Annotated in this window: 109 protein-coding genes, 6 tRNA genes, 1 other RNA gene and 1 riboswitch (1 of these 117 cut by a window edge); of the genes, 52 read left to right on the top strand and 64 right to left on the bottom strand. The window is 62.3% G+C overall.

Annotated features, from left to right (window positions below):
- Positions 1–50: 50 nt before the first annotated feature.
- From J9885_RS00005 to J9885_RS00015, 3 genes are all read left to right on the top strand, one after another.
- Positions 51–136, top strand: a tRNA-Leu gene (locus J9885_RS00005).
- Between the two features lie 71 nt (positions 137–207).
- Positions 208–293 (top strand) — tRNA-Leu (locus J9885_RS00010).
- 109 nt (positions 294–402) lie between these two features.
- Positions 403–669: a late competence development ComFB family protein gene (locus J9885_RS00015; protein WP_043762951.1), complete on the top strand. Its 267-nt coding sequence runs from the start codon at positions 403–405 to the stop codon at positions 667–669.
- Here the strand turns inward: J9885_RS00015 and J9885_RS00020 are convergent, their stop codons facing one another.
- Complete coding sequence (locus J9885_RS00020) at positions 670–879, bottom strand: hypothetical protein (protein ID WP_043763164.1); 210 nt, start codon at positions 877–879, stop codon at positions 670–672.
- Between the two features lie 302 nt (positions 880–1,181).
- Here J9885_RS00020 and nhaC point away from each other — a divergent pair, with 302 nt between their 5' ends.
- The 7 genes from nhaC (at position 1,182) to J9885_RS00055 (ending at position 9,282) form a co-directional block, all read left to right on the top strand.
- The gene (gene nhaC / locus J9885_RS00025; protein WP_210547703.1) at positions 1,182–2,591 is read left to right on the top strand and encodes a Na+/H+ antiporter NhaC; all 1,410 of its coding nucleotides are present in this window, start codon (positions 1,182–1,184) and stop codon (positions 2,589–2,591) included.
- Between the two features lie 105 nt (positions 2,592–2,696).
- On the top strand, positions 2,697–3,620 hold the full coding sequence (locus J9885_RS00030) for a LysR family transcriptional regulator (protein WP_043762946.1): 924 nt from the start codon (positions 2,697–2,699) through the stop codon (positions 3,618–3,620).
- 201 nt (positions 3,621–3,821) lie between these two features.
- A complete protein-coding gene (locus J9885_RS00035) occupies positions 3,822–4,967 on the top strand; it encodes an ABC transporter substrate-binding protein (RefSeq protein WP_210547704.1) in 1,146 nt (381 codons plus the stop codon).
- A 68-nt stretch (positions 4,968–5,035) separates the two neighbouring features.
- A complete protein-coding gene (locus J9885_RS00040) occupies positions 5,036–6,049 on the top strand; it encodes an ABC transporter ATP-binding protein (RefSeq protein WP_134694819.1) in 1,014 nt (337 codons plus the stop codon).
- Positions 6,046–7,014 (top strand): ABC transporter permease, encoded by a 969-nt coding sequence (locus J9885_RS00045; protein WP_210547705.1) that lies wholly within the window; start codon positions 6,046–6,048, stop codon positions 7,012–7,014. Before J9885_RS00040 ends, J9885_RS00045 begins: the two co-directional genes overlap by 4 nt.
- The gene (locus tag J9885_RS00050) at positions 7,004–7,822 is read left to right on the top strand and encodes an ABC transporter permease (protein ID WP_017779087.1); all 819 of its coding nucleotides are present in this window, start codon (positions 7,004–7,006) and stop codon (positions 7,820–7,822) included. The genes J9885_RS00045 and J9885_RS00050 overlap by 11 nt, the downstream gene beginning before the upstream one ends.
- Before the next feature lie 29 nt (positions 7,823–7,851).
- Positions 7,852–9,282 carry a gamma-aminobutyraldehyde dehydrogenase gene (locus J9885_RS00055; protein WP_210547706.1) on the top strand — a complete coding sequence of 477 codons (1,431 nt, stop codon included), beginning with the start codon at positions 7,852–7,854 and terminating at the stop codon, positions 9,280–9,282.
- 112 nt (positions 9,283–9,394) lie between these two features.
- Here the strand turns inward: J9885_RS00055 and cyoE are convergent, their stop codons facing one another.
- From cyoE to J9885_RS00075, 4 genes are all read right to left on the bottom strand, one after another.
- A complete protein-coding gene (cyoE, locus tag J9885_RS00060) occupies positions 9,395–10,300 on the bottom strand; it encodes a heme o synthase (RefSeq protein ID WP_210547707.1) in 906 nt (301 codons plus the stop codon).
- Complete coding sequence (locus J9885_RS00065) at positions 10,297–11,298, bottom strand: COX15/CtaA family protein (RefSeq protein ID WP_246876758.1); 1,002 nt, start codon at positions 11,296–11,298, stop codon at positions 10,297–10,299. The genes cyoE and J9885_RS00065 overlap by 4 nt, the downstream gene beginning before the upstream one ends.
- A 94-nt stretch (positions 11,299–11,392) precedes the next feature.
- Positions 11,393–11,875 carry a hypothetical protein gene (locus J9885_RS00070; protein ID WP_210547709.1) on the bottom strand — a complete coding sequence of 161 codons (483 nt, stop codon included), beginning with the start codon at positions 11,873–11,875 and terminating at the stop codon, positions 11,393–11,395.
- Complete coding sequence (locus J9885_RS00075) at positions 11,872–12,534, bottom strand: SURF1 family protein (protein ID WP_134694814.1); 663 nt, start codon at positions 12,532–12,534, stop codon at positions 11,872–11,874. Before J9885_RS00075 ends, J9885_RS00070 begins: the two co-directional genes overlap by 4 nt.
- 81 nt (positions 12,535–12,615) lie before the next feature.
- Between J9885_RS00075 and J9885_RS00080 the strand changes: the two genes are divergently transcribed.
- Positions 12,616–12,822 (top strand): DUF2909 family protein, encoded by a 207-nt coding sequence (locus tag J9885_RS00080; RefSeq protein WP_210547710.1) that lies wholly within the window; start codon positions 12,616–12,618, stop codon positions 12,820–12,822.
- Positions 12,823–12,830: 8 nt separating this feature from the next.
- Here J9885_RS00080 and J9885_RS00085 read toward each other — a convergent pair whose 3' ends face one another.
- The 6 genes from J9885_RS00085 to J9885_RS00110 all read right to left on the bottom strand — a co-directional run bounded on the left by J9885_RS00085 (position 12,831) and on the right by J9885_RS00110 (position 19,778).
- Positions 12,831–13,712, bottom strand: a complete 882-nt coding sequence (locus tag J9885_RS00085) for a cytochrome c oxidase subunit 3 (RefSeq protein ID WP_134694812.1) — start codon at positions 13,710–13,712, stop codon at positions 12,831–12,833.
- Between the two features lie 2 nt (positions 13,713–13,714).
- Positions 13,715–14,269, bottom strand: coding sequence for a cytochrome c oxidase assembly protein (locus J9885_RS00090; RefSeq protein WP_043762920.1), 555 nt, complete (start codon positions 14,267–14,269; stop codon positions 13,715–13,717).
- Positions 14,270–14,278: 9 nt separating this feature from the next.
- The gene (ctaD, locus tag J9885_RS00095; protein ID WP_210547711.1) at positions 14,279–15,877 is read right to left on the bottom strand and encodes a cytochrome c oxidase subunit I; all 1,599 of its coding nucleotides are present in this window, start codon (positions 15,875–15,877) and stop codon (positions 14,279–14,281) included.
- Between the two features lie 9 nt (positions 15,878–15,886).
- Positions 15,887–17,014, bottom strand: coding sequence for a cytochrome c oxidase subunit II (coxB, locus tag J9885_RS00100; protein WP_210547712.1), 1,128 nt, complete (start codon positions 17,012–17,014; stop codon positions 15,887–15,889).
- A gap of 380 nt (positions 17,015–17,394) precedes the next feature.
- Positions 17,395–19,467: a GNAT family N-acetyltransferase gene (locus J9885_RS00105; protein WP_210547713.1), complete on the bottom strand. Its 2,073-nt coding sequence runs from the start codon at positions 19,465–19,467 to the stop codon at positions 17,395–17,397.
- The gene (locus J9885_RS00110) at positions 19,464–19,778 is read right to left on the bottom strand and encodes an HlyU family transcriptional regulator (protein ID WP_210547714.1); all 315 of its coding nucleotides are present in this window, start codon (positions 19,776–19,778) and stop codon (positions 19,464–19,466) included. Before J9885_RS00110 ends, J9885_RS00105 begins: the two co-directional genes overlap by 4 nt.
- 137 nt (positions 19,779–19,915) lie before the next feature.
- Here J9885_RS00110 and J9885_RS00115 point away from each other — a divergent pair, with 137 nt between their 5' ends.
- The 3 genes from J9885_RS00115 (at position 19,916) to J9885_RS00125 (ending at position 21,467) form a co-directional block, all read left to right on the top strand.
- On the top strand, positions 19,916–20,122 hold the full coding sequence (locus tag J9885_RS00115) for a bacterioferritin-associated ferredoxin (RefSeq protein WP_043762913.1): 207 nt from the start codon (positions 19,916–19,918) through the stop codon (positions 20,120–20,122).
- Positions 20,123–20,263: 141 nt separating this feature from the next.
- Positions 20,264–20,743 (top strand): bacterioferritin, encoded by a 480-nt coding sequence (bfr, locus tag J9885_RS00120; protein ID WP_134694807.1) that lies wholly within the window; start codon positions 20,264–20,266, stop codon positions 20,741–20,743.
- A gap of 265 nt (positions 20,744–21,008) precedes the next feature.
- Positions 21,009–21,467 carry a methylglyoxal synthase gene (locus J9885_RS00125; protein ID WP_041211864.1) on the top strand — a complete coding sequence of 153 codons (459 nt, stop codon included), beginning with the start codon at positions 21,009–21,011 and terminating at the stop codon, positions 21,465–21,467.
- Between the two features lie 67 nt (positions 21,468–21,534).
- Here the strand turns inward: J9885_RS00125 and J9885_RS00130 are convergent, their stop codons facing one another.
- Positions 21,535–22,122 carry a superinfection exclusion B family protein gene (locus tag J9885_RS00130; RefSeq protein ID WP_043762908.1) on the bottom strand — a complete coding sequence of 196 codons (588 nt, stop codon included), beginning with the start codon at positions 22,120–22,122 and terminating at the stop codon, positions 21,535–21,537.
- Between the two features lie 180 nt (positions 22,123–22,302).
- A riboswitch (yybP-ykoY riboswitch) is annotated at positions 22,303–22,409 on the top strand.
- 88 nt (positions 22,410–22,497) lie between these two features.
- Between J9885_RS00130 and J9885_RS00135 the strand changes: the two genes are divergently transcribed.
- The gene (locus J9885_RS00135) at positions 22,498–23,478 is read left to right on the top strand and encodes a sodium:calcium antiporter (RefSeq protein ID WP_246876759.1); all 981 of its coding nucleotides are present in this window, start codon (positions 22,498–22,500) and stop codon (positions 23,476–23,478) included.
- A gap of 80 nt (positions 23,479–23,558) precedes the next feature.
- Here the strand turns inward: J9885_RS00135 and ansB are convergent, their stop codons facing one another.
- The 3 genes from ansB to J9885_RS00150 form a co-directional block, all read right to left on the bottom strand.
- Complete coding sequence (gene ansB, locus J9885_RS00140) at positions 23,559–24,617, bottom strand: L-asparaginase 2 (RefSeq protein ID WP_134694803.1); 1,059 nt, start codon at positions 24,615–24,617, stop codon at positions 23,559–23,561.
- Positions 24,618–24,746: 129 nt separating this feature from the next.
- A complete protein-coding gene (locus J9885_RS00145) occupies positions 24,747–24,941 on the bottom strand; it encodes a heavy metal-associated domain-containing protein (protein WP_210547716.1) in 195 nt (64 codons plus the stop codon).
- A 116-nt stretch (positions 24,942–25,057) separates the two neighbouring features.
- Positions 25,058–26,008: an AEC family transporter gene (locus tag J9885_RS00150; RefSeq protein ID WP_043762901.1), complete on the bottom strand. Its 951-nt coding sequence runs from the start codon at positions 26,006–26,008 to the stop codon at positions 25,058–25,060.
- Between the two features lie 139 nt (positions 26,009–26,147).
- Between J9885_RS00150 and treR the strand changes: the two genes are divergently transcribed.
- The 4 genes from treR to J9885_RS00170 all read left to right on the top strand — a co-directional run bounded on the left by treR (position 26,148) and on the right by J9885_RS00170 (position 31,076).
- Entirely contained in the window at positions 26,148–27,095 is a 948-nt protein-coding gene (treR, locus tag J9885_RS00155) for a trehalose operon repressor TreR (protein WP_210547717.1), read from the top strand.
- 186 nt (positions 27,096–27,281) lie between these two features.
- Positions 27,282–28,712: a PTS trehalose transporter subunit IIBC gene (treB, locus tag J9885_RS00160; protein ID WP_043762897.1), complete on the top strand. Its 1,431-nt coding sequence runs from the start codon at positions 27,282–27,284 to the stop codon at positions 28,710–28,712.
- 88 nt (positions 28,713–28,800) lie between these two features.
- Complete coding sequence (gene treC / locus J9885_RS00165; RefSeq protein WP_210547718.1) at positions 28,801–30,465, top strand: alpha,alpha-phosphotrehalase; 1,665 nt, start codon at positions 28,801–28,803, stop codon at positions 30,463–30,465.
- A complete protein-coding gene (locus tag J9885_RS00170) occupies positions 30,465–31,076 on the top strand; it encodes a sugar O-acetyltransferase (RefSeq protein WP_210547719.1) in 612 nt (203 codons plus the stop codon). The genes treC and J9885_RS00170 overlap by 1 nt, the downstream gene beginning before the upstream one ends.
- A gap of 78 nt (positions 31,077–31,154) precedes the next feature.
- Here the strand turns inward: J9885_RS00170 and J9885_RS00175 are convergent, their stop codons facing one another.
- The gene (locus J9885_RS00175; RefSeq protein ID WP_210547720.1) at positions 31,155–31,613 is read right to left on the bottom strand and encodes an Lrp/AsnC family transcriptional regulator; all 459 of its coding nucleotides are present in this window, start codon (positions 31,611–31,613) and stop codon (positions 31,155–31,157) included.
- 104 nt (positions 31,614–31,717) lie between these two features.
- On the opposite strand from J9885_RS00175, the gene J9885_RS00180 reads away from it, so the two are divergent.
- Both J9885_RS00180 and J9885_RS00185 read left to right on the top strand, forming a co-directional pair.
- Positions 31,718–32,584 carry an EamA family transporter gene (locus J9885_RS00180; protein WP_210547721.1) on the top strand — a complete coding sequence of 289 codons (867 nt, stop codon included), beginning with the start codon at positions 31,718–31,720 and terminating at the stop codon, positions 32,582–32,584.
- A gap of 350 nt (positions 32,585–32,934) precedes the next feature.
- Positions 32,935–33,267 carry a hypothetical protein gene (locus J9885_RS00185; protein ID WP_210547722.1) on the top strand — a complete coding sequence of 111 codons (333 nt, stop codon included), beginning with the start codon at positions 32,935–32,937 and terminating at the stop codon, positions 33,265–33,267.
- Positions 33,268–33,350: 83 nt separating this feature from the next.
- On the opposite strand, the gene J9885_RS00190 is transcribed toward J9885_RS00185, so the two are convergent.
- The 7 genes from J9885_RS00190 to plsY all read right to left on the bottom strand — a co-directional run bounded on the left by J9885_RS00190 (position 33,351) and on the right by plsY (position 36,824).
- Entirely contained in the window at positions 33,351–33,950 is a 600-nt protein-coding gene (locus J9885_RS00190; protein WP_134694794.1) for a Yip1 family protein, read from the bottom strand.
- A 227-nt stretch (positions 33,951–34,177) separates the two neighbouring features.
- The gene (locus tag J9885_RS00195; protein ID WP_210547723.1) at positions 34,178–35,521 is read right to left on the bottom strand and encodes a potassium channel family protein; all 1,344 of its coding nucleotides are present in this window, start codon (positions 35,519–35,521) and stop codon (positions 34,178–34,180) included.
- 228 nt (positions 35,522–35,749) lie between these two features.
- A tRNA-Asn gene (locus J9885_RS00200) sits at positions 35,750–35,825 on the bottom strand.
- A gap of 6 nt (positions 35,826–35,831) precedes the next feature.
- A tRNA-Phe gene (locus tag J9885_RS00205) sits at positions 35,832–35,907 on the bottom strand.
- 3 nt (positions 35,908–35,910) lie between these two features.
- Positions 35,911–35,986 (bottom strand) — tRNA-Thr (locus J9885_RS00210).
- Between the two features lie 52 nt (positions 35,987–36,038).
- Positions 36,039–36,114, bottom strand: a tRNA-Phe gene (locus J9885_RS00215).
- 47 nt (positions 36,115–36,161) lie between these two features.
- Positions 36,162–36,824: a glycerol-3-phosphate 1-O-acyltransferase PlsY gene (gene plsY, locus J9885_RS00220; protein WP_210547724.1), complete on the bottom strand. Its 663-nt coding sequence runs from the start codon at positions 36,822–36,824 to the stop codon at positions 36,162–36,164.
- Between the two features lie 171 nt (positions 36,825–36,995).
- Between plsY and folB the strand changes: the two genes are divergently transcribed.
- The 3 genes from folB (at position 36,996) to J9885_RS00235 (ending at position 38,486) form a co-directional block, all read left to right on the top strand.
- Positions 36,996–37,367: a dihydroneopterin aldolase gene (gene folB / locus J9885_RS00225; RefSeq protein WP_210547725.1), complete on the top strand. Its 372-nt coding sequence runs from the start codon at positions 36,996–36,998 to the stop codon at positions 37,365–37,367.
- Positions 37,367–37,876: a 2-amino-4-hydroxy-6-hydroxymethyldihydropteridine diphosphokinase gene (folK, locus tag J9885_RS00230; protein WP_134694791.1), complete on the top strand. Its 510-nt coding sequence runs from the start codon at positions 37,367–37,369 to the stop codon at positions 37,874–37,876. The genes folB and folK overlap by 1 nt, the downstream gene beginning before the upstream one ends.
- A 121-nt stretch (positions 37,877–37,997) precedes the next feature.
- Positions 37,998–38,486 (top strand): YbaK/EbsC family protein, encoded by a 489-nt coding sequence (locus tag J9885_RS00235; protein WP_210547726.1) that lies wholly within the window; start codon positions 37,998–38,000, stop codon positions 38,484–38,486.
- A gap of 29 nt (positions 38,487–38,515) precedes the next feature.
- Here the strand turns inward: J9885_RS00235 and mdtD are convergent, their stop codons facing one another.
- The 4 genes from mdtD to J9885_RS00255 form a co-directional block, all read right to left on the bottom strand.
- Positions 38,516–39,913 (bottom strand): multidrug transporter subunit MdtD, encoded by a 1,398-nt coding sequence (gene mdtD / locus J9885_RS00240; RefSeq protein ID WP_210547727.1) that lies wholly within the window; start codon positions 39,911–39,913, stop codon positions 38,516–38,518.
- A gap of 60 nt (positions 39,914–39,973) precedes the next feature.
- A complete protein-coding gene (locus tag J9885_RS00245; protein ID WP_043762867.1) occupies positions 39,974–41,119 on the bottom strand; it encodes a GTP-binding protein in 1,146 nt (381 codons plus the stop codon).
- Positions 41,120–41,162: 43 nt separating this feature from the next.
- Positions 41,163–42,557 (bottom strand): D-arabinono-1,4-lactone oxidase, encoded by a 1,395-nt coding sequence (locus J9885_RS00250; RefSeq protein WP_043762864.1) that lies wholly within the window; start codon positions 42,555–42,557, stop codon positions 41,163–41,165.
- A gap of 123 nt (positions 42,558–42,680) precedes the next feature.
- Positions 42,681–43,298, bottom strand: a complete 618-nt coding sequence (locus J9885_RS00255; RefSeq protein WP_043762862.1) for a LysE family transporter — start codon at positions 43,296–43,298, stop codon at positions 42,681–42,683.
- Between the two features lie 76 nt (positions 43,299–43,374).
- Here J9885_RS00255 and J9885_RS00260 point away from each other — a divergent pair, with 76 nt between their 5' ends.
- Positions 43,375–44,286 (top strand): LysR family transcriptional regulator, encoded by a 912-nt coding sequence (locus J9885_RS00260; RefSeq protein ID WP_210547728.1) that lies wholly within the window; start codon positions 43,375–43,377, stop codon positions 44,284–44,286.
- Between the two features lie 8 nt (positions 44,287–44,294).
- Here J9885_RS00260 and J9885_RS00265 read toward each other — a convergent pair whose 3' ends face one another.
- The 4 genes from J9885_RS00265 to J9885_RS00280 form a co-directional block, all read right to left on the bottom strand.
- Complete coding sequence (locus J9885_RS00265) at positions 44,295–45,857, bottom strand: cyclic diguanylate phosphodiesterase (protein WP_210547729.1); 1,563 nt, start codon at positions 45,855–45,857, stop codon at positions 44,295–44,297.
- A gap of 153 nt (positions 45,858–46,010) precedes the next feature.
- Positions 46,011–47,558 (bottom strand): cyclic diguanylate phosphodiesterase, encoded by a 1,548-nt coding sequence (locus tag J9885_RS00270; protein WP_210547730.1) that lies wholly within the window; start codon positions 47,556–47,558, stop codon positions 46,011–46,013.
- A 268-nt stretch (positions 47,559–47,826) separates the two neighbouring features.
- The gene (acnB, locus tag J9885_RS00275) at positions 47,827–50,424 is read right to left on the bottom strand and encodes a bifunctional aconitate hydratase 2/2-methylisocitrate dehydratase (protein ID WP_210547731.1); all 2,598 of its coding nucleotides are present in this window, start codon (positions 50,422–50,424) and stop codon (positions 47,827–47,829) included.
- Between the two features lie 229 nt (positions 50,425–50,653).
- Positions 50,654–52,948: a patatin-like phospholipase family protein gene (locus tag J9885_RS00280; protein ID WP_210547732.1), complete on the bottom strand. Its 2,295-nt coding sequence runs from the start codon at positions 52,946–52,948 to the stop codon at positions 50,654–50,656.
- A 275-nt stretch (positions 52,949–53,223) separates the two neighbouring features.
- On the opposite strand from J9885_RS00280, the gene J9885_RS00285 reads away from it, so the two are divergent.
- The 3 genes from J9885_RS00285 to J9885_RS00295 all read left to right on the top strand — a co-directional run bounded on the left by J9885_RS00285 (position 53,224) and on the right by J9885_RS00295 (position 56,015).
- Positions 53,224–55,134, top strand: a complete 1,911-nt coding sequence (locus J9885_RS00285) for a methyl-accepting chemotaxis protein (protein ID WP_210547733.1) — start codon at positions 53,224–53,226, stop codon at positions 55,132–55,134.
- 145 nt (positions 55,135–55,279) lie between these two features.
- Positions 55,280–55,492, top strand: a complete 213-nt coding sequence (locus J9885_RS00290; protein ID WP_043762844.1) for a hypothetical protein — start codon at positions 55,280–55,282, stop codon at positions 55,490–55,492.
- Positions 55,493–55,811: 319 nt separating this feature from the next.
- Positions 55,812–56,015: a hypothetical protein gene (locus tag J9885_RS00295; protein WP_246876760.1), complete on the top strand. Its 204-nt coding sequence runs from the start codon at positions 55,812–55,814 to the stop codon at positions 56,013–56,015.
- Between the two features lie 71 nt (positions 56,016–56,086).
- On the opposite strand, the gene lpdA is transcribed toward J9885_RS00295, so the two are convergent.
- From lpdA to ampD, 5 genes are all read right to left on the bottom strand, one after another.
- Positions 56,087–57,514: a dihydrolipoyl dehydrogenase gene (lpdA, locus tag J9885_RS00300; RefSeq protein WP_134694780.1), complete on the bottom strand. Its 1,428-nt coding sequence runs from the start codon at positions 57,512–57,514 to the stop codon at positions 56,087–56,089.
- A gap of 148 nt (positions 57,515–57,662) precedes the next feature.
- Complete coding sequence (aceF, locus tag J9885_RS00305; protein WP_210547734.1) at positions 57,663–59,555, bottom strand: pyruvate dehydrogenase complex dihydrolipoyllysine-residue acetyltransferase; 1,893 nt, start codon at positions 59,553–59,555, stop codon at positions 57,663–57,665.
- A gap of 111 nt (positions 59,556–59,666) precedes the next feature.
- Positions 59,667–62,327: a pyruvate dehydrogenase (acetyl-transferring), homodimeric type gene (gene aceE / locus J9885_RS00310; RefSeq protein WP_210547735.1), complete on the bottom strand. Its 2,661-nt coding sequence runs from the start codon at positions 62,325–62,327 to the stop codon at positions 59,667–59,669.
- A gap of 83 nt (positions 62,328–62,410) precedes the next feature.
- A complete protein-coding gene (pdhR, locus tag J9885_RS00315) occupies positions 62,411–63,175 on the bottom strand; it encodes a pyruvate dehydrogenase complex transcriptional repressor PdhR (protein WP_043762834.1) in 765 nt (254 codons plus the stop codon).
- Positions 63,176–63,451: 276 nt separating this feature from the next.
- Positions 63,452–64,024 (bottom strand): 1,6-anhydro-N-acetylmuramyl-L-alanine amidase AmpD, encoded by a 573-nt coding sequence (gene ampD / locus J9885_RS00320; protein ID WP_210547736.1) that lies wholly within the window; start codon positions 64,022–64,024, stop codon positions 63,452–63,454.
- 129 nt (positions 64,025–64,153) lie between these two features.
- Here ampD and J9885_RS00325 point away from each other — a divergent pair, with 129 nt between their 5' ends.
- The 9 genes from J9885_RS00325 (at position 64,154) to yacG (ending at position 71,805) form a co-directional block, all read left to right on the top strand.
- Positions 64,154–64,624, top strand: coding sequence for a retropepsin-like aspartic protease (locus J9885_RS00325; RefSeq protein WP_202007076.1), 471 nt, complete (start codon positions 64,154–64,156; stop codon positions 64,622–64,624).
- 3 nt (positions 64,625–64,627) lie between these two features.
- On the top strand, positions 64,628–65,491 hold the full coding sequence (gene nadC / locus J9885_RS00330) for a carboxylating nicotinate-nucleotide diphosphorylase (RefSeq protein ID WP_210547737.1): 864 nt from the start codon (positions 64,628–64,630) through the stop codon (positions 65,489–65,491).
- 307 nt (positions 65,492–65,798) lie between these two features.
- Positions 65,799–66,179 (top strand): prepilin-type N-terminal cleavage/methylation domain-containing protein, encoded by a 381-nt coding sequence (locus J9885_RS00335; protein WP_210547738.1) that lies wholly within the window; start codon positions 65,799–65,801, stop codon positions 66,177–66,179.
- Positions 66,180–66,185: 6 nt separating this feature from the next.
- Entirely contained in the window at positions 66,186–67,892 is a 1,707-nt protein-coding gene (gene tapB, locus J9885_RS00340) for a PilB family type IVa pilus assembly ATPase TapB (protein WP_210547739.1), read from the top strand.
- A 124-nt stretch (positions 67,893–68,016) separates the two neighbouring features.
- Positions 68,017–69,258, top strand: a complete 1,242-nt coding sequence (locus tag J9885_RS00345; RefSeq protein ID WP_210547740.1) for a type II secretion system F family protein — start codon at positions 68,017–68,019, stop codon at positions 69,256–69,258.
- 76 nt (positions 69,259–69,334) lie between these two features.
- Positions 69,335–70,207 (top strand): A24 family peptidase, encoded by an 873-nt coding sequence (locus J9885_RS00350; protein ID WP_210547741.1) that lies wholly within the window; start codon positions 69,335–69,337, stop codon positions 70,205–70,207.
- 18 nt (positions 70,208–70,225) lie between these two features.
- Positions 70,226–70,840: a dephospho-CoA kinase gene (coaE, locus tag J9885_RS00355; RefSeq protein ID WP_210547742.1), complete on the top strand. Its 615-nt coding sequence runs from the start codon at positions 70,226–70,228 to the stop codon at positions 70,838–70,840.
- A 37-nt stretch (positions 70,841–70,877) separates the two neighbouring features.
- The gene (gene zapD / locus J9885_RS00360) at positions 70,878–71,600 is read left to right on the top strand and encodes a cell division protein ZapD (RefSeq protein WP_167576542.1); all 723 of its coding nucleotides are present in this window, start codon (positions 70,878–70,880) and stop codon (positions 71,598–71,600) included.
- Between the two features lie 10 nt (positions 71,601–71,610).
- Positions 71,611–71,805, top strand: coding sequence for a DNA gyrase inhibitor YacG (gene yacG / locus J9885_RS00365; RefSeq protein WP_043762810.1), 195 nt, complete (start codon positions 71,611–71,613; stop codon positions 71,803–71,805).
- A gap of 57 nt (positions 71,806–71,862) precedes the next feature.
- Here the strand turns inward: yacG and mutT are convergent, their stop codons facing one another.
- From mutT to rsmI, 20 genes are all read right to left on the bottom strand, one after another.
- Entirely contained in the window at positions 71,863–72,267 is a 405-nt protein-coding gene (gene mutT, locus J9885_RS00370; protein ID WP_210547743.1) for an 8-oxo-dGTP diphosphatase MutT, read from the bottom strand.
- Positions 72,268–72,358: 91 nt separating this feature from the next.
- Positions 72,359–75,076, bottom strand: coding sequence for a preprotein translocase subunit SecA (gene secA / locus J9885_RS00375; protein ID WP_210547744.1), 2,718 nt, complete (start codon positions 75,074–75,076; stop codon positions 72,359–72,361).
- A 57-nt stretch (positions 75,077–75,133) separates the two neighbouring features.
- Complete coding sequence (locus J9885_RS00380; protein WP_210547745.1) at positions 75,134–76,039, bottom strand: M23 family metallopeptidase; 906 nt, start codon at positions 76,037–76,039, stop codon at positions 75,134–75,136.
- A gap of 140 nt (positions 76,040–76,179) precedes the next feature.
- On the bottom strand, positions 76,180–77,103 hold the full coding sequence (lpxC, locus tag J9885_RS00385) for a UDP-3-O-acyl-N-acetylglucosamine deacetylase (RefSeq protein ID WP_043762800.1): 924 nt from the start codon (positions 77,101–77,103) through the stop codon (positions 76,180–76,182).
- 101 nt (positions 77,104–77,204) lie between these two features.
- Positions 77,205–78,356 (bottom strand): cell division protein FtsZ, encoded by a 1,152-nt coding sequence (ftsZ, locus tag J9885_RS00390; protein WP_005305686.1) that lies wholly within the window; start codon positions 78,354–78,356, stop codon positions 77,205–77,207.
- A 39-nt stretch (positions 78,357–78,395) separates the two neighbouring features.
- Complete coding sequence (gene ftsA, locus J9885_RS00395) at positions 78,396–79,655, bottom strand: cell division protein FtsA (protein WP_025328454.1); 1,260 nt, start codon at positions 79,653–79,655, stop codon at positions 78,396–78,398.
- Positions 79,636–80,388, bottom strand: coding sequence for a cell division protein FtsQ/DivIB (locus tag J9885_RS00400; protein WP_043762795.1), 753 nt, complete (start codon positions 80,386–80,388; stop codon positions 79,636–79,638). The genes ftsA and J9885_RS00400 overlap by 20 nt, the downstream gene beginning before the upstream one ends.
- 97 nt (positions 80,389–80,485) lie before the next feature.
- A complete protein-coding gene (murC, locus tag J9885_RS00405; protein WP_043762793.1) occupies positions 80,486–81,940 on the bottom strand; it encodes a UDP-N-acetylmuramate--L-alanine ligase in 1,455 nt (484 codons plus the stop codon).
- A gap of 108 nt (positions 81,941–82,048) precedes the next feature.
- Complete coding sequence (murG, locus tag J9885_RS00410) at positions 82,049–83,116, bottom strand: undecaprenyldiphospho-muramoylpentapeptide beta-N-acetylglucosaminyltransferase (RefSeq protein ID WP_210547746.1); 1,068 nt, start codon at positions 83,114–83,116, stop codon at positions 82,049–82,051.
- Entirely contained in the window at positions 83,113–84,297 is a 1,185-nt protein-coding gene (gene ftsW / locus J9885_RS00415) for a cell division protein FtsW (protein WP_210547747.1), read from the bottom strand. The genes murG and ftsW overlap by 4 nt, the downstream gene beginning before the upstream one ends.
- Positions 84,294–85,577 carry a UDP-N-acetylmuramoyl-L-alanine--D-glutamate ligase gene (gene murD / locus J9885_RS00420; protein ID WP_210547748.1) on the bottom strand — a complete coding sequence of 428 codons (1,284 nt, stop codon included), beginning with the start codon at positions 85,575–85,577 and terminating at the stop codon, positions 84,294–84,296. The genes ftsW and murD overlap by 4 nt, the downstream gene beginning before the upstream one ends.
- A 3-nt stretch (positions 85,578–85,580) precedes the next feature.
- Positions 85,581–86,663 carry a phospho-N-acetylmuramoyl-pentapeptide-transferase gene (gene mraY / locus J9885_RS00425; RefSeq protein WP_011707583.1) on the bottom strand — a complete coding sequence of 361 codons (1,083 nt, stop codon included), beginning with the start codon at positions 86,661–86,663 and terminating at the stop codon, positions 85,581–85,583.
- Positions 86,657–88,012 carry a UDP-N-acetylmuramoyl-tripeptide--D-alanyl-D-alanine ligase gene (gene murF / locus J9885_RS00430; RefSeq protein ID WP_210547749.1) on the bottom strand — a complete coding sequence of 452 codons (1,356 nt, stop codon included), beginning with the start codon at positions 88,010–88,012 and terminating at the stop codon, positions 86,657–86,659. The genes mraY and murF overlap by 7 nt, the downstream gene beginning before the upstream one ends.
- Positions 88,009–89,493: a UDP-N-acetylmuramoyl-L-alanyl-D-glutamate--2,6-diaminopimelate ligase gene (murE, locus tag J9885_RS00435; protein ID WP_210547750.1), complete on the bottom strand. Its 1,485-nt coding sequence runs from the start codon at positions 89,491–89,493 to the stop codon at positions 88,009–88,011. Before murE ends, murF begins: the two co-directional genes overlap by 4 nt.
- 101 nt (positions 89,494–89,594) lie before the next feature.
- Positions 89,595–91,361: a penicillin-binding transpeptidase domain-containing protein gene (locus J9885_RS00440; RefSeq protein ID WP_043762773.1), complete on the bottom strand. Its 1,767-nt coding sequence runs from the start codon at positions 91,359–91,361 to the stop codon at positions 89,595–89,597.
- A complete protein-coding gene (ftsL, locus tag J9885_RS00445) occupies positions 91,358–91,672 on the bottom strand; it encodes a cell division protein FtsL (RefSeq protein ID WP_043762770.1) in 315 nt (104 codons plus the stop codon). The genes J9885_RS00440 and ftsL overlap by 4 nt, the downstream gene beginning before the upstream one ends.
- A 3-nt stretch (positions 91,673–91,675) precedes the next feature.
- Positions 91,676–92,614: a 16S rRNA (cytosine(1402)-N(4))-methyltransferase RsmH gene (gene rsmH, locus J9885_RS00450; RefSeq protein ID WP_134694758.1), complete on the bottom strand. Its 939-nt coding sequence runs from the start codon at positions 92,612–92,614 to the stop codon at positions 91,676–91,678.
- Positions 92,615–93,073, bottom strand: coding sequence for a division/cell wall cluster transcriptional repressor MraZ (gene mraZ, locus J9885_RS00455; RefSeq protein ID WP_210547751.1), 459 nt, complete (start codon positions 93,071–93,073; stop codon positions 92,615–92,617).
- 448 nt (positions 93,074–93,521) lie between these two features.
- An RNA gene (gene rnpB, locus J9885_RS00460) (RNase P RNA component class A) lies at positions 93,522–93,907 on the bottom strand.
- A gap of 242 nt (positions 93,908–94,149) precedes the next feature.
- Complete coding sequence (rsmI, locus tag J9885_RS00465) at positions 94,150–94,983, bottom strand: 16S rRNA (cytidine(1402)-2'-O)-methyltransferase (RefSeq protein ID WP_043762678.1); 834 nt, start codon at positions 94,981–94,983, stop codon at positions 94,150–94,152.
- Positions 94,984–95,062: 79 nt separating this feature from the next.
- Here rsmI and J9885_RS00470 point away from each other — a divergent pair, with 79 nt between their 5' ends.
- From J9885_RS00470 to dolP, 4 genes are read left to right on the top strand one after another with little or no spacing between them, the layout of a single operon-like run.
- Entirely contained in the window at positions 95,063–96,973 is a 1,911-nt protein-coding gene (locus J9885_RS00470) for a penicillin-binding protein activator (protein WP_210547752.1), read from the top strand.
- A complete protein-coding gene (locus tag J9885_RS00475) occupies positions 96,891–97,286 on the top strand; it encodes a YraN family protein (RefSeq protein WP_210547753.1) in 396 nt (131 codons plus the stop codon). Before J9885_RS00470 ends, J9885_RS00475 begins: the two co-directional genes overlap by 83 nt.
- Positions 97,287–97,295: 9 nt before the next feature.
- A complete protein-coding gene (locus J9885_RS00480) occupies positions 97,296–97,886 on the top strand; it encodes an SIS domain-containing protein (protein WP_010675848.1) in 591 nt (196 codons plus the stop codon).
- Positions 97,887–97,890: 4 nt separating this feature from the next.
- Positions 97,891–98,469: a division/outer membrane stress-associated lipid-binding lipoprotein gene (dolP, locus tag J9885_RS00485; RefSeq protein ID WP_043762671.1), complete on the top strand. Its 579-nt coding sequence runs from the start codon at positions 97,891–97,893 to the stop codon at positions 98,467–98,469.
- A gap of 43 nt (positions 98,470–98,512) precedes the next feature.
- Here dolP and J9885_RS00490 read toward each other — a convergent pair whose 3' ends face one another.
- The 8 genes from J9885_RS00490 to zapE all read right to left on the bottom strand — a co-directional run bounded on the left by J9885_RS00490 (position 98,513) and on the right by zapE (position 104,694).
- Entirely contained in the window at positions 98,513–98,944 is a 432-nt protein-coding gene (locus J9885_RS00490; RefSeq protein WP_210547754.1) for a ClpXP protease specificity-enhancing factor, read from the bottom strand.
- Positions 98,941–99,570, bottom strand: a complete 630-nt coding sequence (gene sspA, locus J9885_RS00495; protein WP_039040485.1) for a stringent starvation protein SspA — start codon at positions 99,568–99,570, stop codon at positions 98,941–98,943. Before sspA ends, J9885_RS00490 begins: the two co-directional genes overlap by 4 nt.
- Positions 99,571–99,657: 87 nt before the next feature.
- A complete protein-coding gene (locus tag J9885_RS00500) occupies positions 99,658–100,392 on the bottom strand; it encodes a cytochrome c1 (protein ID WP_210547755.1) in 735 nt (244 codons plus the stop codon).
- A complete protein-coding gene (locus J9885_RS00505; protein ID WP_043762664.1) occupies positions 100,389–101,606 on the bottom strand; it encodes a cytochrome bc complex cytochrome b subunit in 1,218 nt (405 codons plus the stop codon). Before J9885_RS00505 ends, J9885_RS00500 begins: the two co-directional genes overlap by 4 nt.
- 2 nt (positions 101,607–101,608) lie before the next feature.
- Positions 101,609–102,199: a ubiquinol-cytochrome c reductase iron-sulfur subunit gene (gene petA, locus J9885_RS00510; protein ID WP_010675854.1), complete on the bottom strand. Its 591-nt coding sequence runs from the start codon at positions 102,197–102,199 to the stop codon at positions 101,609–101,611.
- Between the two features lie 298 nt (positions 102,200–102,497).
- Positions 102,498–102,890 (bottom strand): 30S ribosomal protein S9, encoded by a 393-nt coding sequence (gene rpsI, locus J9885_RS00515; protein WP_005336286.1) that lies wholly within the window; start codon positions 102,888–102,890, stop codon positions 102,498–102,500.
- Positions 102,891–102,904: 14 nt separating this feature from the next.
- Positions 102,905–103,333: a 50S ribosomal protein L13 gene (gene rplM / locus J9885_RS00520; protein ID WP_005336289.1), complete on the bottom strand. Its 429-nt coding sequence runs from the start codon at positions 103,331–103,333 to the stop codon at positions 102,905–102,907.
- Between the two features lie 266 nt (positions 103,334–103,599).
- Positions 103,600–104,694 (bottom strand): cell division protein ZapE, encoded by a 1,095-nt coding sequence (zapE, locus tag J9885_RS00525; RefSeq protein ID WP_210547756.1) that lies wholly within the window; start codon positions 104,692–104,694, stop codon positions 103,600–103,602.
- A gap of 139 nt (positions 104,695–104,833) precedes the next feature.
- Between zapE and J9885_RS00530 the strand changes: the two genes are divergently transcribed.
- The 11 genes from J9885_RS00530 to J9885_RS00580 form a co-directional block, all read left to right on the top strand.
- Positions 104,834–105,214: a YhcB family protein gene (locus tag J9885_RS00530; protein ID WP_201985183.1), complete on the top strand. Its 381-nt coding sequence runs from the start codon at positions 104,834–104,836 to the stop codon at positions 105,212–105,214.
- A gap of 81 nt (positions 105,215–105,295) precedes the next feature.
- A complete protein-coding gene (locus tag J9885_RS00535; RefSeq protein WP_043762658.1) occupies positions 105,296–106,654 on the top strand; it encodes a Do family serine endopeptidase in 1,359 nt (452 codons plus the stop codon).
- 89 nt (positions 106,655–106,743) lie between these two features.
- Positions 106,744–107,871 (top strand): outer membrane-stress sensor serine endopeptidase DegS, encoded by a 1,128-nt coding sequence (gene degS / locus J9885_RS00540; protein ID WP_134694725.1) that lies wholly within the window; start codon positions 106,744–106,746, stop codon positions 107,869–107,871.
- Between the two features lie 312 nt (positions 107,872–108,183).
- Entirely contained in the window at positions 108,184–108,546 is a 363-nt protein-coding gene (locus J9885_RS00545) for a PRD domain-containing protein (protein WP_043762655.1), read from the top strand.
- Positions 108,547–108,912, top strand: coding sequence for an SFCGS family glycine-rich protein (locus J9885_RS00550; protein WP_043762653.1), 366 nt, complete (start codon positions 108,547–108,549; stop codon positions 108,910–108,912). It abuts the gene before it with no gap.
- Positions 108,912–109,208 carry a DUF4312 family protein gene (locus J9885_RS00555; protein WP_043809095.1) on the top strand — a complete coding sequence of 99 codons (297 nt, stop codon included), beginning with the start codon at positions 108,912–108,914 and terminating at the stop codon, positions 109,206–109,208. Before J9885_RS00550 ends, J9885_RS00555 begins: the two co-directional genes overlap by 1 nt.
- Before the next feature lie 25 nt (positions 109,209–109,233).
- Positions 109,234–110,010 carry a DUF4311 domain-containing protein gene (locus J9885_RS00560; RefSeq protein WP_043762650.1) on the top strand — a complete coding sequence of 259 codons (777 nt, stop codon included), beginning with the start codon at positions 109,234–109,236 and terminating at the stop codon, positions 110,008–110,010.
- A gap of 11 nt (positions 110,011–110,021) precedes the next feature.
- Complete coding sequence (locus J9885_RS00565; RefSeq protein WP_043762648.1) at positions 110,022–110,672, top strand: DUF4310 family protein; 651 nt, start codon at positions 110,022–110,024, stop codon at positions 110,670–110,672.
- Between the two features lie 51 nt (positions 110,673–110,723).
- Positions 110,724–111,863, top strand: a complete 1,140-nt coding sequence (locus J9885_RS00570; RefSeq protein WP_210547757.1) for an amidohydrolase/deacetylase family metallohydrolase — start codon at positions 110,724–110,726, stop codon at positions 111,861–111,863.
- Complete coding sequence (locus tag J9885_RS00575) at positions 111,847–112,962, top strand: DgaE family pyridoxal phosphate-dependent ammonia lyase (RefSeq protein ID WP_210547758.1); 1,116 nt, start codon at positions 111,847–111,849, stop codon at positions 112,960–112,962. The genes J9885_RS00570 and J9885_RS00575 overlap by 17 nt, the downstream gene beginning before the upstream one ends.
- Before the next feature lie 108 nt (positions 112,963–113,070).
- Positions 113,071–113,392, top strand: the beginning of a protein-coding gene (locus J9885_RS00580; protein ID WP_210547759.1) for a KDGP aldolase family protein. The gene runs 419 nt beyond the window's last position; only the first 322 of its 741 coding nucleotides appear in the window; its start codon is at positions 113,071–113,073; its stop codon lies beyond the right edge, outside the window.

Raw genomic sequence — 113,392 nt, forward strand, 5'->3', positions numbered from 1 at the left:
CACCATGCTTTTATCAGACAGCATGTAAATCCAGACTGATAACCCGATGTGCGAAGGTGGCGGAATTGGTAGACGCGCTAGCTTCAGGTGTTAGTGCCCCCCGGGTGTGAGGGTTCGAGTCCCTCTCTTCGCACCATGATTCTGACATGTAAACACAGAGCAATGCGCTCCAACCGCATTTAAAAACCAGCTGGAAAAAATCAGTGTGCGAAGGTGGCGGAATTGGTAGACGCGCTAGCTTCAGGTGTTAGTGTCCCACGGATGTGAGGGTTCGAGTCCCTCTCTTCGCACCATTCATTATGCAAAAGGCCCATCACGAAAGTGACGGGCCTTTTGTTTTTACCCCTTGTTATGACTATGCTTTTGACGACTCACCGCCCATCGTCATGCCAAGGAATGCATATGATCCTGGATACCGACATTCACAACTTCTACGAACATCTGGTGCTCAAGGAAATAGAGAAACAGGGGCTGGATCGCACGCTGCCCGCACACCAGCTTGCCGACCTCTGCTGTCTGGCCCTCAATCAGCTTCCCTCCCACTACATCCGTCACGAGGTAGACATGCTCTACTTCACCACCGAGGCCGAGCGCACCGAGATGGAGCAGAAGGTCATTGCATCGCTGCGCCGGGCCTATGACCAGATCCAGGCCGTCCCCGCTCGCTGACTACATCCAGCTCTGCTGCCAGAGCAGGGTGACGACCCCCGTCATACCTGCCACCGGCAGCAGGATCAGCGCCGGCCTCAGCCTGGGTTCCACCATGACCCAGGCTGCCAGCAAGAAGCCCAGGCTCCACAGACCGTATGCCCTCTCCTGAGCCCAGGCCAAGGTCAGCAGCAAACCCGCCAATAGAAGACAGCGCACTATCCAGATCATGGTCATGATACCCACAGCACAAAGATGATAATGATTATTACTTGCAATCAGCAGGGGCGCAATCGGACTTTTCTATGGGTTTTCCTCAATTGAGCGACGGCCCCCAGAGATGAAAGAAACCTCGTTCAGATCAACAATTTTGTAGATTTATCAAACAAAAATACATTTTTGATAAATAAGTTGGAATTTCATACCTTCTGTTTATGGTAGATTGCGCCCTCTTTTGGGTGAGCCCCTCGGGATACGTGTATCCACAGGACGAGAGGGACCGACCTTGGCGAGCAAGAGTTTAGGACGTATCTATGCAAAACCAACACAACCACATCCGATTGCCGAGCATGCTGCAGGTGTCAGCCTGTCTGGCCATTTTCCTGGCCCTGGCCTTCTCCTTCACCAGCGTGCTCGATCTGCCGATCCAGCTGGCCCTGTTCATCGCCTGGTTCGTCATCATGGGGCTCGGCATCAAGCTCGGCCACGATTACAAATCCCTGGAGCAGGCGGCCGTCGATGGCGTCTCCAAGGGAATGGGTGCCATCCTGATACTGATCTCCGTCGGTGCTCTGGTCGGCACCTGGATTGCCGGTGGCATAGTCCCCAGCATCATCTACTTCGGCCTCAAGGTGATACACCCCTCCATCTTCCTGCTGGCGACCCTGATCATCTGCTCCCTCACCTCGCTGGCCACCGGCACCTCCTGGGGCTCGGCCGCCACCGCCGGCATCGCCATGATGGGCATAGGCCACAGCCTGGGAGTCCCGGCACCGCTGGTCGCCGGTGCCGTGCTCTCCGGCGTCTACTTCGGTGACAAGCTCTCTCCGCTCTCCGACTCCGTGGTGCTGGCCTCCACCATGTCCAATGTCGACGTGATGGAGCACATTAAGGGGATGCTGCCCATCAGCCTGTTCTCCTACGTCATCACCGCAGCCCTGTTCACCGTGGTCGGCATGCAGTACTCCGGCAACGTCAGCCTGGAGCAGGTCAACCTGGTGATGGAGGCCCTCGACAAGCAGTTCAACATCACCCCGCTGGCCATAGTACCCGTGGTGCTGGTGCTGGGCCTGTTGGCCAACCGCAAGCCAGCCTTCCCGGTGATCAGCTTCGGCGCCCTGCTGGGCCTGGTCTGGGCCATCCTGTTCCAGGACATGGATCCGGTGAAGGCGATGCACTCCGCCTACAGCCCGTTTGCCATCACCTCCGGCGTCGACTTCATCGACAACATACTGGGCCGCGGCGGCATGGAATCCATGCTGGGATCCGTGGCCGTCATCATCTTCGGTCTGGGCTTTGGCGGCCTGCTGGAGAAGGTCGGCATTCTCTCCGTCATCGCCAGCGCCTTCGAGAAGCGCATCAACAGCGCAGGCAGCCTGACCAGCCACACCATAGGCACCGCCTTCCTGGCCAACGTGTTCGGCTCCGCCATGTATGTGTCCCTGATCCTGACCCCCAAGATCATGGCCAAGAACTACGACCGGCTGGGACTGGCACGCAAGAACCTCTCCCGCAACGCCGAGTTTGGCGGCACTCTCACCTGCGGCATGGTACCCTGGAGCGACAACGGCATCTTCATGGCCGGCGTGCTGGGGGTGGCCACTCTCGACTATCTGCCCTACATGTGGCTCAGCTTCACCTGCATCATCGTGACCATCACCCTCGCCTATCTGGGCAAGGGGGTGACCCGGGTGCCGGTGATCGAAGCCGCCAGTTCCCGCTAACCGCAGGAAAAATCACGACAAAGGCGCCAGCACGGCGCCTTTTGTCTGGGCGCGATTCGAGGTTAAGCTTGCCATCACCCAGGTCACACGTGGCAGGATGCCCAGATGAACTTCACCTTTCGCCAGATCCGCTATTTCGTAGCGGTAGCCGACAGCTTCTCCGTCAGTCGGGCCGCCGCCGAGCTGCACATCTCCCAGTCGGCGGTCACCAGCGCCATCCGCGAATTGGAGACCGAACTCGGCGCCCCCCTGTTCGAGCGCAATCCGCGCGGGGTCAGTCTCACCACCCAGGGCCACCAGTTTCTGCTCCACGCCCGCCGCATCCTCGGCGCCATGACAGAGGCCAGCCAGTCTCTCAAGGCGGTGGCCCAGCAGGATCAGGGAAAGCTCACCATAGGGGTGACGACGCTGGTAGCCGGCTACTACCTGTCGGAGGCCCTTGGCCGCTTTCGCCGTGCCTTTCCCGCGGTGCAGATAGAGGTGAAGGAGGACGAGCAGCCCTACCTCGAGCATCAGATCGTCAACGGCGAGGTGGATGTAGGGATCCTGATGACCAACCGCACCATCCGCCAGGAGGCATTCGATACCGAACTGCTGACCCGCTCGCCATTGCGGGTCTGGCTCGCCGCCAACCACCCCCTCTGCGCCGAGTCGACCCTCTCCCTCAAGGCGCTCGGTGAAGAGCCCATGATCTCCCTGACCGCCGACCAGCTGGACCAGATCATCGGTGGCGGCCTGCGGCGCTATGGCATAGCGCCGCGCATCGTGCTGCGCACCGCCTCGGTGGAAGCGGTGCGCAGCCTGGTAGCGAGCCAGCTCGGGCTCGCCCTGCTGCCGGATTTTGCCTATCGTCCCTGGTCCCTGGAGCAGGAGCGGGTCGAGGCCCGCACCATCAAGGAGCCCATCCCCGCCATCGACATCGGCCTGGTGTGGCGGCGGGGTTCACGACTGGAGTGGACCGCCCGCGAGTTCATCGACATTGCGCGAGACCAGAGCCGGCTGCGGTCACGCCAGCCCCTCCCCCGCTGACTCAGACCCCGTGCGACTGACCAGGGGGCTGCAACCAAAAATCAGATTCATATGCACTCGATATTGATTTTTTAGATACCTAAGCCGTTAAAAATTGAAATTCTCATTACTGTCGGCTTCTCCTACGCTCATGGCTGGTTAACATGATGTTAATTGTCAGTGAGGCACCACAACCGTGCCCGCCCATGCAAGGAGAGCAAGATGAAACTGACCCCCCTGACCCTGGCTCTGATCCCCGTCCTGATGGCCGGCCAGACCCAGGCCGCCCCGACCACCCTCGGCAAGGGTGAAGGCCAGCTCAACATCGTGGCCTGGGCTGGCTACGTGGAGCGTGGCGAGACCGACAAGAACTACGACTGGGTCACCGGCTTCGAGAAAGAGACCGGCTGCAAGGTCAATGTCAAAACGGCCGCCACCTCGGACGAAATGGTGGCGCTGATGAACGAGGGGGGCTTCGACCTGGTGACCGCCTCCGGTGACGCCAGCCTTCGCCTCATCGCCGGCGGCAAGGTGCAGCCACTCAATCTGGCGCTCATCCCGAGCTACAGCAAAATTGATCCCCGGCTGCAGAATGCCCCCTGGCACACGGTGGACGGCAAACATTACGGTGTGCCCTACCAGTGGGGCGGCAACATCTTGATGTACAACACCAAGGTGTTCCCCAAGGCGCCGGACTCCTGGAACGTGGTGTTCGAAGAGCAAACCCTGGCGGATGGCAAGTCCAACAAGGGGCGGGTGCAGGCGTTTGACGGCCCCATCCACATCGCCGATGCCGCCCTCTATCTGATGACCCACCAGCCGGCGCTCGGCATCAAGGATCCCTACGAGCTGAACGAGGAGCAGTACAAGGCCTCCCTCGACCTGCTGCGCAAGCAACGCCAGCTGGTGGGACGCTACTGGCATGACGCCTTCGTCCAGATCGACGACTTCAAGAACGAAGGGGTGGTGGCCTCCGGCTCCTGGCCGTTCCAGGCCAATACCCTGATCGCCGACAAGCAGCCCATCGCTACCACAGTGCCCAAGGAAGGCGTCACCGGCTGGGCCGACACCAGCATGGTGCACAGCGAGGCCAAGAACCTCACTTGTGCCTATAAGTGGCTGGAGCACTCCCTCAACAACAAGTTGCAGGGGGATCTCGCCTCCTGGTTCGGCTCCGTGCCCGTGGTGCCGGCCGCCTGCGAGGGCAACGCCCTGCTGGGCCCGGAAGGATGCAAGACCAACGGCATCGACAACTTCGATCGCGTGCACTTCTGGCGCACCCCCGTCTCCCAGTGCAAGAGCCAGGGAACCTGCGTGCCCTACTACCGCTGGGTCTCGGACTATATCGCCATCCTGGGTGGCCGCTGATCCAGGCAATGCTGTAACCACTGGGCCGGACAGGAGTCCGGCCCGCTTCCCACAGACAAGGACGTACCATGACAGCCGTACAATTTGACCGGGTCAGCCGCCACTATGGCGAGGTGGCCGCGGTTGACGACATCTCCTTCCAGATCCCCGCCGGCGAGTTCTTCACCCTGCTGGGGCCGAGCGGTTCTGGCAAGACCACCTGCCTGCGGATGATCGCGGGCTTCGAGTACCCGAGCGAGGGGGAGATCCGGCTGTTCGGTGAACCCTGCTCCACCGTGCCCCCCTACGATCGCAACCTCAATACCGTGTTTCAGGACTACGCCCTGTTCCCCAACATGGATGTGCGCGACAACATAGGCTACGGCCTGATGCTCAAGGGGGTGGCCAAGGCGGAGCGCTATCGCAAGGTGGACGAGATGCTGGAGCTGGTGCGCCTGCCCGGCGTCGGCAACCGCAAGCCCGGCCAGCTCTCCGGCGGCCAGCGCCAGCGCATCGCCATCGCCCGGGCGCTGATCAACCAGCCGCGCATCCTGCTGCTGGACGAGCCGCTCGGGGCGCTCGACCTCAAGCTGCGCGAGCAGATGCAACTCGAGCTCAAAGCCTTACAGCGCCAGCTCGGCATCACCTTCATCTTCGTCACCCACGATCAGCAGGAGGCGCTCTCCATGAGCGACCGCATCTGCATCTTCAATCAGGGCAAGATCGAGCAGATCGCCGCGCCGGATACCATCTACGATGCCCCCGCCACCCCCTTCGTCGCCCGCTTCGTGGGCACCGTCAACCTGTTCGAGGGGGAGCAGGCCAGGCGCCTGTGTGGCGATGAGCGCCAGATGATGGTGCGCCCGGAGCGGATCCGCCTCGCCGAGGCCGGTACACCGGGCTGGTCCGGGGAGGTGCGCGAGGTGGAGTACCTCGGCCCCTTCGTGCGCTACCGGGTCGATCTCGGCGAGCAGCTCGAGCTTATCGTCAACCATCCCAACGAGGGCCAGGCCCGCCTGCCCCGTGGCGCCCGGGTCAGCCTCAGCTGGCCGGAGCAGGCGATCCATCGCCTGCACACAGCCCACCAGGGAGCTCAACCATGAGCGCCCCCCACAGTGCGAGCCTTGCCATGAGCCACGCTACCGACTCCGTTCGCGTCAGGCCGCTGCGGCGCCTCTCCACCCTGCTCTATGGCCGCTCCGGCCTGCTGCTGGCCATCCTGCTGGGGCCGCCCCTGCTGTGGCTCGGCATCATCTATGTGGGCTCCCTGCTGATGCTGCTCTCCAACGCCTTCTTCGGGCTGGACGAGTTCAGCGGCCAGATCCGCCACGAGCTGGGGCTGCAGAATTTCGTCGCCCTGCTGCGGGCGGAGAACCTGGACGTGATCCTGCGCACCGTCGGCATGTCCCTGCTGGTGACCCTGGCCTGCGCCCTGCTCGGCTTTCCGGTGGCCTATTACATGGCGCGCTACACCAGCGGCAAGACCCGGGCCCTGTTCTACGTCGGCATCATGCTGCCGCTCTGGTCCAGCTATCTGGTGCGGGTCTACGCCTGGAAGCTGATCCTGGCCAAGGAGGGGGTCGTCAGCTGGCTGGCTGACACCCTGGGGCTGGACTGGCTGCTGGACGCCATCCTCTCGCTACCAGTGATCGGCGGGCCGTCGCTCTCGTTTTCCCGCATCGGCACCTTCATCGTGTTCGTCTACGTCTGGCTGCCCTTCATGATCCTGCCCATCCAGGCGGCGGTGGAGCGGATCCCACGATCCTTGCTCGAGGCGAGCGGCGATCTCGGCGCCACCCCGGCCCAGACCTTTCGCACCCTGATCCTGCCGCTGGCCCTGCCCGGTGTGGTGGCGGGCTCCATCTTCACCTTCTCCCTGACGCTGGGGGACTACATCATCCCCGGCATCATAGGCAACTCCACCATGTACATAGGCCAGGTGGTCTACATGCAGCAGGGCACGGCGGGCAACCTGCCCTTCGCCGCCGCCTTCTCGCTGGTACCCATCCTCATCATTGCCATCTATCTGGCGATAGCAAAACGTCTGGGGGCCTTCGATGCGCTCTAATCCCTCTACGAACCAGCCCTCCGGCCTGCTCAAGTACGCGGCCATCGGCGGCCTCCTGTTCCTGCACTTCCCGATCCTGTTCATCTTCCTCTACGCCTTCACCAGCGAGAGCAAGAGCTACCAGTTCCCGCCCCCCGGGCTCACCCTCAAGTGGTTCGAGGTGACCCTGAACCGCCCCGACGTGTGGCGCGCCATCCAGCTGTCGCTGGAGGTGGCCGGGCTCGCCACCCTGGTGGCCATGGTGCTCGGCACCCTGGCGGCGGGGGCCATCGCCCGCAGCCGCTTCTTCGGCCAGGAGGTGGTGTCGCTCTTGCTGGTGCTGCCCATCGCCCTGCCCGGCATCGTCACCGGCATCGCGCTGCGCTCCGCCTATGGGGTGATGGAGATCCCCTTCAGCTTCTGGACCATCGTCATCGGTCACGCCACCTTCTGCGTGGTGGTGGTCTACAACAACGCCCTGGCACGCTTTCGCCGCACCAACCAGAGCCTCATCGAGGCGTCGATGGATCTCGGTGCCGACGGCTTCCAGACCCTGCGCTACGTGATCCTGCCGAACCTCGCCACCGCGCTGCTGGCGGGGGGCATGCTGGCGTTTGCGCTGAGCTTTGACGAGGTGATCGTCACCACCTTCACCGCCGGCCAGCAGACCACGCTGCCGATCTGGATGTATCAGGAGCTGATCCGTCCTCGTGACAGACCGGTCACCAACGTGGTGGCGCTCATCATAGTGGCCTTCACCACCATTCCCATTCTGCTTGCCTACTACCTCACCCGCGACGGCCAGGACGTCGCCGGCAGTGGCAAATAACGACTCAACGCGTGCGCAAGGATGCAACCATGAAACTCTCTACCCAACTCTTGATCGACGGCCAATTCGTCACCGGTGACGGCCAGGCCGAGCCCATCCTCAATCCCGCCACCGGCGAGCTTCTCGCCTCGGTACCCGAAGCCTCGTTCGAGCAGGTGAATCGGGCGGTGAACGGCGCCCAGCGCGCCTTCGCCCAGTGGAGCCGCACCACCCCGGCCCAGCGCAGTACCCTGCTGCTGCGCCTAGCCGATGCCATCGAACGCCACGCCGAGGAGTTTGCGGCGCTGGAATCCCTCAACTGCGGCAAACCCTATCTGGCGGTGCTCAATGACGAGCTGCCGGCGGTGGTGGACTGCTTCCGCTTCTTCGCCGGGGCCGCCCGCTGCCTGCAGGGGCCGCTCGCCGGGGAGTATCTGGAGGGGCACACCAGCATGATCCGCCGCGATCCCATCGGCGTGGTGGGCAGTATCGCCCCCTGGAACTATCCGTTGATGATGGCGGCCTGGAAGATGGCCCCCGTGCTCGCCGCCGGCAATACGGTGGTACTCAAGCCCTCCGAACAGACCCCGCTCACCGCCCTGCGCCTGGCGGAGCTGGCCAGCGAGTTCTTCCCCCGCGGCGTCATCAACATCGTCTGCGGCCGGGGCGAGAGCGTGGGGGCGCCGCTGGTGGAGCACCCGCTGGTGCGCATGGTGTCGCTGACCGGTGACATCGCCACCGGCCAGAAGATCCTGCAGAGCGCCGCCCGCACCATGAAGCGCACCCACCTTGAGCTGGGGGGCAAGGCGCCGGTCATCATCTTCGACGATGCGGATCTGGAGGCCGTGGTGGCGGGCATCCGCACCTTCGGCTTCTACAACGCCGGCCAGGATTGCACCGCCGCCTGCCGCATCTATGCCCAGGCCAAGATCTACGACAAGTTTGTCGCCGCCATGACGGATGCCGTGGCCTCCATCAAGGTGGGCGGTCCGCGCGAGGAGGGGGTGGAGATGGGGCCGCTCATCTCGGACCGGCAGCGCAACCGGGTGGCGAGCTTCGTGGAACGGGCCCAGAGCAGCGGCCACGTGGAGGTGACGGCGGGTGGCAAGATCCGCCCCGGCAACGGCTTCTTCTTCGAGCCGACCCTGATCGCCCATGCCCGCCAGGAGGATGAGATCGTGCGCCGCGAGGTATTCGGCCCCGTGGTGTCGGTGACCCGCTTCACCGACGCCGAGCAGGTGGTGCAGTGGGCCAACGACTCGGACTATGGCCTCGCCAGCTCGGTCTGGACCCGGGATCTCGGCCTTGCCAGCAAGGTGGCCAGCCACCTGCAGTACGGCTGCACCTGGATCAACACCCACTTCATGCTCACCTCCGAGATGCCCCACGGCGGCATGAAGATGTCCGGCTACGGCAAGGATCTCTCCCTCTACGCGCTGGAAGATTACACTGTGCCGCGCCACATCATGGTCAAGCTCTAGGCTCCTGCCTCCCTGAAAACAAGATGGCCCTGAGGGGCCATCTTGTTTTATGTCGTCAAGGCAGTACGCAGATACTGAGCCGCCATTCACCTTGTCCTGGCTCCCATCGGCGTCACGACAATCGCCACAGCCAGTGGTGATCCAGGATCAGCAGACCAAACAGCAACATCAGGTGATAGATGGAGAAGCGGAAGGTGCGCATCGCCTGACCGGGCCGATCCCTGTACTTCAACAACCAGCCATGCCAGCAGAATACGAGGTTCAACCCCAGGCTGCCGACCAGGTAGATGAGCCCGGACATACCTATCAGGTAGGGTAGCAGGCAGACCAGGGTCAGGATCAGCAGATAGAGCAGGATGGCCGTCTTGGTGAATCCGATGCCATGGGTGACCGGCAGCATGGGAATATCGGCGCCGGCATAGTCATCACGCCGGTGGATGGCCAGGGACCAGAAGTGAGGAGGCGTCCAGGTAAAGATGATCATCACCAGTAGCCAGGGCTCAGCCGAGAGCTGCCCGGTGATGCTGGTCCAGCCCAGCAGCGGCGGCATGGCCCCCGCCAGCCCGCCGATGACGATGTTCTGCGGGGTCGCCCGCTTCAGCAGCAGGGTATAGACGACCGCATAACCGAGGAGGCTGGCCAGGGTCAACCAGGCGGTCAGAGGATTCACCCCCCAATAAAGCAGCACAAATCCCAGCAGGGCCAGCGAGGCGGCGAAGGTCATCGCCTGCCCCGGTCCTATCCTCCCCCTGGCCACCGGGCGCCAGCGCGTCCTGCGCATCCGGGCATCGATACCGTGGTCAAGGGAGTGATTCATGGCCGCCGCCCCGGCGGCGAGCAGTCCTATCCCCCCCAACCCCAGCACCATCTCGCCCAGAGAGGCCTGCGTCGGCTCGGCCAGCAGCATGCCCACCCAGGCCGTCAGCAGCAGCAACGCCACCACCTTGGGCTTGGTCAACTGGTAATAGTCCCGCCACAGCCGGGGAGCGACACGTTGTGCCAGCGGTTTGCCATTCATATCCGGCTCCTGGCCACCACGGGCGACAGCACGGGAGGACCATGGGGGCGAGAGAGGCGCCCACGGGCCAGGACACAGCACACCAGCAGATGGGCCGCCACCAGGTTGTGCGCAAGGGCATTGGCCAGCGGCAAGGCCAGATGAACGTTCGCCAGCCCCAACGCAATCTGGGCGAGCAGCAGGACCAGCAAGAGCCCGCCGAGCCACCGCAGAGAAGCCCTCTGGCGGATCAGGGCGAGGGCAAAACCGCCCACCAGCAGGGCGGTAGCCAGGGCGCCCAGACGATGGGCGATATGGATGGTCTGACGCGCCTCCTTGCTCAGCACTCCGAATTCATAGCTGGTGTGCCCCAGCGGCAGGTGGAAGGCCTCTTCCCAATGCAGCTGCTCCTGCCAATCCCCCTGACAGAATGGCAACTCGACGCAAGCCATGGCGGCGTAGTTCGCCGACGTCCAGCCTCCCAGTGCAATCTGCAGCAACAACACGCCACAGGCGGCGCTCCCCAGCCAGGGCAATCCCTGGCCATGATGGCTGCGGGGGGGCGCCGACGGGCGCGCCAGTGCGAGGCGATAGAGCCACAGCAGAGTCAGGATGGTGAACCCACCCAGCAGATGGGTGGTGACGACCAGGGGATGCAGTGCCAGGGTCACCGTCCACATGCCCAGCGTCGCCTGCCCCACCACCAGCGCCAGCAAGGTACCCGACAGCAGACGCAGACTACCGCCTGCGCGCCAGCTCAGCGCGAACAGGGCCGCAATCAGGCACCCCAGCACACCGGCCAAGTAGCGGTGCACCATCTCGCTGCGCGCCTTGTGAGGCACCAGCGGGCTGTCAGGGTAACGCTGGGCCGCCTGCTCGACGTGATCGGCGTGGGGGATGGCCAGGGAGCCGTAACAACCTGGCCAGTCTGGACAGGCCAGCCCGGCATCCGTCAAGCGGGTGTAGGCACCGAGCATGATCACCAGCACCGCCAGCACTATGGCCATCGATGCCAACATCTTCTGGATCTTCATAGGCTACCTCGCCGACGCCAGGTTCCGGGTTGTGCAACGGACAGGGCCATGTCGCCCGCCCCCACCGTGATCTCCGCCTTCATTGCACACCTCGCTGATACTTGAGCAGCTGCTGCAGATCCGACAGCACAGACTTGCCAAACAGCGGCCATTGCGCCGTGCTGGCAGGGACCTCGTAACGCAGTATGGCCAGCCCCTGCGAGTCCACCAGCAGCATGTCGCCCACCCTCACCTCGCCATCCGTACCACTTCGAGGGGGCAGTTGTACCAGCTCCAGCTTGTCCAGATTGCGACCCAGTGCGGTCTGGATCCGCGCCATCAACTCCGGCACCTGGCGGCACAGCCCCTCGCACTCTCGGGCCGCCAGATAGACCAGCCGCCATTTGCTCTGCTGGGACGGGAGGGGTGGCAGCAGATAGATCTCCTGATTCATCCAGACCCCCTTGCTACGGGTGCCCGCTTCATACCAGCCCTGCTTCAGGGTCAGGGCCGCCAGTAGCACCGGCAGCAGGATCACCAGACTAAAGAGCACGGGAACGCGCCATCTACGCCATGGATTCATGGTGACATCCTCCTCGTCAGCACCAGACCGCCCACCAGCACCACCAGCGCCAATCCGAGCCATTGCACCGCATAAGCCCGGTGCTTCTCTGGGGGCATGACATTCGGCTGGTAGTGATAGAAGAAGGGAGTCCGCTGCTGGTAGAACACGGCGTCTGCGAGAGGCGCTCCCATGACCTCGCCCAGGGCCTCCGACCTGATGGACTGCAACCGGTTTGGATAGGGGCCGGACTCGATATTCTGACCCAGCAGGAGGCCGCCGGGGGCCGTACGCAACACGCCATCGAGCGCCAGGGTGGCCGGGATAACGGGCCTTGGCAGCTGAGCACGGCTCGCGGGGGCGGGCACCCAGCCCAGGTTCACCAGCAATAAAATGGAGGCGTTGGGGGCTCGCACCGGAATGAGCACGTCATAGCCGATCCCCCCCCCGGCAGCCTGGTTGTCCAGCAACCAGATATAGGGAGATACCCACTCGACTTCACCCTGCAATGCCAGACCGTCCAGTGACGCCGGGTCGCTCCAGTCGAGCTGGGCCAGCGTTTGTGGCGGTGCCTGTTGTGCCACCGCCATCCGCTCCAGCCAAGACGCCTTCTCCACCCCGCGCTGCCACTGCCAGAGCGCCAGCTTGCACAAACCGGCGGTCACAACCAGAGTAAACAAGAGTACGAGCCAGCGTCTGTGGTGCCAGGGGCGTTGTTTGTTCCACGTTGCCAAGTCACGCATATCACGGAGGATCCCAACATGTTGATCAAGGTGGTGCTGGTACTCATGCTGCTGCTCATCATCGGACAGCTGTTTCATGCCCTCTGGCTGATGATGACCGCAGGTCACACGCAAAAGATGTCGGCCCCTCTGGGGCGCCGCGTCTTCCTCTCTCTGTTGGTGATCGTCCTTCTGCTGCTCGCCGTCATGATGGGCTGGCTGGAGCCCAATCAGCGCCCCTACTGAGGGCGACCTCAGAGCAGATAGACGAAGACGAACAGACAGAGCCAGACCACGTCGACGAAGTGCCAGTACCAGGCCGCAGCCTGGAAGGCGAAATGGCGCTGTGGGGTGAAATGATCCCTCAGCATGATGCGCAGCCAGATGATGGTCAGGAACAGGGTGCCCAGCATGACGTGCAGACCGTGGAACCCGGTCAGAATGAAGAAGGTATTACCATAGATGCCGGAGTCGAGCCGCAGTCCCAGCTCCCGGTACGCATGAAGGTATTCATAGCCCTGCAACCACAGGAATGTCAGCCCCAGTACCACTGTCATCAGCAGCATCCCCTTGAGACGGGTCCGTCTCCCCGCTTCCAGCCCCGTATGCGCAAACAGCAGGGTGACGGAGGAGCCGAGCAGGATCACAGTGTTGACAAGGGGGATGCCATGCCAGGGCATGGCCTGGGTGGTGGTGCCTCCCGGGGTCTTGAGCAGGGGCCAATGGGCCGTGAAATCCGGCCAGAGCAACTGGCCTGTCATCACCTTGCTGCCTGCTCCGTCCAACCAGGGCATGGCGAGCTGACGGGCATAGAACAGCACGCCGAAGAAGGCCAGAAAGAACATCACCTCGGAGAAGATGAACCAGACCATGCCCTGCCTGAAGGATCTGTCCATCTGGGCGCTGTAGAGCCCGGTCATGGACTCGTGGATGATATGGCGGAACCAGCCGAACAGCATGAACGCCAGCAGGGCCACCCCGGCCATCATCAGATAGCGACCGATACCGGCCTGGCCACTCGCGCTCTCGTTGACCAGATGTCCCGCCCCCAGAGCCAGGAGAAACAGGGCAATGGCACCTATGATGGGCCAACGGCTCTGCTCAGGTACGTAATAATTCTGGTTCACCTTGGCCATGGCTATTTCCTCTGGGCGAGTGCCGGGGTCGGCTTGGGCTGGGTTATGTCATAGAGCGAGTAGGAGAGCGTGATGGTGTTGATATCGTCAGGCAGGGCCGGATCGATATAGAACTTGAGCGGCATCAGCTTGCTCTCTCCTGCCTGCAACTCCTGGCGGTTGAAGCAGAAGCACTCCACCTTCTTCAGGTAGGCTGCCGCGGGGCCGGGGGAGACGGACGGCACCGCCTGGCCCACCATAGTGCGCTCGGTGGGGTTGAATACCCGGTAATTGACCTGCTTCACGTCCCCCGGTCGCACCGACAGTCGCACCGTTTCGCCGCTGAACTCCCAGGGCATCCGGCTATCCGCATGGGCAAGAAATTCGACCTGTATGCTCCGCGTACTGTCGGGCACCGCCCGTTCCATCGTGGCCGGCTGAGCGTCGGTCTTGCCATTGAGACCCGTCATCCGGCAGAAGACGTCATAGAGCGGCACCAGCGCAAAGGCGAAACCAAACATGGCGAGCACGACCAGGGCCAGCTTTCTGAGCAGAGGGCCGTGATTAACCTGTGCCATGGTGCCTCCTTACTTCTCTTCCGGCCGGATGTCGGGCGGTGTCTTGAAGCTGTGGTAAGGCGGTGGTGAGGAGAGCGTCCACTCCAGCCCCTGCGCCCCCTCCCATACCTGATCACTCGCCTGCCTGCCCCCCCGGATGCACTTGATCACTCCCCAGACAAACAGAAGCTGTGACAACCCGAAGGCAAAGCCGCCGAGGCTGATCAGCATGTTGAAATCGGCAAATTGCAGGGCGTAATCCGGAATACGGCGAGGCATGCCCGCCAGACCGACGAAGTGCATGGGGAAGAACAGCACATTGACCGAGACGAGCGAGCACCAGAAGTGCCACTGGCCGAGCCGCTCGTCATACATGTGCCCCGTCCATTTTGGCAGCCAGTAATACGCGGCGGCCAGGATCGAGAAGACAGCACCTGTGACCAGCACGTAATGGAAATGGGCCACCACGAAGTAGGTGTCGTGATACTGGAAGTCCGCCGGCGTCATGGCCAGCATCAGCCCGGAGAAGCCGCCTATGGTGAACAGGGTGATGAAGGCGATGGCGAACAGCATGGGGGTCTCGAACGTCAGGGAACCGCGCCACATGGTGGCAACCCAGTTAAACACCTTCACTCCAGTCGGCACTGCTATGAGCATGGTGGTGTACATGAAAAACAGCTCGGCCACGACAGGCAATCCTGTTGTGAACATGTGGTGTGCCCAGACCATGAAGGAGAGCAAGGCGATGCTGCTGGTGGCATAAACCATGGAGCGATAACCGAACAGCTGCTTGCGGGAGAAGGTCGGGATGATACTGGAGACGATGCCGAAGGCCGGCAAGATCATGATGTAGACTTCCGGGTGCCCGAAGAACCAGAAAATATGCTGGAACATGACGGGATCCCCGCCTCCTGCCGCATCGAAAAAGCTGGTGCCAAAGTATTTGTCCGTCAGCACCATGGTCACCGCCGCCGCCAGTACCGGCATGACGGCGATGAGCAGGAATGCCGTTATGAGCCAGGTCCAGACAAAGAGCGGCATCTGCATCCAGCCCATGCCGGGGGCCCGCAAGTTGAAGATGGTGACGATGACGTTGATGGCCCCCATGATGGAGGAAATCCCCATGATGTGGATGGCAAACACAAACAACGCCGTGCTGTTGCCGCTGTACTTGGTCGAAAGAGGCGCGTAGAAGGTCCAGCCCGAGCTGGGCCCTCCCCCTTCCATGAACAGGCTCGACAGCAGGATCAGAAATGCAAACGGCAGTATCCAGAAACTCCAGTTGTTCATCCGGGGCAATGCCATGTCGGGGGCACCGATCATCATGGGGATCAGCCAGTTGGCCAGGCCGGTGAAGGCGGGCATGACGGCACCAAAGACCATGATGAGGCCGTGCACCGTGGTCATCTGGTTGAAGAAGAGGGGCTCAACCAGCTGCAAGCCCGGGTGAAACAGCTCGGCCCGGATCACCATGGCCATGGCGCCGCCGGTAAAAAACATGGTCAGGGCGAAGAGCAGATAGAGGGTACCGATGTCTTTATGGTTGGTCGTGTACAGCCAACGCTTCAGACCCGATGCCGGTTGGTGGCCGTGCTCGCTATGCAGGGTATCCGTGATTCCATCGCTCATGCCGACGCCTCACTTGTCCTTGATGGGTTCGACTGGGTTCAGAAGGGACTGCACCTCGGCAGCCTGAATGAGATCGCCGGTCTTGTTGTCCCAGGCATTGCGCTCATAGGTGATGACGGCGGCGAGCTCCTGCGCAGTCAATTGCTTGCCGAAGGGTTGCATGGCCGTGCCGCTCTTGCCGTGGAGGACGATGTCCAGATGCTGGGCCCGATTCTCCGCCAGCGTGGTCACCTTGCTGCCCTTGAGCGCCGGGAAGATGCCGGGCAGTCCGGTGCCGGCGGGCTGATGGCAGGCCGCACAATGCCCCAGATAGATCTTTTCTCCCAGCTCCATGGCCTGTGGCAGCGTCATGCTCTCCGCGACCTGTGCCTGTTGCTGTGCCTTGGCTGCCGCCTGATCTGCCGCCACCTTCGCAATCCAGTCATCGAACTCCCCGGCAGGCTTGGCCACCACCACGATGGGCATGAAGCCGTGATCCTTGCCGCACAGCTCGGCGCACTGACCTCTATAGGTGCCGGCCTTGTCGATCCGGGTCCAGGCTTCATTGATGAATCCGGGGTTGGCGTCTTTCTTCACGGCGAAGGCGGGCACCCACCAGGAGTGGATGACGTCGTCCGAGGTCATCAGGAACCTGATCTTCTTGCCTATGGGCAATACCAGAGGCTGATCTACCTCTAGCAAATAGTTGTCACTTTTGGGCTCGCCGCCCGAGATCTGTTTCTTGCTGGTCGCCAGCAGGGAGTAGAACGCCACCGGATGCTCAAGATATTTGTAATGCCACTTCCATTGCGATCCCGTGACGAGCACGGTCAGGTCGGCCTTGGAGGTGTCTTCCATCTTCAGCAAGGTGGAGGTCGCCGGGGCCGCCATCGCGATCAGGATCAGCACGGGGATCGCCGTCCAGAGCAGCTCGACGCGGGTACTCTCGTGGAATTGAGCGGCTTTGGCACCGCGAGACTTTCGATGGCACACGATGGACCAGAGCATGATGCCGAAGACGAGCAGGCCGATGGCGCAACAGATGTAGAAGATCGTCATGTGCAGGTCATAGACCTGTTGACTGATGGCGGTCACCCCGCGCGTCATGTTGAAGGAGATGTCGTTGGCGAAGGCGCTGCTGCTGACAAGCCACATCATCCAGGCGCCATGGTTAACTGCATTTTTTCCCACATTGCACTCCCTGTGCACGTTAGAAAAGATGGACGGCATTAACTACCAATAAGGCTAACCATTTGAAATAAATAAATTTATTAAACTGCCATTTACATTCAAGTATTAGTCCATATTCGGAAAAAACCAAAATGCCGGCACGCGAGGCAGTACTCATCCGAGCAGTATGGGCAGGCAGTCCGAACGAGATGGCCTGCCGACTCAGCCATCCTTTGCATTCACATCAGTCCGGCACAGCTCTCACCCCCAAGACAGGTAGCCAGGCTAGAGACCCGATATGAACAAGGGGCCATCAGGCCCCTCGTTCATGTCTCGGCGATGCGCCATGTCCTGTACCGCCAAGGCTGTCAGCCCCCGGGTACCCTCGGTGCCAGCAACCTGGCCAGCAGGGCGCGCAGGGCCTTGATCAGGGCAGGCTTGCCAGCCAGACCCTGTGCTGCGGCGAGTTCGGCCCAGGGCGCATATTGCCAGATGGTGGCAATCAACAGCCGACGCTCGTCGGGGCTCAGGTCATCCAGCAACGCCATCTTGCTGCCCAGCCAGCGTTGCAGCGTGGCCTGGCACAGCTCGAACGGTTTGTGGTGATGGGCGAAGCAGTCAAGCTCCTGATGCTCGAAGGCATCCAGCTCCGGCGCCCCGACAACCGGCTCCCCTCTCAGGCACAGCCAGACCAGCTCGGCATCCAGCTGCCTGAGCTCTCCCGCGAGCAGGGTCGGCAGCTGGCTCACGAAGCGCTGGCGCCATTGCGCCAGCTCCTCATGGCGTTCAGCTTGCAGCGGCTTCAGCAGCAAGGCCGCGTGACTGCCGCTCGCGGCATCCCGCTGCAGACCGATGCGCAATACCCTCAGCCCCCCCTTGAGCCAGAATGGCAGCAGATCGGGGCTGGCGGAGAAGGCGGATCCCAGATAGTCGACCCCCAATGTGCGATAGTGCGTCTCCAGCCTGTCCAGCAGCAAGGAACCCAGCCCCAGGCGATGCAGGCTGGGGTGAATGGCGATGCGCATCACCCTGGCATAGGTGCGCTCCCCTGCCGTGATGAACCCGGCGTGGGCCAGCAGCGACTGGGGCAGCAGATGGCCGCGAGGACGCCGCCGTCCTGCCCAGATGTCCTGGGCCAATGCAGGGGATATATTGCCCTCTCGCGCCACCAGCGCCACACCGAGCAGCGCGTCACCCTGCCCCAGCAGGTGGATGTCGAGATCCGGCCCCTCCAGCAAGTACCTGAGATCGCTGGGGCTGGTCTGGTAGTGGGCCAGCACGAGCAGGCCGAATACCCGGTTGAGCAAGGCCTCGTCGCCAGCCAGCACAGCCTGCTCCAGCCGTCGCCAGCTGGCGGTCGTCGGTGGTTGCGGTGCCACTGTGTCGGCGTGGAGGCCGAGCAGCCGGAAGGTCAGGGGCTCCAGCGGATCGTGCCGGCTCCAGCGAATGGGCTCCGCCAGGTGCAGCTCCTGCCAGTCCGGGGTTTCCCGATCCAGCACCTGCTTGAAGCGCAGGTGAAAGCCACGCCCCGTTCCCTCATAACCGTGTTCCGTGGTGGCGAAGACGATGCGGCTGTGGCGGGCCAGCATGGCCTCCAGAAGCGGTGTCGGTATGGCGGCCGCCTCGTCCACCAGCAGCAGATCCGCCTGCACCTCTCCCCTGGCCACCCGGTCCGGCGAGACATAGCTCAACCCCGCCAGCCTCTCTGGCATGTTGCCCAGCGCCGCTTCGGCATGGGCGAAGAGGGTGGCGACGGTCGCCTGCGAGGGGGCCGTCACCGCTATCCTCAAGGCGGGATCCCGGCTCAGCAGCTCGGCGCTGGCCAGCCCCAGCAAGGCGCTCTTGCCGCGTCCGCGATCGGCACTCAACACCAGGGGGCGCCGGCGATGGCCGTAAAGCACCTTGTGGATAGCGGGCAACCCGAGGGCCTGATCCGCGCTCAATGGCCGGCTCACATCCAGGGGATGCCAGGGCTCGCCCTTGTATAGGGGATCCAAGGTAAGTGCAGGATCCCCCGCCAGCAGCCGCACCAGGCGGGCGATGAACCCGTGCCCTGCCCGAGCGGCGTCCTCGGGCTGGGCAACCAGCCTCAACCTGTCCGGATCCGGATACGCCGGCCACGCCTCTCTGGGCGGCGTCAGCAGCAGCAACAGCCCCCCCGCCCGCAGCGTGCCCGACAAGGCACCGAATGCATCGGGGTGAAAGCCGCTGAAAGCGTTGAAGACCAGGGTGTCGCACTCCTGGCCGAGCCGCTGCAATGCCTTGGCGGCGGGCAAAGGCGCGTGACGTTCGGGCCCATTTCCCAACCAGAATACCGCCTCCCCCAGCAGGGGCTCGGCACGGGCGATGCAGTCCGCCTCCTCCCCTTCCAGCCAGATCAGACGCCGTTCACCGGCGCGGGCAAGGGATTGGCGCAAGGTGGCCAGCTCGACAGGACTCATGGTGCCGGGTTGTGTTCCGGTTTGATCCTGGGTTCAAACATGCGATCCCCCATCTGAGCGATGAAGGTGTGGGCCTTCTGCACCATGAAGCGTTCGGCATCGGCGGGGTTCACGAAGAGATCGGAGCGAATGAAGCGATGGGTCTGCACGACCCCGTCCACCTCCCTGGTGATACGACCCGCCAGCCGGAACTGCCCCCCCTCTGCCATGGGCTCGGGATAGATGAGATAACCGGCATATTCGGTCGGTGTGACCTCGGCGTGCTGGGCAGGTTGTCCCTTGAACAAGGCATTGAGTAGTTTCTTCAGCATGTTCGCCTCCTCTCTGATGGTGGCATTCTCCCCAAGGGGAGAATAGGTAGCAAGCACGGGATCTTATTACGATTCGTTCTTTGCACTACGAACCATTCTCATTTAGATTTCTCTCATTCCAGCATGAGGTCCATATTATGTACGTGTGTTTGTGCCGCGGCATCACAGATAACCAGATCCGCAAGGCGGTACAGGCAGGCAAGACCGAGTTCCGGCAACTGAAGCAATCGCTGGAAGTCGGGGCCCAATGTGGCAAGTGCGTGCGCATGACGATGGAGATCATCGCCGCAGAGCTGGACAAGATGGAGTCGGAGCAGGCGCCACTCTACTACGAAGTGGCCTGATACCTCGCCTGTAGACCCCTCGTCACCCCAAGCGAATGCTCCTCGTGTCAGGAGTGCCGATTCGCCATCCCCTGATTGTCATCTTTCTGGACTAAGCTCTAGTGATCCTTGCCCTAGGCTCGAACACGAGGAGTAATGTCGATGAAAGGAGATCCCAAAATCATTGCCCACCTCAACAAGGTGCTGGCCAATGAACTGGTAGCCATCAACCAATACTTCCTGCATGCCCGCATCTACGATGACTGGGGCCTCAAGGGGCTCGGGCACAAGGAGTATCATGAGTCTATCGATGAGATGAAACATGCCGACGAGCTGGTCAAGCGGGTGCTGTTTCTGGAAGGACTGCCCAACTTGCAGGATCTGGGCAAGCTGCGCATCGGTGAGACGGTGGAAGAGATGCTGCGCTGTGACCTGTCACTGGAGATGGACGCCATCCCGGACCTGAAGGTGGCCATCACCTACGCAGAGTCGGTGCAGGACTACGTCAGCCGCGACCTGTTCCAGGATATCCTGGAGGATGAAGAAGAACACGTGGACTGGCTGGAAACCCAGCTCGACCTTATTGAGCGCATCGGTCTGGAAAATTACCAGCAATCCCAGCTCCACTCGGAATCATCCTGAATCCCCGACGAGAAACGACCCGCCCAGGCGGGTTTTTTTCTGCGCCGCACCTCATGCACACCGCACATAGCCCTTGTCGTGAGCCCTCGCAGATCTGGACCATATTCCCGTATCCCGTGACCCGCCTCCTTTCCCCTGCCGAGACGCACCTTGCGCCACATTGAACCGTCACCGCGATCACAGTTACGATGCATGGCGCAGCGACGCAGGTCGCTTTCGATTAGGATACGCCCCCAATCCCATCACTTTGCTACGGATGAATTCCATGGAACTGATTGCACGCGAGATGGCGCCCCACAAGCGGGTCGCCCTGGTGGCTCACGACAACATGAAGGCCCCGCTGTTGAACTGGGTGCTGCGCCGCAAGGAGGAGCTCAAGCTCCACCATCTCTATGCGACCGGCACCACGGGCACCCTGCTCGGCAAGAAGGCGCAGCTGCCCATCACCTGTCTCTTCTCCGGCCCCATGGGAGGGGATCAGCAGCTCGGCGCCCTCATCGCCGAAGGGAAGATAGACGTGATGATCTTCTTCTGGGATCCCCTCAATCCCGCCGCTCACGATCCTGACGTCAAGGCGCTACTGCGCCTCGCAGCAGTCTGGAACATCCCGGTCGCCACCAACGAGGCGACGGCGGACTTCATCATGGACAGCCCGCACATGCAACAGGCCTTCAGCGTGCAGGTGCCCGACTACGCCGGCTATCTCAAGGCCAGAACCGAGTAACCCACGCCAGACAGAAAAGAGCCGGAACAAGTGTCCGGCTCTTTTCAGTTATGGGGATAGGGAAAGGTCAGCGCTGAAGGCTCTTCTGCGCGAACTTGGGTCTGGCGTTCATGATCTGCTCCACCTGCTCGTCGCTCATCTTGCCGCGCGACAGCCCCAGCACCTTGTAGGTGAGCAGGGGGCGGGCCGGCAGGGCGATCATCAGGGCGCGGATCTGGTTCTCGTCCTCCTTCTCCCGTACCGGCTTGCCATAGGCATAGGTCAGCACGCCGGCATCCATCAGGTTTTTGACGGCAGGTTCGGTGATCGGCAGGTTTATGACGCTTTTACGCTGCAGCACGAACTCACGCAGCACCGCCTTTTCGTTGAAGTCGAGGAAGCCGATCATCTGGGCCAGCTGGTCCTTCTGGCGGCGGGACTGCCACTCGTCACAGGCCCACTCCCAGGCGATCAGAAAGCCCTGGCTGCAGAAGTAGGAGATGGCGATCAGCATGCCGACCCCGAGCCAGGCGGCGTGGGCCGTGGCCCACTGGCTCACGGCCCCCTTCATCAGGCCGGCCGGGAACAGCAGAATGATGCTGCAGCAGAGCAGCAGCCAGACCATCAGCCAGTTGAGGCGGTTCAGCTGATAAAAATGTTGGATCCACCGTTTCATCGTTCACCCTTCCCAAGTCAATGTGGACAGTAGCCAACTCATAGCAATCCCTGTGCCAGAGCGCAGATCCCGGGGGAAAGATCAGGATCCCGGCAGGCCGTCGTTACACCCCCTTACAACTTGGTCCCCGCGATATCCCGGTTTTGCCTTGTGGGGCGGCCGCCGGCTTGGTACAACGCCCCCACTGTCATAGGGGAGTAGCAACCCGCCCGCGATCCGGGCAGGGCTCATGTCAACACGCTTGGATCCACAGGTCCATGGCATGGGCGGCGATGGCATCCATCGCTCTGCAAGACCTTTGGCCTCGACATGTACGCCAGCCAGGCGAGCCATGTCGGGTCCATCGGTTATCCTGCTCGCCTGGCGGCTACTCATATGCTGATCACCCTGCTGTTATTTCTGCTCTCTGCCATCACCATCTACCGGGCCTGCGAATACTTCGTCAACGGCATCGAATGGGTTGGCCATCACTTCCGGCTCTCCCAGAGCGCCACCGGCTCCCTGCTGGCGGCCCTCGGCACGGCCCTGCCGGAATGCATCGTCACCCTGACCGCCTTGCTGATGGGGCAGGCCCCCGCCCAGCAGCAGCTCGGGATAGGGGCGGCTCTCGGCGGCCCCCTGGTGCTGGCCACCCTGGGCTATGGCGCCATCGGCCTGCTGCTGTGCATGAGCCCGACCCACAGGATCATCGACAGGGAGGTGCTGCGCGGCACCGCCCGGGACCAGGCCTGGTTCATCGGTATCTTCCTGCTGGCGGTGCTGCTCGGCACCCTGGCCTTCCCCGGCAAAGCCTGGCTGGCCTCCCTGTTCGTGCTGGTGTACCTCGCCTACGTGAGGCGCGAGCTGAGGCAGATCGATCGCCACGAGGCCCTGCTGCCCGAACCGCTCAGGCTGGATCCGCACGCCAGGATCCCGACGCTCGGCAAGGTACTGCTGCAGACCCTGACGGCCCTGATGGCGATGGCGCTGGCGGCCCAGCTGTTCGTCCATCAGCTGGAGAGCCTGGGGAAGCTGGCCGGCCTCTCCCCCGTGCAGGCAGCCCTGCTGCTGAGCCCGGTGGCCACCGAGATGCCGGAGCTGATGAACGTGTTGCTCTGGGTGCGGCAGGGCAAGTACCGGCTGGCGCTGGCCAATGTCTCCGGCGCCATGATGATCCAGGGCACCATCCCCAAGGCATTCTGCCTGCTGTTCACCCCCTGGTTGCTGGACGACGTCATGCTGGCCTCGTCCCTGGTGACGCTGCTGGCGGTGGTGCTCCTGTGGTGGGGCTTTCGGCGGGAATGGATGACGGCGGGCAGGCTCGCCCTGGCGGGACTCTTCTATCTGGGCTTCTGCGGCTGGCTGATCGCAAGCTGACGAGCGCCATGAACAAGGGCGGGTATCTCCCACCCCCTTCATGGCCGGCACCCCGCGTCAGCCAACGCGGTGCGGGCTGCTTAGAACTGCTGGAACCAGCGCTGGATCTGGGCCGGATCCTTGCTCTGGGTCAGGGCGAGCATCAGCAGGATACGCGCCTTCTGCGGGTTCAGGGTCTCGGCTGCCACGAAGCCGTACTTGGCGTCGTCGATCTCCGCATCCAGGGTGGTGGCGCCGGTCGGCACGCGGGCGGAGCGCACCACGCGAATGCCGTCCTTGCTCGCCTGGGCCAGGGTGTCGAACAGGGTGTGGTAGAGGTTGCCGTTACCCACCCCGGCGCTGACGATGCCGTCAAACTTGGCATCCACCAGGGCCTTGGCCGGCAGATCCGAGGCGTTGGCGTAGCTGTAGACGATGCCAACCCGGGGCAACTTGTCGAGTTTGCTCACGTCGAACGGCGTCTGGCTGGTGTGCAGCCGGGCCGGGGTGCGCTGATAGTCGATCTTGCCATTGTGGATATAGCCGAGCGGGCCGAAGTTGGGAGCGGCGAAGGTCTGCACGCCGGTGGTGTTGGTCTTGGTGACGTCGCGGGCATCCAGCACGGTGTCGTTCATGGCGACCATGACGCCACGCCCCTTGGAGGCGGGATCGGAGGCGGTGACCACGGCGTTGTAGAGGTTCATGGGGCCATCGGCGCTCATGGCGGTGGAGGGGCGCATGGCGCCGACCAGCACCACCGGCTTGTCGCTCTTCACGGTGAGGTTCAGGAAGTAGGCGGTCTCTTCCATGGTGTCGGTGCCGTGGGTGATGACAATGCCGTCCACGTCATCCTTGGCCAGCAGCTCGTTGACCCGCTTGGCGAGCTTGAGCCACACCTCGTCGTTCATGTCCTGGGAGCCGATCTTGACCACCTGCTCCCCCTGCACCTCAGCCACGTTCTTCATCTCGGGGACGGCCGCGATCAGGGTCTCGATGGCCACCTTGCCGGCCTCGTAGTTGGACTGGGTAGCGGACTGCCCGGCGCCGGCAATGGTGCCGCCGGTGGCCAGTATGTGCACGCTCGGCAGCGCCATGGCCATGGGGGAGAGGGTCAGTCCGAGTACGGCGGCAAGCAGGGTCTTGCGGAGAGGGAGGGTCATGCTGCAATCCTTCTTTTGGGTTTGATTGCAGCATTTTTATTCTTTTTAAACGGAATTTAAGTGATCGCTCTCACCAATAAAAAGAAGCAAACAGAATATTAGTCTGTTTTTTACCACTTAGGTGATAACTCACTCCGCGGTGAACCCCCGGGCTTCGATCAGGGCGATCAGCTCTTCCTTGCTCAGCTCGCTCTCGATGACGGCCTTGCTGCTGGCGAAGTCGACGCTGGCTTCGCTGACGGCTGGCTGGGCCAGCAGCGCTTTTTGCAGGCTGACGGCGCAGCCACCACAGGACATGCCGGAAACGGTCAGTTGAATGGTCATGGGATACCTCCTCTGTTGATGTGCAATCAGCCTAAAGCTGCCGCCCGCGGCAAGGTCAAGCCCCTGTGCTGGGCAAAGATCCCGGCATGGTCATGATGATGCTGACGTCCATCACCTCACCCCATCAGCCCCAGATAGTTCATCAGGGCAGCCCCCAGGCTGGTGGTGACGAGCGAGCCCAGGGTGGTGGTGGCGATGATGTTGGCCGCGAGGGCACTGTCACCGCCCATGGCGCGGGTCATCACATAGCTGGCGGCGGCGGTGGGGGTGGAGCTGATGAGGAACAGGATGCCGAGGGCCTGCGGGCTGAACCCGAGTGCCCAGGCGCCCAGTACCAGCAACACGGGGATGCAGCACAGCCGGTTGACCGTGGCCCAGCCGGTCAGCATGGCGCCGCCGCGCAGGGCCTTGAGGTTGAGGCTGGCGCCGGTGCACAGCAGGGCCAGCGGCAGGGTCATGTTGGCGAAGTAGTTGCCCGTGGTGATCACCAGCTGGGGCAGCTCGATACCGAGCAGACCGAAGGGCAGCGCCGCCAGGATGGCAATGATGAGGGGGTTTTTGACGATCCCCTTGAGTATGGGTTTGAGCCCCTTTCCGCCCCCCAGGCTACGGGTCAGGGTGATCACCGCGAGGATGTTGTAGAGCACGGTGACCGAGCCCACCAGCAGGGCGGCGGCCCCTATCCCCTCGGGGCCGTAGGCGTTCTGCACATAGGCCAGCCCCATGATCCCCATGTTGCCGCGAAAGCTGCCCTGCACGAAGATGCCCCGCAGTTTCTGCTCACGGATGAAGCGGGCTGCCAGTATCTCCAGCACCAGAAAACCGGCCAGGGTGCCGAGCAGGCCGTAAACGATGAGCCAGGGGCTCGGCATGGTGGAGAAGTCGGTGCGCACCATGCTGAGGAACAGCAGGGCCGGCAGGGTAACCTGGAACACCAGGCGGGAAGCGGACTCCACGAAGCTGTCTGGTAACAGCCCCAGCCGCTTGAGCCAGATGCCGAGCAGCAGCACCAAACAGATGGGGCCCGTGATGGAGAGGGAGAAGTGCAGACTTGCCAACAGATCCATGATGCGCGTCCTGTGCAACGACGACGAAGAAAGTCGCCAGGGAAAAGGGCATTCTAACGCCATGGGCTTGTATTCACAGGACTTAATAACAACAATGTCGGCATCCCGGTTGTCACCCTCCCCCTGTCACGGATCCCTCATGGAAAAGAAACTGACCATCCTCGATATCGCTCGCCTCAGCGGGGTCGGCAAGTCGACCGTCTCCCGGGTGCTCAATCAGGATCCCAAGGTCAATGCCCAGACGAGGGCCAGGGTCGAGGCGGTGATCGCCGAGCACGGCTTCGTGCCAAGCAAATCGGCCAGGGCCATGCGCAGCCAGAGCCAGCAGGTGGTCGGTATCGTCGTGTCGCGTCTGGACTCCAGCTCCGAGAACCAGGCGGTGCGAGGCATGCTGGAAACCCTCTACCAGCGTGGCTACGACGCCGTGCTGATGGAGAGCAAATTCTCCCCCGCCAAGGTGAGCGAGCACCTGGCCGTGCTGGAGCGGCGCGGGGTGGATGGCATCATTTTGTTCGCCTTCAACGATCTGGACTATGCCTCCATGGCGCCGCTCAAGGAGAAGCTGGTGCTGGTGGCGCGCGAGCGGCCCGGCTTCTCGTCGGTCTGCTTTGACGACGACGGGGCGGTGCGGGCCGTGCTCGAGCACCTCGGACGCCGCGGCCTCGTGGACGTCGCCTACCTCGGGGTCGAGCGCAGCGACCTCACCACAGGGCTGCGCCGTCACCAGGCCTACCTCGACTACTGCCATGAGCAGGGGCGCACGCCCCGCAGCGCCCTCGGGGATCTCGGCCTGCAGAGCGGCTACCGGCTGGCGGCCGAGCTGCTCACCCCCGACACCCAGGCCATGGTCTGCGCCAGCGATACCCTGGCCATCGGTGCCGCCAAGTACCTGCAAGAGCAGGGGCGTACCGACATCCTGGTCAGTGGCCTCGGCAGTAACCCCATGCTCCCCTTCCTGTTCGCCAACACCCTCAGCCTGGATTTCGGCTACAAGGACGCCGGTATCCTGGCAGCCAGACAGCTGCTCGATCAGATTGAAGAGGGGCAGCCCCCCAGAGCCACCATAGCCCCCTGCCAGCCCCTGTAGTCTATCTTTTCCTCCATTCCCGGCATTTTGCGCTTTTTGTGACCAGCGCCACGAATTGGGAACGTTCCCATTGTCGTGACGAGCCACTGGCCTCATGCTGATTGGGAACGATACCAATAAGCGGGCGGTCATTGGCCAGCCGGCAAAGAAACGACCATTATTCATGGAGTCACAGAGGGAAGGCTCATGTCAAAAGTCAACACACAACATCTGGCGCAGTTGATCGAGCGGATCGGCGGCAAGGAGAACATCACCACCGTCAGCCACTGCCTGACCCGGCTCAGGTTCGTGCTGGCCGATCCGGCCAAGGCGGACCCCAAGGCCATCGAGACCATACCGTCGGTGAAGGGCAGCTTCACCCAGGGTGGCCAGTTCCAGGTGGTCATCGGCAACGAGGTGGATCAGTGGTACAAGGCACTGACCCAGGAGATCGGGGTCAGCGGCGCCAGCAAGGATGCCGCCAAACAGGCGGCCCGCCAGAACATGAATCCGCTGGAGCGCGGCATCTCCCACCTGGCGGAGATCTTCGTGCCCCTGCTGCCCGCCATCATCACCGGCGGTCTGATCCTGGGCTTTCGCAACGTCATCGGCGACATCAAGATGTTCGACGACGGAACCCACACTCTGGTGGAGATCAGCCAGTTCTGGGCCCAGGTCCACGCCTTCCTCTGGCTGCTGGGCGAGGCCATCTTCCACTTCCTGCCGGTGGGCGTCTGCTGGTCTGCGGTGAGAAAGATGGGCGGATCCGAGATCCTCGGCATAGTGCTGGGCATCACCCTGGTCTCGCCCCAGCTGATGAACGCCTACGGTATCGGCCAGCAGACTCCGGAAGTCTGGGACTTCGGCCTCTTCGTCATCCAGAAGGTGGGTTATCAGGCCCAGGTCATTCCGGCCCTGCTGGCGGGTGTCTTCCTCGCCTGGGTGGAGACCAACTTGAAGCGAATCATCCCGGCCTATCTCTACCTGGTGATCGTGCCCTTCGTCTCCCTGCTGCTGGCGGTGATCGTGGCGCACGCCTTCATCGGCCCGTTCGGCCGCTGGATCGGTGACGGCGTCGGCTTCGCCGCCAAGGCCGCCATGACAGGCTCCTTCGCCCCCATAGGGGCGGCCCTGTTCGGCTTCCTCTACGCACCGCTGGTCATCACCGGTATCCACCACACCACCAACGCGGTGGACCTGCAGCTGATGCAGAGCATGGGCGGCACCCCCATCTGGCCGCTGATCGCCCTCTCCAACATCGCCCAGGCGTCTGCGGTCGTGGGGATCATCCTCATCAGCCGCAAGGAAAACGAGCGGGAGATCTCGGTGCCCGCCGCCATCTCCGCCTACCTCGGGGTAACCGAGCCGGCCATGTACGGCATCAACCTCAAGTACAAGTTCCCCATGCTGTGTGCCATGGTGGGCTCGAGCCTGGCGGCCCTCATCTGCGGGTTTGCAGGTGTGATGGCCAACGGCATCGGGGTGGGCGGCCTGCCCGGCATCCTCTCCATCCAGCCGCAGTACTGGGGCATCTACGCCATCGCCATGCTGGTGGCCATCGTGGTGCCAGTCCTGCTGACCCTGCTTGTCTACAAGCGCCAGCAGGCAGCCGGCAAGCTGGATCTGGCCACTGCCTGATCCACACAACATCGGCGGAGCCCAGGCTCCGCCCTTTTCATTTGGCCTGTTCAGACCAACCCCGTTTCAACCTATGAGCGACCCAACCATGAAACAGACACCCTGGTGGCAAAGCGCCGTGATTTACCAGATCTACCCCAAGAGCTTTCAGGACAGCGGTGCCCGCGGCACCGGTGATCTCAAGGGGATCATGGCCCGCCTCGACTACCTCAAGACCCTCGGCGTCGACGCCCTCTGGCTGACCCCGGTCTACGTCTCCCCTCAGGTAGACAACGGCTACGACATCGCCGACTACCTGAATATTGATCCCGCCTACGGCACCATGGCCGACTTCGAGGCGCTCTTGGCCGCCGCCCATGCACGCGACATCCGCATCGTGATGGACATCGTCGTGAACCACACCTCCACCGAGCACGCCTGGTTCAAGTCGGCGCTGGGGGACAAAAACAGCCCCTACCGCGACTACTACATCTGGAAGGATCCGGTGGAGGGGGGCGTGCCGAACAACTGGCAATCCAAGTTTGGCGGCAGCGCCTGGGAGCTGGACAGCGCCACCGGCCAGTACTACCTGCACCTCTTCGCCCGCGAGCAGGCGGATCTCAACTGGGAAAACCCGGCGGTGCGTGCCGAGGTGAAAAACATCATCCACTTCTGGGCAAAGAAAGGGGTCGACGGCTTCCGCCTCGATGTCATCAACCTCATCTCCAAGGATCAAGCGTTCCCCAGCGACGACAGTGGCGATGGCCGCCGCTTCTACACCGACGGGCCGCGCATCCACGAATTTTTGCAGGACGTGAGTCGCGACGTGTTCGCCCCGGTAGGCGCCATGACGGTGGGGGAGATGTCCTCCACCAGCCTGGAGCACTGCCAGCGCTACGGCGCGCTGGATGGTTCCGAGCTCTCCATGGTGTTCAACTTCCACCACCTCAAGGTGGATTACCCCAATGGCGACAAGTGGACCAAGGCGCCGTTCGATTTCCTCGAGCTCAAGCGCATCTTCAACCACTGGCAGAGCGGCATGCACGGCAAGGGGTGGTCGGCGCTGTTCTGGTGCAACCACGATCAGCCGCGCATCGTCTCCCGCTTCGGCGACGAGGGCGAGCACAGGGTCGTGGCCGCCAAGATGCTGGCCAGCACCCTGCATGGGTTGCAGGGCACCCCCTACATCTATCAGGGGGAGGAGATCGGCATGACCAACCCCGGTTATCAGTGCATCGATGACTATCAGGACGTGGAGAGCCGCAACATCTTCGCCATCAAGCAGGCCGAAGGGATGAGTGAGGCCGAGATCCTCGCCATTCTGGGCGCCAAGTCCCGGGACAACTCCCGCACGCCCATGCAGTGGAGCGCGGCGGACAATGCCGGCTTCACCAGCGGGACGCCCTGGCTCAAGCCCGCCGCCAACTACCCCGCGATCAATGCCGAGGCGGCGCTGGCCGACCAGAACTCGGTGTTCTGGCACTACCGGGACCTGATCCGGCTGCGCAAGGCCCACCCCATCTTCACCCAGGGGGATTATCAGGAGCTGCTGGCGGGGCACCCGCAGATCTGGGCCTATACCCGCCGCGCCGACGGTCAGACCCTGCTGGTGGTGAGCAACTTCTATGGCGAGCCGGCGACCTTCGAGTTGCCGGCCGAGCTGGCCGGTGGCAAGGGACGGCTGCTGCTTGGTAACTACCCTGACGGTCTGGCACAGCCGGGATCCTGCACACTGCGCCCTTATGAATCCCTGATCTGGCTGATGGAGCAATGATGACTGACGCAACGACAGCGACACGACCAGCCGTGCGCGGCCCCGAGTGGCAGAAGATGGTGGCGGGGGAGCCCTATGATGCGGGGGACCCCGAGCTGAAGGCGGCGCGGGAGCGCTGCCGCCACCTCTACCACAGTTTCAACACCCAGTGGCAGGAGAAGCCGGCGCAGGATGACCTGCTCCATGAACTGCTCGGCGGGCGCGGCGCCCAGTGCGCCATCAACCCGCCATTCTATTGCGACTACGGCGCCAACATCTTCGTGGGGGAGAATTTCTACGCTAATGTGGGCTGTACCATCCTCGACGTGTGCGAGGTGCACATCGGTGACAACGTGCTGCTGGCGCCCGGGGTGCAGATCTACACCGCCGCCCACCCGGTGGCGGTGGCGCCGCGCATCAGGGGGGTGGAGTTCGGGGCGCCGGTGCGCATCGGCAACAACGTCTGGATCGGCGGCAGCGTCGTCATCTGCCCCGGCGTCACCATAGGGGACAACAGCGTGATCGGGGCGGGATCCGTGGTCACCCGGGATATTCCGCCCGGGGTGGTCGCCGTCGGCAATCCCTGCCGCGTCTTGCGCCCCATGACGGCGGAGGAGCTGGCGGCAGGCTGACTCTCAGGGCAGGCATCACGCCTGCCCTCTTTCCAAGCGCCATGCCCCCTGACTAAACGAATCCGCCTCTGTCCCTTCTCACACCGGCAACAGGGCACCACAGCGTTTATGCTGCCCCATGACCACCAGGGTCTTGAAGCTGCGCACCTGCTCCCTGGCGTGCAGCACGCGCCGGGTGAACTGCTCGTAACTTTGCATGTCCCGGGCCGCCACCTGCAGCACGAAGTCCTGCTCGCCCGTGACATACCAGAGGTCCATCACCTCGGGCTCCCGTTTCAGGCAGGCGATCATCTCGTCGACGATCCGGCCGTGATCCCGCTCCAGGGTCACCAGCACCAGCATGGTGATGGGCCAGCCCATGGTCGCCGGCGCCACCAGCGCCACCTCCCGCTCGATCAGCCCCGCCTCGCGCAGGGTGCGAAGGCGGCGGTAGCAGGCCGGTGCGGAGAGGCCGACCCTGTGGGCCAGCTCGGGAATGGGCAGACGGGCATCCTGTTGCAACTCGGCGAGGATGAGCAGGTCGAACTTGTCGGTCATGGGGCTCAGGAGATAAAGATTATCGCGTGGGGGCAGTATTAGACCGAAATTACGGCGGGCTCCAGATATATTTTCTTACCTCCCCCTTACCCAGGTTTGTACCCATGTCGCCGAATCCCCCCACCCTCTCCTCCCTGCTGGCTGTGCTGCTCGCCATGCTGTCGATCACCCTCGGCGCCTCCCTGGCCAAGACGCTGTTTCCCCTCCTCGGGGCCGCAGGCACCACCCTGTTCCGGCTGGGGTGTGCCGCCCTCCTCCTGTCGCTGGTGTTTCGCATCTGGCGCGCCCCCCTCGACCGGCGCACCCTGCTGGGCGCCCTCCCCTACGGCCTCTCGCTGGGAGCCATGAACCTGCTCTTCTATCTGGCCATCGAGCGCATCCCCCTCGGCGTGGCGCTGGCCATCGAGTTCACCGGCCCGCTGACGGTGGCGCTGCTCTCCTCCCGCCACCGGGAAGACTTCCTCTGGCTCGGGCTGGCCATCGTCGGCTTGCTGCTGCTCTTGCCCCTGCAGGCCGCCGAGCAGGCCATCGATCCGCTGGGAGCCGCACTGGCCCTGGGTGCCGGCGTGTTCTGGGGGCTCTACATGCTGACCGGCAAGCGGGCCGGAGCCCTGCTGGGTGCGCAGGCGCCGGCCCTTGGCATGTGGGTGGGCACCCTGCTGGTGCTCCCCTTCGGCCTCGCCGGGGCGAGCGAGGCCTCCTTCACCCTGCCCGTGATCCTGGCCATCGCGGGGGTGGGGTTGCTCTCGAGCGCCCTCCCCTATTCGCTGGAGATGTTTGCCCTGCGCCGGTTGCCGCTCAAGAGCTACGGTATTCTCACCAGCGGCGAACCCGCCATGGGGGCCCTGATGGGGTTGATGCTGCTGGGAGAGCGGCTGCCCCCCGCCCAGTGGCTCGGGATCGCCGCCATCATCGCCGCCTCCATGGGTACCACCTGGTATGCGGGACGAAGGCGGCCCGACCCGGCCTGACCCGCAAATAACAGGGAGCCGTGGCCAGCGGCCGGGCGGTGACGGGACACCTGCGGGCTCAGAGTCTCGGTACAAGCGCGAATTTTTGTGCACAGAAATAGTTCACATTTTTTGAACATGTAGGCCAGTTTATCTCGCTAACAATGATGAGTGAGGCTGTTTAATATTCACACATCGCTTGAGCAGGAGCGCCAAGCCGCAACATAGCTGGTCATTCATGGTGATGGCACCACAGAACCGGGTGCCTGATATCAGTGAAAGAACAACACACGATTTGAATGACCTCTTGCATGGATGCATTGATATGGGTCTGACCGGCCCTGCCAATGACATAAAAACCAAGAGAGTGAATGAACATGAAAAACGTAATCAAGATGCTGGCCGTCGCAGGCCTGATGAGTGTTGGTGTTGCCCAGGCGGCCGTTCCCGCCGACTTCAACGCAGCCCCTGGCGTGCTGTTCGTCAACTGGCATGCCGGCGCCGCACTGGCTGGCAAGAACAACCCCCAGCTGGAGGTACGTGACGAGTCCGGTGACCTGGTGGCCTCGGTTCATGCCAGCCTGATGGGTACCCAGCAGGTGCACATTCCGAGCCGCGCCCAGGGCAACCTGACCGTCAGCCTCGGGGATCAGAGCAGCGACTATCGCCTGCCGTTTGGCATCGGCAGCGGCAAGGCGCGCTGATCACGACAATCCATTTCTCCCCGCCAGACACGACAAGGGCGCCATCATGGCGCCCTTGTCGTCCTTGTCGAACGGCTGAAACCCTACTGGGTAAACACGGGGCCGAAGCCGGATCCCCACAGAATGGCCGTGGCAGCCAGCACGCAGACCAGTAGCACCAGACCGACCGTCACCACGGAACTGGCATAGATGAATCCCTGCTCCTTGGAGATGTGCATCAGGATGGGCACCCCCACGTAGAGCAGGTAGACGGAGTAGGTCAGCCCGATGAGGCCGATGATCATGACGAACCAGAGGTGCGGGAAGAAGGCGGACAAGCCGACCATGAAGAGCGGCGTGGAGGTGTAGGCCGCGAGCTCGAGCGAGGTTGTGTAGCTGGGATCCGAACCGAAGGTGTGACCCATCCAGTGCACCAGATAGGAGAGCGCGAGGACGCCGATGATGAGCGTCACGTACATGGCGATCGACAGCATGAGTGCGCTGTTGGCGGTCAGGGTGATGGGATCACCGACGCCTATGCTCCAGCCGATGTGTACGGCGGAGTAGTAGGCGCAGATGGGAGGGATCAGGGCAACGATCAGGATATGGGACAGACTGTTTCTGAAACTGTCGTGTCGCTCGTCTATGGTATGCCATTCGGTGTGAGGATGGGCATACAATCCCCATAAGTGATTCAATATCATAGCGTTATTCCTTCTCTGCTGTGATGGTGTGCTGATCGATACCGTGCTCGCTCCCCTGTCTGTTTTTTTGTCATGCCGCGCGCGGTGCGCCATCATTCGCCACGGCGAGCGATGACTTTAAATAAAGTCGCTCCAGTGCCGCTGCGTCAAGGAAGGCTGCCCCGCCGACGGGCAGGGCTGATGGAGACTGGCTGTCGGGAGACGGTGGCCTGACGCCCGCTTCGTCGTCAGTACTGCTTGGTTTTCGAGGCAAAACCCGCGAGGAAGAGGCCGGTCAGGAACATGCCGCAGAACGCCTCTATGGCCGACAGCAGCTGGAGGGGGGAGGAAGTCTGGGAGATGTCGCCGTATCCCAGGGTCACGAAGGTCACGATGCTGAAATAGAGTGAGCGCCCCAGATGGCCGTGGGTGGCGGACTCCGGCGTCACGAAATAAGTCAGGGTCGCCAGCAGGATGACCCCCATCGACATCAACAGGCTGCGGATGGGCCGCTCACCGAATCCCCAGGTGATGAAGCTGATGAACTTGCCGGCACACCTGAGGTAACACAGCAGGGAGAGCCACCCCTTGCTCAGCAGGCCGCTGCGCAGCCAGCGCTCCCTGAACAGCTCCCGCGGGCTGGCCAGGGCTTTCATCTCGTGCAGCTTCTCCTGGTAGTAGCACTCCCCGGCATCGACGGTGTCCCCCACGCTGGAGAAGAGTCGCTTGGCGTTGCGATAGAGCTTGCTCGCCTCGTTGTGATCGATCCGGCCATTCTCGTTGTAGGTCACCTGTACCTTGTCCAGGTTGGTGTGCTCCATGGTGGCATCGAAGTTCTTGGCGCGGACGTTGAAGTTCTTCAGCACGGCCCGGGAGGAGTGAAAGCGGATCTCCTCGCACTCTATGGTGAAGTCCTGAAACACCCCGTCCTCCAGCGCCAGCTCACGCTTCTTGGCCCAGGCCCTGTGGTCCCAAAGCAGGGAATCAAACAGATCCAGCCCGATGACCCCGCCATTGACCCGTACCCCCTTGGCCGAGCAGTGCCACAGATAGACCTTGGAGTTGTTGACGGCCCCGTCGAGAGAGAGCTCGTCGAGGCAGGTGAAGTCCAGCAGCCGACCGGAGATGATGGGGCTCTTGAGCGCCACGCTGCCGATGTTGAGCAGACGATGCCGACCCAGCACCTGGGCCTCTCCCTTGTTGTTCTCGGAGACGGAGAGCAGGCTCTGTACACGTTTCACCTCGTCCTTGCCATACTTGCCGGCCAGCCACATGCAGTAGGGCTCGAAGCGGATCTCCGAACGGATCAGGCCGCTCTTGCGCAGGGACTCCAGGGCGCCCGAGGCGGTCTCGTACAGGCGGATCTTGTCGTCGCTCATGTAGACGCACAGGCTCAGCACGCAGCGGGAGCTGATGAAACGGGCGATCCCTATCTGGAAGATCACGCTCTTCTCTATCTTCTGCTCCGCCATCCAGTCGCCGAAATGGGGCAGCGACGCCACCAGTAGATCCCAGATGAGGGGATAGTCGTTCTCCCGTCGCCACGCGTTGAATTGCTCGGGGGAAAGCTGCCACAGCTCGGTTGCGTTCATAGATTACCTCGGTCATGGATGTGCCCCGCCAGAAAGACCCTTTCGAGAACGACGGCTGGACGCAAGCTTACGGAAAAACGGGCGGGGCACGCCAGGGGATGCGACGATAAGTGACTGATGAAGAAGGGATAAAGAAGCCATAACCATCCAGGCCACCATCGGCGGTGAGGAAATGGCCCCGGCAGACAGGCAAGAAAAAAGCCCAGCATTGCTGCTGGGCTTTTGAATTGGCTCCTCCGACTGGACTCGAACCAGTGACATACGGATTAACAGTCCGCCGTTCTACCGACTGAACTACGGAGGAACAATTTGGTGCCCAGAGACGGAATCGAACCGCCGACACGGGGATTTTCAATCCCCTGCTCTACCGACTGAGCTATCTGGGCAAATGGTGCCGGCTACCGGAATCGAACTGGTGACCTACTGATTACAAGTCAGTTGCTCTACCTACTGAGCTAAGCCGGCACACTTTAAACCATTGTGCATGAACAAAATTTTATTTCATGGCACCAAAATGTGGTGCCCAGAGACGGAATCGAACCGCCGACACGGGGATTTTCAATCCCCTGCTCTACCGACTGAGCTATCTGGGCGTGGGCGCTATTAAACGGATTTTAAGGCAGGTGGTCAACGGGAAATTTCACTTTTCGTCTCGTTCGTCTCTTTTTTGCGCAGCACCACCCATTTTCATCACTTCTACGGGAGACGCCCCTCCCCGGCGGCGCCAGAGGCGGGACTCCTCTCCCTTAAGCAGACGGGTAATGTTCTCGTGGTGACGGACGAGAATGAGGCAGGAGAGCAGGGAGACAGGCAGGGTATATTCCGGTTTGAGCAGATAGGTGAAGAGGGGCGTCAGCAGCACGGTAATGATGGAGGCCAGGGAAGAGTAGCCGCTCACCATCAGCACCAGCAGCCAGGTGGCAATCACGGCTCCCCCCATGGCAAAGCCGATGGGCAGCATGGTACCAAGCGCCGTGGCGACCCCCTTGCCGCCCCGGAAGTGGAAGAAGATGGGGTACATGTGGCCCAGGCAGGCGGCGACGCCAATGAAACCGAGATAGACGGGTTTGATATCCAGATACCAGGCGAGATAGACGGGCGCCATGCCCTTGAGCACGTCGCTCAGCAGGACGATCAGCGCGGCCATCCGGCCCCCGAGGCGCAGCACATTGGTCGCCCCCGGGTTGTGGGAACCGTGGTCGCGGGGATCCGGCAGCCCGGTGATGCGGGAAACCAGCACGGCACTGGACAGCGAGCCGCCCAGATAGGCCAGAATAATCATCAAAATCGTCAGGGCCGTCATCTTGGTCGTTTTTACCACGATATGAATGGGGTATGATGCGGGCCACATTCTCTGGTCTGGGCTTGCCCGAACGCGTGTCGCCCAAACCGGCCGCCGGCGGCAATCAGCTTACCAGGCCTGCATCCCTGCGCTGTTTTCACAGCCCATCAAGAGTAAAGAAGAAGTACTGTCATGGACAAGGTGTTTATTCGCGGACTCGAGGTTTTGACCACCATAGGGGTTTATGAGTGGGAGAAGGGCATTCGCCAGAAGCTCTGCTTCGATCTCGAGATGGGGTTTGACAACCGCCCCGCCGCCGCAACCGACGATATCAACCTGGCGCTGGATTACGCCACCCTCTCCCGCAAGATCTGTGATCACACCCAGAGCAAGGTCGTGGAGCTGGTCGAAACCATGGCCGAACAGGTTGCCGCCCTGGTGCTGGACGACGATCGCGTCCAGTGGGTCAAGGTGACCCTGACCAAGCCGGGCGCCGTGCCCAATGCCGCCGGCGTCGGGGTCGAGATCCTGCGCCATCGCACCCCGGCCGCGAGCGCCAGCTGATGACCACCATCTACATCAGCCTGGGATCCAACATCGAGCGGGAGCGCCACATCCGCGCTGGCCTCGATGCCCTGCACGCCGAGTTCGGGCCCCTTGCCGTCTCCCGGGTGTTCGAGAGCGAGGCGGTGGGCTTCAACGGCCGCCCCTTCTACAACCTGGTGGTCGCCGCCCGCACCAATATGCCCCTGGCCAGCGTCTGCCAGCGGCTGCGTGCCATGGAGTTCGCCAACGGCCGCGAGCCGGACGCCAAGAAGTTCGCGCCGCGCACCCTGGACCTCGACCTGCTGCTCTACGGCGATCTGGTGTGCGAGGAGCCGGTGGCGCTGCCCCGCGGCGAGATCCTCACCAACGCCTTCGTACTCTGGCCGCTGGCGGAGCTGGCCCCAGAGCTGTGCCATCCCGTCGACGGCCGCCCCTTCGGCGAGCTGTGGCTGGCCTATGACAAGGCCTCCCAGCGCCTGAACCCCATACCCTTCCACTGGGAAGCGTGCGAACTACAGCATCACTGATCCACAAGGGCACCTCGCGGTGCCCTTGTTGCTGATGGACAGCGCTGATGATGGATAAGAAACGGTGATTGGGCCTGCGTCTGAACGACTGGCAGCATGGCCCTCTGCACAGGAGAACCCCATGCCCCTCGACGCCATTCACGCCTTCAACTGCCAGCTGCTGACCGGGCTGCCCCATCAGCGCTACGAACACGAACCCATCCTGGATTACGCCACCGACGAGCGGGTCAAGGCCCGGCTTGGCTGGCAGGCGGAGTTCAGCAAGACCCTGTTTCTCAAGTTCAAGGATGATCGCTTCGCCCTGCTGCTGACCCACAGGGATGGGCGGCTCGACAGCAAGGCGGTCAGGGCAATTCTCGGCGCCAAGCCCTCCATCTGCAGCGCCGAGGAGATGCAAGCGCAGATCGGCTGCCTGCCGGGCGCCGTCTGCCCCTTCCTGCCGAGGGCCGACGTGCCCCTGCTGGTGGATCCCGTGCTCATGACCCACCACGCCTTCACCTGGACCCCGGGCCACCCGGAGCTGACCTTTCTGCTGGCCACCGAGCATCTGGCCGGCGTGCTCGCCCGCCTCCCCTGCCAGGTCAGCTACCTGCCCGCCCCCGCGATATGACGTGCGCCCCGATTCTCGGGGCGCGGCCATCACCCCTTGCGTTCCTCCCTGGCCAGCTGGGCGAAGATCAGGGCGGCCAGCATGGACATCAGCCCGATGCACAGATAGGTGAGGTGGAAACCGTCGAGCCAGCGCTCGCTCTCCTGCACCGCATGACCGGCGGAGAAGAGCCCCAGCAGGCTGGCGGCGATGGCCACCCCCAGGCTCATGGAGAGCTGCATCACCACCGACAGCAGGCCGTTGCCGCTGCTGGCATGCTCGGCACTCAAATCCTGCAGCGTGAGCGTGTTCATGGCGGAGAACTGCAGGGAGTTGATGGCGCCGAACACCGCCAACCACCCCAGCAGCACGCCGTGGGGCACCTGGTTGTCGATGAAGTAGAAGCTGGCGATCATGGTCCCGAGCGCCAGGGTGTTGCCGATCAGGATGCGGCGATAACCAATGCGCGGGATCAGCTTGTTTACCAGCGTTTTGGTCAGCATGGCCCCGAGCACCGTGGGGATCATGGTCATCCCCGCCTTGCTCGGTGAGAAGCCGAGCCCCAGCTGCAGGAAGAGCGGGGTCAGGAAGGGCATGGCACCGCTGCCGAGGCGGGCGAACAGGTTGCCCCAGATGCCGATGGCGAAGGTGTTGGTCTTGAACAGCGCCAGGCTGAACAGGGGTTGCGCGGCCGTGGCGGCATAGAGCCAGTAGCTCGCCATGGCGGCCAGCCCGAACAGGAGGGCGAACAGCGCCCAGCCGGTGGAGAGGCTGTGTTCCCCCAGCCCCTGCAGGCCGACGGAGACCAGCACCATGCCGATGCTGAACAGCACGAATCCCTGCCAGTCGAAGCGCGCGGTGATCTGCCGCAGTTCGGGCATGAAGTGCCAGCTCGCCACAAAGCCTATCACCCCCACCGGCAGGTTGATGAGAAAGACCCAGTGCCAGCTCGCCACTTCCACCAGCCACCCACCCAGAGCCGGGCCGATGAGGGGGCCGAGCAGACCGGGGATGGTGACGAAAGACATGACCCGCAGCAGCTCGTGCTTGCTGTAGACCCGTAGCACCGCCAGGCGCCCGATGGGCATCAGCAGAGCGCCCCCCACCCCCTGCAGCACCCGGGCAACGACCAGCACCGGCAGGGAGTTGGCGACTGCACAGGCGAGGGATCCCAGGGTAAACAGCAGGATGGCGGCCAGATAGACGCGGCGGGTGCCGAACCTGTCTGCCAGCCAGCCGGAGGCCGGGATGAGCAGGGCCACCGTCAGCATGTAGGCAATCACCACCGACTGCATCTGCAGCGGGCTCTCCCCCAGGGCCTCGGCCATGCTGGGCAGGGCCGTGTTGAGGATGGTGCCATCCAGCGTCTGCATGAAGAAGCCGACCGCGGTCAGCCAGGGCAGCCACTTGCGTTGGGCCGGGGTCACCATCTGTGTGCTGTCGGGCATGGCAGTCACCTCCTCGTCAGATAAGAAAAGACCCGCACGAAGACGGGTCATATCAGCATATCAGGCATCCGGCTGGCCTAGCATGGCCTTGAGCCGCTCCTCCAGACTGGGCTCAGGGGCCCTCAGGGTGTCGAGGAACAGGCGCTCTATCCCTTCCCTGTCCTGACTCTTCACGATGAACACCAGGCGGGACTGGGCCTTGCCCTCCGGCCACTCCCCCAGGGATTGCAGCGGATAGAGCTGGCCGTGCACGCCGTGGATCACCACGGGCTGGCTCTCCCCTTCCAGCTGCAGTATTCCCTTGAGGCGCAACAGAGCGTCGCCGTACTGTGCCTGCACCCCATCGATGGCCGCCAGCAGGCGCGAGGGCTTGAGGGGTTCGCCGATGCGCAGGGAGAAACTCTCGATATTGTTGTGAGCAAAAGAGCCGCCGTGCGCGACATGGGTCGGCGCGGCCGTGCCCACCTTGGCGGCAAACGGCGTCATCTTCGGCTGCATGGGTGATGCCAGCCCCTGTCTCGGGGACTCGGTACGCAGCCAGGCCAGCAGCTGGCGCACGTCGCGCCCGGCCGCCTCGTTGTAGGCGCCCAGCTTCTCCAGCACGGCGGGGGAGAGCACCCCGTTGCTGACCCGCTCGACGGGGGCTGCCGGGTTGAGGGCAGCCAGCTGGCTCTCGACCCGCGCCAGGGTCTCCTCATCCACCAGGTCCCCCTTACTCACCACCAGCAGATCCGCGAGCGCCACCTGCTTGACCGCCTCGTACTGTGCCGCCAGTTGCTGCTCGATATGACCCGCGTCCACCACGGTGACGGTGCCGTCGAAGCGGTAGCGCTGGGCGATGAAGCCCTCCTCACGCAGGGTGAACAGCACGGGGGCCGGGTCAGCCAGCCCGGTGGTCTCGATAATGAGCCGTTTGAAAGGCTTAATTTTCCGCTGGATAGCCTTCATGAAAAGCCCCTGCAGCGCCTCCACCAGGGAGCCCTGCACCGAGCAGCAGATGCAGCCGGAATCGAGCAGAACCACCTGCTCGTCCACCTGCTGCACCAGGTGGTGATCCAGCCCCACGGAGCCGAACTCGTTGATGAGCACGGCGCACTCGCCGAGCTCGGGCTGCTTGACCCAGTGGTTCAGCAGCGTGGTCTTGCCGCTGCCGAGGAAGCCGGTCAGCAGGGTGACGGGGATGCGGGTGTCTTGCATATCGGTCATGTCAAATCCTTAAAACCTGGCGTGATGAGAGGGCCAACCACCCTCACTTGTTGGCAAACAGCTCGCCGAGCCAGCGGTTTTCGAAGCGGCCGTGGGGGTCGAGCTCGCCCTTGAGGGCCAGGAAGTCGTGCCAGCGCGGCAGCAGGGCCGGGAAGTCGTAGAGATCCATCGCCAGGTGCTTGCCGAAGTGCGGGGTACCGCCAAGCGGCACCAGCAGCTGTTGCAGCTCGCGCATCTGCTCCATGGAGCCGTTGACGAAGGTGCCGTCCGCCGCCAGATAGACCAGGAAACCAATCCAGCACACCGACTTGCCATGGGCTGCGCTGAGCCAGGCCTCTGAGGGACCGGTGCAGCGCAGGATAAAGGGGTAGTGCAGCACGCCCGGGTTGGCCTCCTGCCAGGCCTGCAGGATCTCGAGGGCCTCGCCCATGCGTTCGAGGGGCACCGCCACCTCGCAGTTGATCTGGGGCGCCGGGATCCCCTTGCAGAGGATCTGGTAGACGTTGCCCACCAGATCCGAGGCGTCCTTGAAGCGGCGTACCGTCTCGAAGTGCTCCCCCGCCAGCGCCTCGTCCTTGGTGTCTTTTGCCATCTTCTGCAGGGTGGCGTCGATAGTGGCGTTCATGCGGCCGTCGATGTCCCCCTCCAGCTGCAGCGGCTCGCTGCCGGCGGCGCGGTAGCGGGCCACCTCCTCCTCGGAAGCGGGATCCACCAGCCAGATGTGGCTCTCCCCGGTCCAGGCAAACCACCAGCTCTTCACGAAGGCATGCTCGCGGTTGAGGCGCTCGTTATGCGCCAGCAGGAAGGGGTAGTCGGTGGTGAACTTGGTGCAGCGCATGATGCGGTTCGGCACGGTGCGCAGGGTGACGTCGAGCAGGATGCCGAGCATCCCCATCCCCATCACGAAGGCGCCGAAGCGCGGATCGGTGCGATCCACCCGGATGATCTCCCCATCGGCCAGCATCACGGTCAGCGCCTCCACCGCGTCGCACAGGGCGGACTGGTGCAGCCCCTGACCATGGGTGCCGGTGCTGAGCGCCCCGCCCAGGGTCTGGATGCCGATGACGCCGGGGGACGCGGGCAGCATGCGATCCATGGCGACAAGATCCGCATAGACGGTGTCCAGCGGCGTGCCCGCCTGATAGGTCACGGTGTCGGCGGTGTGTCCCAGGGGGCCACGCAGGTGGTGCAGGTCCACCAGCAGCGCCTGGCTGCCCTCGGCATAGACGCTGTGGATGGGCTCAAAGGAGAGGCCGGATCCGATGAGGCGCAGCTTGCGCGTCGGGTATTCGCGCAGCAGCTGTTGCAGCTCGTCGCGATGTTTCGGGCGCCACACCTGCTCCAGGGCGCCGAGGGGATTGGTTCTGGACCAGTTGAACAGCACCTCCCGACTGCCAATCGCCTTGATGCTGTGAAATGCCTGGAACTGAACCGTCATACCGCGCCTCATCTCTATCTGACGTCAAAATGAGCGACGATTCTACCGAAAAGTGGCTGGCAAGGCATGAAAAACAAGCCCCTGCACTTCGCGGGTGGATAGCGGCGCCCCGATGCTGCCTCCTCAGCGCGAGGACTGGGTCAGCGCCAGCAGTAGGCCGAATCCCACCAGCAGGGCGCCAAACACCCGGTCAATCCAGTGGCGCACCGCCAGGAGTCGGGCCCGAACCGAGTCGGTGGAGAAGAAGAGCGCCACCGCGCCAAACCAGAGGCCATGGGCCAGCACGATGAAGGCGCCGTAGCCGAGCTGGACCGCCAGCGGCGTCTGGGGCTGCACCACCTGCATGAAGAGGCTGACGATGAAGATGGTGGTCTTGGGGTTGAGCACATTGGTCAGGAAACCGGTGCGCAGCGCCCCCAGGCTGGAGAGGGTCGGCTGGTCGACATCCCGCTCATCGCTCGCCGGCTTGGCGCGCAGCATCCTGATGCCGAGGAAGAGGAGGTAGGCCGCCCCCGCCAGCTTGATGAAGTTGAACAGCCAGAGCGACTGCTGGATCAGCAGGCCCACCCCGAGCAGGGTGTAGGTCACGTGGACGCAGACCCCGCCCGCGATCCCCAGCGCGGTCAGCACGCCGGTGCGGCGCGAGAGCAGCAGGCTGTTGCGCGACACCATGGCAAAATCGGGTCCGGGGCTGATGACGGCCAGGAGGGTAATGGCGACGACGGCGAGCAGTTCGGTCATGAAAATAGTCCTGATAAGATGGGGTATCGGCTATTTTATTTGGCAATAAAACCAATAACGAACGATAACTTCTGACATGAACGGTGAGAATAATTCACAGAAAAGTCTGTCGCTTCCCTCCCTGACCGCCCTGCGCTGCTTCGAGGTGGCCGCCCGCACCGAACACTTTGGTCGCGCCGCCGACGAGCTGCACCTCACCCACGGCGCCATCAGCCGGGCGGTGCGCCTGCTGGAGGAGGATCTCGGCGTGCAGCTGTTCGAGCGACGCCAGCGCCGGGTCTTCCTGACCGAGGCGGGCAGCCGGCTCCATGAGGCGGTCAGGGAGGGGCTGGGCCAGATCCGGCAGACGGCGCAGGCCCTGCGCCAGCAGAGCCGCCCCCAATCGCTGGTACTCTCCTGCGAGCCCACCCTGCTGATGCGCTGGCTGATCCCGCGCTGGCCTGCATTTCAGGCTGCACACCCGGAGCTGGAGGTGCATCTGATGGCGGGCGGTGGCGCCCTCAGCTTTGACAGCGGCATTGATCTCGCCATCCGGCGCAACGACTTCCACTGGCCCGAAGATCTCCACAGCCAGCCCCTGTTCGAGGAGCGAACCGGGCCTGTCTGCCAGCCGGACAAGGTGGCACAGTTCTTCGAGCGCAAGGGGGATCAGTGGGCCCTGCGGGCGACGGCCCCGCGCCTGCACACCCGGACCCGTCCCGGCGCCTGGCAGGAGTGGCTGCGCAGAGCCGCCCCCATGCAGGCAGACGAGGGGCCGGGGCAGACGTTCGAGCACTTCTACTTCAGCCTGCAGGCGGCGGTGGCCGGCCTTGGCGTCGCCATCGGCCCCTATCGCCAGGTGTGCGACGACATAGAAGCCGGCCTGCTGGTGGCGCCGCTCGGCTTCATTGCGGACGGCACCGGCTATCACCTGCTCGCTCCCACCCGGCCCGAGCCCGGCAGCCCCCACGAGACCCTGGTGAACTGGCTGCACGGCCTGGAGCCCTGAGCCCTGCCCTAGGCGGCGCTGCCGGCAGGTGCCTCCCCGAGGGTCAGCACGCGGCAGAACTCCCGCAGGGGCATGGGGTGGGCAAACAGGTATCCCTGCTGATAGTGGACACCCTTGGCCCTGAGGTAGGCGGCCTGCTGCTCCGTCTCGACCCCTTCCGCCACCAGGGAGAGCCCCAGCCGCCTGCCGAGATCGATGACGTTGTCGACGATGTGCTCCGAGAGGGACTCGGTGCCGATGCGGCGAATGAAGGACTGGTCGATCTTGAGGTAGTCCACGTGGAATTGCTGCAGATAGACCAGGCTGGAGTGGCCCGTGCCGAAGTCGTCCAGGGCCAGTTGCACCCCCATCTCGTCCAGCGCCTTGAACAGCGCCAGGGTGTGGGGATCCGCCGCCAGCAATTCCCGCTCGGTCAGCTCCAGCACCAGGATGATGCGGCCGGGCTCGAAGCGATCGAGGAAGCGTCGGCACTCCCCGATCAGGATATCGTCGCGGCAATGGGCGGCACTGATGTTGAAGCTGATGTGACACCCGCGGGGCAGTGCAGCCTGCTCGTCTGCCAGCTGCCGGCCCACCTCCTCCATGAGGAGAGTGGTCATGGGAACGATCAGGCCGCAGGCCTCTGCCTGGGGGATGAACAGGTCCGGTCGCACCAACCCCATGTCAGGGTGCTGCCAGCGCATCAGCACCTCGGCCCCCACGATGCGTCCGCTGCCACTCTCCACCAGGGGTTGCAGATAGGGAACGAACTCCCTCCCCCGCAGGGCCCGTGCCAGCTCGTTCGCCGGCGAGCGGGGCCGCCCCAGCAGCCACCAGATGAGCAGGGCGAAACCGGCGCTGACCCCGGCCAGCAGCAACAACCCGAAGCGGTGCGTCTGCAGCAGACCCTGCCAGTTCGAGGGGCTTCTATACCCCACATAGATGGAGAAGGGGTAGACCGTCGAACTCATCATGACGCCGCCATGGGGAAGCGCCTCGGGGGACCGCATGAATAGATGGCCCCGCTGGTCCAGCCAGCGTTCACCGACCTTGAGCCTGATCTCGAGGGAGGGATCCTTGAGATTCAACATGAAGCTGAGATAGTCCCCGTCGATGACGCTGAGGGCGGCACGGCGCCCCTTGGCGGCACGCACCACCAGGAAGGGGTGATCCTGTCGTATGGGGCTGACGTTACCGAGTTGCAGCATCCCCTTGACGAAGTGTTCCACCGAATAGGCCATCCGGTATGGGCCGAAGAAGGAGGTGCAATAGATGCTGCCATGGCGGGCCAGATTCACCGAACGCACGAAGGGCACCTCGGCCACCTGCTGTCGCAAGGCCGGCAGCACGGGGGCACACGACTGATCCAGCAGGGGCAATGCCCTGCGATTGGCCTCGTCGGCGTGGCCGAGCATGGTCTCCAGCAGGGTCACGGTATGGGTCGCGGCCCCCTCCGACTCCAGCTGCAGATTGCGCAGGTAATGGCTGTGGAGCCCCCAGGTGCCGAGCAGCATGGGCACGGAGAACACCAGCAGGGCGAGGAGCAGACGCAGCCAGGGATGAGCCGTATCGAGCCGCAGTGAATAAGGCATGGGGGATCCGCTAAAAATGGGACGGTCAGTCTAGCGACCGACGCTGAACCCAACCCTAACCGGATAAAAAACCGTCAACCCGGGGGACAGGCCATCCGTCAACCCGGGCTTGGGATAAGGGGCTTCACCTTGGTTATCAGGCGGGACACCGGACTATGCCACGGAGCGCCTGGGCGACAGTCCCTCGCAAAACCGGGGCAGCGGCACCGGCTTGCCATAGAGATAGCCCTGCAGATAGTCGACCCCCTTGCCGCGCAGATAGTCGGCCTGTTCCCGGGTCTCGACCCCCTCCGCCACCAGGGCGAGGCCAAGGCGGCTCGCCAGATCGATCACGTTGTCGACGATGTGCCGGGAGAGGGATTCGGTGCCGATCCTGCGGATAAATGACTGATCTATCTTGAGATAATCCACATGGAACTGCTGCAGGTAGCGCAGGCTGGAGTGGCCTGTGCCAAAGTCGTCGATGGCCAGCCTGACCCCCATCTGATCCAGCTGCTGGAACAGGGAGATCGTCTGGTGATCCGCCACCAGCAACTCCCGCTCGGTCAGCTCGAGCACCATCACCACCTTGCCGGGTGCAAAGTGATCGAGAAAGGTGCGGCACTCGCTGAGCAGGGAGAAGTCGTGGCAGTGGGCCGCACTGATGTTGAAGCTGATGTGAAAGCCATCCGGCAGCTCCGCCTGCACCCGCCCCAGCTGGTTCGCCACGCTTCTCATCATCTGGCTGGTCATGGGCACGATAAGGCCGGACTCCTCCGCCTGGGGAATGAAGAGATCGGGGCGGATCACCCCCTCGGTGGCATGGTGCCAGCGCATCAGCACCTCTCCTCCCACCATGCTGCCGTCATCGCTGGCGACCAGCGGTTGCAGGTAGGGAACGAACTCCCTGGCGCGCAGGGCCCGTTTCAGCTCGTCATTGGGGGAGCCCGGACGCCCCAGCACCCACCACACCAGCCAGGCGAGCAGCGAGGAGGTCACCGCCAGTGACAACAATGCCAACCGACGCTCTTCCCAGAGTGACTGCCAGTAGTGCGGCATGCTGTAGCCGGCGTAGATGGTGAAGGGATAGCGTTTGGAAGAGATCTCGAGGCTGGTACTGCGCTCCAGCCTGGGAACATGGTCCAGGTAGCGGCCAGCCTCATCGATGCTGGCCGATCCCACCTGCAGCAGCAGGACGTCGGGCTTGTCTCCCAGGGAGAGCATGAAACCGAGCAGGGAGCTGTCGACGGCGCTGAGGACGGCATCCCTGCCCTGCTCGGTACGCACCACCAGCAGGGGGTGGTTCTGCCTAACCTTGTTGCCGCGCATCAGCAGCAACTTGCGGTCGAGATAGCGGGAGCCATCGTCGGCCTCCCTGACTGCCCCGAACAACGAGGTACAACGGATCACCCCGTCACTGACCAGGTTGACCGAGCGCAGGAAGGGCTCCAACGCCACGTTCTTGCGCAAGAGCAGCAAATTGCGTTCACAGGGGGCCGCCACAAACGGCAGCATTTCCCGGTTGACCTGTTCCGCACGATCCAGCACCTCTTCCATCAAGGTCATCGCCTTGTGCGCAGAAGCTCTAGAATCGGCTTTAAGATCATAGAGATAGTTGCTGTGAACGATCCAGCCACCGACCAGCAGAGGGAGCAAGAACGCCAGCAGCGTGCTGCCGATGCGCAACCTGGTACGGGAAAGATCCAACCGGAAAAGAAACATAAAAAAACCACGCCACAAGCAGCCAGGCCCGCCCAGGCAGGCGCTGCACCAGACCCGGAGTCGGGTTACACCGGCAACGATGACTCATCGCGACCATTCATAACCGAATAACATAACGCAACACGCTTATAAAACGAATCAAACATACTGTGGCCAGATCACACTTATGCCATCCCTCCACAGCAAGAGACCCGTATAGAAACGAATAATGCCGCGTCGGGACGCGGCATTAGGGTTTGTTTCCTGAACGGCCTCAGGTGGGATCCGGTTATACCGCCTGTTGCAGGATCACCGCATCAGCCTTCTTGGTGTAGGAGGCGATCTCGTTGAAGTTGAGGTAGCGATAGGTATCGGCGGCAGTGGCATCCAGCGACTTGGCATACTGCAGGTACTCGGCCACGGTCGGGATCTTGCCGAGGATGGCAGCAACCGCAGCCAGTTCGGCAGAAGCCAGATAGACGTTGGCACCCTTGCCCAGACGGTTCGGGAAGTTGCGAGTGGAGGTGGAGACCACGGAGGCCCCTTCTGCCACGCGCGCCTGGTTACCCATGCACAGGGAGCAGCCCGGGATCTCGATGCGGGCACCGACCCGGCCGAAGATGCCGTAGTAGCCCTCTTCGGTCAGCTGATCCTTGTCCATCTTGGTCGGCGGCGCGATCCACATGCGGGTCGGCAGCTCGCCCTGGTACTTCTCGAGCAGTTTGCCAGCGGCACGGAAGTGGCCGATGTTGGTCATGCAGGAACCGATGAACACCTCGTCGATCTGATCGCCGGCTACCGTGCTCAGCAGACGGGCGTCGTCCGGATCGTTCGGCGCGCACAGGATCGGCTCCTTGATGGTGGCCAGATCGATCTCGATGATTTCGGCGTACTCGGCATCCTTGTCCGCTTCCATCAGCACCGGGTTCGCCAGCCACTCTTCCATCCCCTTGATGCGGCGGGTGATGGTGCGCACGTCGCCGTAGCCTTCGGAGAGCATCCACTTCAGCATGACGATGTTGGACTTCAGATACTCGATGATCGGCTCTTTATCCAGCTTGATGGTGCAACCGGCGGCGGAACGCTCGGCGCTGGCGTCGGCCAGCTCGAACGCCTGCTCCACCTTCAGGGTCGGCAGACCTTCGATCTCGAGGATGCGGCCGGAGAAGATGTTCTTCTTGCCCGCTTTCTCGACGGTCAGCAGCCCTTTCTGGATGGCGGCGTAGGGGATGGCGTGGACCAGGTCACGCAAGGTGATGCCCGGCTGCAGCTCGCCCTTGAAGCGCACCAGCACGGATTCCGGCATGTCCAGCGGCATGACGCCGGTGGCGGCGGCGAAGGCCACCAGGCCAGAGCCCGCCGGGAAGGAGATGCCGATGGGGAAACGGGTGTGGGAGTCACCACCGGTACCCACGGTATCCGGCAGCAGCATGCGGTTCAGCCAGGAGTGGATGACGCCGTCACCCGGGCGCAGGGAGACACCGCCGCGGTTCATGATGAAGTCCGGCAGGGTGTGGTGGGTCTGCACGTCGATGGGCTTGGGATAGGCCGCGGTGTGGCAGAAGGACTGCATGGTCAGATCGGCGGAGAAGCCGAGGCAGGCCAGATCTTTCAGTTCGTCGCGGGTCATCGGGCCCGTGGTGTCCTGGGAGCCGACCGTGGTCATCTTGGGTTCGCAATAGGTGCCCGGGCGGATGCCCTTCACGCCGCACGCCTTGCCCACCATCTTCTGGGCCAGGGTGAAGCCCTTGCCGGTGTCGGCGACAGGCTGCGGACGACGGAACACGGTGGAGAACGGCAGACCCAGCGCTTCGCGGGCCTTGTCGGTCAGGCCACGGCCGATGATCAGCGGAATACGGCCACCAGCGCGCACTTCGTCGATCAGCACCTCGGTTTTCAGTTCGAACCGGGCCAGCACCTCGTCGGTGCCGTGGCGAGTGATCTTGCCCTCATAGGGGAAGATGTCGATGACGTCGCCCATCGCAAGTGCAGAGACGTCTACCTCGATGGGCAGGGCGCCGGCATCTTCCATGGTGTTGAAGAAGATGGGGGCGATCTTGCCGCCCAGACAGACGCCGCCGGCGCGCTTGTTCGGCACGAACGGAATGTCGTCGCCCATGAACCAGAGCACGGAGTTGGTGGCGGACTTGCGGGAGGAGCCGGTACCGACCACGTCACCGACGTAAGCCAGCGGGAAGCCCTGCTCTTTCAGCGCGTCTATGGTCTTGATGGGGCCGATGACGCCGTCCTTGTCCGGAGTGATGCCGGGACGGGCGTTCTTCAGCATCGCCAGGGCGTGCAGCGGAATGTCGGGGCGGGACCAGGCGTCCGGCGCCGGCGACAGATCGTCGGTGTTGGTTTCGCCGGTCACCTTGAAGACGGTGACGGTGATCTTCTCGGCCAGGGCCGGGCGGGAGAGGAACCACTCGGCGTCGGCCCAGGATTGCAGCACCTGCTTGGCATGGGCATTGCCCGCCTTGGCCTTCTCTTCCACGTCGTGGAAGGAGTCGAACATCAGCAGGGTGTGGGAGAGGCCCTTGGCAGCAAGAGGGGCCAGCTGGGCATCGTCCAGCAGATCGATCAGCGGCTGGATGTTGTAGCCACCCTGCATGGTACCGAGCAGCTCGACGGCTTCGGCGGCAGTCAGGATGGGGGAATGGGCCTCGCCCTTGGCGATGGCGGTCAGGAAGCCGGCTTTCACATAGGCCGCTTCATCAACACCCGGGGGAATGCGGGAGGACAACAGTTCTTTCAGAAAGTCCTGTTCGCCGGCGGGCGGATTCTTGATCAGCTCAACCAGGGCGGCGACCTGCTCTGCGTCCAGAGGTTTGGCGACCACGCCTTCGGCGGCACGTTCTGCGACGTGTTTACGGTATGTTTCAAGCACGACTAATTCCTCTTTGGTCTTTTTTTGGGGGTTCGCCCAAGCTCGCGGCGATCGTCCTTGCGGGACACCCGTAGGGTGCCCCCCACTATATAAGTTTTAACGACTAATTAAAATCCAAAGCCTGTGCAGTTATTCATCAAACCAGCATAACCATATAAACCCATTAGGTTTTTTTAGAGTGGCAAGCCACCCACCCAAGGTGAGTTAACAAAAAGGCAGCATTTCCCCCTTATTGGAACGTAGTGCCCAATTGCAGATAGAACATGTCATGTCCCCCCTCCGCCATGCCATAGCCGAGGAAGATGGGGCCGAGGAAGCTCTCCACCCCCAGATAGACGGATCCCGAGGTGTAGGAGGACTCCAGGCTGATGTCCCTCCCCTTGTCCCAGACGCCGCCCTGCTCCAGGGAGCCCCCGAGGAACAGGGGCGCCTTGATGGCCCCGAAGTCGTTGTCCGCCACCCGATAGATATAACGCAGACCGCTGAACAGGCTGTAACGACCGCTCAGCTGGTAGTGCTGGAAACCGGACATGCGGAACAGCCCGCCGAGATCCTGCACGAACAGCGGTACCGACTCCTCCGACGTGGAGCCCCCGCCTTCCAGCATCAGGTTGAGGCTGTGCCGGCCCCAGGACCAGGGCTTGATCATCGCCAGGTGGTAGTTCACCCCCTCGGTCTGCTCGGACGCACCCTGGGACGGATCCAGCTCGATGCTGGAATAACCGCCCTTGATGTCCCAATAGGCCCCCTGATAGGGGAAGTAACGGCTGTCCAGGGTGTCGTGCTCGAAACGCACATAGGGGCCCCAGGCCGAGGCGTCGGCGTCGGTATTGGAGATGTTCTGGATCTCCACGTTGCCAACCTTGCCTTCCAGTCCGAGGGAGAACCGGCTCCAGGGCTGGCGGTTCCAGCCGACGGCGAGATCCAGGCTGGTGAAGCTGTACTCGGAGTCCAGATAGCTCACCCCGGACGATCGGGTCTGCTCTTCCGGGAAGAAAACGCGGCGCTGGGTCTTGTCATAGGCCAGGCTCGCCTCGCCAAACAAGGTCTGGGAAGGCTCCAGCGGTGTGTAGAAGTCGGTCTTGAGGTGCTTGGCCGTGCCGAGCGACGCCTCGGTCAGCCACTCCGCCCCCCAGTCGTTGACGTTGGTGAGGGTGTAGGACATGCCGACGTTGTAGTTGGAGCTGCTCTCGAAGTCGTCGGAGAAACCGAGCTGGAAGTTGAGATAGCCAGGCCCCCAGTTCTTCTCGCTGGCATCCACCACCAGCACGTTCTCGCCGCCCCGCTCCTCCACCTCGTAGGTAATGCGATCGAACGACTCCAGGGCGTAGAGGCGGCGGATCCCCGCCTCCAGGCTCTCGTAGGTCTGTACCTTGTCCGGGCGCACCTTCAGCATGGCCCGCACCGTCTCGTCGGAGAGGCGGGACTTGTTGATGATCTCCACCTTGTCGATGTAATAGGCTGGCTGGCCGCTGCGTTCGGCACGGCGGCTAAGCTTGCCATTGCGGTAATCGGCATAGGCGTCGGGAGAGAGGGATAGTGCATCAAGCTGGACAGCCGCGCGGTTGGCCACCTGTTCCCCTATCTTTATCCCCTCCGGCATCAGGGCGAAGTCGGCGATGCCCATGTTGCCGAACTCGGGCGTCAGCAGAATGTCGTCAGGTCTCATCAGGGCCTTCTGTTTCTCGGTACCAACCTGGGTCATGTAGGTCGTGAGCTGGTCTATCATGGCCAGCCCGGATTTGAGGGACTCGCGGGTGCGCAGCCTGGCCCCGATGTCCACCGCGATCACCACGTCGGCCCCCATGGCCTTGGCCACGTCCACCGGCATGTTGTTGACCGTGCCGCCGTCGGACAGGATCCGCCCCTCCCAGTCCACCGGCTTGAGCGCCCCCGGGATGGACATGGAGGCCTGCATCGCCTTGGCGAGGCTGCCGTGATCCAGCACGAAGGGGGTGACCGTCTCCATGTCGGTCGCCACCGCCCGATAGGGAATGGGCAGATCGTCGAAGCTCTTCTGGGCCGGCAGGTTGGAGGTCGCGTGTCGCAGCAGGCTGGCCATGGACTGGCCCTGGAAGAAGCCGTCAGGCAGCTGGGTGGAGTCGCCGTTGACCCCGATGTCGGTGCGCAGCTGGTATTTCTCGCTCTGCTGCTTCTTGCGCAGGGAGAGCTCGTCCCGACCGACCTTGTCCTGATACCCCTTGTTCCAGTCGATGGCCAGGGTGGTGCGCTCCACCTCCTCGGCACTGAGCCCCATGGCATACATGCCCGCCACGTAGGAGCCCATGCTGGTCCCGACGATGATGTCCACCGGAATACGCTTCGCCTCCAGCACCTTGAGCACGCCGATATGGGCCGAGCCCTTGGCGCCGCCCCCGCTCAGCACCAGGGCAATCCTGGGCCTCTCCACCTTGGCTGCGGGCGTGGCGGGTCTGGCATCACCCTCCTGGGCCGCTGCCATCAGAGGCAGGGCTGCCAGCAGGAGCATTAACAGGTGAGTCCATCCCCGATGAAAGATGCGCATATGAGTGTCCATTGATCCGGTGCGAGTCGAGTGGCCAGTCTACCGGCCGAGTGCTGCCTACTATAAGTGGATGCACTGTAACCGCAACCCGGGGTGCTGGCGAGATGTGGCAGGCGAGGTGGCTATCCCACCGGCAAAGATGCGCACCAATAAATCTCCGCCCGGATGTGAGCGCAAACGTTAATCGACAATAAACGCCGCCCCCGCTCAAGAAAGCGCCCGCTACGCCGCTAATATGAATTCAACTTCCCGGTTCACAATCCCGAGTCACCCTTATGTTCGCAAGCCTGACACTGAAACAGAAAATTCTGGCCACCGTCATCCTCGCCGTCGCCCTCTCCTGCCTGCTGGTGGGGTATTTCAGCCAGCGTTCGGCACAGCAGCTGATCGAACAGCGCATGTTCCAGCAGGAACTGCCCAACCTCACGCAGCGTATCGGCAAGGAGATCGAGAAGGACCTCACCTCGGTCGCGAACGCCGCCAGGCAGCTGGCCAACGATCGCTTCGTGCTGGACTGGGTCGAGCGCGGCATGCCCAAGGAGCAGGAGGCCATCCTCATCAACCAGCTCAAGGACATGACGAGCCAGTACGGCCTCGTCACCGCCTCCTTCGCCGATCGCCAGAGCGCGGCTTACTACAACCAGGACGGCTTCCTGCGTATCCTGAACCACGACCAGGACAACTGGTTCTACGACTACACCAAGAGCGGCCAGGATCTGATGCTCAGCATCTTTCGCGAGACCAATGGCGAGGTGAAGCTGTTCGTCAACTTCCAGCAGAAGGATGGTCGCGGCCTCGCCGGCCTCGCCAAGTCCCTCGACAGCATGGTCAGCATGCTCGCCGATTTTCGCATCGGTGAGAGCGGCTTCGTCTTCATGACCGATGGCAGTGGCAAGGTGAAACTGCACCCGGACGCGGCCCGCATCGATCGGGACAACCTGACCCAGCTGGCAGAAGGCGGCAGCACCAACCTGCTGGCCAAGCAGCCCTTTGCCGCTACCCACGCCAATGTCGACGGCCAGCCGGTGATCCTGGCCAGCAGCTATATCCCCCTGCTGGACTGGTATCTGGTGGCCCAGGTGCCGGAGAGCGAGATCTTTGCCGAGCTGGATCGGGCACGCCTGCATATCGTGCTGGTCAGCCTGGCCATCGCCGTCGGCATGGGGCTGCTCGGCGTGCTGCTGGCCGGCTCGGTCAGTCGCCCGCTCAACGAGCTGGCTCGCCTGTTCCGGGAACTTGGCAGCGGCGACGGCGATCTGACCCAGCGCCTCAAGGTCGATGGCCGTGACGAACTGGCTCAGGTCGCCACCGGCTTCAACAATTTCGTCACCAAGATCCACGGCTCCATCGAGCAGGTCGCCAGCAACTCCCGTCAGCTGGCCGCCACCGCCAACGAGGTGGCCGCCAAGGCCCAGCTCACCCAGCACAACTGCACCGCCCAGCGGGATCGCACCGTCCAGGTCGCCACCGCCATCCACGAGATGGGGGCCACCGTCAGCGAGATTGCCGGCAATGCGTCCCTGGCTGCCGACGTCGCCAAGCAGGCCAACGAGCAGGCCGATGCGGGGGCCCAGGTCGTGGCCCAGGCCCGCCACGGCATCGTCGGCCTCTCCGGCGAGATCGAGCAGGTCGCCGGGGTCATCGAGTCCCTGGCCAGCCAGACCGACTCCATCGGCAGCATCCTCGACACCATCCGCAGCATCTCCGAGCAGACCAACCTGCTGGCCCTTAATGCCGCCATCGAGGCCGCCCGCGCCGGTGAGCAGGGCCGCGGCTTCGCCGTGGTGGCCGACGAGGTGCGCAACCTCGCCAGCCGCTCCGCCGCCTCCACCGCCGAGATCCAGGTCATGATCAACAGCCTCCAGGAGCAGAGCGCCCGCGCCGTCAGTGCCATGGCCCAGGGCCGCAACCAGAGCCAGCTGGTGGTCACCCAGGCCGACGAGGCCAACGGGGCCCTCGATCAAATCACAGGCCACATCACCCAGATCAGCGACATGAACATCCAGGTCGCCACCGCCACCGAGGAGCAGTCCAGCGTGGTCGGGGAGATCAACCGCAATGTGGAGGACATCAACCAGCTCACCATGGAGACGGCCGACATCGCCCACCAGCTCACCGAGTCCAGCCGCAGCCTGCAACAGCTCTCCGGCGAGCTCGACAAGCTGGTCGGCAACTTCCGGCTGTGACCCCTTCCCCCTCGTTTTATGAACCAGGGAGCCAACGCGCTCCCTTTTTCATGGCAACGGCAGGCCATGACGCAACGCCGCCAATTCGACTCAGGATTCCTGGCCGCAATGCTTCATAATCAGGGGAGAACCAAGGAGAACGAGAATGGGCAAACTGATGATGGTCATGGTACTGGGCGCACTGCTGTCGGCCTGCAGTAGCGGTCCGGTGCGAGTACACGGCGCCGATGTCAGTGTGGATGACACCCGGATCAGGGTCTACGACGGCCACCACGACCGCTATTACGACGACGATTATCATGGCGGCCAGCGGGGCCACTTCTGTCCACCAGGGCAGGCCAAGAAAGGGCGCTGCTAGCGCCTTTTTCATGCCCGTTCCCCGGGCGGAGCAGACCCTCTACCACATCACTGGCGAGCGCCGTGATGCGCCGCCGAGCACCACCTCAACACGGCACGCACTTCCCCTCATGAAGGATGCTGGACTGGCTCATCGCGATGCCAGCGGCAAGTCGTGACGCAACACCATCAATCCGCCCCGGTATTCATGGTGAACGGCAACATAATCAGGGGAAACACAGGAGGTTGTTATGGACAAGCGGATTCTGATCGTACTGCTTGGCGCCTTGCTCAGCGGTTGCGCCAGTGGCCCGGTGCGGGTCCACGGCGCGGATTTCAGCGTGGATGACGCGCACATCCGGGTGAGCGACGGCTACTACCGTTACCATGGCGACCACTACTATCGTCATTACGACGATCACCATCACCACCACCGCGACAGGTACTATCGCGAACGGGACTACCGGGACCATTACGATGGTCATCACCACGGCGGCTATCGCTCGTTCTGCCCGCCGGGCCAGGCGAAGAAGGGACGCTGCTGACGGCAAAGCCCCGAAAGACGGACAACAAAAAGCCGCTCCATGGAGCGGCTTTTTCACAGGCGGGAAGAAGCTTATTTCTTCTTCTTGGCCTTGGCGTTCGGCAGGTCGGTGATGGAGCCTTCGAACACTTCGGCAGCCAGGCCCACGGACTCGTGCAGAGTCGGGTGAGCGTGGATGGTCAGCGCGATGTCTTCGGCGTCGGCACCCATCTCGATGGCCAGACCGATTTCACCCAGCAGTTCACCGCCGTTGGTACCCACGATGGCACCACCGATGACGCGGCCGCTCTCCTTGTCGAAGATCAGCTTGGTCATGCCATCGGCGCAGTCGGACGCGATGGCACGACCGGACGCAGCCCACGGGAAGGTGGCGACTTCGAAGTTCAGGCCCTGTTGCTTGGCTTCCTTCTCGGTCAGACCCACCCAGGCCATCTCAGGCTCGGTGTAGGCGATGGACGGGATCACTTTCGGGTCGAAGTAGTGCTTCTTGCCAGCGATGACTTCGGCCGCGACGTGGCCTTCGTGCACACCCTTGTGGGCCAGCATGGGCTGACCGACGATGTCGCCGATGGCGTGGATGTGGGCCACGTTGGTACGCAGCTGCTTGTCCACCTCGATGAAACCGCGCTCGTTGACGGCAACGCCCGCCTTCTCGGCGTCCAGCATCTTGCCGTTCGGCACGCGGCCTACGGCAACCAGCACGTTGTCGTAGCGCACCGGCTCGGCCGGGGCGTGCTTGCCTTCGTAGGAGACGTACAGGCCGTCTTCACGGGCTTCAACTGCGGTGACCTTGGTCTCCAGCATGATGTTGAATTTCTTGGCAACGCGCTTGGTGTAGATCTTGACGATGTCTTTATCGGCAGCCGGTACCAGCTGGTCGGCAAATTCCACCACGTCGATCTCGGAGCCCAGGGAGGAGTACACGGTACCCATCTCCAGACCGATGATGCCGCCACCGATAACCAGCAGCTTGCCCGGTACGGTAGTCAGTTCCAGCGCATCGGTAGAGTCCCACACGCGCGGATCTTCATGGGGGATGAACGGCAGCTTCACCGGACGGGAACCCGCGGCGATGATGGCATTGTCGAAGGTAACGGTGGTCTTGCCGTCGGCGCCTTCCACTTCCAGGGTGTTCGGGCCGGTGAACTTGCCGAAGCCGTTCACGACCTGGACTTTACGCATCTTGGCCATGCCAGCCAGACCGCCGGTCAGCTGGTTGATGACCTTCTCTTTCCACAGACGCACCTTGTCGATGTCGGTCTGCGGGGCACCGAATACGATGCCGTGCTCGGCCAGCGCCTTGGCTTCTTCAATGACTTTGGCGACGTGCAGCAGTGCCTTGGACGGGATGCAGCCCACGTTCAGGCAGACGCCACCCAGGGTGGAGTAACGCTCGACGATAATGGTATCCAGACCCAAGTCAGCCGCACGGAAGGCAGCGGAATAACCGGCAGGGCCAGCACCCAGTACTACGACCTGGGTTTTGATTTCTTTACTCATCATGACCTCTTTGTCGTTCTTATATCCCCGGACAGCACAGTCTTATGCCAGACAAGGCGGCTGCAGCCGTGAAAAAAACGGGGCAAGTTTACAATCCTGTTAATGAAATGAGAAGCAAAAAGGGCGGGCTCTGGGCCCGCCCTCTCACTTACAGGACCAGTCGACGAATGTCGGACAGTACACCACTCAGGGTGGTGATGAAGCGAGCACCGTCGGCGCCGTCGATGACGCGGTGGTCGTAGCTCAGAGCCAGCGGCAGCATCAGACGCGGCACGAACTCTTTACCGTTCCACTTCGGCTTCATCTCGGACTTGGAGACGCCCAGGATGGCCACTTCCGGCGCGTTGACGATCGGGGTAAAGCTGGTACCACCGATGCCACCCAGGCTGGAAATGGTGAAGCAACCGCCCTGCATATCGGCAGCGGTCAGCTTGCCGGCACGGGCCTTCTTGGAGATCTCGGCCAGATCGCGGGACAGCTCGTGGATGCCCTTCTTGTTGACGTCGCGAACCACCGGAACCACCAGACCGTTGGGGGTATCCACCGCCACACCGATGTGGATGTACTTCTTCATGATCAGCTTGCTGCCGTCTTCGGACAGGGCGCTGCAGAAGCGCGGATGGGCTTCCAGGGCCTTGGCGGCCGCCTTCAGGATGAACACCAGCGGGGTGATCTTCACGTCCAGCTTCTGCTTCTCGGCCAGGATGTTCTGCTCTTTGCGGAACGCTTCCAGATCCGTGGTATCCGCTTCGTCGAACTGGGTGACGTGGGGGATCATGGCCCAGTTACGATGCAGGGCAGGACCGGAGATCTTCTGGATACGGGTCAGTTCCAGCTCTTCGACCGGGCCGAACTTGCTGAAATCAACCTTCGGCCAGGCGACGACGCTCATGCCGTTGCCAGTGCCGGTGCCAGCAGCCGGAGCGGACTCGGCGCGCTTGACCGCGTCCTTCACGTAAGCCTGCACGTCTTCTTTGACGATGCGACCCTTGCGACCGGAGGCTTTCACCTTGGCCAGGTTGACGCCGAACTCGCGTGCCAGACGGCGAACCGCCGGGGAGGCGTGGACGTAGGCATCGTTGGCCACGAAGTCGGAAGCGGCAGCAGCCTGGGCAACCGGCGCAGGGGCGGCGGCAACCGGAGCGGCAGCAACAGGCGCAGGGGCGGCGGCAGGAGCAGCCACGGCAGCCGGAGCGGCACCAGCCACTTCGAACACCATGATCAGGGAACCGGTGGAGACCTTGTCACCCGCCTTCACCTTGATCTCCTTGACCACACCGGCGAACGGCGCAGGCACTTCCATGGAGGCCTTGTCGCCTTCCACGGCGATCAGGGACTGGTCGGCTTCAACCTTGTCACCCACGGCCACCATGATCTCGGTGACTTCCACTTCGTCACCACCGATGTCCGGTACGTTGACGTCCTTGGCACCGGCAGCAACCGGAGCGGCAGCCACGGGGGCGGCCGCAGGAGCCGGAGCGGCAGCAGCGGCCGGGGCAGCGCCCGCCACTTCGAATACCATCACCAGGGAACCGGTGGAGACCTTGGCACCAGCGGCAACCTTGATCTCGACCACGCGACCGGCGAACGGTGCCGGCACTTCCATGGAGGCCTTGTCACCTTCCACGGCGATGATGGACTGGTCGGCTTCAACCATGTCGCCCACGGCAACCATGATTTCAGTCACTTCGACTTCGTCACCACCGATGTCCGGCACGTTGACGTCTTGGCGAGCGGCAGCGGCCGGAGCGGCGGCCGGCGCAGCAGCAACCGGGGCAGCAGCCTGGGCCGGAGCCGGTGCGGCAGCACCCTCGGCTTCGAAGACCATGATCTGGGAACCGGTGGCAACCTTGTCGCCCACCTTGATCAGGATCTCTTTGACGATACCCGCGGCCGGAGCCGGGACTTCCATGGAAGCCTTGTCACCTTCCACGGCGATCAGGGACTGGTCCAGCTCGACCTTGTCACCCACGGCCACCATGATCTCGGTGACTTCAACTTCATCGGCACCGATATCCGGCACCATAATCTGTTTGGACATTGCGCTTTATCCTCTTGCGTGTATCCGCGTGACGGGCTGACCCCGCTCACGCGTCTCTCGCGTTAACCTTTGCAAGGTCGCGCCGGATACCCGGCGCGACACTCGTTCCTCTTACGCGTACAGCGGGTTCACCTTGTCGGCATCGATGCCGTACTTGGCGATGGCCTCGGCCACAACCTGCTTGTCGATCTCGCCGCGCTTGGCCAGTTCGGTCAGGGCAGCAACCACCACGTAGAACTCGTTCACTTCGAAGTGACGACGCAGGTTGGCACGGCTGTCGGAACGACCGTAACCGTCGGTACCCAGCACGCGGTAGTTCTCGGTCGGTACGAAGGCACGCACCTGATCGGCGAAGGACTTCATGTAGTCGGTCGCGGCGATGGTGGCTTCGGCACCCAGTACCTGAGCGATGTAGGGAACGCGAGCCTCGGCGGTCGGGTGCAGCATGTTCCAGCGATCCGCGTCCTGACCGTCACGAGCCAGCTCGTTGAAGGAGGTGACGCTGAACACGTCGGAACCCACGCCGTACTCGCTGGCCAGGATCTGGGCGGCGGTGCGCACGTGACCCAGGATGGAGCCACAGCCCAGCAGCTGAACCTTGGCCTTGGTACCGGCCACGGATTCCAGCTTGTAGATACCCTTGCGGATGCCTTCCTCGGCGCCTTCCGGCATGGCCGGCATGGCGTAGTTCTCGTTCAGGGTGGTGATGTAGTAGAACACGTTCTCCGGGTTCTCACCGTACATGCGGCGCAGGCCGTCCTGTACGATCACCGCCACTTCGTAGGCGTAGGACGGGTCGTAGGAGATGCAGTTCGGGATGGTACCGGCCAGGATGTGGCTGTGACCATCTTCGTGCTGCAAGCCCTCTCCGTTAAGAGTGGTACGACCGGAGGTCGCGCCCAGCAGGAAGCCACGGGCTTGCTGGTCACCGGCTGCCCACGCCATGTCGCCGATCCGCTGGAAGCCGAACATGGAGTAGTAGATGTAGAACGGGATCATCGGGCAGTCGTTGGTGCTGTAAGAGGTGGCAGCAGCCAGCCAGGAGGACATGGCGCCCAGCTCGTTGATACCGTCTTGCAGAACCTGACCCTGCTTGTCTTCCTTGTAGTAGGAGACGATGTCGCGGTCTTGCGGGGTGTACTGCTGACCGTGCGGGCTGTAGATACCGATCTGGCGGAACAGGCCTTCCATACCGAAGGTACGGGCTTCGTCAGCCAGGATCGGCACGATGCGCTTGCCGATGGACTTGTCTTTCAGCATCACGTTCAGGGAACGCACGAACGCCATGGTGGTGGAGATTTCGCGCGCCTGTTCGCCCAGCAGCGGACCGAAGGCATCCAGCGCCGGGATTTCCAGCTTGGTGGTGCTCTCGCGCAGACGGGTCGGTACATAGCCCTTCAGTGCGGCACGACGGGCGTGCAGGTACTTGTGCTCTTCGGTACCTTCTTCGATCTTCAGGTACGGCAGGTTTTCCAGCTGCTCGTCGGTCACCGGCAGGTTGAAACGATCGCGCAGGTGACGCACGGAGCCCAGATCCATCTTCTTGACCTGGTGAGCGATGTTCTTGCCTTCGGCCGCTTCGCCCATGCCATAGCCCTTGATGGTCTTGGCCAGGATCACGGTCGGCTTGCCCTTGGTCTGTGCAGCCTTGGAGAAGGCGGCGAACAGTTTGCGAGGGTCGTGACCACCACGGTTCAGGGCAAAGATCTCCTCGTCGGTCATGTCTTTGACCAGCGCGGCGGTTTCCGGGTAACGGTTGAAGAAGTGCTCGCGCACGTAGGCACCGTCGCGGGACTTCATGGTCTGGTAGTCACCGTCCACGGTCTCGTTCATCAGCTGGATCAGCTTGCCGGACGTGTCTTTCTTCAGCAGCTCATCCCACTTGCGACCCCAGATGACCTTGGTGACGTCCCAGCCGGCGCCGGAGAACAGGCCTTCCAGCTCGTTGATGACCTTGCCGTTGCCCACAACCGGGCCGTCCAGACGCTGCAGGTTGCAGTTGACCACGAACACCAGGTTGTCGAGCTTTTCACGCACGGCAACGGTCAGGGCACCCTTGGCTTCCGGCTCGTCCATCTCGCCGTCACCCAGGAAGGCGTAAACGGTCTGCTCGGAGCAATCCTTGATGCCACGGTCGGTCAGGTACTTCAGGAAGCGCGCCTGATAGATGGCGGCGATGGGGCCCAGACCCATGGAAACGGTCGGGAACTGCCAGAATTCCGGCATCAGTTTCGGGTGCGGGTAGGAAGGGATACCCTTGCCATCCACTTCCTGACGGAAGTTGTCCAGCTGCTCTTCGGTCAGGCGACCTTCGGCGAAGGCACGGGCGTAGATGCCCGGGGAGATGTGACCCTGGAAGTAGACCAGGTCGCCACCATCCTTCTCGTTGCGAGCACGGAAGAAGTGGTTGTAGCAGACTTCGTAGATGGTCGCGGAAGAAGCGAAGGAAGACATGTGACCACCCAGGTCCAGGTCTTTCTTGGAGGCGCGCAGCACGATCATCATGGCGTTCCAGCGGATGATGGCGCGGATGCGACGTTCCATCTCCAGGTCGCCCGGGTAAGCCGGTTCGTCGCTGGACGGGATGGTGTTGATGTAGTCGCGAGTAGCCTTGGCGGCTACGTCCACGCCACTTGCGCGAGCCTTCTCAGCAAGCTGTTCAAGGATGAACTGAGCGCGTTGCGGACCCTCTTCACGCAGCAGGGATTCCAGAGAGGCAAGCCACTCCAGCGTTTCTATCGGGTCCACATCGTTCTTCAGGATATCAGACATGGCTGGTTCCTATGTTGTTGTGATTGCACGGCATTGCACGGCGAAGGGCGCAAGCATTCGACAATAAAGAAAGCCTTGTGGGATTAGTTTTCCTGCTGACGGATCCGACGCATGGATCGCTGGATCCGGCTGTCTTCCCTCTGCATATCCAACAAGGTGTCCTCGATAAAGGCCAGGTGCTCATGACAAGCAGCTCTGGCCCGCTCCGGAGCCCCCGACAGGATAGCCTCGATCAGGCTCGCACGATGGCGACGGATCTTGGCTACCACTCCCGGACGGCGATTCAAAATCTCGTTATTTCGTAAAATGTTCTGCTCGAGCATGGGGCCCATGGCCCGCAACAGGTGCAACAGCACCACGTTGTGGGAGGCCTCGGCCACGGCCAGATAGAACTGGGTGACGGCGGCGGATTCGGCCACCAGCGACCCCTGCTGACCGGCTTCCTCGATGGCGGATTGCGCCAGGCGAATCCGTTCGAAGTCAGCCTCGGTGCCCCGCAGTGCCGCGTAGTAGGCACAGATACCTTCCAGCGCATGGCGAAATTCCAGCAGGTCGTACTGGGCTTCGGGGTGAGTGCTGAGCAGCTCGAACAGGGGATCGGCGATCCCCTTGCTCAGGGCATTCTGTACGTAAGTGCCACCGCCCTGACGACGATACAAGAGCCCTCTCGCTTCCAGGCGCTGGATGGCTTCGCGCAGAGAAGGGCGCGATACCTGAAACTGGATGGCGAGTTCCCGCTCGGGCGGCAACTTCTGGCCCGGCTGCAGGCTGCCTTCCAGAATCATGCTTTCCAGCTCGGCGACGATGGCGTCGGCCAGCTTGGGCTGAGTTATCTTGATATAGGGCATGAGGCTACTTTGTTAAATTGGTATTACCAATTCTATGATTGGGGCGAAAATTAGCAGAGGGCATGGAAAAAGTCCACTCGAAATATGATCTGCATCAAGAAGCAACATCACCACTTTAGGGGTAAATTACCGTAATCATGATGCAGCTCATAGAAAATGGTCTGACCAATATTTGTGAGCTTGCTCACCGGCAACATTTGTTCAACAGCATGAAAAATGGCTTACCTCATAAGGCAAGCCATTGATTCTAAAAACACAAAATAATTTTTAGTTTTTTCACTCAGAGTGTAGCTTTTCCCTATACCGAGCCCATTCGAAACTGCCACCCGGATCCGTCTTGCGGCCCGGCGCGATGTCGCAGTGACCGACGATCCGCTCCGCCGTGATGGCAGGATACTGGCGTGAAATGGCCTGAGTGAGACCCGATAGTACCTCATACTGCACGTCGCTGTAGGGGAGTTCGTCGGTGCCTTCCAGCTCGATGCCGATGGAGAAATCGTTGCACGCCTCCCTCCCCTCCCAGCACGACACTCCCGCATGCCAGGCCCTGGCACAGAACGGCACGTACTGCACCAGCTCTCCGTCCCGACGGATCAGGCAGTGGGCCGAGACCCGTAGCTGATGGATACCGGCAAAATAGGGATGAGCGTCGGGATCCAGCCGGCCGAGAAACAGATCGTCTATCCAGGGGCCGCCAAACTCGCCCGGCGGCAGGCTGATGCCGTGTATCACTAGCAGAGAAACATCGTCGGAACTGAGCCGCGCATTGTGATGGGGCGAGGGCACCTTGCGGGCCTGATCGCACCATCCTTCTCGATCGATGGAAAACTGGGTTGTGGAATTTGTCATCGTCTGCTCGACTCACAATGGGAATGGGCGCCCTGGCATGACGGCGCACTTATCGGGAAACAAGTCTCTGAATTCACGGCTAAAGCTGTGTTAGGCTGAGCCATTCACTCGCGCGATGTGGGACATCCTATGCACCCGATGGCACGCCGTCTCTGGCTGCTGGCCTGGCTCTCGCTGCTGGGCCTGTTGACCCTCTATTTTCACGATCGCGAGCAACCGTCCGTCACCGCCGATGGCGATCTGCGGCTCAAGGCGGATGCCAGCGGCCATTATCGTCTGGAGGGTGCCATCAACGGCCAGCCTGTGCAACTGCTGCTGGACACGGGCGCCACCCGCATTACCGTCCCGCAGCCGGTCGCGGAACGGCTGGGGCTGACCGCCCACGGCAGCAGCCAGGTCAACACGGCGGCCGGAATGATCCGGGTCGGCAACGGTACCATTGAAACGCTGGCGATGGGCCCTTTGACCTTGTACGATCTGGCCATCTTCATCAATCCGGCGGCGGAGGGAGACGAGGTGCTGGTAGGCATGAATGCCCTCGGTCGGCTGGAGCTGGTTCAAAAGGAGCGGCAATTGCTGCTCAGACCCTTGCAGGAATAAGGCATGTTTCAACAGGACGTCAGCCGCGCCGTGCGCGCCGCACTACTCGAAGACTTGGGCGATGCCCTCACCGCTCTGGATCAACCGGATGCCAGCGCCGATATCACGGCCCAGCTGATCCCGGCGGATCGCATCTCGACGGCGCGGGTCATCACCCGCGAGGCCGGCGTGTTCTGCGGGCAGCCCTGGGTCGACGAAGTATTTGCCCAACTCGGCGGCGAGGTGAAGGTGGAGTGGCTGGTGCAAGATGGCGAGCGCCTCTCCCCCAACCAGGAACTGTTCCGCCTCCATGGCCCGGCTCGTGTGCTCCTGACCGGCGAGCGCAATGCTCTGAACTTCGTGCAGACCCTCTCTGGCGTCGCCACCCTGACCGCCCGATACGTGGACGAGCTGGAAGGAACGGATTGTCGCCTGCTCGACACCCGCAAGACCCTGCCCGGCCTGCGTACCGCCCAGAAGTACGCGGTCACCTGCGGCGGCGGCAAGAACCACCGCATCGGGCTCCATGATGCCTATCTCATCAAGGAGAACCATATCCTCGCCTGTGGCGGCATCCGGGAAGCCATCACCGAGGCCCGCCACCTCAATCCGGGCAAACCGGTGGAGGTGGAAGTGGAATCCTTGCCCGAGCTGGAGCAGGCACTCGCTGCCCGGGCAGACATCGTGATGCTGGACAACTTCGACGTGCCCATGATGCGCGAGGCCGTGGCCCTGAATCAGGGGCGTGCCAAACTGGAGGTATCCGGCAACGTCACCCTGGATACGCTGGCGGAATATGCCGCGACCGGCGTCGACTTTATTTCGGTGGGCGCACTGACCAAACACGTGCGGGCGCTGGATCTCTCGATGCGCTTTATCGAGGATTGATCGAATCAGCCCCCCTTGCCAGGGAAATATTACAGGACTCGAAACTTGCAAAAGGCGCCATCGGCGCCTTTTCTTTATGCAGGAACCCGCGACATAAGGAGTGTGAAGATGGGCCCTCCCCGAGATTGAGCAGTGCCAAGAGAAACCATTTAACCGTTGATTTTTCTACAAGTTTCACTAAATGACACAAAAGTGGCTGACAAGAGCCCTGCCTCTGTTGCCAACCCGAAGCGCTCGGATAAGATACTGGCTGTGGATAGCATTCCACCGGTGCTTATCAGGAACCATGGACAAAAGGATATTTGACATGAAAAGACAGTCAGGGTTTACGCTAATCGAATTGATGATCGTCGTTGCGATCGTCGCCATCCTCGCCGCCATCGCCTTGCCGGCGTATCAAGACTATGTAAAGAGAGCAAAAGGTGCTGAGCTGAGTTCGGCAATGGCTTCAACGAAAACGGCTATGGAAGTCTGTGCAGCAAGTCAGGAATTTACTAACTGTAATTATCCAACCTTCACTGCGACTCAGTTCGTTGCATCAGTCTCACCAGCAACCTTTACCTCTGCAGCAGCATCCATCGTCGCAACCGGAAAGGGTGACTTGAACGGAGAAAGCTGCTCACTCGGTGGAACCATCACAAATGGACAAATAGTTTGGGCGCCTGTTTCTGGGGCGGTCTGCCAATAGAATCAAATGACCTCCAGTCTCAATAGCGGCCTGGCCACTAGCCTGGCCGCTTCTTCCCTCCTCAGTGAGCCGGACTCACAACGCTATCTGAGCCAGGCCAGGGCACAGCGCAAGCCCTTTGTCACCTTCCTGATTGAAAACGACATCCTCGATAGCAAGGCCCTCGCCGACTTCTGCGAGCTGGAGTATGGGGTACCTCTGCTGGATTTAGCCGCCTTCGACCTGGCCGAGATCCCGCAGAAATACCTCAATCAAAAGCTGATTGAAAAACATCACGTCCTGCCCATATATACTCAGGGGCACACCCTCTATATCGCCATGTCGGACCCGACCAATGTGTCGGCCCTGGAGGATTTCGGCTTCAGCTTCGGCCTGCACACCGAGGCCCTGCTGGTCGAGGAGAGCAAGCTGACCACCGCCATCGGCAAGCTGATGGAGAGCGAGCAGGACACCCTTGGCATCGACCACATCGATGAGGCCGAGATCTCTGAGCTCGAGGTTTCCGATGAGAGCTCTCGCATCGACGAGGGCGTCAACACTGCCGACGATGATGCTCCTATCGTCAAGTACATCCACAAGATCATGATGGATGCCATCAAGCGCGGGGCATCGGACCTGCATTTCGAGCCTTATGAACAGAAGTACCGGATCCGGTTCCGCATTGACGGCATACTCCACGAGATCGCCACTCCGCCGGTCAATCTGGCCAACCGCTTCGCGGCCCGCCTCAAGGTGATGGCCCGCCTCGATATCGCCGAGCGGCGTCTGCCTCAGGACGGCCGGATCAAGCTCAAGATTTCGCGCAACCGATCCATGGACATGCGGGTCAACACCCTGCCCACCATGTGGGGCGAGAAGATCGTTATCCGGCTGCTGGACTCGTCAGCGGCGCGCCTCAACATCGATCAGCTCGGCTTCGACGACCGTCAGAAGGGGCAATACCTTCACGCCCTCTCCAAGCCACAAGGCATGATACTGGTCACCGGCCCCACAGGGTCGGGCAAGACGGTATCGCTCTATACCGGCCTCAACATCCTTAATACCTGCGAGGTCAACATCTCCACCGCCGAGGATCCGGTGGAAATCAATCTGCCCGGCGTCAACCAGGTGCAGATCAATCCCAAGGCGGGGCTCACCTTTGCCAGCGCCCTGCGCTCCTTCCTGCGTCAGGACCCCGACATCGTCATGGTAGGCGAAATACGGGATCTGGAAACCGCCGAGATCGCCATCAAGGCCGCCCAGACCGGCCACCTGGTGCTCTCGACCCTGCACACCAATTCGGCGGCCGAGACACTCACCCGGATGATGAACATGGGCGTCCCCGCCTTCAACATCGCCTCCTCGGTGACTCTCATAATGGCCCAGCGTCTCGCCCGCAAACTGTGTGACCACTGCAAGGCCCCCGAAACAGTGCCGGAAGCCGAGCTGCTGGAGCTCGGATTTAGCCAGCAACAGCTCGCTGCAGGCTTGCGCCTGTTCAAGCCCGTGGGTTGCAAGGAGTGTTCGGGAGGATACAGAGGGCGGGTAGGCATCTATGAGATCATGCTGATGTCGGACAACATCGCCAAGCTCATCATGCAGGGAGCCAACTCGCTGCAAATCGCGGCCATCGCGCAGAAGGAAGGGATGCGTACCCTGCGGACCTCGGGCCTAGAAAAAGCCCGTCTTGGGGTCACCAGCCTGGCCGAAATAAACCGTATCACCACCAACTGAGTAGAGTGTTCGAGGCATCTCACCGGGTGAAGTGCTGCCAACACCCCGATGATGTTTTCCAAGCCAAGATGAGCCGGACTGGCAGCAGCATCCGGCCACCGTCGCCCAATTGCAGGATGCAGTGATGGCCACATTAGCTCAAAGAAAGAACGCGCCCAAAAAGATCTTCTCATTCCGCTGGCACGGCTTCAATCGCAAGGGGCAGAAGGTGTCCGGCGATTTCCAGGCCGACAGCATCAATACCGTCAAGGCCGAACTGCGCAAGCAGGGTGTCAATGTCACCAAGGTCAGCAAGCAGGGCCAGGGGCTGTTTTCAAGGGGCGGCGCCCGGATCAAGCCGATGGACATCGCCGTCATCTCCCGCCAGATCACCACCATGCTCTCCGCCGGCGTCCCTCTGGTTCAGAGCCTGCAGATCATCGCCCGTGGCCACGAAAAATCGGCAGTGCGCGAACTGATCGGCCAGATCGCCGCCGATGTGGAGACCGGTACCCCGCTGTCGGAGGCACTACGCCGCCATCCCCGCTACTTTGACGATCTCTACTGCGATCTCATCGAGGCGGGCGAACAATCCGGCGCCCTGGAGACCATCTACGACCGGATCGCCACCTACCTCGAAAAATCTGAAGCGCTCAAGTCCAAGATCAAGAAGGCCATGTTCTACCCCGCCATGGTCATCCTGGTTGCTATTATAGTGACCTCCATCCTGCTGCTATTCGTCATTCCCCAGTTCGAAGAGATCTTCAGGAGTTTCGGAGCCGAGTTGCCCGCCTTTACCCAGTTCGTCGTCGGCATCTCCCGTTTCATGCAGGCGTGGTGGTACGTCATCTTTGGCGGCTTCGCCCTGGCAATCTTCCTCTATGTGCGAGCCTGGCGAAAATCCCAGAAGGTGCGAGACAGCACCGACAGGTTCATTCTCACCATCCCCGTCGTGGGGAACATACTTCACAAGGCCGCCATGGCCCGCTTTGCTCGCACCCTCTCCACCACCTTCTCCGCCGGTATTCCTCTGGTGGAAGCTCTGGTCTCGTCGGCCGGCGCCTCGGGCAACTATGTCTACCGCACAGCCATCATGGCCATTCGCAACGAGGTCATGGCCGGCATGCAGATCAACGTCGCCATGCGCACCGTGGATCTCTTCCCCGACATGGTGACCCAGATGGTGATGATCGGTGAGGAGTCCGGCGCCATCGACGACATGCTCTCCAAAGTCGCAGGCATCTTCGAGCAGGAGGTCGATGACATGGTGGACGGGCTCACCAGCCTGCTCGAACCCATCATCATGGTGGTACTGGGGGTGCTGGTTGGCGGCATGGTCGTTGCCATGTACCTCCCCATCTTCAAGCTGGGCTCTGTGATACACTGACCTCCTTGGTGAGCGGCCAGCCGGCTGGTTTCAGCCTGGCCGCCTGCCCCTCTTTCCCAACACTAGCGATTGATTTATGGCGCCTCTTATTGAACTGGCCCTAGGCTTGCCCTGGCTCTATCTCTCCTTGATCTTTCTCTTCTCCCTCATGGTGGGCAGTTTCCTCAACGTGGTGATCCACCGCCTGCCCATCATGATGGAGCGGGATTGGCGAGCCGAATATCGCGACTATTTCGATGAGGATGAGTCCATCTCCGCCAACGAACGCTACAACCTGATGGTACCCCGCTCCGCCTGCCCTCACTGCGGCCATGTCATCACGGCCATCGAGAATATTCCACTCCTGAGCTGGCTCTGGCTCAGAGGGCGCTGCCGCGAGTGCCAGGCCCCCATTTCGGCCCGCTATCCTCTGGTCGAACTGCTCACGGCCCTGCTGTCCGTCGCCGTGGCCGCCACTCTGACGCCCGGCTGGGGTGTGCTTGCTGCCCTCTTGCTCACCTGGAGTCTAGTGGCGCTCACCTTTATCGATCTGGACAAGATGCTGCTGCCTGACCAGATCACCCTGCCACTGCTGTGGGGCGGGTTGCTGTTCAACCTGCTGGGTGGTTTCGTTCCCCTGGTTGATGCGGTCATCGGAGCCATGGCGGGTTATCTGGTGCTCTGGAGCCTCTACTGGAGTTTCAAGCTGCTCACCGGCAAGGAGGGCATGGGGTATGGTGACTTCAAGCTTCTGGCGGCGCTGGGAGCCTGGCTCGGCTGGCAGGCGCTCCCCATCATACTGCTGCTCTCTTCCCTGGTGGGTGCCGTCATAGGCATCACGCTGATCGCACTGCGTAAACACCATCAGGGCAATCCCATCCCCTTTGGCCCCTATCTTGCCATCGCAGGCTGGATAGCGCTGTTGTGGGGGGATAAGATCACCCGCTGGTATCTCGAGCTCGTGCTCTAGCAAAAGGATCTCTGACTCATGTATGTGGTAGCCATCACCGGCGGCATCGGCAGCGGCAAAACCACCGTCGCCAACCAGTTTGCGGCCCTCGGCATCGAGGTGATCGACGCCGATCTGATCGCCCGCGAGGTGGTGGAGCCCGGCACCCCTGCACTGGCCGCCATCGCCAGCCATTTTGGCCAGGATGTCCTCTCCCCCGATGGTCGGCTCGATCGCCGTCGGCTGCGCGAGTTGATCTTCAGCAATCCCGCAGCCAAGTCCTGGCTCAATGCCCTGCTCCATCCCCTCATCCGCAGTGAGATGCAACGTCAGTGTGCCGCCGCCAGCTCACCCTATTGCCTGCTGGTGGTGCCCCTGCTGGTGGAGAACCGACTCACCGGGCTGGCCAATCGGGTATTGGTCATCGACGTGGACGAAGCGACCCAGATAGAGCGTACCTGCCGCCGGGACGGTGTGAGCCGGGAGCAGGCTCAGACCATATTGGCGTCCCAGGCAAGCCGTGCTGAACGCCTGGCGATGGCCGATGACGTACTGGACAACCAAAGTGACACAAGCGAGACCATTACCGCGCGAATTTTAGCCCTGCACCAGACATATCTGGCATTTGCCTCTCAACAAGCCAGCCAACAGTGAGTACACTAGGCCGGTTTATGGCTGGCCAGGATTAGGCATGATTTACGATTTTCCCCTCAACGAAAAAAGCCGGACCTATCTTCGTCTGGAGTCCCTGTTTTCCCAGATCCGCGACAATCTGGAGAGTGACCAGTCCTGGGCACACATCGCCTTCTTCAAGGGGTTGTTCGATTTGCAGGAGTTGCTGGAGCGCGGCGATCTGCGTGCCGATCTGATCAAGGATCTGGAGCGCCTCGGCCAGCGCCTGAGCCACTGGGCCAGCCTGCCCGACGTCGATCTCGAGCAGATCCAGCGGATGCAGCAGGAGAGCACCCAGCTCTCCCGCAACCTGCTCAACTCCCCCCGTCCAGGTGCCCGCCTGAAGGAAGATCGTCTGCTCGGCTCCATCCGTCAGCGTTTCTCCATCCCGGGCGGCCTGTGCGCCTTCGACGTGCCCCAGCTGCACCACTGGCTGATCACCCCGGCCGTGGCACGCCACCAGCAGATGCAGCAATGGCTCAGCGACATCACCCTGCTGATGAACGCCATCACTCTGCTGCTGCGCCTGTGGCGCGAGTCGGGCAACTTCAGCGAGCAAGTGGCCACCAACGGCTTCTTCCAGGACACCGCCGAGGGCGCCGAACTTATCCGCATACGCTTGTCCGGCACCCAGCCCTGCTACCCGACCCTGAGTGGACACAAAAACCGCTTTGCCCTGCGCTTCCTGCCGACGACGGAACAGCAGATTGGCGACGTCGCGTTCCAGCTCGCCTGTTGTTGAGGTGCGCCCCATGGTAACCAAGGTAAAGTGCCCGACCTGTCAGACCGAAATCGAGTGGGGCCCCCAGAGCCCGTTTCGCCCCTTCTGCAGCAAGCGCTGCCAGCTGATCGACCTCGGCGAATGGGCGGATGAACAGAAGCGCATCCCGGGCGAGATCAACCCGGATCTGCTACCCGATCCGGAGCAGGGCGATCCCTGGCAATAAAGGCATCGCGATCAAAAAAGGGCCTAAGAGGCCCTTTTTCAATGCCGTGATACCGCCTCAGGACAGCGAGGCTTGCAGCCGCGCTACTATGGGGCCGTTGGCATCCGGGAAACGGTATTCGTGCAACGAGGCCAGCGGCACCCAGCGGCACTCCTGTCCCTCCTTGCCAAAGGGCTCGCCGTGGAAGCGGGTCACCTTCCAGATATCCAGCAGCACCTGCTTGTCAGGGTAGTCGTGATGCAGCTCCATGAAGGGGGCACAATCCTGCACCCGGATCCCGATCTCCTCCCACAGCTCCCTGTCCAGCGCGGTGAGCAAGTCTTCACCCGACTCCACCTTGCCCCCGGGGAATTCCCAGCGATCCCCCTGATGGCGATCGGCAGAGCGTTTGGCGATGAAGATATCGCCCCGTTCGTTCTCGATGACGCCGACCGCCACCCAGATCCGTTTCTTCTGTTCCATTTCGGTTACCTCGTCAGATGCAGGTCACTGCGCATTTCTCATCAATAACAAGGCGGGCACTGGGCCCGCCTTGTTATGGCATCGCGCGTTATCAGGTCAACTGACCGTGACAGTGCTTGTATTTCTTGCCGGAGCCGCAGGGGCAGGGATCGTTGCGCCCCACCTTCTGCTCGTCCCGCACAAAGGTGACGGGGGCCGTTTCGGCCTGCTCTCCATCGGCAAGCTGGTTCTCGGCGGCGGCGTGGGTATAGGTACGGGGAGCGGCTTCTGCCTGCTGGCGCTGCTGCTCTTCCATCGCCTCCACGTCCCGCTCCTGCACCTGTACCCGGCTCAGGATGCTGACCACGTCGCGCTTGAGAGTCTCCAGCATCTGGGTGAACAGATCGAAGGATTCGCGCTTGTACTCCTGCTTGGGGTTTTTCTGGGCGTAGCCGCGCAGATGGATGCCCTGACGCAGATGATCCATGGCCGCCAGATGCTCCTTCCACAGGCCATCCAGGGTTTGCAGCATCACCGCCTTCTCGAAGTTGCGCAGCACCTCCTTGCCGACCAGCTCCTCCTTGTGGGCATAGAGCTTGGTAGCTTCGTCCAGGATGCGCTCGCGCAGCTTCTCTTCATACAGCTTGTCGTCTTCCGCCAACCACTGCTGCAGCGGCAGGTCGAGGGCGAAATCGGACTTCAGACGCGCCTCCAGACCCGGTACGTCCCACATCTCTTCCAGAGACTGGGGCGGAATGTACTCGTCGATGATGGCACCGTAGACATCGTCACGGATGACGTGGATGGTCTCGGAGATGTCGCCGGTGTCCAGCAGCTCGTTGCGCTGCTCGTAGACCACCTTGCGCTGATCGTTGGCCACATCGTCAAACTCGAGCAGGTTTTTACGGATGTCGAAGTTGCGACCTTCCACCTTGCGCTGGGCGTTCTCGATGGCCTTGGTCACCCACGGGTGCTCGATGGCCTCGCCTTCTTCCATTCCCAGCTTCTTCATCATGCCGGTCACGCGATCGGAGGCGAAGATCCGCATCAGGGTATCTTCCATGGAGAGGTAGAAGCGGGAGGAACCCGGGTCGCCCTGACGACCGGAACGGCCGCGCAGCTGGTTGTCGATACGACGGGATTCGTGACGCTCGGTACCGATGATGTGCAGGCCGCCAGCGGCCAGCACTTCGTCGTGACGCACCTGCCAGGCCGCTTTCAGCTCGGCAATCTGCTCGCTGGTCGGGTTTTCCAGCTTTGCAATCTCTGCCTGCCAGTTACCGCCGAGCACGATGTCGGTACCACGACCGGCCATGTTGGTGGCGATGGTGACGGCACCGGTCTGGCCTGCCTGGGCGACGATCTCCGCTTCCATGGCGTGGAACTTGGCGTTCAGCACCTTGTGCGGGATGTTCTCCTTGGTCAGGATGCCGGACAGCAGCTCGGAGTTCTCGATGGAGACGGTACCGACCAGCACCGGCTGGCCGCGCTTCACGCACTCGCGGATGTCCTGCACGATGGCGGCGTATTTCTCCTGGGCGGTCAGGTAGACGAGATCGCCCATGTCCTTGCGCACCATTGGCTTGTTGGTCGGGATAACCACGGTATCCAGGCCATAAATCTGCTGGAATTCAAAGGCTTCGGTATCGGCAGTACCCGTCATGCCCGCCAGCTTGTCGTACAGACGGAAGTAGTTCTGGAAGGTGATGGAAGCCAGGGTCTGGTTCTCGTTCTGGATCTTGACCCCTTCCTTCGCCTCGACCGCCTGGTGCAGGCCGTCCGACCAGCGACGACCCGGCATGGTACGGCCGGTGTGCTCGTCAACGATGACGATCTCGTCCTTCTGGACGATGTAGTCCACGTTGCGCTCGAACAGGGTGTGGGCACGCAGGCCGGCGTTGACGTGATGCAGCAGGCTGATGTTGGTGGCGGAGAACAGGGAGTCCTCCTCGGCCAGCAGCCCCTCTTTCTTGAGCAGCTCCTCCACGAAGATCTGGCCGTTCTCGGTCAGCAGCGCCTGGCGGTTCTTCTCGTCCACCGTGTAGTGGCCGTCACCGGTGTACTCTTCAGAGTCTTCCTTGTCCTGCTTCACCAGCAGGGGGATCAGCTTGTTGATCTGGGTGTACATGGCGGAGCTGTCTTCCGCCGGGCCCGAGATGATGAGCGGGGTACGGGCTTCGTCGATGAGCACCGAGTCCACCTCATCCACCAGCGCGTAGTTGAGCGGGCGCTGCACGCGCTGTTCCGGCGAGAACGCCATGTTGTCGCGCAGGTAGTCGAAACCGAATTCGTTGTTGGTACCGTAGGTGATGTCGGCGGCGTAGGCGTCGCGCTTCTGGGACGCATCCATGCCGGGCACGTTGCAATCGACGGTCAGGCCGAGGAAGGCGAACAGCGGGCGGTTCGCCTCGGCGTCACGCTTGGCCAGGTAGTCGTTCACCGTCACCACGTGCACGCCGCGGCCGGTCAGGGCATTCAGGTAGGCTGGCAGGGTCGCGGTCAGGGTCTTGCCTTCACCGGTCTTCATCTCGGCGATGCGGTTGGAGTTCAGCACCATGCCGCCGATCAGCTGGACGTCGAAGTGACGCATGCCGAACACACGGCGGGAGGCTTCACGCACGGTGGCAAAGGCCTCCGGCAGCAACTGCTCCAGCGTTTCACCCTGCTCCAGACGCTGACGGTACTCGGCAGTCTTGGCCTGCAGCTCCTGATCGGACAGTGCCTCGAACTGAGGCTCCATCGCATTGATCTGTTTTACAATTTTACGCAAAGCCTTGAGCGTTCTGTCGTTCCGGCTGCCGATAATCTTGGTGAGCAGTGTGCTAATCATGGGTACCAACTGTTTTGGTTATATAAGCGTTCCGTCACTGGAACCTGAAGAAAAAACCTAACCCCGTCTGGCATTCAGAAAGCGCGCGGGGTTGACCTGACGACCATCTTTCAACACTTCGTAATGCAAATGCACGCCGGTCGCACGACCGGTGCGACCCATCAGGGCTATCTTCTGGCCTTCATCGACCAGGGTGCCGACATCCACCAGCAACTTGGAATTGTGGGCATAACGGGTCACCAGACCATTGCCATGGTCGACTTCCACCATGTTGCCAAATTCAGGGTGACGGCCAGCCCAGCTGACGATCCCCTTGCCGGTCGCCAGGATGGGCGTGCCGGGCTTGCCACGGAAATCCACACCCTTGTGCATCTTGGCGCGACCGTTGAACGGATCGACCCGGCCACCGAAGCCGGAGGAGATCCAGACTCGCTCCTGCTTCACCGGTGAACCCGGGATGAAGCCGGCATCGGTGATATGGTGATTCATGATGAAGGTTTCAAGTACCGACAGCTGTTCTTCGCGGCTGCTGAGCTGGCGGTTGAGGTGTTCCATGGAGTCTTGCAATTCGTTGAGGCTGACTTCCAGATCCGCATCATAGGAGGGTCCCCCCATGGGAGGCAGCTCCTTGAAGTTGAACTCTTCGGGATCCAGGTCCGCCTTCTCGGTCAGGCGTTCGCCGAGGGCGTTGAGACGGCCAAGCTGCCCCTGCATGGTGCCCACCTGGGCGGCCAGCATGGCGAGCTGTTCACGGGCTTCATCGGCCCCTTGTGCGGTTTTTTGCTGTTCGGCCAGGGCCAGCGCGGTTTCCAGCGCGTCCATTTTTTGCTGCCAGCTCTGCCAGAGCCAGCCGCCCCCTAAGGCCAATACAGTGAAGAGGATACCGCCGACCCAGGCCAGACGTTGTTTGGGTAAGTGCAACTTGCGGCGCTGCTTACCGTGGAGGATCAGGGTAATGCTCATAGAAATATGTCTTCTCGGTCAGGTGAGGCCAGAGGCCCGCACGGGCAATAAAACCGGGAGATAATCGGTATTAAAGGATGGAATAAACAAATGACAGGACGTCGGTGCGGAGAGATGACCGACGTCCTGTTGCACAGCTATCAGGCCAGAACCAGACCGTTGTCGTAGTAAGCGATGGGCGCTTTGTCGCCCTCACCCTCGAAGGTCACCAGTTCCCAGGCCTCCTGCTGAGCCAGCAAGGCGCGCAGCAGCTTGTTGTTCAGGGCATGGCCCGTCTTGTAGGCACGGAATTCACCGATGATACTGCGATTGCACATGTACAGATCACCGATGGCATCCAGCATCTTGTGCTTGACGAACTCGTCCTCGTAACGCAGACCATCTTCGTTCAGCACCCGGTAGTCATCCAGGACCACGGCGTTTTCCAGGCTACCGCCCAGCGCCAGGTTCTGGGAACGCAGGTACTCGATGTCGCGCATGAAGCCGAAGGTACGGGCACGGCTGATCTCTTTCACGAAGGAGCTGCCGGAGAAGTCCAGTACGCAACGCTGGTTGCGGCCTTCAAACACCGGATGCTGGAAGTCGATTTCGAGATCCATCTTGAAGCCGTTGCGATAGGGGTGGAATTCCGCCCACTTGTCGCCGTCTTCAACCCGAACGCTCTGCTTGATACGCACGAACTGCTTGGGTGCATTCTGTTCGCGAATACCCACTTCCTGCAGCAGGTAGATGAACGGATGCGCACTGCCATCCATCACCGGGATCTCGGGTGCGTCAACCTCCACATAGAGGTTGTCGATCCCCATCCCAGCCAGGGCGGCAGAGAGGTGTTCGATGGTGGACACGCGGACACCGGCTTCGTTCACCAGAGCGGTACAAAGCACGGTGTCACGCACCTGATCGGCGTTGGCTGGCAGCTCTACCACAGGATTCAGATCGGTACGCAAGTAAACGATCCCTGTGTTAACAGGCGCCGGACGGAACGTCATGGTGACTTTCCGGCCCGAATGCAGGCCCACACCGGTGGCCTGGACACTCGTTTTCAAGGTTCTTTGTCTAATCATGGGTGTATCCGCTTAACAGCTCATATTCCTGACCAGATGGTCGTTGCCGGGCCATCTTAGCACAATCCTTAAGCAACAAACAAACCAGAGCCATCAGAGGCTTAGTCTGCCTGCTTGCGCAGGAACGCAGGAATATCGAGATAATCCGGTTCGCGACGAGCTTGCGGCTCGGCGTTCACCACCTTGGCCGGGGCCTCTTCCATCACGCGAGACTGCAGGGCTTCGCTGATCAGGGGCTGACGAGCCGGACGCTCTTGTACCATGTTGTTCTTCACCAGGGTGATGTCGGGCTTGCGCTCGGCACCGATACCGGTGGCCACCACGGTCACGCGCAGTTCGTCGTGCATTTCCGGGTCGATAACGGTACCCACCACCACGGTGGCGTTCTCGGACGCGAAGGCCTTGACCGCGTTACCGACGGTTTCGAACTCTTCGATGGTCATGTCCATGCCGGCGGTGATGTTGACCAGGATGCCACGGGCACCGGCCAGATCCACATCTTCCAGCAGCGGGCTGGAGATGGCCTTCTCGGCGGCTTCTTCGGCACGGTCGTCACCAGAGGCGGAGCCGGTACCCATCATGGCGGTACCCATCTCGCGCATCACGGTACGCACGTCCGCGAAGTCGACGTTGATCAGGCCCGGGCGGGTGATCAGCTCGGCGATGCCCTGTACCGCGCCCAGCAGCACGTCGTTGGCTGCCTTGAAGGCGTCCAGCAGGGAGATGCCGCGACCCAGCACCTTCAGCAACTTGTCGTTGGGGATGGTGATCAGGGAGTCGACGTTCTTGGACAGCTCTTCGATACCGTGAGCGGCGAAGCCCATCCGCTTCTTACCTTCGAAGGAGAACGGCTTGGTCACGACGGCAACGGTCAGGATGCCCATCTCGCGGGCCACTTCGGCCACGATCGGCGCAGCACCGGTACCGGTACCACCGCCCATGCCGGCGGCGATGAACACCATGTCAGAACCGGTCAGCAGCTCACGCAGCGCTTCCCTGTCTTCCATGGCGGCGTCACGACCCACTTCCGGGTTGGCCCCGGCACCCAGACCCTTGGTGATGCCACCGCCGATCTGCAGGGTAGTGTTGGCACTGGAGTTGCGCAGCGCCTGGGCGTCGGTGTTGACGGTAATGAACTCAACACCCTCGATGTTTTGACGAACCATGTGCTCGACTGCGTTGCCGCCGCCGCCACCCACACCTATCACCTTGATGACGGCTTCGTCAGTGTGGCTATCCATAAATTCAAACATGTTGTCTCTCCGCTTTATTTGCCTGACTCAGCAAAATCTTTAGAACTCGCCACGCAACCAGTTGCTGACCCGTTTGACCAGCCCACCTACGCTTGCCTTGGCGGCATATTCCTTGCTACTGCCGGTGGATTGATTGGTACGGCCATACTGCAACAACCCGACTGCGGTCGAGTACACCGGTGCCTGTACGTAGTCACTCAATCCCCGGATATTCATGGGCTCACCCACCCGGACCTGGCTCTGGAAGATCTGCTCTGCACACTCCACAATGCCTTCGATCTGGGCCGCGCCACCGGTCAATACCACACCGGCGGCCAGCTGATGCTTGACCCCCTGTGCCTTCAATTCGCTCTGCACCCGCACCAGCTCGTCATTCACCATGGAGAGCAACTCGGTGTAACGGGGTTCAATCACTTCCGCCAGAGTCTGCCGCTGCAGGCTGCGCGCCGGGCGGCCGCCGACACTGGGTACTTCGATATTGTCTTCCTTGCTGACCAGGCGGCCGAGGGCACAGCCGTAGCGCACCTTGATCGCTTCCGCATCCAGCGGCGGCGTGCCGAAGGCGTAGGCGATGTCGCTGGTCACCGTGCTGCCGGCGTACGGGATCACCTTGGTGTGACGCAGGGCGCCGCCGGTAAAGAGCGACATGTCCATGGTGCCGCCACCGATGTCCACCACGCAGACACCCAGCTCCTTCTCGTCCTCGGTCAGCACGGCGTAGCTGGACGCCAGCGCGGAGAAGATCAGCTGATCCACCCGCAGGCCCACTTTCTCCACGCACTTCTCGATGTTGCGCGCCATGTCGTTGTGGCAGGTGATCAGGTGCACCTTGGCTGCCATCCGCACGCCGGAGAGGCCGACCGGGTTCTTGATCCCTTCCTGATAGTCGATGGCGAACTCCTGGGGCAGCACGTGCAACACCCGCAGCTCGTCCGACAGTCGCACCGACTTGGCGGTGTGGATGACGTTGTCCACGTCCTCCTGGGTCACCTCTTCATCGGAGATGGGCACCATGCCGGTCTCGTTGCGGCAGTCGATGTGCTTGCCGGAGAGCCCCAGATAGACGGAGCTGATCTGGCAGTCGGCCATCATCTCGGCCTCTTCCACCGCGCGGCGCAGGGACTTGACCACGGAGTCGAGGTCATTGACCCCGCCCTTCTCCATCCCGCGAGAAGCGTGGCTGCCCATGCCGATGACATTGAGTTCGCCATCTGGCAATACTTCGCCAACCAGTACCGCCACCTTGGTCGTGCCGATATCCAGTCCGACAATCAAATTTCTATCTGCGGTGTTGGTCATTCACTTTCTCTTCGCTTTTCTTCCAGCCAACTGCCATCCCGGTGTCGTATCGAAGATCCACGTAAGCAACCCGCTCACGAGGCTCGATGACCGGAAAGGCATCGATAAACCGCTGCAGACGGAGCGCGATGTCCGAGCGCCCCACAAACAGCTGAATGTTGCCATCCAGGGTCAGTTCCCAGGCATGGCGGGGGGTCAAATGCACCCCCAGCAACTTGTATCCCTTTGCCGCCAGCAGCGTCTCGTACTGATGGCTGGCCTCCAGCACCTTGGCCGCCTGGTCATCGGGGCCGGACAACTGCATCAGGGGTTTCTTCACCCTGTCCGGCGCACTGAATACCTCACCCTTGGTGTTGACGAAGCGGCTGTCATTCCAGCGGGCCGCCACGTCCTGTTCGGTGAGGTAGACCTTGATCTTGTTCGGCCACTTCTTGCGTACCGAAACCTGGGCTACCCAGGGCAAGGCGTTCAGACGCGCCTGCAATTCGTTCACGTCCAGCTCGAAGAAGTTGCGCAGCTCGGCACCATCCAGCACGGCGGCACGCAACTCATCGGCTTTCAAATATTCGTGTTGCCCCTGCAGCAACAGCTCGCTCATGGGCAACCGACTGGCATCCGTCAGCCAATCTTTAACATCCAGCGCAGTCTGGTAGAGCCCCCACATGACCAGGATGAAAATTCCCACCCCGGCGATGAAGCCTCCCTTGGTGCGCCCTTGTGCCCTTGCCTCCACCCGATCGATCCCCGTTTAACGCGCCGTGCCGGCCACTTGCAGGCCGGTTCGCCATTATATAGGCCTCGGCTTGGCGGTCAAAATACTCATTGGGCCCTCAGGCACCGGATTTCATGCTATCCACGCTCAATTTCATCTCGCCGAGACGACGGGCAAGCGCCCCGACGTTCCCCGCCCCCTGAGTCAGCACCAGATCCCCCTCGCCAATCAGGTCAGCCAGCACCGCCGGCACGTCGTCAGGCGTTGCGACAAAGATGGGCTCCAGGGTGCCACGGGAACGGATGGTGCGGCACAGAGCGCGGCCATCAGCCCCCGGGATCGGCTCCTCGCCGGCGGCATAGACCTCCAGCATCACCAGCACGTCCACCTTGGAGAGCACGTCGGCGAAATCTTCATAGAGATCCCGGGTCCGGCTGTAACGGTGGGGCTGGAACACCATCACCAGTCGCTTCTCGGGCCAGCCGGCGCGGGCAGCGTTGATGGTCACCTTGACCTCGCTCGGGTGATGGCCGTAGTCGTCCACCAGCATGGCCTTGCCGCGGCCGGTCTCGAACTCGCCGTATTGCTGGAAGCGGCGACCCACCCCTTCGAACTTGGCGAGCGCCTGGATGATGGCCTCGTCATCGATGCCATCCTCGGTCGCGACCGCGATGGCGGCAGCGGCGTTGAGGGCATTGTGAATGCCCGGCAGATTCAGGGTCACCTCCAGCTCGCCCGCGCCAGCGCGACGTACCCGGAAGCGGCTGCGGTTGCTGGTTTGCACGAAATCCAGCACCTGGACATCGGCGTCATCACTCAGGCCATAGGTGATGGTCGGGCGGGCGATCTCCGGCAGCATGCCGCGGATCACGGGGTCGTCCACGCACACCACGGCCAGCCCGTAGAACGGCAGGTTGTGCAGGAAGTCGATAAAGGTGGCCTTCAGCTTGGAGAAGTCACCGCCATAGGTGTCCATGTGATCCGCTTCGATGTTGGTCACGATGGAGACCATGGGCTGCAGATGCAGGAAGGAGGCGTCGCTCTCGTCCGCCTCGGCGATCAGGTAGCGGCTGCTCCCCAGGCGCGCATTGGTGCCGGCGCTGTTGAGCAGGCCCCCGATGACGAAGGTCGGATCCCGGTCCGCCTCGGCATAGATGCTCGCCACCAGACTGGTGGTGGTGGTCTTGCCGTGGGTGCCGGCGATGGCGATGCCGTGGCGGAAGCGCATCAGCTCGGCCAGCATCTCGGCGCGGCGCACCACGGGGATGCGCAGCTCGCGGGCAGCCACCAGCTCGGGGTTGTCCTGTTTGATGGCGGTGGAGACTACCACCACGCTGGCGCCGTCGACGTGCTCGGCACTGTGACCGACGAAGATGTGGGCCCCCAGGGAGGCCAGGCGCTCGGTGACCGCATTACGGGCCAGATCGGAACCAGTCACCTGATACCCTTCGTTGGCAAGCACCTCGGCAATACCGCCCATACCGGCGCCACCGATGCCGATAAAGTGGATGCGACGCACGCGGCGCATTTCAGGGATAACGGTACGCAGTTTTGCCAGTTCAACCTTGGTCATAGTTCTTTCTCAATTCGCGGCCACAAGCCACTTTCATTCGGTGACACATGTATTCGAGGAGGGGGTACGCGGCCTTGGCCAGCACCCCGTCCGTCAATCTCGTTTGGCTCACCCTGTCGCGAGCCGCTTGCATTCGTCAGCCACCCGCTCGGCCGCGTCCGTGATGGCGACGCGGCGCGCGGCCTGGGCCATGTTCAGCAGCGTCTCCCTGCGCCCGGCGAGCCAGGAGAGGCGGGCCGCCAGGGCGGTCGGCGTCAGCTCGGACTGGGGCAGAAACTCGGCCGCACCGCCGTCGACCAGGGTCAGGGCGTTGCGGGTCTGGTGATCGTCCACCGCATGGGGCAGCGGCACGAAGATGGCAGCCACCCCGGCTGCGGCCACTTCGGACACGGTCAGAGCCCCCGCACGGCACACCACCAGATCGGCCCAGGCATAGGCGTCCGCCATGTCCTTGATAAATTCGCTCACCTCGGCATCGAGGCCGTGCTGGGCATAGGCGGCGGAAACGGCCTCGCCATTGCCCTTGCCGCACTGGTGGCGCACCGCGATGGGCACACCGGCGGCGGCGACTGCGGGCGGTACCTGTTCATTCAGCACCCGGGCCCCCAGGCTGCCGCCGACGATCAGCAGGCGCAGCGGCTCTGCACTGCTGCGCAGTTGCGGATCCGGCAGGGAAACCACCTCGGGGCGCACCGGGTTACCCACCACGGCGGTGCGGGCGCTCGGGGCGAAGGCACCCGGGAAGGCCATCAGCACGCGCTTGGCGAGGCGGGCCAGCAGCTTGTTGGTCATGCCGGCTGCCGCGTTCTGCTCATGCAGCAGCAGCGGAATGCCGGCGAGCCAGGCGGCCACGCCACCGGGGCCGGAGGCAAAGCCCCCCATGCCGAGCACCACGTCGGGCTGGATGGTCTTGAGCACCTGGCGGGCCTGCAGCACGGATTTGACGATGCGATAGGGGGCCGCCAGCAGGCGCTTGATGCCGTTGCCACGCACCCCCTGGATATCGATGAAGGAGATGGGGTAGCCGTGGGCGGGCACCAGCTCCGCCTCCATCCGATCGGCGGTGCCGAGCCAGTGAATGGTCCAGCCCTGGGCCTTGAGGCGATCGGCAACGGCCAGACCGGGGAACACATGGCCCCCGGTACCACCCGCCATCACCAGTAACGTCTTGCTCACGAAACCTCCCGCACACGCGCCTGGGCACTGGCCTGGCGCAACTCGAAATCGATACGGATCAACATGCTCACCGCCACCATCATGATGATGAGACTGGAGCCACCATAACTGACCAGGGGCAGGGTCAGCCCCTTGGTGGGCATCATGCCGCTGGCGGCGCCGACGTTGACGAAGGTCTGGAAGCTGAACCAGATGCCGACACCGATGGCCAGATAACCTTCATAGAGTCGCTCCGCCACCAGCGCCTGGTGACCCAGCTTGAGCGCCTTGACCGAGAGCGCGAAGATGAGGAAGAGTGCGCCAAGCACCCCCACATATCCCAGCTCTTCCCCCAGGATCGCAAACACGAAGTCGGTATGGGCTTCCGGCAGGTACTCCATCTTCTGGATGGAATTGCCGAGCCCCTCGCCGAACCAGCTGCCACGACCGAAGGCCATCAGGGACTGGGTCAGCTGGTAGCCGCTGCCGAACGGATCGGCCCAGGGGTCGAGGAAGGAGGTCACCCGCCGCATCCGGTAAGGTTCGGCGATGATCAGGGTTACCACGGCGCTCACCCCCACCAGGATGAGACCGATGAACTGCACCAGGCGAGCACCGGCCAGGAACAGCATGCCCAGCGATGTCACGAACATCACCACCACGGAGCCGAGATCCGGCTGGGCCAGCAGCAGGATGGCCACCACGAACAGCACCGCCATGGGCTTGATGAAGCCGATGAAGCGCTCGCGCACCTCGCTCTGGCGGCGCACCAGATAGCCCGCCAAGTAGACGAACAGCGCCAGCTTGCCGAACTCGGCAGGCTGCAGGTTGAAGGGGCCGAGCGGCAGCCAGCGTACCGAGCCGTTGACGCTGCGACCGACCAGCAGCACCATCACCAGCAACACGATGGCGAGCAGCAGCATGGGGCCGTTGTACTGCTGCCAGCGTGCCATGGGCACCTGCAGCACGAACCAGGAGATGCCGAGCGCCATCACCAGGAACATCCCGTGACGCTTCACGAACATGAAGGGGTCATCCCCCAGGGCGATCCCCTCGGGGATGGAGGCAGATGCCACGATGACCAGCCCGACCCCCATGAGCGCGAGTGCCAGCACGACCAACTGTCGATCGTAGAGACCGGCGGGGCGCGCCGGTAGCAACCAGCGCTGCAGGAAGCCTGCGACCACGCGAAGGGCGTTCATAACCCCATCACCAGTTCGGTAAAGCGATCGCCGCGCGCTTCGAAGGACTTGAATTGATCCAGGCTGGCGCAGGCCGGGGCCAGCAGCACCCAGTCACCGGGCCGGGCATCCGCCGCCGCCTTGGCGACGGCGGCGTCGAGATCGGCAACCAGCTCGGTCTGTTCGCCCAGGGCCAGCAGCACCTCGGCGTCCTGACCGAAGCAGTACATGTGATCGATCTGGCTGCCGAGCAGCGCCTGCACCGGGCCGAAGTCCTGCCCCTTGCCCTGGCCACCGGCCAACAACAGCAGACGCCCCTTCACCGCTTCGCGCACCCCGGCCACGGCAGCCAGGGTAGCCCCCACGTTGGTGGCCTTGGAGTCGTTGATCCAGCGCACCCCGTTCACCTCCCGCACGAAGCGGGCACGGTGGGGCAGGCCCTCGAAGCGGCGCAGCACCGCGAGCTGGGGCTCGCGGGGAATGCCGACCGCGTCGCACAGGGCCATGGCCGCCAGGGCGTTGGCCTGGTTGTGGGCGCCGACGATCTTCATCTCGTCCACCGCCAGCAGCGGCTCGCCGTGCAGGGTCAGCCAGTGGCGGCCCCCCAGCTCGCAGCGGCCATAACCGTTGCAGTCCAGGCCGAAGCTCTGCCACACCTGGCCCACATCGGGCAGGGTCTGGGGATCGTCCCGATTCACCAGGATGTGCTGGGAGTGCTGATGGATCTCCATCTTGGCGGCGCGGTAGTCGGCCATGCCCTGATAGCGATCCATATGATCTTCACTGAGGTTCAATACCACGGAGGCGGCGGCACGCAGACTGTGGGTGGTCTCCAGCTGGAAGCTGGAAAGCTCCAGCACGCAGAGCTCCATCGGCTGCTTGAGCAGATCCAGCGCCGGCGTGCCGATATTGCCGCCCACGCCGACCTTGAGGCCGGCCTCGGCGATCATCTCGCCCACTAGCGTGGTCACAGTACTCTTGCCGTTGGAGCCGGTGATGGCGATGACGGGCACCTGGGTCTCGCGCACGAACAATTCGATGTCGCCGACGATCTGCACGCCACGCTCGGCGGCCGCCTTCAGCTCCGGGGTCGCCAGGGCGATGCCCGGGCTCGCCACTATCATGTGCGCCTGCAGGAGCCGCTCCCCGTCCAGCCCGTGAATGAGCTCCACCTCGGGGGGCAGCTGATCCTTGCCTGGCGGGTTGGCACGGGTGTCCATCACCAGGGGCGTGACGCCACGGCCGAGGAAGTAGTCGACGCAGGAGAGTCCGGTTTTGCCGAGTCCGATGATGATGACCATGGCTTACCTCACCTTCAGGGTGGCGAGGCCGAGCAGCACCAGCATGAGGGTGATGATCCAGAAGCGCACGATGACGCGCGGCTCCGGCCAGCCCTTCTTCTCATAGTGGTGATGGATGGGGGCCATGCGGAAGATGCGCACGCCGCGCAGCTTGTAGGAACCCACCTGCAGGATCACCGAGACGGTCTCCATCACGAAGACGCCCCCCATGATCACCAGCAGGAACTCCTGGCGCACCAGCACGGCGATGGTGCCGAGCGCACCGCCCAGGGCCAGGGAGCCCACGTCCCCCATGAAGACCTGGGCCGGATAGGTGTTGAACCAGAGGAAGCCCAGACCCGCCCCGACGATGGCGGTACAGACGATCACCAGCTCGGAGGTATAGGGCACATAGGGGATGTGCAGGTAGTTCGCGAAGTTGACGTTGCCGGTTGCCCAGGCGATGAAGGCGAAGCCTCCCGCCACCATCACGGTCGGCATGATGGCCAGGCCATCGAGACCATCGGTCAGGTTGACCGCATTGGAGGTACCGACGATGACGAAGTAGGTCAGTACGATGAACATCAGACCGAGTTGCGGCATCACGTCCTTGAGGAAGGGCACCACCAGCTGGGTCTGACCGTCGTGAGTGGCGGTGGCGTAGAGGAACACGGCCACCCCCAGCGCAACGGCGGATTGCCAGAAGTATTTCCAGCGGGCGATCAGGCCGTCGGTGTTCTTGCGCACCACCTTGAGGTAGTCATCGGCGAAGCCGATGGCGCCATAGGCCCCCAGCACAAACAGCACCAGCCAGACATAAGGGTTGTCGAGGCGGCACCAGAGCAGCACAGAGATGAAGATGGCGGCGATGATCATCAGGCCCCCCATGGTCGGGGTGCCCTTCTTGCTCAGGTGCGATTCGGGACCGTCATTGCGGATCACCTGGCCGAATTTGAGGATCTGCAGGCGACGGATGAGGCGCGGCCCCATCCAGAGTGCCACCACCAGGCCGGTGATAATCGACAGGATGGCGCGAAACGTCAGGTAGGAGAATACGTTGAAGAAGGTGAAGTGCGGGGTGAGCAGTTCCGCCAGCCAGACTAGCATGTGGCCGACTCCTGACGGTCAGCGACCATCTTGACGATATCTTCCATGCGGGAGCCGCGGGCCCCCTTGACCAGAATCGAAATTTCCTGATGTGTCTCTATCATTCTCGCAAGCACTTCAAACAACGACGCCTTGTTATCGAAATGTCGGCCAGCCGCGGCATCTGCGGTGTGGCGACTCTGTTCCCCGACAGTCAGCACGGCGTCGAGGCCGCGCTCGTGAGCGTGGCGACCGACCCGGGCATGCTGCGCGGCGGACTCCTCACCCAGCTCCTTCATGTCACCGAACACCAGCACCTTGTAGCCGCCCATGGCGGTCAGGGCGTCGATGCCCGCCAGTACGGACTCCACGCTGGCGTTGTAGGTGTCGTCCACCAGGGTGAGGCCACCCCAGCGCTGCACACAGAAGCGTCCCTTGACCGGCGCCATCTGCTCCAGCCCCGCCTTGACGGAGGCGAGCGAGGCGCCGAGCGCGAGGCAGCCTGCCGCGGCGGCCAGGGCGTTGGCCACGTTGTGGCGCCCCGGGATGGCCAGGAGCAGGTTCACCTCTCCCTGGGGCGTCACCATGACGAACTCGGCACAGCCCTGCGCGTTGATCACGACGTCGCGGGCATGGAAGGGCTGGCTCTGGTCGTCGATGGAGAAGGCGCAGCTCAGGCCCTTCGCCTGCCACTGCGGCCAGAACTCGTTGTCGGCGTTGACGATGGCGCTGCCGCCCTCGCCCAGCCCCTCGAAGATCTCGCTCTTGGCGTGGAACACCCCTTCCAGGGAGCCGAAGCCCTCCAGGTGGGCGGCCGCCACGTTGTTGATGAGGGCGGCATCGGGTTTGGCCAGAGACGTGGTCCAGGCGATCTCGCCCGGATGGTTGGCCCCCAGCTCCATCACCGCAAACTGGTGTTGCGGCTCCAGGCGCAGCAGGGTGAGCGGCACCCCCACCTCGTTGTTGAAGTTGCCGGCGGTGGCCAGCACCTCCCCTTCGTGGCGCAGGATGGCGGTCGCCATCTCCTTCACCGTGGTCTTGCCGCAGCTGCCGGTGATGGCCAGCACCTTGGGATTGATGCGCTCGCGCACCAGACGGCCGAGGCGACCCAGTCCCTTGAGGGTGTCGGCCACCACCAGTTGCGGGATGGCCAGCGGCAGCTCGCGCTCCACCAGCAGGGCGGAGGCCCCGGCGGCGACGGCCTGGTCGCAGAAATCGTGGGCGTCGAAACGCTCGCCGCGCAGGGCGACAAACAGCGCCCCTTCGCCCAGGGTACGGGTGTCGGTACTGACCGCCGTGATCTCGTGGTCGCCCCCGATCAGGCGGGCATCGAGCACCTGCGCCAGGTCGGCAAGCCTGAGGGTCATCATTTGAATGACTCCATTAATGTGTGCAAGGCGGCCGCGACGGTTTCCCGGTCGCTGTAGTGCCGCTTGTCGGTTCCAATGATCTGATAATCCTCGTGGCCTTTGCCGGCCACCAGGATGATGTCCTCTTTGCTCGCCTGACTCAGCGCCAGCCGGATCGCCTTGACCCTGTCGTGCTCTATCTGCACGGCGCCGGGATCGCGAAGCCCCGCCACCATGTCGGCCATGATCCGGGCCGGCTCCTCGGTACGGGGATTGTCGTCGGTCAGGATCACGCAGTCCGCATGCTGCTCCGCCATGGCGGCCATCATGGGACGCTTGCCACGATCCCGATCGCCGCCGCATCCCACCAGGCACCAGAGGCGACCGTGGCAATGTACCCGCAGGGCCTGCAGTGCCTTCTCCAGCGCGTCCGGGGTATGGGCATAATCGACCACGGCCAGCGGCGCATCGCCACCGCCGAAGCACTCCATGCGGCCGGTGACCGGCTGCAGCTGCGGCGCTGTGGCCAGCAGCTCGTCGAAGTCATATCCGAGCACCAGCATGGCCCCCATGGCACCCAGCACATTGCTGACGTTGAAGCGGCCGAGCAAGGGGGCGGATAATACACCATTCCCCCAACTGGAGTTAATGCGCGTGTCAAAACCTTGTTGGTGGAAGTGGGGATCCTGCGCCGTCAGCTGTCGCCCAAGATGGTTTTCAATCGGGCCATGGACGCCGAAGGCCACCGCGGTCGGATAGGCCGCCAGCCACTCCCGCCCCAGCCGGTCATCGGCATTGATGACGGCGCACGGCTCGTCCACCAGTTTCAGCAGCTCCTCCTTGGCGGCGGCATAGGCCTCCATGGTGCCGTGATAGTCCAGGTGATCCCGGCTCAGGTTGGTGAACACGGCGGCAGAAAACGGCAGGGCGGCGACGCGGTGCTGCACCAGACCGTGGCTGGAGACCTCCATCGCCACCAGATCCGCTCCCTGCGCTTGCAGCGCGGCCAGATTGGCCTGCACCTGGACGGCGCTGCCTGTGGTGTTTTCTGCTTCCACCAGCTCGCCAAACAGGCCGTTGCCTATGGTGCCCATCACCCCGGCCTTGCCCCCCAGCAGGGTGCGCCAGTTTGCCACCAGCAGGGCCGTGGTGCTCTTGCCGTTGGTGCCCGTGATGCCCACCAGCTGCAGTTTGCTCGCCGGCTGGTCGTAGAAATACCCGGCCAGCTCGGAGAGACGGGCCGGCAGATCCACCATGCCGATGCAGGGGACCGGAACCGGAGGGGCGACGAATTCGCCGTCCTCCTCAAACAGCACGGCGGTCGCTCCCTGAGCCACCGCCTGTTCGATGAAACGTCTGCCATCCACCTGATGCCCGCGGATGGCCACGAAGAGGGACCCGGGCCCGACCCGCCGGCTGTCCAGCTGAAGGTCGGTGAGGGGAAGCGCCGGGGCATCGATGCCGAAGCGGCTCATCAGTTGATCAAGTGCGCGGGCTGGCATGGAAAGCCTCCGGGAAAGCGGGAATGCGGGCGCACACGAAACGCGGCGCCATGAAAAGCTCCCCGGCCGCGCCGGGGGAGACGGAAACGATCCCGTGTCGATCAGGTACGTGGTGCGCCATTGGCAGCCTCCGTGCGGGCAAGCTTGGCGGGCACCTCGGGCGGAATCGCATCGGGGCGGATGTTGAAGAGCTGCAGCACGCCCCCCATGGCCTCGGCAAACGGCGGGGTCGCGACGGCGCCGCCGTAATAGGCATTGCCCTTGGGTTCGTTGATCACCACCACCATGACGAAGCGGGGGTTGCTGGCGGGCGCGAAGCCGGCAAACCAGGCCATGTAATCCTTGCCGTAACCGCCTGCCACGGCGACCTTGGCGGTACCACTCTTGCCACCGACACGGTAGCCCGGGATCTGGGCCTTGGGAATGGCGTTGCTGACCACGTACTCCAGCGCCTGCAGCATGGCGGCAGCGTTGTTGTGATCGATGACCTGCTCACCCTTGGGCGGCTTGGTCACTTTGATGATGGAGAGCGGCACCCGCTTGCCCTTGTTGGCCAGGGTGGCGTAGGCGGACGCCAGCTGCAGCGGGGTGACCCGCAGACCATAACCGAACGACAGGGTGGCCCGTTCGATATCGGACCAGCGGCGACGCTGGGGCAGCATGCCGCTGCTCTCCCCCATCAGACCGCTGCCGGTGTCCATCCCGAAGCCCACCATGCTGAGGGTGTTGATCATCTCCTGGGCTGGCATCCGCAATGCGATGCGCGACATGCCGATGTTGGAGGAGTAGCGCAGGATGTCGTAGAGGTTGGTCGCCTTGTGGATACTCACGTCACGGATCTGCTTGGCCCCGATAAAGAGCGGGCCGCCCGGGATGAAGTCTTTCCAGCTGGTGACGCCAGCCTGCAATCCGCTCAGCAAGATCAGGGGTTTGATGGTGGAGCCCGGCTCATAGGTATCGGTCACCACCCGGTTGCGTACCCGGAAGCTCTGGTACTGGCCGCGGTTGTTCGGGTTGTAGGAGGGAGTATTGACCATGGCGAGCACCTCGCCGGTCTTCACGTCCAGCATCACCATGGAGCCGGAGGTTGCCTTGTTCTCGTCGGTAGCCCGCTTGAGGGCGCGATAGGCCAGCGCCTGTACCCGCTGATCGATGCTCAGTTGCAGATCGTTGGCGTGCTTGCCCTCTTTCACCAACCCGAGCCGCTCGATGACCCGGCCCTGGCGATCCTTGCGCACCCGCATCTCGCCCGGGGTCGCGGTCAGCCACTCGTTGTAGCTGCGCTCGATCCCCTCGATGCCGCTGCCGTCGATGTTGGTCACCCCCACCAGGTGGGCGCTGATCTCGCCGGTCGGATAGAAACGACGCGCTTCGGGGCGCAGATAGATGCCGCCGAGCTTGAGACCCTTGATGTATTCCGCCACCGCCGGCGTCACCTGGCGTTGCAGGTAGACGAAGCGCTTGCTCGGGTTGGCGATGCGGTGCTTGAGGGTATTGATGTCGAGCTTGAGCACGGCGGAGAGCGCCAGCCAGGCGCGCTCGTTGTGGATGGCACCTGACTCGTGCACTGTCTTGGGATCGGCCCAGACGGCCTCGACTGGCACGGAGACCGCCAGCTGCTCGCCGTTGCGATCCGTGATCATGCCGCGCACCGCCTGGGTGGAGGTGGTACGCAGGGAGCGCATGTCCCCCTCCTGACGCAGTCTGTCCGGATCGATCACCTGGATCCAGGCCAGCCGCAGGATCAACCCCGCAAATGCGATGCCGATGAAGAAAACCAGGGTACGAAAGCGCCACGGGTAGAGTGAGGGTGCTTTCGCCTTGGCTTTGTCCTTTGCCGGAGCCTTGGTGGCGGCCTTGCGTGTCATGGTTGTGTAATTACCTTCTCGGTGGTCACCAGGGGACGAGCCATCTGCAACTTGTCCATGGCCAGGCTCGCCACCCGGGAGTGCTCGGCCAGGGTGCCCTGCTCCAGCAGGAGGTGCCGCCACTCGATGTTGAGCCTGTCCTCTTCCGCCATCAGGTCGTTCTGCTTGGCCGTCAGTCCCCGGGTCATGTTGGTCACCAGGATCACCGCGAAAGCGGTCACCAGCACGGCGATGGTCAACAGGACCTGCAACTTGTGGCGCCAGAGATCCGCAACGATCTCCCTGGCGAGGTGAACGCGCACATCGCTCATCGCTTACTCCGCAAGACGCTCTGCGACCCGCAGCACCGAGCTGCGGGACCGGGTGTTTTCATTGACCTCGTGCTCGGAAGGCTTGAGCGCCTTGCCGACCGACTTCAGTTTGCGACCACCCGCCAGCTGGGCCTCGGTCAGCGGGATGCCGTGGGGCACTTCCGGACCTTTCTCGTGCTTGCGGATGAAATGCTTCACCAGCCTGTCTTCCAGAGAGTGGAAGCTGATGACGGAGAGGCGGCCGTGGGGTGCCAGTACGTCCAGGGCGCCGTTGAGGGCCGTTTCGATCTCGTCCAGCTCGCTGTTGATATAGATGCGGATGGCCTGGAAACTGCGAGTCGCCGCGTGCTTGCCCTTCTCCTTGCTGGGGTTGACCCGGGCGATCATCTCCGCCAGCTGGCGGGTGCGCACATAGGGCTCGGTGACCCGGTCGTGCACGATGGCGCGGGCAATCTTCTTGGCGAAGCGCTCCTCGCCGAAGGTCTTCAATACCCAGGCGATGTCATCCACGTCGGCACGGGCCAGCCACTCGGCGGCGCTCTGGCCGGAGGTGGGGTCCATCCGCATGTCGAGAGGACCGTCCTTCATGAAGCTGAAGCCGCGTTCGGCATCGTCCAGCTGGGGGGAGGAGACACCCAGATCCAGCAGGAAGCCGTCGACCTTGCCCAGCAGGCCGCGCTCGGTCAGATAGCGGGTGATACCGGAAAACGGCCCGTGCACGATCTCGAAGCGGGGATCCTGGATCTTGGCCGCCTCGGCGATGGCCTGGGGATCCCGATCGATGGCGATCAGGCGCCCGTTCGGGCCCAGATGCTGGAGAATGAGACGAGAGTGACCACCCCGGCCAAAGGTACCGTCGACGTAGACACCGTCCGGCTTGATGGCCAGCCCTTCGACGGCTTCGTGCAACAGCACTGTGATGTGTTCAGCGGCTTGGGTCATTTATAAAGAAAAATCCTGTAGTCGTGGTGAACTTGCCCAGTCGTCCTCGGGCAGGCCCAGGATGTCGTCATTGATCTGTTGTTGCCAGCGGGCTTCATCCCACAACTCAAACTTGTTGAGCTGGCCCACCAGCATGATTTTCTTGTCCAGCCCCGCATGGCTACGCAGCGGCTGGCTCAGCAGCAGACGGCCGTTGCCGTCCAGCTCGCACTCGGTCGCATGACCGAGCAGCAGACGCTGCAGGCGGCGCTCCGCCGGGTTGGTACTGGAAAGCGTCTTGAGCTTTCGCTCTATCTCTTCCCATTCGTTCAGGGGATACAGCAGCAAACAGGGATGGGTGATGTCGATGGTACAGACCAGCTGGCCGTCGCATTCGTCGCGCAGCCAGTCTCGATATTTGGTCGGAATCGCCAACCGCCCCTTGTTGTCGAGGCTGATGGCGTGAGCGCCACGCAACAAATTGCCGTCCCCGAAAGGTGAGTTATGAGGGCGAACCGCCCGATAAAACCACTTTGATCCACTTTTCTCCACCATGAAGTTTAAGGACGAGCAGGGGGCTTTTCAAGCAAGGATCTCTGGCATGGGGAACATATTGACGCAGCCTGGGGAGTGTACCGATTAAATGAATTGATTTTTCACAAGTTATTGCAGAAGAGGTCATCGGATAAACGATGGAAATAAAAGACAGACAACTCAAATAAATCACAGCACCACAACTCGTGGTTCGCCTAGCATGTAGTGTGCTCGTCGATATGTTGGGGGAAATTAATCATAAAAACATGATTTAAAAGAATATCATGTGCACCACCATCGGATAATTCGCCAAGGAAGCACTATTATCATCAAGGTTCTCCTCGCTAATAGAAAAAGAGCCAAGCGATTACTCGCAAGGCTCTTCTAAAAATTAGGTCGGAGTCGGCCTGTAAGCCGGGTTCTGTTCCGGGTTGCCCCGGTAGCAATCATTCCTCTAGGCCAGCAATCGCTCGCTGGCTCAAGCAACCTACCCGCCCCCAACGCGGGCCGCGCCAATAGGGGCCTATTTGGTCTTGCTTCGGGTGGAGTTTACCGTGCCACGAACTGTTGCCAGTCGCGCGGTGCGCTCTTACCGCACCCTTTCACCCTTACCTGATCCCTTGCGGGCCATCGGCGGTCTGCTCTCTGTTGCACTGGTCGTAGGCTCGCGCCCCCCAGGCGTTACCTGGCACCCTGCCCTATGAAGCCCGGACTTTCCTCCCCTCCGCCCGTCTGTCCCGAGGGACACAACGACGAAGCAGCGATTGCCCAGCCAACTCCGAGGCGCGGATTATAGCCCCTTGATACCGGCGGGGTAAACCGGCAATTCCCGTTTGCAGCAATTTATCCTGTGCCAGAGCCGGCTTATGCCTCCTTGGCGGCCAGCAGCCCCCCGTCGAAAGCATCGGGGGCACCTCTGCTCGCGGTGATGGAAGCAGATTCTTCTTCTATCCCGCGAGCCCGGTATCGGGGCCGAGCAGGACAAGAGCCTTGCGCACGCCCCCAGGGATCCACAGACTGTCTCAGTGGTGCTCTAGGCCGTATTTGTAGAGGGCGTTCTTCTTCACCCCGTGGATCTCGGCGGTCAGTGCCGCCGCCTTCTTGAGTGGCAGCTCGGCCACCAGCAGCCCCAGGGTGCGGATGGCCTCCGCCGGCAACTCCTCTTCCACTTTGCTCGCTCCCGCTACCACCAGCACGATCTCGCCACGGCAGCGATTCTCGTCCTCGCCAAGCCAGGTCAGCATCTCGGAGGCAGGCAGACCGTGGATGGACTCGAAGGTCTTGGTCAGCTCGCGGCAGACCACCACCTGGCGCTCACCCAGAATGCGGGCGATGGCCTCCACCGTCTCCTGCACCCGGCGCGGCGACTCGTAAAAGACCAGGGAGCGGGTGTCCTCGATGACGGCCTGCAGGCGATCGTCGCGCCCCTTGGCCTTGGCAGGCAGGAAGCCTTCGAAGGCGAAACGGTCAGTGGGCAGGCCGGCCGCACTCAGCGCCGTGATGGCGGCGCAGGGACCCGGCAGCGGCACGACCCGGACCCCGGCCTCGCGACAGCGGGTGACCAGATGATAACCGGGGTCGCTGATGAGCGGGGTGCCGGCATCCGAGACCAGAGCGACGCTCTTGCCCTCCTTGATCCGGCCGATCAGCACGTCCGCCTTCTGCTGCTCGTTGTGATCATGCAGGGCAAATGTCGGCACCGAGATCTGGTAGTGGCCGAGCAGGATGCCGGTGTGCCGGGTATCCTCGGCGGCCACCAGATCGACACGGCGTAAAATGTCCAATGCGCGCTGGGTGATATCCGCCAGATTGCCGATCGGGGTAGGGACTATATACAGGGTTGGGATGTCACTCATGGGATCTCCGAGTGCCCCGACAATTGTGTCGTCATATTGGCCCGTTTACACTATGAGGAATTTCAACACTGGTCGGGGAATGAACTTGAACCGGGTTACAAAGCAGCTAAGTGTATCACGACTCTTCGGCATCATACTCGCGGCAGTACTGCTCGCCGCCTGTGCGTCGGAGCCCAATCAACCTTCGGGTCAGCCCGGCATGCCGTCGGCCTTCTCGGATCTGACCAAGAATGCCCAGTGGTATCTGGAACAGGTCGATCCCGCCAAACCGGCGGAAGCCTTCGTCTGGCAGGTGATGGCCGCCCGCAGCTACCTGGCGCTCGGTCAGGCCAAGCCTGCCGCCGCCCTGTACCAGCAGTTGCAGAAGCAGGCCCAGAGCCCGGAACAACAGGCGCAGCTGCAACTGTTGCAGGCGCACCTGCTGCTCGCCCAGGGCAATGCCAACCAGGCACTCATCCTGCTGGAAGGCAAGCCGGACGTGGCGCTGGATGCCGATACCCAGAAGGACTGGTACCGCCAGCGCGTGGTGCTGCAGCTCGACATCAACAACAAGTTCGGTGCCGCCAAGTCGCTGATCCTGCTGGAACCCTACCTGGCCAAGAATGAGCTTTCCACCAACCATCAGCAGATCTGGTCCCTGCTCAAGAGCATGACCCCCTCCACCCTGCAAGCCCTGGAAGAGGCGCCGGCCCCCGACGTCACCACCGGCTGGCTGCGGCTGGCTGCCCTGGTGAACGAGTTTGGCGCCCAGCCAAGCCAGCTCTCCCGCCAGCTAGCAGGGTGGAAGCAGAGCTTCCCCAACCACCCGGCACAGAGTGACATGCCGGCCGGCCTTGGCGATCTTGCCACCACGAGCAGCGGCACGCTGCAGCAGGTCGCCGTCTTCCTGCCGCTCTCCGGCAACCTGGAGGCGCAGGGCGCCGCCATCCGCAACGGCATGCTGATGTCCTACAAGGAGAATCAGGGACAATTCACCCTGAACTTCTACGACACCCAGGGCAAGGCGATGGGGGACCTCTACAAGCAGGCGATCCAGGAAGGGGCCAACATGATCATCGGCCCGCTGCTCAAGGATCAGGTCGAGGATCTGCTCAAGTCCAACCCGACCGTGCCGGTACTGGCGCTGAACGAGCTGGACAAGCCGATCGTCAACGACAACACCTTCTACTTCTCCCTCTCTGCCGCCGCCGACGCGAGCCAGGCCGCGCAATATCTCTACGGCCAGGGTTATCGCAAACCCCTGTTGATCGCCGCACAGGGCCGTATTGGTTACAGCAGCATCAAGGCGTTCGAGCAGGCCTGGGCCGGCGTCAGCCAGGAGAAGCCGGTGGTCGCTACCTTCGGGGCACGCAACGAGGTGCAGGGCATGGTCAAGAATGCCCTGAGCGGTCGCTCCACCGCCCGCGCAGGGGAGATCGTCCAGCTTTCGGATGCCGCGCCGCGCAGCATCGACGCCGTCTACGTGGTGGCCAACAGCCTGGAAACCCGGATGATCAAGCCCTACGTGGATATCTCGGTCAATCCCATGGGTAGCCTGCCCATCTACAGCAGCTCTCGCGGCTATGACAGCGGGGCGACCGAGGTCGCCTCCGAACTCAACGGCATGCACATCTCCGACATGCCGCTGATCCTGGGCAGCTACGAGAAGGAGCGTGAACAGATTGCACTGCTCTGGCCGCAAACCCAGGGGGATCTGCTGCGTCTGTTCGCCCTCGGCTACGATGCTGTCAGCCTGGCTGACAACCTGCAGCAGATGCGCCAGGTCAACGCCATGCAACAGCCGGGCATGAGCGGCCAGCTGAGCGTGGATCCTCAGGGCAACATCGTGCGCGTGCTGGATTGGGCCACCTATCAGAATGGCAAGCTGGTCAGCGATAGCGCCCTGCCCCAGCTGGAGGACGCGACTCATGAAGAGGCTACTGACAGAGCTGCACCAGCAGTGGTTGAACCTGTTGCCATCGGCGGCGACGAGCAAGGGACAGCACTTTGAGCAGTTAGCGGAACGCTGGTTGCAGGCCCGGGGCCTGCAACCCGTGACCCGCAACTACCGCTGCCGCGGTGGTGAAATCGATCTTGTCATGCGCCAGGGGGATACCCTGGTGTTTGTCGAGGTCAGATATCGTGCTCACGCCAGCCATGGCGGGGCCGCCAGCTCGGTCACCCGGCGCAAGCAGCACAAGATCGTGCTGGCCGCCCGCCACTATTTCAAGCAACATGCCATCAATGAGGCCAGCCAGGCCTGTCGATTCGATGTGATCGCGTTCGAGGGCGACCAGCCGGACTGGATCCAGAACGCGTTTTAAGAGGACCCCATGACAGATCCCATCAAAGAGAATTACACCGAGAGCATCCAGACCAAGATAGCCGCCGCAGAGGCACTGCCGGACGCCATCCACACCGCGGCCCAGATGCTGACCATCTGTCTGCTCAATGGCCACAAGGTGATGGCCTGCGGCAATGGCCCCTCCTCGGCGCTGGCACAGCTGTTCATCTCCGAGCTGGTCAACTGCTATGAGACGCCCCGCCCCTCCCTGCCTGGCCTGGCCCTGACACCGGACATGGCCACCATCAGCGCCATCGCCACGGATCACGGTTTCGAAGAGGTGTATGCCAAGCAGATCCGGGCCCTGGGTCAGCCCGGCGACATCCTGGTAGTCATCACCACCACGGGCAACAGTCGCAGCCTGATCAAGGCGGCCGAGGCGGCCCTCTCCCGCGACATGACCATCATAGTGCTGGGTGGCGGGGATGGAGGAGAGATCGCCGGCCTGCTCGGCCCCAATGACGTGGAGATCCGCGTCCCCTCCGCCCGTCGCCCCCGCATTCTGGAAGTGAATCTGTTGACCCTGCACTGCCTCTGTGATCTCATCGACCAGACTCTTTTCCCGCAACAGGAAGATTGAAACCATGAACAAGAAGATACTGGTGCTTGGCCTGCTGACCGCCTCTCTGCTGCTGCAGGGCTGTGCTGCCGTCGTGGTGGGGGGCGCCGCCGGGACCGCCAAGGCGTCCGGTGATCGCCGCACCCTGGGTGCCCAGTGGGACGATCAGGCCATCGAGCTGAAGGCGGCCAACCTGCTGGCCGACAACAAGCCCCTGAGCGCCGCCAGCAAGATCAGCGTCTACAGCAACAATGGCCGCGTCCTGCTGGTCGGCCAGACTCCCTCCGACACCTACAAGCAGGAAGCGGGCAAGATAGTGGCTCGTATCGAAGGGGTGCGCCACGTCTACAACGAACTGCGTCTCGGCAAGCCGGTGAGCATCGGGGTACGCAGCAACGACACCTGGATCACCTCCAAGGTGCGGGCCGACATGCTGGCCGCCAAGAACTTCGACAGCGCCAAGGTCAAGGTCGTCACTGAGAACAGCGAGGTGTTCCTGATTGGCCTGGTGACCCGCCAGGAGGGGGATCAGGCCGTGGAGATAGCCCGCCACGTCAGCGGCGTGAGGCAGGTGATCAAGGCCTTCGAGTTCGCCCAGAACTGATCATGCAGGGGATGTAAAAAACGCAGCCAGGAGGCTGCGTTTTTTATTTGATGACTTTCAGCGTCGGACGGCCCGACGGGCGCGGTGGCTCCGGTTCGGGCTCGGGCTGCGCCGTGGCCTCGGCCTGCTCCAGCCAGAGATCGTAACCCGGCTCCGGCGGGAACAGGGTGCCCACGCCGTTCTCCCGGGCATGGATGGCCAGAATGGCTGCCATCGGGATATAGACCTGCTGTGACACGCCACCGAAGCGGGCGTTGAAGCTGACGGCCTCATTGTCCATGTGGAACTGGCCGACGGCTCGGGGAGCGATATTCAGGACAATCTGACCATCCTGCACAAACTGCATCGGTACCATCACATGGGGAATGTTCGCATTGACCACCAGATGGGGGGTCAGATCGTTATCCAGCAACCAGTCAAAAAACGCCCGCAGCAGATACGGGCGACTGGGAGTCATTGTCGGTTCCATGCTCATACGCCGGCACGGATCTCGCGCTCGGCCTCGGTCAGGGAGGCCTGGAAGGATTCACGTTCGAACAGACGCACCATGTAGGCCTTCAGCTCCTTGGCGCCACGACCGGTGAAGTCGATGCCCAGGCTCGGCAGACGCCACAGCAGCGGGGCCATGTAGCAGTCGACCAGACCGAACTCTTCGCTCATGAAGTAGGGCATCTCGCCGAAGATGGGGGCGATGGCCAGCAAGTTGTCACGCAGCTCGGCGCGGGCGGCTTCGGTATCGGTGCCTGCCATGATCTTATCGGCCAGCGAGTACCAGTCCAGCTCGATGCGGTGCATCATCAGACGGCTGTTGCCGCGCGCCACCGGATAGACCGGCATCAGGGGCGGATGCGGGAAACGCTCGTCCAGATACTCCATGATGATGCGCGAGGTGTACAACGCCAGTTCGCGATCCACCAGGGTCGGCACAGTGTTGTACGGGTTCAGCTCGGCCAGCTCGTCCGGCAGGTTGGCAGGATCAACCTGGCAGATATCCACGCTAACACCCTTCTCCGCCAGGACAATGCGCACCTGATGGCTGAACATATCGTTGGCACCGGAAAACAGCGTCATTACCGAACGCTTATTGGCAGCTACAGCCATTGAACCCTCCCGTCATTAAAAAGCAGAAACGGCAATGAAGCATGTCTGTCTTCATTGCCGTGCGTCATATTACTCCGATCTGGTCGCTTAGTGAACGTCGCGCCAGAACTCCTTCTTCAACAGCACAGTGAAGATGAAGAAGATAGCGATGAAACCGAGTACCCAGAAGCCCATGCGTTCGCGCTCCTGCTGCACCGGCTCAGCCGAGTAGACCAAGAAGTTTACCAGATCCAGCACCGTCTGATCATATTCTTCGTTGTTCATTTCACCGTTGCCGTCAGATTTGATGCTAGCAACCTGCTGGACATCGACGCCATCGACCTTGTGGGTCGCGAATTCTGCACGGGGTGTCCCCTGCAACGGCTCCAGCACATGTGGCATGCCCACCGACGGGAAGACAGCGTTGTTTACCCCGAATGGTCGAGTCTCATCCACATAGAAAGAACGCAGATAGGTATACACCCAGTCGGCCCCCCGTACCCTGGCCACCAGGGTCAGGTCGGGCGGCGGCGCACCGAACCAGCGTGCCGCGTCCTTCTCGGACATGGCGCTCTTCATCAGATCGCCGATCTTGGCGCCTGTGAAGATCAGGTTCTCCTTCATCAACTCTTCCGGAATGCCGATGTCGGCTGCCACCCGGTTGTAACGTTGATACTGGGTGGAGTGGCAACCGGCGCAGTAGTTCATGAAGGTGGTAGCGCCCCTTTGCAGGGATGCCTTGTCACTCAGGTCATATTCCGCCTTGTCGAGCGGGAAGCCACTGCCTGCGGCCAACACCAGGCCGGGCAGAAGGGCCAGCACTGCAAAAATTATTCTTTTCATTTGAATGTCACCCTCTCCGGCAGCGGCTTGGTGCTCTCATTCTTGCTGTAGAAGAACAACAGGACGAAGAACCCGAAATAGCCCAGTGAACAGACCTGTGCGATCAGGGTCAGTGTCGGAGTCGATGGCAGCACGCCCAGCACCCCCAGGATGATGAAGCAGACCACGAACTGGGCGATATTCAACTTGTGCAGGGTGCTGCGATAGCGCACCGAACGCACCTTGCAGCGATCCAGCCAGGGCAGCAGGAACAGCACCACGATGGAGAGGCCCATCATGATGACCCCGAGCAGCTTGTCCGGAACCGCGCGCAGGATGGCGTAGAAGGGAGTGAAGTACCAGACCGGGGCAATATGCTCCGGAGTTTTCAGGCCGTTCGCCACCTCAAAGTTCGGCTTCTCGAGGAAGTAGCCCCACATATCCGGCTTGAAGAAGATGATGGCGCAGAACAGGAACAGGAAGCCTGCCACCCCGATCATGTCCTTGACCGTGAAGTAGGGGTGGAACGCCACCGCATCCAGCGGCCAGCCTTTTTCATCCTTGTGCTTCTTGATGTCGATGCCATCCGGGTTGTTCGACCCCACCTCGTGCAACGCCAGGATATGCATGGCCACCAGCATCACCAGTACCAGCGGCAGCGCAATGACGTGCAGCGCGAAGAAGCGGTTCAGGGTGGCACCGGAGATGACGTAGTCACCGCGGATCCACAAGGTCAGATCGTCACCGATGACCGGGATGGCGCCAAACAGCGAGATGATGACCTGAGCTCCCCAGAAGGACATCTGGCCCCATGGCAGCAGGTAACCCATGAAGGCTTCCGCCATCAGCACCAGGAAGATCAGCATGCCGAAGATCCACAGCAGCTCGCGCGGCTTCTGGTAAGAGCCGTAGATCATGCCGCGGAACATATGCAGATAGACCACCACAAAGAAGGCAGAAGCGCCGGTGGAGTGCATGTAACGCAGCAGCCAGCCGTAATCCACATCCCGCATGATGTACTCGACGGAGGCAAAGGCGCCTTCCGCAGAGGGGTTGTAGTTCATGGTGAGCCAGATGCCGGTGATGATCTGGTTGACCAGCACCAGCATGGCGAGGGAACCGAAGAAGTACCAGAAATTCAGGTTCTTGGGAGCCGGATACTTGGCCATGTGATCGTTGTACATGGCCGTGAGCGGGAAACGATCGTCAATCCAGCCCATGAGTTTGGCAAACATGGTCAGGCCTCCTTGCCATCGGCACCCACCAGAATGGTGGTGTCGCTAAGAAATTGGTATGGCGGGATGACCAGATTCAGCGGTGCAGGCACACCCTGGAACACCCGACCGGCCATGTCGAACTTGGAGCCATGGCATGGGCAGAAGAAGCCGGAGGTCACCCCTTGCACCTGTTCGCCGAAGCTGTCAGGCAGATAGGAGGGGGAGCAACCCAGGTGAGTACAGATACCCACCGCCACGAAGATTTCCGGCTTGATGGATCTGTAGCCATTGTGGGCGTAGTCCGGTTGTTGTGGCTCGTCGGAGGCAGGATCCCGCAACTTGTCGTCGTGTGCGGCCAGGGCATCCAGGGTCTGCTTGGTGCGCTTCACCACCCAGACAGGCTTGCCACGCCACTCGACCCGGATCAGCTGACCCGGTTCCAACTTGCTGATATCCACCTCTACCGGTGCCCCCGCCGCCTTGGCTTTGGCACTCGGATTCCATGACTTTATAAACGGCACTGCGGTAAAAGCAGCTCCTACACCGCCAACGGCAACCGTTGACCAGGTAAGAAATCTGCGGCGACCGGTATCAACTGGCGCATTGCTCATCCAAAAACTCTCCCATGTGGACTCCGCTCATTCTTATAGTGTCCCCGTTTCCTATCTCCTCTCCCTGACAACTGCGGTGGAAGCGGAGTGGCAATTGACACAGAAAGACCATGGAAATTTTAAAGAAAAGATAACAATTTGACAAGAAAGGGAAGCGATGGGTAAAAACAATAAATACACAAATTTTTGTCTTTTGTGACGTGTGCTTAGCATTAGTGCATGGAAGATTACCAATAAAAAAAGCCTGGCACATGGCCAGGCTTTTTTGACACTCGTGAGAGTGCGTACCAAAAGCGAATTAACGCTTGGAGTACTGCGGACGCTTACGCGCTTTGTGCAGACCGACTTTCTTACGCTCAACCTTACGGGCATCGCGAGTAACAAAGCCAGCTTTACGCAGTTCGGAACGCAGGGTCTCGTCGTACTGCATCAGAGCACGAGTGATACCGTGGCGGATCGCACCAGCTTGACCGGAGATGCCACCACCGTTAACGGTGATGTACAGATCCAGTTTCTCGGTCATCTCTACCAGCTCCAGCGGCTGACGAACTACCATGCGGGCAGTCGGACGGCCGAAGTATTGCTCCAGGGAGCGCTGGTTGATTACGATTTTACCGCTACCCGCTTTGATGAAGACGCGAGCAGTGGAGCTTTTGCGACGGCCGGTACCGTAGTATTGATTTTCTGCCATGTTGCCAGTTCCCGTTAGATATCCAGTACTTGAGGTTGCTGAGCAGCATGAGCGTGCTCTGCGCCTGCGTAAACTTTCAGCTTACGGAACATGGCACGGCCCAGCGGGCCCTTCGGCAGCATGCCCTTGACGGCAGCTTCGATTACCATTTCCGGCTTACGCTGAATCAGCTTGTCAAAGCTGATGGACTTGATACCACCCGGGAAACCGGAGTGAGCGTGGTACATTTTGTCGGTAAATTTCTTACCGGTTACGTGTACCTTCTCGGCGTTTACAACGATGATGTAGTCACCGGTGTCAACGTGCGGAGTGTACTCGGCTTTGTGCTTACCACGCAGACGAGCAGCGATCTCGGTTGCGATACGACCCAGAGTTTTACCTTCTGCGTCCACAATGTACCAGTCACGTTTTACGGTTTCTGGCTTGGCAACGAAAGTTTTCATTAAGTTAAACCCAATTACCTGTTACAGACCCAATTGCTTATGGGGGCTCTCCCACAAACAACAAACGATGGCCTACCTGTACCCCTTCGAATACAAGTAAAGCTTAAAGTGTTGCTGTCTTATCGACAGCTGTAACGTGGGCCGGGCGATTATAAGTGAAGTTGCCTTAAATATCACCTGCTAATTTCACTGCCATGAAGCTAGCAAATGTCGCCCGGCCCTACCTGCCGCAGATGCCCATCCGACTGGCAGGCGCGGTATTGTGACTAAGGAAGGTGCACTCTTGCAAGGTATTCGTGCGATTGCATCTCCTGGAGCCGTGAAAGACAGCGCTTGAATTCGAAATTCAGCAGGCCATCCCCGTATAGCTCGGCCATGGGCACCGATGCCGACAGGATGAGCTTCACGTGCCGCTCGTAGAACTCGTCCACCATGGCGATGAAGCGGCGGGCGGCATCGTCCGTGCCTGTGCCCATGGGCTGCACGTTGGCTAGCAGGACAGTGTGAAACTCCCGGGCCAGTTCGATGTAGTCCCCTTGGGATCGCGGGGTGCAACAGAGCTGTTCGAACTCCATGTAAAGCACCCCCTCCCCCATACCCAATACGCTCAGCTGGCGGTGGTTGACCTCCAGCACGGCGGTTGTCGCCTGCGCCATGCCGGTCAGTTGTCCGAAATAGCGATCCAGGTTGGTCCTGGCCTGCTGATCCAGCGGGAAATGGTAGATCTCCGCCTGCTCCAGCGTGCGCAAGCGATAGTCGGTGCCGCCATCCACGTTCAGAATTTCGCAATGGCGCTCGATGAGGGCGATGGCAGGCAGGAAGCGCGCCCGCTGCAGGCCGTTGCGATAGAGATCCTTGGGCGGGATGTTGGAGGTGGCCACCAGCACCACGCCATGGCCGAACAGCGCCTGGAACAGGGTACCCAGCAACATGGCATCCGTAATGTCGGAGACGAAGAACTCGTCGAAGCAGATGACATCGACCTCACTGGCCAGCTTGCTGGCGATGAGCTTGAGAGGGTCTGCCTGGCCGGTCAGTCCCTTGAGCTCGTCATGCACCCGGTGCATGAACCGGTGGAAGTGGACACGCAGCTTGCGCTCTCCGGGCAGGCTGTCAAAGAAAGTATCCATCAGCCAGGTCTTGCCTCTGCCCACGCCGCCCCACATATATAACCCCTGGATGGGGTCGCGGCTCTTCGGCTTTTGCAGCCAGCCCAGCAGACTGCGGGATCTGGTCGGAGTCGGGCTGGCGCACAGATCCTGATAGAGTCGTTCCAGGCGGGTCACGGCCATTGCCTGGGCCGGGTCGGCCACAAAGCCGGGACGCTGCAAATCCTGCTGATATTTTTGCTGCGGGGTCATCCTGTAAACCGCCTCCAAGTCCCTGAATGAGGGACAAAATGGTATCACGCTCTCGGGGGGCACGGTATAGTGCCAGCGAGGCGTTGCGGTCAATCCGACCGTTTCAAATTCATCGATTTAGCTGTAACAAGGAGCTTCTATGACTCTGTTTAACGGGATCCTGCTGGCGATTGCCGCCCTGATCATCGGCGTAGTGATCGGCCGTTTCTCTGTCCGCAGCCGGGATGCCGGACGCCTGGAACAAGAACTGAAAAAGGCTCACAAGGAGCTGGAAAGCTATCAGGGCCAGATCACCACCCACTTCGCCGACAGCGCCGCCCTGATGGAGCAACTGGCCGAGCAGTACCAGACCCTCTATCGCCACATGGCAGAGCAGAGCAAGTTCCTGGCCAAGGTACAGGAGCCGCTGTTCCGCGAGCCCGACATGGAGGAGGCAAACGAAGCCATCTCCAGCGAGGAACCGGGTCAGCCTCCCCGCGACTACGCAGGTGCCTCCGGTCTGCTCAAGCAACCTGGCTAGTCTCTGCTGGAACTAATTACGCCTTATCGTGGTCAGACCTTGACGATTGCACTGCAACTTTTTCTGGGAGCTGTTTCTCATATGCGTAAATCTCTTTCTGTATTCAGTGTCTTAGCCCTCAGTGTCGGTATCGCCATGTCCGCAGCACCGGCGCAAGCCGCCCTGCCCCTGCTGGCGAACAACCAGGAGATGCCGAGCCTGGCCCCCGTACTCGAGCAGGTGACCCCTGCCGTGGTCAACATCTCCGTCTCTGGCAAGAAGATCACCCGCCAGCGCCTGCCGGAACAATTCCGCTTCTTCTTCGGTCCCAACATGCCTGACGAGCAGGTGAGCGAGCAGCCCTTCCAGGCGCTCGGTTCCGGCGTCATCATCGATGCCAAGAAGGGCTATGTGATCACCAACGCCCACGTGGTCCACGAGGCGGACGAGATCAAGGTCAACCTGAAGGATGGTCGTGAATACGCGGCCAAGAAGATCGGGGAAGACAAGCAGTCGGACATCGCCCTGCTGCAAATCAAGGCCGAGGATCTGGTGCAGATCAAGTTCGCCGACTCCGACGAGCTCCGGGTCGGTGACTACGCGCTGGCCATCGGCAACCCCTTCGGCCTGGGCCAGACAGTGACCTCCGGCATCGTCAGTGCGCTCGGTCGCAGCGGCCTGAACATCGAAAATCTGGAAAACTTCATCCAGACCGATGCGGCCATCAACTCCGGCAACTCCGGCGGCGCCCTGCTCAACCTGCGCGGGGAGCTGATCGGCATCAACACCGCCATCCTGGGTCCGAATGGCGGCAACATCGGCATCGGCTTTGCCATCCCGTCCAACATGGTGCGCGACCTGTCAGAGCAGATCGTGAAGTACGGTGAAGTGCGCCGAGGCCAGCTGGGGATCACCGGCACCGAGCTCACCTCCGAGATTGCCAAGACCTTCGGCTACAACAAGAAGGACGGCGCCTTCGTCAATCAGGTCATGCCTGATTCCGCAGCCGCCAAGGCGGGCATCAAGGCGGGCGACATCATCATCAGCATCGATGGCAAGCCTATCCGCTCCTTCGGTGAGCTGCGTGCCAAGATCGCCACCATGGGGGCCGACAAGCAGGTCTCTCTCGGCCTTATCCGCGACGGCAAGGAGCAGACCGTCAAGGTCACCCTGAAAAAGGCGGATGACAGCGAGATGCTTGCCAGCGCCCTGCACCCGGCTCTGGAAGGCGCCAAGCTCAGCACCATCACCGATCCCGTTACCGGCGTCGCCGTCTCCGACATCGATCCGCGCTCCCCTGCCGCCGCCTCCGGCCTGCAGAAGGGCGACATCATCATCGGGGTCAACCGCCTGCGTATCAACTCCATGGGCGAACTGACCAAGGCACTGAAGAACAAGCCGGAAGTCCTGGCGCTGAACATCCAGCGCGGCGACTCCTCGCTCTATTTGGTGATCCGTTAAGTCCCTCACACCCGCGGCGACCGCCGCGGGTGATTTTTATCCATCGATAGTGTTATTCTCTGCGCGCAGCGTGTACGGACGAGAATGACATGAAAATCCCACCTTTGATCAGTTACTTGGGCAAGTCTGTCGGCTTTGGCCTCACCGTGGCTGCACTCCTGTTGTTGCTGTTTCCCAGTTTTCGCGGAGGCGCGCACCTGCCGGGCCTCATCACCAATGCCCGTGAACTGAGCTTCTCCTACGCAGCCCATCGCGCCGGCCCTGCCGTCGTCAACATCTACACCCGCAGTTTCGCCGGCAATCGCGGCGAGAAGGTCGAACTCAGGCCTCAGGGACTGGGCTCCGGCGTCATCATGAACCAGCGCGGTCACGTGCTGACCAACTATCACGTCATCGCCGATGCGGATCAGATCATCGTCGCCCTGCAGGATGGCCGGGTGTTCAGCGCCGAGCTGGTTGGCACCGACAAGTTGACTGATCTGGCGGTGCTCTACATCGAGTCGGACAACCTGCCGGTGATCCCGCAGGATCCGGATAGGCTGCCGGACGTGGGGGACGTGGTGCTCGCCATCGGCAACCCCTACAACGTCGGCCAGACCATCACCCAGGGCATCATCAGCGCCACCGGCCGCATCGGCCTCTCCAGCATGGGGCCGGACAGCAACGGCCGGCAGGATCTGCTGCAGACCGACGCCGCCATCAACGAGGGCAACTCCGGAGGAGCCCTGGTCAACGGCCGCGGCGATCTGGTGGGCATCAACACCGCCGCCTATCACCTCAACGGCAACCAGGAGAGCTACGGCATCAGCTTCGCCATTCCCTACAAGCTGGCCAAGCGCATCATGGATGAGCTGATCGCCAACGGCAGGGTCATTCGCGGCTACCTCGGCATCTCCAGCGTCGAGATCAACCCCATAGTGGCGCGCATGCTGAATCTGGGCGATCTGCAGGGCCTGGTGGTGGAGAGCCTGGATCCCAACGGCCCCGCCACCAAGGCCGGTCTCAAGCGTGGGGACGTGCTGCTCAAGATCAACGGCGAGGCTATCACGGGCGTGCGTCCCGTCATGGACAAGATCGTCGAGAGCCGCCCAGGCACCAAACTCACCATCTCGGTGATCCGCAACGGCAAACCGCTGGACGTCGACGTCGTCATCGAAGAGGACCTGCGCTACCAGAATCAGAACCTGCCGACCAGCGGCGCCGTCCCCGCCACCTGACGGCAAGCCGATCGGAGAAGGGCCCTGGGGGCCCTTTTTTTGAGCCTGCCAGCCATGGACCACTCTCCGTTCGTGAACCTTCTCACACTTCTTGCCTGAGGTTTTTCGGCGGCAGGCGCCACCAAAATGCGCCCCGGATCACAGCGTACCGGCGTTCTTGGCCCCACTTTCTCGCGCCCCGCCACAAAAACAGTCTCTTGCGACGCCTTTTCACCTGAATTTCCGTTTCGAATCGGAAAAAGCCTGCCTCCTCCCCCTCGCGCCCCCGCCTTAAGGTACCTCCATCCTTTCTGCCAGCCTGGAGAGCAGACCTTGAATACCGACCCCCATGACAGCCCCCTGACCCCGGACAGCCCGGCGCTGCTGCGCAAGACCGATCTCACCCTGGCCCGCATCCATAACCTGCTGGCGGATCAGGGCATCCGTCCCAACGAGGTACAGCTGCAGATGCTGGCTTCCCACGTCAAGGCCATGGTGTGGCGCTCCCATAGCGGGGAATCCCTGCCGGAGGTCGACCTCAGCCTGTTCGAGGAGATCTCCCCCCTCTCCCTGCGCCTCGCCGAACAGGTCGTCAGCTGGCTGGAGCGACTCGCCTACGAGGAGGCGCACCTCCTGTCCGTCCATTTCGAAGTTGCCAAAGAAAATGAACTCAGCTCAGTCAAAGGAGAAAGCTAAATGACAGCCATCAAACTCGTGATTGGAGATCGTCTCGGCAAGGGTCAGAAGGTGGGAGCGGGCGCAGAAGCCGCCGGTGCTGCCGTGACCGTGATCCCCGGCATGGCCGCCGACATGAAGCTCGGTGATGTGATGAACAGGGAGCAGGCCGATCTCGGCATCTCCTTCTGCGGCAGCGGTGGCGCGGGCGCCATCACCGCCCAGACCAAATACGGCTACAAGTGCCGCTACGGCATGCGCTCCATCGAGGAGGGCGTTACCGCCATCAACGAGGGGTGCGTGGTGCTGGGCTTCGGCTTCATGGACAAGGAAGAGCTGGGCCAGAAGCTCGTCGAGGCCTTCGCCAAGAAACACGGACGCGCCTGATGAAAGAACACTTCACCACCCAGGTGACCGTCAACGGCAAGGGGGCGACCCGCCAGCAGGCGTTCGCCGCCGCCCTCAGCCAGGTGCAACCCGGCCTGCTCAAGGAGAACCCCCGGGTGATGCTGCGCATCGAGCCCCTCGAGGTCGAGGTGCTTGAGGCCGAGGAGTCGGTAAGGGTGGAGAAGTTCCTGTTCTTCTTCCTGCCGCGCCAGCGCCGCGAGTTCCGGGTCCGGCTGGCGATCACCGTCAAGGTCACCAGCCTGGACGTCGACAAGGTGAACTTCACCCTGATCTGACCCCACAACCAAAAGGACAAGTTGGATGTTTCTAATCATTTTGATGAAGTCACTCATCATCGGCGGCCTGGTCGGCGTCGGGGTGGGGGCAGGCGCGGCGCGGATGTTCCACGCCCCGACCGTACAAGGCATGGGGGCCTTCCGCACCCTGGGCGAGCTCAACTCCTGCGAGGGGGATCCCGCCTCCCACTTCTCGTTCGGTCTGGGCTTCTTCTTCAACGCCTGGGCCTCCACGGTCGCGGCCGGGGCCTTCACCCAGGACGTGGATCACCGCATTCTGCCGAACTGGGGTGCTGCGGCCCTGATGTTCAAGAACCGGGATCTCGCCACCACCCTGCATGACCCCAAAAAGATGGCCATCGCCTGCGGCATCATAGGGGCCATCGTGGTCGCCTTCCTCAACAGCACGGCCGCCGCCGTCCCCGCCGCCCTGCAGGTTACTGCGGTCAAGGTGCTGGTACCGGCCGCCAACCTGCTGGTCAACACCGTCATGCCGGTGATCTTCTGGCTGGCCGCCATCGAGGCGGGCAAGAAGTCCGGTTTCTGGGCCACCATCTTCGGCGGTCTGGCGCAGCTCATCATGGGCAACGCCGTGCCGGGTCTGGTGCTCGGCATCCTGATCGGCAAGGGGGTGGAAGAGAGCGGCTGGAACCACGTCACCCGCGTCATGATGAGCGCCATCGTGCTGCTGTTCGTGCTGAGCGGCTTCTTCCGCGGCTTTGACATGAAACTGATCGAGTCCTTCCACCTGGGCATCCCCCTGTGGCTGGAAAACGTCCACAACCTGCTGAGCGGCAAATAAGGGGTCACACCATGGATGAGAAACTGAGAAACAACTTCTGGTATGCCGACTGGTCCTTCCCCATCTTCGTCGGCCTGCTCTCCTCCGGCGTCTTCGCCGGTACCCACATGTTCTACCTCTACGGGGTCGGCGCCTTCAACGAGGTCGCTTTCGTCGCCATGCTCAAGGCCGGGATGGACACGGGTGCCTACGGCGCGGTGGCCGCCTTCGGCGCCAGCTTCCTGTTTGCCCGCATCATCGAGGGCTCCCTGGTGGGGATACTGGACATCGGCGGCGCCATCCAGACCGGGGTGGGCCTTGGCGTGCCCGCCCTGCTGCTGGGGGCCGGGATCGTCTACCCGGTGGAGAACTTCACCGCCTCCCTGGTCACCGGCATGGCGATTGGCTTGGCCATCGGCTACGTGATCATCCTGGCGCGCAAGTTCACCATCAACCAGAGCGACTCCACCTACGGGGCTGACGTCATGATGGGGGCCGGCAACAGCTCCGGCCGCTTCCTCGGCCCCCTGATCATCCTCTCCGCCATGGGCGCCTCCATCCCCATCGGCATCGGCTCCCTGCTGGGCGCCCTGGTGTTCTACCTCTGGGAGAAACCCATCACGGGGGGCGCCATCCTGGGAGCCATGCTGTTCGGCACCTTCTTCCCCATCGCCCTGGCATAAGCCGGCGCCACACCCGCCGCCCTTAGGGGCGGCACTGTCGAGGTCACCAGCATGTACGACACGATCATCAGGGCGGGACGCCTGGGAAACGGGCAGCTCGTCGACATCGCCATCAAGAATGGCAAGATAGCGGCGCTGGGTTCGCTGCCAGAGAGCACTGAGGCGAAGCAAACCCTCACTCTGGCCGGACAGGTTCATGTGAGCGCCGGCTGGATCGACGGCCACACCCACTGCTACCCCGCCTCCCCCATCTATTGCGATGAGCCGGACAAGGTGGGGGTAGCGTCAGGTGTCACCACTGTCATCGACGCCGGCAGCACCGGAGCCGACGACGTGGACGACTTCCAGCAGATCGCCGCCGGCTGCAAGACCCGGGTCCACGCCCTGCTCAACATCTCCCGCATCGGCCTCTTGCGCCAGAACGAGCTGGCCAATCCCGCTGACATCGACCCCGCCCTCGCCCAGGCAGCCATCCGGCGCCACCCCTCCTTCATCGTCGGCATCAAGGCGCGTATGAGCGGCAGCGTGGTGGGCGAGAGCGGCCTGCAGCCCCTGCGCGTGGCCAAGCAGATCCAGCGGGACAATGGCAACCTGCCGCTGATGGTGCACGTGGGCAACACGCCGCCGGATCTCGACGAGATCGTCGCCCTGCTGGGGGATGGCGACCTGCTGACCCACTGCTTCAATGGCAAGCCGAACCGCATCCTGACTCCGGCGGGTGAACTGCGCCAGGCGGTGCGCGAGGCGATGCAGCGAGGACTGTTGCTCGACATCGGCCACGGCGGCGCCAGCTTCAGCTTCGAGGTGGCGGAGCTGGCCATCCGCCAGGGGATCCTGCCCCACACCATCAGCTCCGACATCTACTGCAAGAACCGCATCAAGGGGCCCGTCTACAGCCTGGCCCACGTGATGTCGAAATTCCTCGCCATCGGCATGACCCTGGAACAGGTGCTCGCCTGCGTCACCCACCAGGCCGCCGATGCCCTGCGCCTGCCCGGCAAGGGGCGCCTCGAGGTGGGCGCCGATGCCGACCTGACCCTGTTCCAGGTCGCAAGCGACCCGATTCTCTTTGCCGATACCGAGGCCGCTACCCGCCACGGCGACCGGCACCTGCTCCCCCTCGCCGCCCTGGTCGGCGGCGAACTGGTTCTGACTCACAACGGGAAATCACACCATGCCTTCTGTGTATGAGAAATATCAGCTCAAACCGGTGATCAACGCCTCCGGGCGCATGACCCTGCTCGGCGTCTCCACTCCCGAGCAGGAGGTGGTCGACGCGGTCAACTTCGGACTCGGCCACTACTTCGAGGTCAAAGACTTGATCGACAAGACCGGCGCCTACATCGCCGGCCTGCTGGGGGCCGAGGATGCGGTGGTGGTCTCCTGCGCCAGCGCCGGCATCGCCCAGTCGGTGGCCGCCATGATAGTGCGCGGCGACCCCTACCGCCTCGAACATCTCCACGCCCATGACCACGGGGTACCAAGCGAGATCGTGCTGCCCAAGGGGCACAATGTGAACTTTGGCGCCCCCGTCGGCACCATGGTCAGCCTGGGGGGTGGCAAGGTGGTAGAAGCAGGCTATGCCAACGAGTGCTCTGCCGCCCAGCTGGCCGCCGCCATCAATGCCAATACCGCCGCCATCCTCTATATCAAGTCCCACCACTGCGTGCAGAAGAGCATTCTGTCGGTGACCGAGGCAGCCGAGGTAGCCAGGGCCCACGGGCTCCCGCTCATCGTCGATGCGGCGGCGGAGGAGGAGCTGCGTCTCTACTACAACCAGGGAGCGGATCTGGTCATCTATAGCGGGGCCAAGGCCATCGAGGGGCCCACCAGCGGGCTGGTGCTCGGCAAACGCCAGTATGTGGCGTGGGTCAAGCAGCAGGGCAACGGCATCGGACGCGCCATGAAGGTAGGCAAGGAGGGGATCCTCGGCCTGACTCACGCCATCGAGCGCTACCTGGCCAAAGAGAAGGAGAGCGGTGCCGCCATGGTCGCCAAGATGACCCCCTTCATCGAAGGCCTAAACCAGCTGTCCGGTGTCACCGCCAAGGTGGTATGGGACAGCGCTGGGCGTGACATTGCCCGCACCGACATCGCCTTCGACCACCAGCAGATCGGCATGACCACGGTGCAGGTCGTTGCCCGCCTGCAGCAGGGCACGCCGGCCATCTACTGTCGCGGCTACAAGGCCAACGAGGGGCACATCGAGATCGACGTGCGCAGCGTTACCGTCCCCCAGCTCGACCAGATCCATGCCGCCATTGCCCACCTCGTTCAGGAGAACAACTGATGTCACTGACTCCCAATTACTACCGCGGTCAGATTTGCCTCAACGCGTTGCCGGGTTTCACACAGCATGCCGTCGTCGACAGCCACCTCTAATCCAGGAGAACTCCTTATGTCTCTTACGCCCAATTACTACCGCGATCGGGTCTGCCTCAACGTGCTGGCTGGCTCCAGAGAGAATGCCGTCGAGATTTATGAAGCCGCCGAGGGCCACGTGCTGGTCGGCGTGCTCTCCAAGAACTACCCGGATGTCCCTGCCGCCGTCGCCGACATGAAGGAGTACGCGGCGCTCATCGACAACGCCCTCTCCATCGGGCTGGGGGCTGGCGATCCGCGCCAGTCCGCCATGGTGGCCGAGCTGGCTCGCCAGTTGCAGCCCCAACACGTCAACCAGGTATTCACTGGCGTCGGTGCCAGCCGGGCGCTGCTCGGTC

The sequence above is a fragment of the Aeromonas sp. SrichE-2G genome (assembly GCF_017939565.1).
GTDB lineage: Bacteria > Pseudomonadota > Gammaproteobacteria > Enterobacterales > Aeromonadaceae > Aeromonas > Aeromonas taiwanensis.

Coding starts and splice junctions, on each gene's coding strand:
- J9885_RS00015 (WP_043762951.1), top strand. CDS start 403: ATGATCCTGGATACCGACATTCACAACTTCTACGAACATCTGGTGCTC.
- J9885_RS00020 (WP_043763164.1), bottom strand. CDS start 879: ATGATCTGGATAGTGCGCTGTCTTCTATTGGCGGGTTTGCTGCTGACC.
- nhaC (WP_210547703.1), top strand. CDS start 1,182: ATGCAAAACCAACACAACCACATCCGATTGCCGAGCATGCTGCAGGTG.
- J9885_RS00030 (WP_043762946.1), top strand. CDS start 2,697: ATGAACTTCACCTTTCGCCAGATCCGCTATTTCGTAGCGGTAGCCGAC.
- J9885_RS00035 (WP_210547704.1), top strand. CDS start 3,822: ATGAAACTGACCCCCCTGACCCTGGCTCTGATCCCCGTCCTGATGGCC.
- J9885_RS00040 (WP_134694819.1), top strand. CDS start 5,036: ATGACAGCCGTACAATTTGACCGGGTCAGCCGCCACTATGGCGAGGTG.
- J9885_RS00045 (WP_210547705.1), top strand. CDS start 6,046: ATGAGCGCCCCCCACAGTGCGAGCCTTGCCATGAGCCACGCTACCGAC.
- J9885_RS00050 (WP_017779087.1), top strand. CDS start 7,004: ATGCGCTCTAATCCCTCTACGAACCAGCCCTCCGGCCTGCTCAAGTAC.
- J9885_RS00055 (WP_210547706.1), top strand. CDS start 7,852: ATGAAACTCTCTACCCAACTCTTGATCGACGGCCAATTCGTCACCGGT.
- cyoE (WP_210547707.1), bottom strand. CDS start 10,300: ATGAATGGCAAACCGCTGGCACAACGTGTCGCTCCCCGGCTGTGGCGG.
- J9885_RS00065 (WP_246876758.1), bottom strand. CDS start 11,298: ATGTTGGCATCGATGGCCATAGTGCTGGCGGTGCTGGTGATCATGCTC.
- J9885_RS00070 (WP_210547709.1), bottom strand. CDS start 11,875: ATGAATCCATGGCGTAGATGGCGCGTTCCCGTGCTCTTTAGTCTGGTG.
- J9885_RS00080 (WP_210547710.1), top strand. CDS start 12,616: ATGTTGATCAAGGTGGTGCTGGTACTCATGCTGCTGCTCATCATCGGA.
- J9885_RS00085 (WP_134694812.1), bottom strand. CDS start 13,712: ATGGCCAAGGTGAACCAGAATTATTACGTACCTGAGCAGAGCCGTTGG.
- J9885_RS00090 (WP_043762920.1), bottom strand. CDS start 14,269: ATGGCACAGGTTAATCACGGCCCTCTGCTCAGAAAGCTGGCCCTGGTC.
- ctaD (WP_210547711.1), bottom strand. CDS start 15,877: ATGAGCGATGGAATCACGGATACCCTGCATAGCGAGCACGGCCACCAA.
- coxB (WP_210547712.1), bottom strand. CDS start 17,014: ATGATGTGGCTTGTCAGCAGCAGCGCCTTCGCCAACGACATCTCCTTC.
- J9885_RS00105 (WP_210547713.1), bottom strand. CDS start 19,467: ATGAGTCCTGTCGAGCTGGCCACCTTGCGCCAATCCCTTGCCCGCGCC.
- J9885_RS00110 (WP_210547714.1), bottom strand. CDS start 19,778: ATGCTGAAGAAACTACTCAATGCCTTGTTCAAGGGACAACCTGCCCAG.
- J9885_RS00115 (WP_043762913.1), top strand. CDS start 19,916: ATGTACGTGTGTTTGTGCCGCGGCATCACAGATAACCAGATCCGCAAG.
- bfr (WP_134694807.1), top strand. CDS start 20,264: ATGAAAGGAGATCCCAAAATCATTGCCCACCTCAACAAGGTGCTGGCC.
- J9885_RS00125 (WP_041211864.1), top strand. CDS start 21,009: ATGGAACTGATTGCACGCGAGATGGCGCCCCACAAGCGGGTCGCCCTG.
- J9885_RS00130 (WP_043762908.1), bottom strand. CDS start 22,122: ATGAAACGGTGGATCCAACATTTTTATCAGCTGAACCGCCTCAACTGG.
- J9885_RS00135 (WP_246876759.1), top strand. CDS start 22,498: ATGCTGATCACCCTGCTGTTATTTCTGCTCTCTGCCATCACCATCTAC.
- ansB (WP_134694803.1), bottom strand. CDS start 24,617: ATGACCCTCCCTCTCCGCAAGACCCTGCTTGCCGCCGTACTCGGACTG.
- J9885_RS00145 (WP_210547716.1), bottom strand. CDS start 24,941: ATGACCATTCAACTGACCGTTTCCGGCATGTCCTGTGGTGGCTGCGCC.
- J9885_RS00150 (WP_043762901.1), bottom strand. CDS start 26,008: ATGGATCTGTTGGCAAGTCTGCACTTCTCCCTCTCCATCACGGGCCCC.
- treR (WP_210547717.1), top strand. CDS start 26,148: ATGGAAAAGAAACTGACCATCCTCGATATCGCTCGCCTCAGCGGGGTC.
- treB (WP_043762897.1), top strand. CDS start 27,282: ATGTCAAAAGTCAACACACAACATCTGGCGCAGTTGATCGAGCGGATC.
- treC (WP_210547718.1), top strand. CDS start 28,801: ATGAAACAGACACCCTGGTGGCAAAGCGCCGTGATTTACCAGATCTAC.
- J9885_RS00170 (WP_210547719.1), top strand. CDS start 30,465: ATGACTGACGCAACGACAGCGACACGACCAGCCGTGCGCGGCCCCGAG.
- J9885_RS00175 (WP_210547720.1), bottom strand. CDS start 31,613: ATGACCGACAAGTTCGACCTGCTCATCCTCGCCGAGTTGCAACAGGAT.
- J9885_RS00180 (WP_210547721.1), top strand. CDS start 31,718: ATGTCGCCGAATCCCCCCACCCTCTCCTCCCTGCTGGCTGTGCTGCTC.
- J9885_RS00185 (WP_210547722.1), top strand. CDS start 32,935: ATGAACATGAAAAACGTAATCAAGATGCTGGCCGTCGCAGGCCTGATG.
- J9885_RS00190 (WP_134694794.1), bottom strand. CDS start 33,950: ATGATATTGAATCACTTATGGGGATTGTATGCCCATCCTCACACCGAA.
- J9885_RS00195 (WP_210547723.1), bottom strand. CDS start 35,521: ATGAACGCAACCGAGCTGTGGCAGCTTTCCCCCGAGCAATTCAACGCG.
- plsY (WP_210547724.1), bottom strand. CDS start 36,824: ATGACGGCCCTGACGATTTTGATGATTATTCTGGCCTATCTGGGCGGC.
- folB (WP_210547725.1), top strand. CDS start 36,996: ATGGACAAGGTGTTTATTCGCGGACTCGAGGTTTTGACCACCATAGGG.
- folK (WP_134694791.1), top strand. CDS start 37,367: ATGACCACCATCTACATCAGCCTGGGATCCAACATCGAGCGGGAGCGC.
- J9885_RS00235 (WP_210547726.1), top strand. CDS start 37,998: ATGCCCCTCGACGCCATTCACGCCTTCAACTGCCAGCTGCTGACCGGG.
- mdtD (WP_210547727.1), bottom strand. CDS start 39,913: ATGCCCGACAGCACACAGATGGTGACCCCGGCCCAACGCAAGTGGCTG.
- J9885_RS00245 (WP_043762867.1), bottom strand. CDS start 41,119: ATGACCGATATGCAAGACACCCGCATCCCCGTCACCCTGCTGACCGGC.
- J9885_RS00250 (WP_043762864.1), bottom strand. CDS start 42,557: ATGACGGTTCAGTTCCAGGCATTTCACAGCATCAAGGCGATTGGCAGT.
- J9885_RS00255 (WP_043762862.1), bottom strand. CDS start 43,298: ATGACCGAACTGCTCGCCGTCGTCGCCATTACCCTCCTGGCCGTCATC.
- J9885_RS00260 (WP_210547728.1), top strand. CDS start 43,375: ATGAACGGTGAGAATAATTCACAGAAAAGTCTGTCGCTTCCCTCCCTG.
- J9885_RS00265 (WP_210547729.1), bottom strand. CDS start 45,857: ATGCCTTATTCACTGCGGCTCGATACGGCTCATCCCTGGCTGCGTCTG.
- J9885_RS00270 (WP_210547730.1), bottom strand. CDS start 47,558: ATGTTTCTTTTCCGGTTGGATCTTTCCCGTACCAGGTTGCGCATCGGC.
- J9885_RS00280 (WP_210547732.1), bottom strand. CDS start 52,948: ATGCGCATCTTTCATCGGGGATGGACTCACCTGTTAATGCTCCTGCTG.
- J9885_RS00285 (WP_210547733.1), top strand. CDS start 53,224: ATGTTCGCAAGCCTGACACTGAAACAGAAAATTCTGGCCACCGTCATC.
- J9885_RS00290 (WP_043762844.1), top strand. CDS start 55,280: ATGGGCAAACTGATGATGGTCATGGTACTGGGCGCACTGCTGTCGGCC.
- lpdA (WP_134694780.1), bottom strand. CDS start 57,514: ATGAGTAAAGAAATCAAAACCCAGGTCGTAGTACTGGGTGCTGGCCCT.
- aceF (WP_210547734.1), bottom strand. CDS start 59,555: ATGTCCAAACAGATTATGGTGCCGGATATCGGTGCCGATGAAGTTGAA.
- aceE (WP_210547735.1), bottom strand. CDS start 62,327: ATGTCTGATATCCTGAAGAACGATGTGGACCCGATAGAAACGCTGGAG.
- pdhR (WP_043762834.1), bottom strand. CDS start 63,175: ATGCCCTATATCAAGATAACTCAGCCCAAGCTGGCCGACGCCATCGTC.
- ampD (WP_210547736.1), bottom strand. CDS start 64,024: ATGACAAATTCCACAACCCAGTTTTCCATCGATCGAGAAGGATGGTGC.
- J9885_RS00325 (WP_202007076.1), top strand. CDS start 64,154: ATGCACCCGATGGCACGCCGTCTCTGGCTGCTGGCCTGGCTCTCGCTG.
- nadC (WP_210547737.1), top strand. CDS start 64,628: ATGTTTCAACAGGACGTCAGCCGCGCCGTGCGCGCCGCACTACTCGAA.
- J9885_RS00335 (WP_210547738.1), top strand. CDS start 65,799: ATGAAAAGACAGTCAGGGTTTACGCTAATCGAATTGATGATCGTCGTT.
- tapB (WP_210547739.1), top strand. CDS start 66,186: ATGACCTCCAGTCTCAATAGCGGCCTGGCCACTAGCCTGGCCGCTTCT.
- J9885_RS00345 (WP_210547740.1), top strand. CDS start 68,017: ATGGCCACATTAGCTCAAAGAAAGAACGCGCCCAAAAAGATCTTCTCA.
- J9885_RS00350 (WP_210547741.1), top strand. CDS start 69,335: ATGGCGCCTCTTATTGAACTGGCCCTAGGCTTGCCCTGGCTCTATCTC.
- coaE (WP_210547742.1), top strand. CDS start 70,226: ATGTATGTGGTAGCCATCACCGGCGGCATCGGCAGCGGCAAAACCACC.
- zapD (WP_167576542.1), top strand. CDS start 70,878: ATGATTTACGATTTTCCCCTCAACGAAAAAAGCCGGACCTATCTTCGT.
- yacG (WP_043762810.1), top strand. CDS start 71,611: ATGGTAACCAAGGTAAAGTGCCCGACCTGTCAGACCGAAATCGAGTGG.
- mutT (WP_210547743.1), bottom strand. CDS start 72,267: ATGGAACAGAAGAAACGGATCTGGGTGGCGGTCGGCGTCATCGAGAAC.
- secA (WP_210547744.1), bottom strand. CDS start 75,076: ATGATTAGCACACTGCTCACCAAGATTATCGGCAGCCGGAACGACAGA.
- J9885_RS00380 (WP_210547745.1), bottom strand. CDS start 76,039: ATGAGCATTACCCTGATCCTCCACGGTAAGCAGCGCCGCAAGTTGCAC.
- lpxC (WP_043762800.1), bottom strand. CDS start 77,103: ATGATTAGACAAAGAACCTTGAAAACGAGTGTCCAGGCCACCGGTGTG.
- ftsZ (WP_005305686.1), bottom strand. CDS start 78,356: ATGTTTGAATTTATGGATAGCCACACTGACGAAGCCGTCATCAAGGTG.
- ftsA (WP_025328454.1), bottom strand. CDS start 79,655: ATGACCAACACCGCAGATAGAAATTTGATTGTCGGACTGGATATCGGC.
- murC (WP_043762793.1), bottom strand. CDS start 81,940: ATGACCAAGGTTGAACTGGCAAAACTGCGTACCGTTATCCCTGAAATG.
- ftsW (WP_210547747.1), bottom strand. CDS start 84,297: ATGAACGCCCTTCGCGTGGTCGCAGGCTTCCTGCAGCGCTGGTTGCTA.
- murD (WP_210547748.1), bottom strand. CDS start 85,577: ATGGTCATCATCATCGGACTCGGCAAAACCGGACTCTCCTGCGTCGAC.
- mraY (WP_011707583.1), bottom strand. CDS start 86,663: ATGCTAGTCTGGCTGGCGGAACTGCTCACCCCGCACTTCACCTTCTTC.
- murF (WP_210547749.1), bottom strand. CDS start 88,012: ATGATGACCCTCAGGCTTGCCGACCTGGCGCAGGTGCTCGATGCCCGC.
- murE (WP_210547750.1), bottom strand. CDS start 89,493: ATGCCAGCCCGCGCACTTGATCAACTGATGAGCCGCTTCGGCATCGAT.
- J9885_RS00440 (WP_043762773.1), bottom strand. CDS start 91,361: ATGACACGCAAGGCCGCCACCAAGGCTCCGGCAAAGGACAAAGCCAAG.
- ftsL (WP_043762770.1), bottom strand. CDS start 91,672: ATGAGCGATGTGCGCGTTCACCTCGCCAGGGAGATCGTTGCGGATCTC.
- rsmH (WP_134694758.1), bottom strand. CDS start 92,614: ATGACCCAAGCCGCTGAACACATCACAGTGCTGTTGCACGAAGCCGTC.
- rsmI (WP_043762678.1), bottom strand. CDS start 94,983: ATGAGTGACATCCCAACCCTGTATATAGTCCCTACCCCGATCGGCAAT.
- J9885_RS00470 (WP_210547752.1), top strand. CDS start 95,063: ATGAACTTGAACCGGGTTACAAAGCAGCTAAGTGTATCACGACTCTTC.
- J9885_RS00475 (WP_210547753.1), top strand. CDS start 96,891: ATGAAGAGGCTACTGACAGAGCTGCACCAGCAGTGGTTGAACCTGTTG.
- J9885_RS00480 (WP_010675848.1), top strand. CDS start 97,296: ATGACAGATCCCATCAAAGAGAATTACACCGAGAGCATCCAGACCAAG.
- dolP (WP_043762671.1), top strand. CDS start 97,891: ATGAACAAGAAGATACTGGTGCTTGGCCTGCTGACCGCCTCTCTGCTG.
- J9885_RS00490 (WP_210547754.1), bottom strand. CDS start 98,944: ATGAGCATGGAACCGACAATGACTCCCAGTCGCCCGTATCTGCTGCGG.
- sspA (WP_039040485.1), bottom strand. CDS start 99,570: ATGGCTGTAGCTGCCAATAAGCGTTCGGTAATGACGCTGTTTTCCGGT.
- J9885_RS00500 (WP_210547755.1), bottom strand. CDS start 100,392: ATGAAAAGAATAATTTTTGCAGTGCTGGCCCTTCTGCCCGGCCTGGTG.
- J9885_RS00505 (WP_043762664.1), bottom strand. CDS start 101,606: ATGTTTGCCAAACTCATGGGCTGGATTGACGATCGTTTCCCGCTCACG.
- petA (WP_010675854.1), bottom strand. CDS start 102,199: ATGAGCAATGCGCCAGTTGATACCGGTCGCCGCAGATTTCTTACCTGG.
- rpsI (WP_005336286.1), bottom strand. CDS start 102,890: ATGGCAGAAAATCAATACTACGGTACCGGCCGTCGCAAAAGCTCCACT.
- rplM (WP_005336289.1), bottom strand. CDS start 103,333: ATGAAAACTTTCGTTGCCAAGCCAGAAACCGTAAAACGTGACTGGTAC.
- zapE (WP_210547756.1), bottom strand. CDS start 104,694: ATGACCCCGCAGCAAAAATATCAGCAGGATTTGCAGCGTCCCGGCTTT.
- J9885_RS00530 (WP_201985183.1), top strand. CDS start 104,834: ATGACTCTGTTTAACGGGATCCTGCTGGCGATTGCCGCCCTGATCATC.
- J9885_RS00535 (WP_043762658.1), top strand. CDS start 105,296: ATGCGTAAATCTCTTTCTGTATTCAGTGTCTTAGCCCTCAGTGTCGGT.
- degS (WP_134694725.1), top strand. CDS start 106,744: ATGAAAATCCCACCTTTGATCAGTTACTTGGGCAAGTCTGTCGGCTTT.
- J9885_RS00550 (WP_043762653.1), top strand. CDS start 108,547: ATGACAGCCATCAAACTCGTGATTGGAGATCGTCTCGGCAAGGGTCAG.
- J9885_RS00555 (WP_043809095.1), top strand. CDS start 108,912: ATGAAAGAACACTTCACCACCCAGGTGACCGTCAACGGCAAGGGGGCG.
- J9885_RS00560 (WP_043762650.1), top strand. CDS start 109,234: ATGTTTCTAATCATTTTGATGAAGTCACTCATCATCGGCGGCCTGGTC.
- J9885_RS00565 (WP_043762648.1), top strand. CDS start 110,022: ATGGATGAGAAACTGAGAAACAACTTCTGGTATGCCGACTGGTCCTTC.
- J9885_RS00570 (WP_210547757.1), top strand. CDS start 110,724: ATGTACGACACGATCATCAGGGCGGGACGCCTGGGAAACGGGCAGCTC.
- J9885_RS00575 (WP_210547758.1), top strand. CDS start 111,847: ATGCCTTCTGTGTATGAGAAATATCAGCTCAAACCGGTGATCAACGCC.